Source organism: Pseudomonas vancouverensis (assembly GCF_004348895.1).
GTDB lineage: Bacteria > Pseudomonadota > Gammaproteobacteria > Pseudomonadales > Pseudomonadaceae > Aquipseudomonas > Aquipseudomonas vancouverensis.
In genome coordinates this window covers 115,344-230,686 of record NZ_RRZK01000032.1, presented here as the reverse complement: position 1 = coordinate 230,686, position 115,343 = coordinate 115,344, and the positions used below count along the sequence as shown (strand labels likewise).

General features: G+C 60.5%; 99 protein-coding genes (2 of these 99 cut by a window edge). 52 read left to right on the top strand and 47 right to left on the bottom strand.

Annotation, left to right across the window (positions count from 1 at the left end; translation table 11 throughout):
• The 3 genes from dapE to EIY72_RS25230 form a co-directional block, all read left to right on the top strand.
• On the top strand, positions 1 to 544 hold the 3' end of the coding sequence (dapE, locus tag EIY72_RS25240) for a succinyl-diaminopimelate desuccinylase (RefSeq protein WP_093214830.1). 608 nt of this gene lie to the left of the window's left edge; only the last 544 of its 1,152 coding nucleotides appear in the window; its start codon lies off the left edge, out of view; its stop codon occupies positions 542 to 544.
• Complete coding sequence (locus tag EIY72_RS25235) at positions 544 to 1,356, top strand: putative RNA methyltransferase (protein WP_093214825.1); 813 nt, start codon at positions 544 to 546, stop codon at positions 1,354 to 1,356. The genes dapE and EIY72_RS25235 overlap by 1 nt, the downstream gene beginning before the upstream one ends.
• 79 nt (positions 1,357 to 1,435) lie before the next feature.
• A complete protein-coding gene (locus tag EIY72_RS25230; protein WP_093214820.1) occupies positions 1,436 to 1,813 on the top strand; it encodes a hypothetical protein in 378 nt (125 codons plus the stop codon).
• 51 nt (positions 1,814 to 1,864) lie between these two features.
• On the opposite strand, the gene EIY72_RS25225 is transcribed toward EIY72_RS25230, so the two are convergent.
• Complete coding sequence (locus EIY72_RS25225; RefSeq protein ID WP_093214817.1) at positions 1,865 to 2,074, bottom strand: cold-shock protein; 210 nt, start codon at positions 2,072 to 2,074, stop codon at positions 1,865 to 1,867.
• A gap of 235 nt (positions 2,075 to 2,309) precedes the next feature.
• Between EIY72_RS25225 and plsB the strand changes: the two genes are divergently transcribed.
• From plsB to EIY72_RS25200, 5 genes are all read left to right on the top strand, one after another.
• Positions 2,310 to 4,802, top strand: coding sequence for a glycerol-3-phosphate 1-O-acyltransferase PlsB (gene plsB / locus EIY72_RS25220; RefSeq protein ID WP_093214814.1), 2,493 nt, complete (start codon positions 2,310 to 2,312; stop codon positions 4,800 to 4,802).
• Between the two features lie 166 nt (positions 4,803 to 4,968).
• Positions 4,969 to 5,310 (top strand): YbaY family lipoprotein, encoded by a 342-nt coding sequence (locus tag EIY72_RS25215; protein WP_093214811.1) that lies wholly within the window; start codon positions 4,969 to 4,971, stop codon positions 5,308 to 5,310.
• A gap of 133 nt (positions 5,311 to 5,443) precedes the next feature.
• Positions 5,444 to 5,842, top strand: a complete 399-nt coding sequence (locus EIY72_RS25210; RefSeq protein WP_093214808.1) for a YbaY family lipoprotein — start codon at positions 5,444 to 5,446, stop codon at positions 5,840 to 5,842.
• Positions 5,843 to 6,041: 199 nt separating this feature from the next.
• On the top strand, positions 6,042 to 6,392 hold the full coding sequence (locus tag EIY72_RS25205) for a YbaY family lipoprotein (protein WP_157720918.1): 351 nt from the start codon (positions 6,042 to 6,044) through the stop codon (positions 6,390 to 6,392).
• A gap of 170 nt (positions 6,393 to 6,562) precedes the next feature.
• Complete coding sequence (locus EIY72_RS25200) at positions 6,563 to 7,252, top strand: DUF4197 domain-containing protein (RefSeq protein ID WP_093214803.1); 690 nt, start codon at positions 6,563 to 6,565, stop codon at positions 7,250 to 7,252.
• 618 nt (positions 7,253 to 7,870) lie between these two features.
• Here EIY72_RS25200 and EIY72_RS25190 read toward each other — a convergent pair.
• Both EIY72_RS25190 and EIY72_RS25185 read right to left on the bottom strand, forming a co-directional pair.
• On the bottom strand, positions 7,871 to 10,936 hold the full coding sequence (locus EIY72_RS25190; RefSeq protein ID WP_093214800.1) for an efflux RND transporter permease subunit: 3,066 nt from the start codon (positions 10,934 to 10,936) through the stop codon (positions 7,871 to 7,873).
• 6 nt (positions 10,937 to 10,942) lie between these two features.
• Positions 10,943 to 12,043: an efflux RND transporter periplasmic adaptor subunit gene (locus EIY72_RS25185; RefSeq protein WP_093214797.1), complete on the bottom strand. Its 1,101-nt coding sequence runs from the start codon at positions 12,041 to 12,043 to the stop codon at positions 10,943 to 10,945.
• Between the two features lie 93 nt (positions 12,044 to 12,136).
• Between EIY72_RS25185 and EIY72_RS25180 the strand changes: the two genes are divergently transcribed.
• Positions 12,137 to 12,775 carry a TetR/AcrR family transcriptional regulator gene (locus EIY72_RS25180; protein ID WP_093214795.1) on the top strand — a complete coding sequence of 213 codons (639 nt, stop codon included), beginning with the start codon at positions 12,137 to 12,139 and terminating at the stop codon, positions 12,773 to 12,775.
• Positions 12,776 to 12,912: 137 nt separating this feature from the next.
• Here the strand turns inward: EIY72_RS25180 and EIY72_RS25175 are convergent, their stop codons facing one another.
• Complete coding sequence (locus tag EIY72_RS25175) at positions 12,913 to 13,695, bottom strand: class I SAM-dependent methyltransferase (protein ID WP_093214792.1); 783 nt, start codon at positions 13,693 to 13,695, stop codon at positions 12,913 to 12,915.
• 93 nt (positions 13,696 to 13,788) lie between these two features.
• Between EIY72_RS25175 and EIY72_RS25170 the strand changes: the two genes are divergently transcribed.
• Positions 13,789 to 14,409: an energy transducer TonB gene (locus tag EIY72_RS25170; RefSeq protein WP_093214790.1), complete on the top strand. Its 621-nt coding sequence runs from the start codon at positions 13,789 to 13,791 to the stop codon at positions 14,407 to 14,409.
• Positions 14,410 to 14,412: 3 nt separating this feature from the next.
• Here EIY72_RS25170 and EIY72_RS25165 read toward each other — a convergent pair whose 3' ends face one another.
• The 6 genes from EIY72_RS25165 to ppc all read right to left on the bottom strand — a co-directional run bounded on the left by EIY72_RS25165 (position 14,413) and on the right by ppc (position 21,049).
• On the bottom strand, positions 14,413 to 15,234 hold the full coding sequence (locus tag EIY72_RS25165) for an isocitrate lyase/PEP mutase family protein (protein WP_093214785.1): 822 nt from the start codon (positions 15,232 to 15,234) through the stop codon (positions 14,413 to 14,415).
• Positions 15,235 to 15,266: 32 nt separating this feature from the next.
• Positions 15,267 to 16,127 (bottom strand): DUF72 domain-containing protein, encoded by an 861-nt coding sequence (locus tag EIY72_RS25160; protein WP_093230304.1) that lies wholly within the window; start codon positions 16,125 to 16,127, stop codon positions 15,267 to 15,269.
• The gene (locus EIY72_RS25155) at positions 16,124 to 16,429 is read right to left on the bottom strand and encodes a hypothetical protein (RefSeq protein ID WP_093214780.1); all 306 of its coding nucleotides are present in this window, start codon (positions 16,427 to 16,429) and stop codon (positions 16,124 to 16,126) included. The genes EIY72_RS25160 and EIY72_RS25155 overlap by 4 nt, the downstream gene beginning before the upstream one ends.
• Before the next feature lie 282 nt (positions 16,430 to 16,711).
• A complete protein-coding gene (gene tsaB, locus EIY72_RS25150) occupies positions 16,712 to 17,386 on the bottom strand; it encodes a tRNA (adenosine(37)-N6)-threonylcarbamoyltransferase complex dimerization subunit type 1 TsaB (protein ID WP_093214776.1) in 675 nt (224 codons plus the stop codon).
• Between the two features lie 97 nt (positions 17,387 to 17,483).
• A complete protein-coding gene (adk, locus tag EIY72_RS25145; RefSeq protein ID WP_093214773.1) occupies positions 17,484 to 18,131 on the bottom strand; it encodes an adenylate kinase in 648 nt (215 codons plus the stop codon).
• A 287-nt stretch (positions 18,132 to 18,418) separates the two neighbouring features.
• The gene (gene ppc / locus EIY72_RS25140; RefSeq protein WP_093214770.1) at positions 18,419 to 21,049 is read right to left on the bottom strand and encodes a phosphoenolpyruvate carboxylase; all 2,631 of its coding nucleotides are present in this window, start codon (positions 21,047 to 21,049) and stop codon (positions 18,419 to 18,421) included.
• A gap of 201 nt (positions 21,050 to 21,250) precedes the next feature.
• On the opposite strand from ppc, the gene EIY72_RS25135 reads away from it, so the two are divergent.
• The 3 genes from EIY72_RS25135 (at position 21,251) to lptF (ending at position 23,221) form a co-directional block, all read left to right on the top strand.
• The gene (locus EIY72_RS25135; protein WP_093214767.1) at positions 21,251 to 21,595 is read left to right on the top strand and encodes a pilin assembly protein; all 345 of its coding nucleotides are present in this window, start codon (positions 21,251 to 21,253) and stop codon (positions 21,593 to 21,595) included.
• A gap of 365 nt (positions 21,596 to 21,960) precedes the next feature.
• Entirely contained in the window at positions 21,961 to 22,374 is a 414-nt protein-coding gene (locus EIY72_RS25130; RefSeq protein WP_093214764.1) for a DUF4398 domain-containing protein, read from the top strand.
• A gap of 49 nt (positions 22,375 to 22,423) precedes the next feature.
• Positions 22,424 to 23,221, top strand: coding sequence for a lipotoxin F family OmpA-related lipoprotein LptF (gene lptF, locus EIY72_RS25125; protein WP_093214761.1), 798 nt, complete (start codon positions 22,424 to 22,426; stop codon positions 23,219 to 23,221).
• Positions 23,222 to 23,281: 60 nt separating this feature from the next.
• Here the strand turns inward: lptF and EIY72_RS25120 are convergent, their stop codons facing one another.
• From EIY72_RS25120 to EIY72_RS25045, 15 genes are all read right to left on the bottom strand, one after another.
• Entirely contained in the window at positions 23,282 to 23,611 is a 330-nt protein-coding gene (locus EIY72_RS25120; RefSeq protein ID WP_093214758.1) for a PA3694 family proteiin, read from the bottom strand.
• Positions 23,608 to 24,522 carry an alpha/beta hydrolase gene (locus tag EIY72_RS25115; RefSeq protein WP_093214754.1) on the bottom strand — a complete coding sequence of 305 codons (915 nt, stop codon included), beginning with the start codon at positions 24,520 to 24,522 and terminating at the stop codon, positions 23,608 to 23,610. The genes EIY72_RS25120 and EIY72_RS25115 overlap by 4 nt, the downstream gene beginning before the upstream one ends.
• A 162-nt stretch (positions 24,523 to 24,684) precedes the next feature.
• Entirely contained in the window at positions 24,685 to 25,962 is a 1,278-nt protein-coding gene (locus EIY72_RS25105; protein WP_093214749.1) for a flavohemoglobin expression-modulating QEGLA motif protein, read from the bottom strand.
• Positions 25,963 to 25,987: 25 nt separating this feature from the next.
• Positions 25,988 to 26,542: a hypothetical protein gene (locus tag EIY72_RS25100; protein ID WP_093214746.1), complete on the bottom strand. Its 555-nt coding sequence runs from the start codon at positions 26,540 to 26,542 to the stop codon at positions 25,988 to 25,990.
• Between the two features lie 138 nt (positions 26,543 to 26,680).
• Positions 26,681 to 27,397: a TetR/AcrR family transcriptional regulator gene (locus EIY72_RS25095; RefSeq protein WP_165939613.1), complete on the bottom strand. Its 717-nt coding sequence runs from the start codon at positions 27,395 to 27,397 to the stop codon at positions 26,681 to 26,683.
• A 99-nt stretch (positions 27,398 to 27,496) separates the two neighbouring features.
• On the bottom strand, positions 27,497 to 28,999 hold the full coding sequence (gene lysS, locus EIY72_RS25090) for a lysine--tRNA ligase (RefSeq protein ID WP_093214738.1): 1,503 nt from the start codon (positions 28,997 to 28,999) through the stop codon (positions 27,497 to 27,499).
• A 115-nt stretch (positions 29,000 to 29,114) separates the two neighbouring features.
• A protein-coding gene (gene prfB / locus EIY72_RS25085; RefSeq protein ID WP_109790603.1) for a peptide chain release factor 2 occupies positions 29,115 to 30,210 on the bottom strand; the annotation gives its coding sequence in 2 pieces (ribosomal slippage) (positions 29,115 to 30,137 and positions 30,139 to 30,210; 1,095 coding nt in all).
• A gap of 207 nt (positions 30,211 to 30,417) precedes the next feature.
• Positions 30,418 to 31,419, bottom strand: coding sequence for a response regulator (locus EIY72_RS25080; RefSeq protein ID WP_093214733.1), 1,002 nt, complete (start codon positions 31,417 to 31,419; stop codon positions 30,418 to 30,420).
• Between the two features lie 48 nt (positions 31,420 to 31,467).
• Positions 31,468 to 32,478: a chemotaxis response regulator protein-glutamate methylesterase gene (gene cheB, locus EIY72_RS25075; protein ID WP_093214729.1), complete on the bottom strand. Its 1,011-nt coding sequence runs from the start codon at positions 32,476 to 32,478 to the stop codon at positions 31,468 to 31,470.
• Positions 32,475 to 34,748, bottom strand: a complete 2,274-nt coding sequence (locus tag EIY72_RS25070; RefSeq protein WP_093214723.1) for a hybrid sensor histidine kinase/response regulator — start codon at positions 34,746 to 34,748, stop codon at positions 32,475 to 32,477. The genes cheB and EIY72_RS25070 overlap by 4 nt, the downstream gene beginning before the upstream one ends.
• Entirely contained in the window at positions 34,745 to 35,425 is a 681-nt protein-coding gene (locus EIY72_RS25065) for a chemotaxis protein CheW (RefSeq protein WP_093214720.1), read from the bottom strand. The genes EIY72_RS25070 and EIY72_RS25065 overlap by 4 nt, the downstream gene beginning before the upstream one ends.
• The gene (locus tag EIY72_RS25060) at positions 35,422 to 36,690 is read right to left on the bottom strand and encodes a CheR family methyltransferase (protein WP_093214717.1); all 1,269 of its coding nucleotides are present in this window, start codon (positions 36,688 to 36,690) and stop codon (positions 35,422 to 35,424) included. The genes EIY72_RS25065 and EIY72_RS25060 overlap by 4 nt, the downstream gene beginning before the upstream one ends.
• The gene (locus EIY72_RS25055) at positions 36,687 to 37,223 is read right to left on the bottom strand and encodes a chemotaxis protein CheW (protein WP_093214712.1); all 537 of its coding nucleotides are present in this window, start codon (positions 37,221 to 37,223) and stop codon (positions 36,687 to 36,689) included. Before EIY72_RS25055 ends, EIY72_RS25060 begins: the two co-directional genes overlap by 4 nt.
• Positions 37,223 to 38,845: a methyl-accepting chemotaxis protein gene (locus EIY72_RS25050; RefSeq protein ID WP_093214707.1), complete on the bottom strand. Its 1,623-nt coding sequence runs from the start codon at positions 38,843 to 38,845 to the stop codon at positions 37,223 to 37,225. Before EIY72_RS25050 ends, EIY72_RS25055 begins: the two co-directional genes overlap by 1 nt.
• 276 nt (positions 38,846 to 39,121) lie before the next feature.
• Positions 39,122 to 39,814, bottom strand: a complete 693-nt coding sequence (locus EIY72_RS25045; protein ID WP_093214703.1) for a tellurite resistance TerB family protein — start codon at positions 39,812 to 39,814, stop codon at positions 39,122 to 39,124.
• A 195-nt stretch (positions 39,815 to 40,009) separates the two neighbouring features.
• Between EIY72_RS25045 and EIY72_RS25040 the strand changes: the two genes are divergently transcribed.
• From EIY72_RS25040 to EIY72_RS24995, 9 genes are all read left to right on the top strand, one after another.
• Positions 40,010 to 40,924, top strand: a complete 915-nt coding sequence (locus tag EIY72_RS25040) for a LysR family transcriptional regulator (protein WP_093214699.1) — start codon at positions 40,010 to 40,012, stop codon at positions 40,922 to 40,924.
• A gap of 102 nt (positions 40,925 to 41,026) precedes the next feature.
• Entirely contained in the window at positions 41,027 to 42,514 is a 1,488-nt protein-coding gene (locus tag EIY72_RS25035; RefSeq protein WP_093214695.1) for a gamma-aminobutyraldehyde dehydrogenase, read from the top strand.
• Between the two features lie 83 nt (positions 42,515 to 42,597).
• On the top strand, positions 42,598 to 43,749 hold the full coding sequence (gene ydcS / locus EIY72_RS25030; RefSeq protein ID WP_093214691.1) for a putative ABC transporter substrate-binding protein YdcS: 1,152 nt from the start codon (positions 42,598 to 42,600) through the stop codon (positions 43,747 to 43,749).
• Between the two features lie 218 nt (positions 43,750 to 43,967).
• Complete coding sequence (locus tag EIY72_RS25020; RefSeq protein ID WP_093214686.1) at positions 43,968 to 45,005, top strand: ABC transporter ATP-binding protein; 1,038 nt, start codon at positions 43,968 to 43,970, stop codon at positions 45,003 to 45,005.
• Between the two features lies 1 nt (position 45,006).
• Positions 45,007 to 45,954, top strand: a complete 948-nt coding sequence (locus EIY72_RS25015) for an ABC transporter permease (protein WP_093214681.1) — start codon at positions 45,007 to 45,009, stop codon at positions 45,952 to 45,954.
• Positions 45,944 to 46,753, top strand: coding sequence for an ABC transporter permease (locus EIY72_RS25010; protein ID WP_093214678.1), 810 nt, complete (start codon positions 45,944 to 45,946; stop codon positions 46,751 to 46,753). The genes EIY72_RS25015 and EIY72_RS25010 overlap by 11 nt, the downstream gene beginning before the upstream one ends.
• A 195-nt stretch (positions 46,754 to 46,948) precedes the next feature.
• A complete protein-coding gene (locus EIY72_RS25005; RefSeq protein WP_093214675.1) occupies positions 46,949 to 48,373 on the top strand; it encodes a gamma-aminobutyraldehyde dehydrogenase in 1,425 nt (474 codons plus the stop codon).
• Positions 48,374 to 48,649: 276 nt separating this feature from the next.
• Positions 48,650 to 50,134, top strand: a complete 1,485-nt coding sequence (locus EIY72_RS25000) for an APC family permease (RefSeq protein ID WP_093214672.1) — start codon at positions 48,650 to 48,652, stop codon at positions 50,132 to 50,134.
• 65 nt (positions 50,135 to 50,199) lie between these two features.
• On the top strand, positions 50,200 to 52,062 hold the full coding sequence (locus EIY72_RS24995) for an NAD(P)-binding protein (RefSeq protein WP_093214669.1): 1,863 nt from the start codon (positions 50,200 to 50,202) through the stop codon (positions 52,060 to 52,062).
• Between the two features lie 106 nt (positions 52,063 to 52,168).
• On the opposite strand, the gene EIY72_RS24990 is transcribed toward EIY72_RS24995, so the two are convergent.
• On the bottom strand, positions 52,169 to 52,354 hold the full coding sequence (locus EIY72_RS24990; RefSeq protein ID WP_093214666.1) for a hypothetical protein: 186 nt from the start codon (positions 52,352 to 52,354) through the stop codon (positions 52,169 to 52,171).
• A 417-nt stretch (positions 52,355 to 52,771) separates the two neighbouring features.
• Here EIY72_RS24990 and EIY72_RS24985 point away from each other — a divergent pair, with 417 nt between their 5' ends.
• The 7 genes from EIY72_RS24985 (at position 52,772) to aauR (ending at position 61,345) form a co-directional block, all read left to right on the top strand.
• Positions 52,772 to 54,397: a glucan biosynthesis protein D gene (locus EIY72_RS24985; protein ID WP_093214663.1), complete on the top strand. Its 1,626-nt coding sequence runs from the start codon at positions 52,772 to 52,774 to the stop codon at positions 54,395 to 54,397.
• Between the two features lie 273 nt (positions 54,398 to 54,670).
• Positions 54,671 to 55,597, top strand: a complete 927-nt coding sequence (locus EIY72_RS24980; RefSeq protein ID WP_093214660.1) for a glutamate/aspartate ABC transporter substrate-binding protein — start codon at positions 54,671 to 54,673, stop codon at positions 55,595 to 55,597.
• Positions 55,598 to 55,789: 192 nt separating this feature from the next.
• The gene (locus EIY72_RS24975) at positions 55,790 to 56,536 is read left to right on the top strand and encodes an amino acid ABC transporter permease (protein WP_093214657.1); all 747 of its coding nucleotides are present in this window, start codon (positions 55,790 to 55,792) and stop codon (positions 56,534 to 56,536) included.
• On the top strand, positions 56,536 to 57,207 hold the full coding sequence (locus tag EIY72_RS24970; protein WP_093214654.1) for an amino acid ABC transporter permease: 672 nt from the start codon (positions 56,536 to 56,538) through the stop codon (positions 57,205 to 57,207). The genes EIY72_RS24975 and EIY72_RS24970 overlap by 1 nt, the downstream gene beginning before the upstream one ends.
• On the top strand, positions 57,204 to 57,938 hold the full coding sequence (locus EIY72_RS24965; protein WP_093214651.1) for an amino acid ABC transporter ATP-binding protein: 735 nt from the start codon (positions 57,204 to 57,206) through the stop codon (positions 57,936 to 57,938). Before EIY72_RS24970 ends, EIY72_RS24965 begins: the two co-directional genes overlap by 4 nt.
• A gap of 180 nt (positions 57,939 to 58,118) precedes the next feature.
• A complete protein-coding gene (gene aauS, locus EIY72_RS24960; protein ID WP_093214647.1) occupies positions 58,119 to 60,020 on the top strand; it encodes a two-component sensor histidine kinase AauS in 1,902 nt (633 codons plus the stop codon).
• Positions 60,017 to 61,345 (top strand): two-component response regulator AauR, encoded by a 1,329-nt coding sequence (gene aauR / locus EIY72_RS24955; RefSeq protein WP_093214644.1) that lies wholly within the window; start codon positions 60,017 to 60,019, stop codon positions 61,343 to 61,345. The genes aauS and aauR overlap by 4 nt, the downstream gene beginning before the upstream one ends.
• Before the next feature lie 22 nt (positions 61,346 to 61,367).
• Here aauR and EIY72_RS24950 read toward each other — a convergent pair whose 3' ends face one another.
• Positions 61,368 to 62,129 carry a MipA/OmpV family protein gene (locus EIY72_RS24950; protein ID WP_093214640.1) on the bottom strand — a complete coding sequence of 254 codons (762 nt, stop codon included), beginning with the start codon at positions 62,127 to 62,129 and terminating at the stop codon, positions 61,368 to 61,370.
• 219 nt (positions 62,130 to 62,348) lie between these two features.
• Between EIY72_RS24950 and EIY72_RS24945 the strand changes: the two genes are divergently transcribed.
• The 5 genes from EIY72_RS24945 (at position 62,349) to EIY72_RS24925 (ending at position 68,681) form a co-directional block, all read left to right on the top strand.
• On the top strand, positions 62,349 to 63,047 hold the full coding sequence (locus EIY72_RS24945; RefSeq protein ID WP_093214635.1) for an HAD-IB family phosphatase: 699 nt from the start codon (positions 62,349 to 62,351) through the stop codon (positions 63,045 to 63,047).
• The gene (locus tag EIY72_RS24940) at positions 63,040 to 64,434 is read left to right on the top strand and encodes an aspartate aminotransferase family protein (protein ID WP_093214630.1); all 1,395 of its coding nucleotides are present in this window, start codon (positions 63,040 to 63,042) and stop codon (positions 64,432 to 64,434) included. Before EIY72_RS24945 ends, EIY72_RS24940 begins: the two co-directional genes overlap by 8 nt.
• Positions 64,431 to 65,321: an alpha/beta hydrolase gene (locus EIY72_RS24935; RefSeq protein ID WP_093214626.1), complete on the top strand. Its 891-nt coding sequence runs from the start codon at positions 64,431 to 64,433 to the stop codon at positions 65,319 to 65,321. Before EIY72_RS24940 ends, EIY72_RS24935 begins: the two co-directional genes overlap by 4 nt.
• A 203-nt stretch (positions 65,322 to 65,524) precedes the next feature.
• Positions 65,525 to 67,300: a sensor histidine kinase gene (locus EIY72_RS24930; protein ID WP_093214622.1), complete on the top strand. Its 1,776-nt coding sequence runs from the start codon at positions 65,525 to 65,527 to the stop codon at positions 67,298 to 67,300.
• A complete protein-coding gene (locus EIY72_RS24925; RefSeq protein ID WP_093214618.1) occupies positions 67,290 to 68,681 on the top strand; it encodes a sigma-54-dependent transcriptional regulator in 1,392 nt (463 codons plus the stop codon). The genes EIY72_RS24930 and EIY72_RS24925 overlap by 11 nt, the downstream gene beginning before the upstream one ends.
• Positions 68,682 to 68,703: 22 nt before the next feature.
• Here EIY72_RS24925 and EIY72_RS24920 read toward each other — a convergent pair whose 3' ends face one another.
• Positions 68,704 to 69,369: a DsbA family oxidoreductase gene (locus EIY72_RS24920; protein WP_093214613.1), complete on the bottom strand. Its 666-nt coding sequence runs from the start codon at positions 69,367 to 69,369 to the stop codon at positions 68,704 to 68,706.
• Between the two features lie 158 nt (positions 69,370 to 69,527).
• Positions 69,528 to 70,562, bottom strand: a complete 1,035-nt coding sequence (locus EIY72_RS24915) for an alpha/beta fold hydrolase (protein WP_093214608.1) — start codon at positions 70,560 to 70,562, stop codon at positions 69,528 to 69,530.
• A 205-nt stretch (positions 70,563 to 70,767) separates the two neighbouring features.
• Between EIY72_RS24915 and EIY72_RS24910 the strand changes: the two genes are divergently transcribed.
• Both EIY72_RS24910 and metR read left to right on the top strand, forming a co-directional pair.
• Entirely contained in the window at positions 70,768 to 76,341 is a 5,574-nt protein-coding gene (locus tag EIY72_RS24910; RefSeq protein ID WP_093214604.1) for a dermonecrotic toxin domain-containing protein, read from the top strand.
• A gap of 169 nt (positions 76,342 to 76,510) precedes the next feature.
• Positions 76,511 to 77,428 carry a transcriptional regulator MetR gene (gene metR, locus EIY72_RS24905; protein WP_093214599.1) on the top strand — a complete coding sequence of 306 codons (918 nt, stop codon included), beginning with the start codon at positions 76,511 to 76,513 and terminating at the stop codon, positions 77,426 to 77,428.
• Positions 77,429 to 77,465: 37 nt separating this feature from the next.
• Here the strand turns inward: metR and EIY72_RS24900 are convergent, their stop codons facing one another.
• From EIY72_RS24900 to EIY72_RS24880, 5 genes are all read right to left on the bottom strand, one after another.
• Positions 77,466 to 77,963, bottom strand: coding sequence for a GNAT family N-acetyltransferase (locus EIY72_RS24900; protein ID WP_093214594.1), 498 nt, complete (start codon positions 77,961 to 77,963; stop codon positions 77,466 to 77,468).
• A gap of 2 nt (positions 77,964 to 77,965) precedes the next feature.
• Positions 77,966 to 78,604, bottom strand: coding sequence for a LysE family translocator (locus EIY72_RS24895; protein ID WP_093214591.1), 639 nt, complete (start codon positions 78,602 to 78,604; stop codon positions 77,966 to 77,968).
• A gap of 22 nt (positions 78,605 to 78,626) precedes the next feature.
• The gene (locus tag EIY72_RS24890; RefSeq protein ID WP_093214588.1) at positions 78,627 to 79,058 is read right to left on the bottom strand and encodes an NUDIX hydrolase; all 432 of its coding nucleotides are present in this window, start codon (positions 79,056 to 79,058) and stop codon (positions 78,627 to 78,629) included.
• A 152-nt stretch (positions 79,059 to 79,210) separates the two neighbouring features.
• On the bottom strand, positions 79,211 to 80,536 hold the full coding sequence (locus EIY72_RS24885) for an APC family permease (protein ID WP_093214583.1): 1,326 nt from the start codon (positions 80,534 to 80,536) through the stop codon (positions 79,211 to 79,213).
• Positions 80,537 to 80,785: 249 nt separating this feature from the next.
• Positions 80,786 to 81,607: a carbon-nitrogen hydrolase family protein gene (locus EIY72_RS24880; protein ID WP_093214579.1), complete on the bottom strand. Its 822-nt coding sequence runs from the start codon at positions 81,605 to 81,607 to the stop codon at positions 80,786 to 80,788.
• Positions 81,608 to 81,733: 126 nt separating this feature from the next.
• On the opposite strand from EIY72_RS24880, the gene EIY72_RS24875 reads away from it, so the two are divergent.
• Together EIY72_RS24875 and EIY72_RS24870 are read left to right on the top strand one after the other, a co-directional pair.
• Positions 81,734 to 82,534: a helix-turn-helix transcriptional regulator gene (locus EIY72_RS24875; RefSeq protein WP_093214575.1), complete on the top strand. Its 801-nt coding sequence runs from the start codon at positions 81,734 to 81,736 to the stop codon at positions 82,532 to 82,534.
• A gap of 146 nt (positions 82,535 to 82,680) precedes the next feature.
• Positions 82,681 to 84,300 carry an FMN-binding glutamate synthase family protein gene (locus tag EIY72_RS24870; RefSeq protein ID WP_093214571.1) on the top strand — a complete coding sequence of 540 codons (1,620 nt, stop codon included), beginning with the start codon at positions 82,681 to 82,683 and terminating at the stop codon, positions 84,298 to 84,300.
• A gap of 25 nt (positions 84,301 to 84,325) precedes the next feature.
• Here EIY72_RS24870 and EIY72_RS24865 read toward each other — a convergent pair whose 3' ends face one another.
• The 3 genes from EIY72_RS24865 to EIY72_RS24855 are packed head-to-tail and all read right to left on the bottom strand — an operon-like array spanning position 84,326 to position 87,148.
• A complete protein-coding gene (locus EIY72_RS24865) occupies positions 84,326 to 85,834 on the bottom strand; it encodes a glucosyltransferase domain-containing protein (protein WP_093214567.1) in 1,509 nt (502 codons plus the stop codon).
• A 1-nt stretch (position 85,835) separates the two neighbouring features.
• The gene (locus EIY72_RS24860) at positions 85,836 to 86,777 is read right to left on the bottom strand and encodes a glycosyltransferase family 2 protein (protein WP_093214563.1); all 942 of its coding nucleotides are present in this window, start codon (positions 86,775 to 86,777) and stop codon (positions 85,836 to 85,838) included.
• A complete protein-coding gene (locus EIY72_RS24855) occupies positions 86,774 to 87,148 on the bottom strand; it encodes a GtrA family protein (protein ID WP_093214559.1) in 375 nt (124 codons plus the stop codon). Before EIY72_RS24855 ends, EIY72_RS24860 begins: the two co-directional genes overlap by 4 nt.
• Before the next feature lie 244 nt (positions 87,149 to 87,392).
• Here EIY72_RS24855 and EIY72_RS24850 point away from each other — a divergent pair, with 244 nt between their 5' ends.
• Positions 87,393 to 88,517, top strand: coding sequence for an OpgC family protein (locus tag EIY72_RS24850; protein ID WP_093214556.1), 1,125 nt, complete (start codon positions 87,393 to 87,395; stop codon positions 88,515 to 88,517).
• A 77-nt stretch (positions 88,518 to 88,594) separates the two neighbouring features.
• On the opposite strand, the gene EIY72_RS24845 is transcribed toward EIY72_RS24850, so the two are convergent.
• A complete protein-coding gene (locus EIY72_RS24845; RefSeq protein ID WP_093214553.1) occupies positions 88,595 to 90,016 on the bottom strand; it encodes an amino acid permease in 1,422 nt (473 codons plus the stop codon).
• 673 nt (positions 90,017 to 90,689) lie between these two features.
• On the opposite strand from EIY72_RS24845, the gene EIY72_RS24840 reads away from it, so the two are divergent.
• Both EIY72_RS24840 and EIY72_RS24830 read left to right on the top strand, forming a co-directional pair.
• Positions 90,690 to 91,148 (top strand): REP-associated tyrosine transposase, encoded by a 459-nt coding sequence (locus EIY72_RS24840; protein WP_093214550.1) that lies wholly within the window; start codon positions 90,690 to 90,692, stop codon positions 91,146 to 91,148.
• A 662-nt stretch (positions 91,149 to 91,810) separates the two neighbouring features.
• Positions 91,811 to 94,951: a transglycosylase domain-containing protein gene (locus tag EIY72_RS24830; protein WP_093214546.1), complete on the top strand. Its 3,141-nt coding sequence runs from the start codon at positions 91,811 to 91,813 to the stop codon at positions 94,949 to 94,951.
• Positions 94,952 to 95,073: 122 nt separating this feature from the next.
• Here EIY72_RS24830 and EIY72_RS24825 read toward each other — a convergent pair whose 3' ends face one another.
• From EIY72_RS24825 to EIY72_RS24805, 5 genes are all read right to left on the bottom strand, one after another.
• Complete coding sequence (locus EIY72_RS24825; protein WP_093214542.1) at positions 95,074 to 95,574, bottom strand: CS1 type fimbrial major subunit; 501 nt, start codon at positions 95,572 to 95,574, stop codon at positions 95,074 to 95,076.
• A gap of 34 nt (positions 95,575 to 95,608) precedes the next feature.
• Complete coding sequence (locus tag EIY72_RS24820; protein ID WP_093214538.1) at positions 95,609 to 96,352, bottom strand: pilus assembly protein; 744 nt, start codon at positions 96,350 to 96,352, stop codon at positions 95,609 to 95,611.
• A 44-nt stretch (positions 96,353 to 96,396) separates the two neighbouring features.
• Positions 96,397 to 97,602: a hypothetical protein gene (locus EIY72_RS24815; RefSeq protein WP_243701731.1), complete on the bottom strand. Its 1,206-nt coding sequence runs from the start codon at positions 97,600 to 97,602 to the stop codon at positions 96,397 to 96,399.
• A gap of 16 nt (positions 97,603 to 97,618) precedes the next feature.
• On the bottom strand, positions 97,619 to 100,141 hold the full coding sequence (locus EIY72_RS24810) for a CS1-pili formation C-terminal domain-containing protein (protein WP_093214535.1): 2,523 nt from the start codon (positions 100,139 to 100,141) through the stop codon (positions 97,619 to 97,621).
• 107 nt (positions 100,142 to 100,248) lie between these two features.
• A complete protein-coding gene (locus EIY72_RS24805; protein ID WP_093214529.1) occupies positions 100,249 to 100,737 on the bottom strand; it encodes a CS1 type fimbrial major subunit in 489 nt (162 codons plus the stop codon).
• Positions 100,738 to 101,247: 510 nt separating this feature from the next.
• On the opposite strand from EIY72_RS24805, the gene EIY72_RS24800 reads away from it, so the two are divergent.
• Complete coding sequence (locus EIY72_RS24800; RefSeq protein WP_093214526.1) at positions 101,248 to 101,823, top strand: PadR family transcriptional regulator; 576 nt, start codon at positions 101,248 to 101,250, stop codon at positions 101,821 to 101,823.
• On the top strand, positions 101,820 to 102,605 hold the full coding sequence (locus tag EIY72_RS24795; protein WP_093214523.1) for a siderophore-interacting protein: 786 nt from the start codon (positions 101,820 to 101,822) through the stop codon (positions 102,603 to 102,605). The genes EIY72_RS24800 and EIY72_RS24795 overlap by 4 nt, the downstream gene beginning before the upstream one ends.
• A gap of 50 nt (positions 102,606 to 102,655) precedes the next feature.
• Here the strand turns inward: EIY72_RS24795 and EIY72_RS24790 are convergent, their stop codons facing one another.
• Positions 102,656 to 103,312, bottom strand: a complete 657-nt coding sequence (locus tag EIY72_RS24790) for a Pr6Pr family membrane protein (protein WP_093214519.1) — start codon at positions 103,310 to 103,312, stop codon at positions 102,656 to 102,658.
• Positions 103,313 to 103,314: 2 nt separating this feature from the next.
• Positions 103,315 to 103,545 (bottom strand): VF530 family protein, encoded by a 231-nt coding sequence (locus tag EIY72_RS24785; RefSeq protein WP_093214516.1) that lies wholly within the window; start codon positions 103,543 to 103,545, stop codon positions 103,315 to 103,317.
• Positions 103,546 to 103,803: 258 nt separating this feature from the next.
• Between EIY72_RS24785 and EIY72_RS24780 the strand changes: the two genes are divergently transcribed.
• The 9 genes from EIY72_RS24780 (at position 103,804) to cmoB (ending at position 114,671) form a co-directional block, all read left to right on the top strand.
• The gene (locus tag EIY72_RS24780) at positions 103,804 to 105,186 is read left to right on the top strand and encodes a carbohydrate porin (protein ID WP_093214514.1); all 1,383 of its coding nucleotides are present in this window, start codon (positions 103,804 to 103,806) and stop codon (positions 105,184 to 105,186) included.
• Between the two features lie 128 nt (positions 105,187 to 105,314).
• Positions 105,315 to 107,726: a glucose/quinate/shikimate family membrane-bound PQQ-dependent dehydrogenase gene (locus EIY72_RS24775; protein WP_093214511.1), complete on the top strand. Its 2,412-nt coding sequence runs from the start codon at positions 105,315 to 105,317 to the stop codon at positions 107,724 to 107,726.
• A 225-nt stretch (positions 107,727 to 107,951) separates the two neighbouring features.
• A complete protein-coding gene (lon, locus tag EIY72_RS24770) occupies positions 107,952 to 110,369 on the top strand; it encodes an endopeptidase La (RefSeq protein WP_093214505.1) in 2,418 nt (805 codons plus the stop codon).
• Between the two features lie 308 nt (positions 110,370 to 110,677).
• Positions 110,678 to 111,169 carry a hypothetical protein gene (locus tag EIY72_RS24765; RefSeq protein ID WP_093214497.1) on the top strand — a complete coding sequence of 164 codons (492 nt, stop codon included), beginning with the start codon at positions 110,678 to 110,680 and terminating at the stop codon, positions 111,167 to 111,169.
• A gap of 61 nt (positions 111,170 to 111,230) precedes the next feature.
• Positions 111,231 to 111,620: a hypothetical protein gene (locus EIY72_RS24760; RefSeq protein WP_093214492.1), complete on the top strand. Its 390-nt coding sequence runs from the start codon at positions 111,231 to 111,233 to the stop codon at positions 111,618 to 111,620.
• A gap of 136 nt (positions 111,621 to 111,756) precedes the next feature.
• Positions 111,757 to 112,149, top strand: coding sequence for a protease inhibitor I42 family protein (locus EIY72_RS24755; RefSeq protein WP_093214488.1), 393 nt, complete (start codon positions 111,757 to 111,759; stop codon positions 112,147 to 112,149).
• A 2-nt stretch (positions 112,150 to 112,151) separates the two neighbouring features.
• Entirely contained in the window at positions 112,152 to 112,787 is a 636-nt protein-coding gene (locus EIY72_RS24750) for a lysoplasmalogenase (protein ID WP_093214483.1), read from the top strand.
• Positions 112,788 to 112,974: 187 nt separating this feature from the next.
• A complete protein-coding gene (gene cmoA / locus EIY72_RS24745) occupies positions 112,975 to 113,718 on the top strand; it encodes a carboxy-S-adenosyl-L-methionine synthase CmoA (protein WP_093214478.1) in 744 nt (247 codons plus the stop codon).
• Positions 113,715 to 114,671 carry a tRNA 5-methoxyuridine(34)/uridine 5-oxyacetic acid(34) synthase CmoB gene (gene cmoB / locus EIY72_RS24740; protein ID WP_093214473.1) on the top strand — a complete coding sequence of 319 codons (957 nt, stop codon included), beginning with the start codon at positions 113,715 to 113,717 and terminating at the stop codon, positions 114,669 to 114,671. The genes cmoA and cmoB overlap by 4 nt, the downstream gene beginning before the upstream one ends.
• A gap of 59 nt (positions 114,672 to 114,730) precedes the next feature.
• Here cmoB and tadA read toward each other — a convergent pair whose 3' ends face one another.
• Positions 114,731 to 115,228, bottom strand: a complete 498-nt coding sequence (tadA, locus tag EIY72_RS24735) for a tRNA adenosine(34) deaminase TadA (protein ID WP_093214468.1) — start codon at positions 115,226 to 115,228, stop codon at positions 114,731 to 114,733.
• A protein-coding gene (locus tag EIY72_RS24730) for a multicopper oxidase family protein (protein WP_093230301.1) crosses the window boundary here: on the bottom strand, positions 115,228 to 115,343 show its final stretch. 1,261 nt of this gene lie beyond the right edge of the window; only the last 116 of its 1,377 coding nucleotides appear in the window; its start codon lies beyond the right edge, outside the window — the gene reads right to left on this strand; the stop codon is at positions 115,228 to 115,230. Before EIY72_RS24730 ends, tadA begins: the two co-directional genes overlap by 1 nt.

Below are 115,343 nucleotides of genomic sequence, written 5' to 3'. Positions count from 1 at the left end.
TTACCCACACCTGGCGAAGAACCCGATCCACCTCGCTGCCCCGGCCCTGGCCGAACTGGCTGCCGAGCACTGGGACCACGGTAACGATTTCTTCCCGCCAACCAGCTTCCAGATCTCCAACGTCAATTCCGGCACCGGCGCGACCAACGTGATTCCGGGCGACCTGGTGGCGGTGTTCAACTTCCGCTTCTCCACCGAGTCCACCGTCGAAGGCCTGCAAAAGCGCGTGGCCGACATCCTCGACAAACACGGCCTTGACTGGCACATCGACTGGGCGCTGTCGGGCCTGCCGTTCCTCACCGAACCGGGCGCGCTGCTCGACGCGGTGTCGTCGAGCATCAAGGACATCACCGGTCGCGAGACCAAAGCGTCCACCAGCGGCGGCACTTCCGACGGCCGTTTCATCGCCACCATGGGTACGCAAGTGGTTGAGCTTGGCCCGGTCAACGCGACCATTCACCAGGTCAACGAGCGCGTACTGGCGGCCGATCTCGATGTACTGACCGAAATCTACTACCAGACCCTGATCAAGTTGCTCGCCTGATGCTCGCGTGTCCGATTTGCAGTGAACCGCTGAACGCGGTGGACAACGGCGTGGTTTGCCCGGCCGGGCACCGCTTCGACCGTGCGCGTCAGGGTTACCTGAACCTGTTGCCGGTGCAGCACAAGAACAGCCGTGATCCTGGCGACAATCAGGCCATGGTCGAGGCCCGTCGCGACTTTCTCAACGCCGGGCATTACGCGCCGGTGGCCAAACGCCTGGCGGAACTGGCAGCCAGCTACGCGCCGGCGCGCTGGGTCGACATCGGCTGTGGCGAGGGTTACTACACCGCGCAAATTGCCGAAGCCTTGCCCGCTGCCGATGGTTACGCGCTGGACATCTCCAGGGAAGCGGTCAAACGCGCCTGCAAACGCAACCCGCAACTGACCTGGTTGATCGCCAGCATGGCGCGGGTGCCATTGGCATCAGACAGTTGCCAGTTTCTGGCGAGTGTTTTCAGCCCATTGGATTGGGAGGAGGCCAAGCGCTTGCTCAGTGTCGGCGGCGGCCTGATGAAGGTCGGCCCGACCAGCGGCCACCTGATGGAATTGCGCGAACGCCTGTACGACGAAGTGCGTGAATACACCGACGACAAGCACCTGGCACTGGTGCCCGACGGCATGGCGCTGGCACACAGTGAGACCCTGGAGTTCAAGCTGACGCTTGCCTGTGGTCAGGACCGGGCGAACCTGCTGGCCATGACACCTCACGGCTGGCGCGCCAGCGCCGAACGGCGTGCCGCAGTGATCGACCAGGCGGAGCCGTTCGAGGTCACCGTGTCGATGCGCTACGATTATTTCGTGCTTCAACAATGACTAACTTTTGGCCTTGGGCAACGGCTCAAGACCGGCTAAATCCGCGAATGGATTTTTCAGACCCGCAGTGAGGACATCCATGCGCCAGCCCGATATCGAGATTTACCTGAAAGACGCCGACGTCGATCACAAAGCCATTTCTGCCTGGTTGGGTGCGGCCCTGGGCCCGTGCAGCGACTGGGTACAGAAAGGCCAGACCTACAAGTGCAAGGCCGGCAATGTGCCCGTGACCTGGCTGCCCAAGGCCGTGGGAAAATGGAACAGCCTGTACCTGGAAAGCGACCAGACGCCATGGGACGACGACATCGCCTGCGCCCGCGCCGCGTTTGCCGCGCTCAACGTCGAAGTGCGTTGCGCGCCGGGGAGCTGGGTCGAGGAAGAAGGTGAGGAGACGGCCGATCGCTGGATTCGCATCAGTGCCGATGGTGAAGAAGAAATCACCTGGAAAACTGCCTGAAGGCAGTAAACAGAACCTGTGGGAGCGAGCTCCCACAGTGTTTTTGGGTCATTACAAACCGACGACGTCTTCGGCCTGCAACCCCTTCTGCCCTTCCACCACTGCGTACTCGACCTGCTGGCCTTCGGTCAGCGAGCGGTGCCCCTCGCCGCGAATCGCGCGGTAGTGTACGAACACATCCGCCCCGCCTTCGCGCTGAATGAAGCCGTACCCCTTGGCATCGTTGAACCACTTCACGTTGCCGGTTTCACGTGTTGCCATCTGTTCATACTCCTTTTTTATTATTGAACGGGCTCTTCGCAGGAAAGCCTCGGGAACATCGCATGCACTGCAATGCCATGGTCTGGCCAGTGCGGGCACGCCGAGTATATGTCAGGCGCCAAAACTCTCAACAGGAGTTTACTTGCGCGCTTTTTTGCCGATTTTCGGCGAATCCGGCACACTGTCAGGCCTCCCGAGCAAGTGCTCGGTTTCCAATCACTCATGCAGATGCCGTATGACCCGCTCCCCGTTCCGCCGTCTTGTGTTTGGCACCCTGCGCCGACTGTTGTACCTCTGGGTTCGCTCGGAGACGATCAACCAGTCGTCGTTCACCCTTGACCTCGATCGCAGTCGTCCGGTGTTCTACGTCCTGCAAAACCCTTCACTGACCGACCTCGCCGTGCTCGACACCGAATGCAGCAAAGCCGGCCTGCCACGCCCGGTGCTTCCCGTGTCGGTCGGCAACCTGCTTGAACCTGCCGCATTCTTCTACCTGACCCCGGACCCCGACTGGCTCGGGCGCCAGGACAAACGCGGTGCACCACCCACTCTGACCCGCCTGGTCAGCGCCCTGACCCAGAACGCCGCCGAAGACGCGCAGATCATTCCGGTCAGCGTGTTCTGGGGGCAATCGCCGGACAGCGAAAACAGCCCGTGGAAACTGTTGTTCGCCGACAGCTGGGCAGTGACCGGACGCCTGCGCCGTCTGCTGAGTGTCATCGTGCTGGGGCGCAAGACCCGCGTGCAGTTCTCCGCGCCGATCCACCTGCGTGAACTGATCGACCACAACAAGGGCCACGAGCGCACCGTGCGCATGGCCCAGCGCATCCTGCGGGTGCATTTCCGCAACCTGAAGGCTGCGGTGATCGGCCCGGACATTTCCCATCGGCGCAATCTGGTCAAAGGCCTGGTCAACCAGCCGCTGGTCAAGCAAGCGATCCTCGATGAAGCCGAGCGCGAAAACATCTCCGCGGAGAAAGCCAAGGCCCAGGCCCTGCGCTACGGCAACGAGATCGCCTCGGACTACACCTACACCGCGATCCGCTTCATGGAAGTGGTGCTGAGCTGGTTCTGGAACAAGATTTACGACGGTATCAAGGTCAACAACATCGAAGGCGTGCAGAAGGTCGCACCCGGTTACGAAGTGATCTACGTACCCTGCCACCGCAGCCACATCGACTATCTGTTGCTGTCCTACCTGCTGTTCCGCAACGGCCTGACACCGCCGCACATCGCCGCCGGGATCAACCTCAACATGCCGGTGATCGGCAGCCTGCTGCGCCGCGGCGGGGCGTTTTTCATGCGTCGTACGTTCAAGGGCAACCCGCTGTACACCTCGGTGTTCAACGAATACCTGCACACCCTGTTCACCAAAGGCTTCCCGGTGGAGTACTTCGTTGAAGGCGGCCGCTCACGCACCGGGCGCATGCTGCAACCGAAGACCGGGATGCTGGCGATCACCCTGCGCAGCTTCCTGCGCTCGTCGCGCACACCGATCGTCTTCGTACCGGTGTACATCGGCTACGAGCGCGTGCTGGAAGGCCGAACCTACCTGGGTGAATTGCGTGGCGCTGCGAAAAAGAAAGAATCGATCTTCGACATCTTCAAGGTCATTGGCGCGCTCAAGCAGCGTTTCGGCCAGGTGGCGGTGAATTTCGGCGAACCGATCAAGTTGGCGGAATTCCTCGACAGCGAGCAACCGGACTGGCGTCAGCAGGAACTGGGCCCACAGTTCAAGCCAGCCTGGCTCAGCGAAACCACCCACCGTCTGGGTGAAAAAGTTGCACAACACCTGAACGAAGCGGCGGCGATCAACCCGGTCAACCTGGTGGCACTGGCCCTGCTGTCCACCAGCCGCCTGGCCCTGGACGATCGCGCCATGGCGCGGGTGCTCGACCTGTACCTGGCGCTGCTGCGCAAGGTTCCGTACTCGCCACACACCACCTTGCCCGAAGGCGATGGTCGGGCGTTGATCGAGCATGTGAAGGACATGAACCTGCTGTCCGAGCAGAGCGATGCCCTGGGCAAGATTCTCTATCTGGACGAGCAGAACGCCGTCCTGATGACCTACTACCGCAACAACGTCTTGCACATCTTCGCCCTGCCGGCGCTGCTGGCGAGCTTCTTCCAGAGCGCCTCGCGCATGAGCCGCGAACAGGTCCTGCGCTACACGCGCGCGCTGTACCCGTACCTGCAGGCCGAGCTGTTCATCCGCTGGTCGCTGGATGAACTGGACGGCGTGATCGACCAATGGCTGGGGGCGTTCGTCGAGCAAGGCCTGCTGCGTTTCGAGAATGACGTGTATCTGCGCCCGGCACCGAGTTCGCGGCATTTCGTGCTGCTGACCCTGCTGTCCAAGAGCATCGCCCAGACCCTGCAACGCTTCTACATGACCGTGTCCCTGCTGCTCAACAGCGGTCAGAACAGCATCAGTGCCGAAGAGCTGGAAGACCTGTGCACGGTCATGGCTCAACGCCTGTCGATCCTGCATGGCCTGAACGCTCCGGAGTTCTTCGACAAGAGCCTGTTCCGTCACTTCATCCAGACAATGCTCGATCTCGAGGTGCTCAAGCGCGATGAAGCAGGCAAGCTGAGCTACCACGAACTGCTCGGCGAACTGGCCGAAGGCGCGGCCAAACGCGTGCTGCCGGCGGAGATTCGCCTGTCGATCCGTCAGGTGGCACTCCATCGCAGTGAGGATGCGGCGGAATTGGTGACACCTATCTGACGCGATGGATCTAGAGAATGAAGGAAGCAAGGAAGCAAGGAAGCTTCTGACCCATTCAACTCCAGTTTCACCAGAAACCACAGGAATTCGCCTACAGGGAAATCGTGGGCTGGGGCTTATGCTCGGAATGCGTCAATTCCGACGCTTGTTGATAAGGAAATCAAATATGGGCAACGACTCCGTCAAGACCATCGCTGGCAACGTCCATTACCTCGAAAAAATCGCTCTGCCATCTGGCTCAACCCTTCGTGTCTATCTGCAGGACGTCAGCCGGATGGATGTCCCGGTCAAAGAACTCGCCGTACAGGTCACACCCAACGCCGAGCAAGCCGGGCTGGCTTTTCATCTGACCTATAACACTGCTGATGTCGTGGACGGGCATACCTACGCCCTCAGCGCGAGCATCACCCACAATTGCAAACTGATCTTTACCAACACTGACCATCACCCCGTGCAACTGGGTGTCGATCATGTGACGGGACAGGACATACGGGTACACCGCGTCTGAGTCCGCTTGCTGTAGCGCTGACGATCCCTACGGACCAATGTTGCAACATGTTGCCGGGCGATCTTGCCGGCAAAATCCGCTAGATTGTCATTGGCGTCGGTCTTCTTCGGCGCCGATGACAAGGATCCGCTTCATGAAAAAACTCTCACTCCTTGGGCTTGTTGTTCTGCTCAGCGCTTGCCAGTCCATGCACCCTGCACCAAAAGCCAGTCTCGACGGCGAAGTCTTTTACCTGCAACGCATCGCGCTGCCACCCACCGCCACCTTGAGCGTCACCTTGCAGGACGTGTCGCTGATGGATGCACCGGCGGTCGTTCTCGATGAACAGAAAGGCCAGATCAAAGGACAAGTGCCGCTGCCCTTCCATCTGAATTACGATCCTGCCCAGGTCAAACCGGGCCATCGCTACGCCGTCAGCGCGCGCATCGAAGTCGACGGCAAGTTGCTGTTCATCACCACCGAACACAACGCTGTACAACTCGATGGCAAAGACCCGCAACCATTGAAAATCCGCGTCGACGCCGTCCGCTGAATGCCTCTTTGAAGAATATGGGCAGTCAATGAGGCCCATCATCCGTTCCCACGCACCTCCGGCAGAAACAAGGATATTTCTGCCAGAGGCCGCACCCGCTTCATCTTCAATCGCAGGAATTGCCCTACATAGAATTCGCGATGCCGACTCTAAGGTAAGCACTCGTCAATACCGACGATCAATTGAAAAGGAAGTCAACATGAACGGCGAAAACATCATCAGCGGCAACGTCCACTATCTCGAGAAAGTTGCCCTGCTACCGGGCTCGGAACTGCATGTCAGCCTGGTGGACATCACCGAGCAAGGTGCCTGGAAAACCCTGGCTACAGCAGTCTATTCCGATCTGAATGAACACTTCATGGACTATGAACTGACGTTCGATCCTGCAAAACTGCGGTACGGACGTATCTACTCCATCAGCGCAAACATCAACTATGAAAACACAGTAGTCTTTAGCAGCACCAATCATCTCCCGCTGGACTTGAGCGAGGCGACCTTGTGGGTTAAAGACGTACTGGTGAGAATCGTCAGTGTGTTTCCGAACGCATAACGGTCGGTTTTCCTGAATTGATCGTTGGCGCGGGTCGCCCTCAGGCGCCAACGACCAATATTCGCCTGGGGAAAGAACGTTCTCTGCCCAGGCGAATAGCAACAATCGGCAACCCATGAAACCGGTGTTGAAGTCCTCAGCTTTTGTCCCCTTACGAACAAGGAACCCCAATGCTGCGCCCTACTCTTCATTTTGCCGGCCTTTGCGCAGGCCTGCTGATCTGCGCCAACGCGATGGCGTTGTCCCTCGCCGACCTGTCGCAAAAAGACGCCACCGGCGGACTCAAGGATGCCCTGACCCAAGGCGCACAACTGGCCGTCAAACAGCTCGGAACACCGGGCGGGTTCAGCAACAACCCTGAAGTCAAGATCGAACTGCCGGGCAAGCTGGGCAAGGTCGCCAGCAAAATGAAACAGTTCGGCATGGGCGATCAGGTCGATCAACTGGAAGTCAGCATGAACAAAGCGGCTGAAACCGCCGTGACCCAGGCCCAGCCGATCCTCGTGGATGCCGTGAAGAAAATGACCGTGGAAGACGCCAAGGGCATCCTCAGCGGCGGCAACGACTCGGCGACCCAATACCTCAACAAAACCAGCCGCGAGCAGATCCGTGCGAAATTCCTGCCGATCGTCAAACAAGCCACCGACCAGGTTGGCCTGGCCAAGCAGTACAACTCGTTTGCCGGGCAAGCCGCGACCATGGGCGTGATCGACGCGAAGAGTGCCAACGTCGAAAACTACGTCACCGAACAGGCGTTGAACGGCTTGTTTGAAATGATCGGCAAACAGGAAGCCACCATCCGCCAGAACCCGGCGGCTGCGGCGACCAGCCTGGCGAAGAAAGTGTTTGGGACCTTGTGATGATTAGCTGAGGGCGACAGTCGAAAGCCCGTTGAACGGTCCAGGTTCAGCGGGCTTTTTTTACGACTGGAGAAAATATTTCCTGCAGGCAGTGTGAATACCCTGCGGGAAGGCTCAGGACGGTTGGTTTGGCGAAGTTTGTTGTTGGCTGAAATACCGCCATCGTCAAAACGCCGCCCGGAGCAAACTCGCTCCCACAGAAGAGCAAAAGAAAAAGCAAAAGCCCCCACACACCGCCCGCTCCTCACCACTCAACAGGCCGAGCGTTAGCTCGCCTGCAGCTCTTGATCTTGATCCACCCGCCCCTTCGGGAGGCTGAGTGGAGGGATTCATCCGGGGGTGGGAGCGCAGCGACCGTTCGACGCAGTCGAACGCATCGAGAGGAGGTGCAGCGAAGCAAACCGTAGGCGATGCCCCCGGATGGATCCCGGAGCGAAGGAACGCCGAGCCCGAGCGAGGGGCCGGACGCTGGGGCAAGACCTTTTGGTTCCTTTTGGGGCGTTTGCCAAAAGGGACTCGCCGTAAGGGCGAAACCGCCAGCCGCCGCTACCGAAGAAACGGATATTCACCCAATCAACCAAGAGCCTGGTCGGCCCGAAGGCCGCCACGTTCCCCCCATCAAACCGATTCCTTGCGAACCCGAAACCAGGCCGCATACAAAGCCGGCAAAAACAACAACGTCAACGCCGTAGCAACAATCAACCCCCCCATGATCGCCACCGCCATCGGCCCAAAGAACACACTGCGCGACAGCGGAATCATCGCCAGCACCGCCGCCAGCGCCGTCAACACAATCGGCCGGAACCGCCGCACGGTCGCCTCGATAATCGCCTGCCAGGGCTTGAGCCCGGCCGCGATATCCTGCTCGATCTGATCGACCAGAATCACCGAGTTACGCATGATCATCCCGGACAAGGCGATCGTCCCCAACATCGCCACAAACCCGAACGGCTGACGGAACACCAGCAGGAACAGCGTCACCCCGATCAACCCTAGCGGCGCCGTCAGAAACACCATGGCCGTGCGCGAGAAACTGCGCAATTGCAGCATCAGCAGCGTCAACACCACCACGATGAACAACGGCACACCGGCCTTCACCGAATTCTGCCCACGCGTCGAATCTTCCACCGTGCCGCCGACGTCCAGCAGATAACCATCCGGAAGCTCCGCGCGGATAGGATCGAGGGTCGGCATGATCTGTTGCACCAGCGTCGCCGGCTGTTCCTTGCCATAGATATCGGCACGCACGGTCACGTTGGGCAAGCGATTGCGGTGCCAGATAATGCCTTCTTCAAAGCCGTATTCCAGGGTCGCGATTTGCGACAGCGCGACGCTGCGGCCGTTGTCAGTCGGCACCGCCAGGCTCGGCAGCAACGACAGCTCGGTACGCTCATGCAAGGTCCCGCGCAGGAGGATCTCGATCAACTCGTTGTCTTCGCGATACTGACTGACGCTGGAACCGGTCAGCGAGCTCTGCAGGAACTTCGACAGGTTCGCCGTGCTCACGCCCAACGCCCGCGCGCGGTCCTGATCGACATTCAGGTACACGACCTTGCTCGGCTCCTCCCAATCGAGGTGCACGTTGACCACGTGCGGGTTCTCACGAACCTTGGCCGCCACCTTTCGCGCCAGGGCGCGGACTTCCTCGATGTGCTCACCCGTCACCCGGAACTGCACCGGATAGCCCACGGGCGGTCCGTTCTCAAGACGCGTGACACGCGAGCGCAAGGTTGGGAACTGCTCGTTGAGGGTCGAGATCAGCCAGGTGCGCAGGCTTTCCCGTTCCTCGATGGTTTTCGCCAACACGACGAACTGAGCGAAACTCGCCGCCGGCAGTTGCTGATCCAGCGGCAGGTAGAAACGCGGCGAACCCGTACCAACGTACGCCACGTAATTGTCGATCCCGGCCTTGTCCTTGAGCAGCGCTTCGAGGCGTTTGACCTCATCGGCGGTATTGCTCAGCGAAGCGCCTTCGGCCAGCTTCAGGTCGACCATCAACTCCAGCCGCCCGGAGGCCGGGAAGAACTGTTGCGGCACAAAGCGGAACAGGACGATGGAGGCAATGAACAGCACGACCGTCGCCGTAATGACGGTCTTGCGCCAGCGTACACACCACTCCACCAGGTGCCGAACCCGCTGGTAGAAAGGTGTCGCGTAAGGGTCGGGTTGATCCGCGCCGTGTTTGGCCGCATGAATCTTCGCCAGGTCCGGCAGGAGTTTTTCCCCCAGGTAAGGCACGAACACCACCGCCGCGACCCACGAAGCCAGCAGCGCAATGGTCACCACCTCGAAGATCGAACGGGTGTACTCGCCAGTTCCGGATTGCGCCGTGGCAATCGGCAGGAAGCCGGCGGCGGTGATCAGCGTACCGGTGAGCATCGGGAAGGCGGTACTTGTCCAGGCATAACTCGCCGCCTTGATCCGGTCAAAGCCCTGCTCCATCTTGATCGCCATCATTTCCACGGCAATGATCGCGTCGTCCACCAGCAAGCCAAGAGCCAGGACCAGCGCGCCGAGGGAAATCTTGTGCAGGCCGATGCCCAGGTAATACATGGTGGCAAAGGTCATCGCCAACACCAGCGGAATCGCCAGGGCCACCACCATGCCGGTGCGTACGCCGAGGGAGAAGAAGCTCACCAGCAAGACGATGGCCAAGGCTTCCACCAGCACTTGCACGAATTCGCCGACCCCGGTTTTCACCGCCGCGGGTTGATCGGAGACCTTGCGCAGCTGCATGCCGGCCGGAAGGTTTTTCTGGATACGCGCGAACTCGACTTCCAGCGCCTTGCCCAGCACCAGGATGTCACCACCGTCCTTCATGGCCACTGCCAGGCCAATGGCGTCTTCGCCCATGAAGCGCATACGGGGCGCCGGTGGATCGTTGAAGCCTCGACGAACATCCGCCACATCGGAAATGCGGAAGGTCCGATCACCTACCCGAATCGGAAAGTTCCTGATCTCGTCGACCGTCTGAAAATTCCCCGTGACCCGTAGCTGCAATCGCTCGCTGCTGGTTTCGAAGAAGCCGGCCGTGGACACCGCGTTCTGCTCTTCGAGGGCCTGTTGCACTGCCGCCAGCGGCAAACCGAGGGTGGCGAGCTTGACGTTGGACAGTTCGATCCAGATTTTCTCGTCCTGCAAACCGAGCAGATCCACCTTGCCCACGTCCTTGACCCGTTGCAGCTGGATCTGGATGCGGTCGGCGTAATCCTTGAGCACCGCGTAGTCAAAACCTTCCCCGGTCAGGGCGTAGATATTGCCGAAGGTGGTACCAAATTCGTCGTTGAAAAACGGCCCCTGAATGCCGGGCGGTAAGGTATGGCGGATGTCGGCGACCTTCTTGCGCACCTGATACCAGAGCTCCGGGATCTCATCGGAATGCATGGAGTCGCGGGCGATGAAGGTGACCTGGGATTCACCCGGACGCGAGAACGAGACGATGCGTTCGTACTCGCCGGTTTCCATCAGCTTCTTTTCAATGCGCTCGGTGACCTGACGCGAAACCTCCTGTGCCGTCGCCCCCGGCCAGTTGGTGCGAATCACCATGGCCTTGAAGGTAAACGGCGGGTCTTCACTCTGGCCGAGCTTGGTGTAGGAAATGGCACCGACAATCGCCAGCAACAGCATCAGGAACAGTACGATCTGGCGATTACGCAGCGCCCATTCGGAAACGTTGAAGCGCATCGGGACTTACTCCTTGTCCGCCAGATTGACCACGCGGTTGGAGCGATCCACCGGGCGCACCTGTTGTCCTTCCAGCAGCACATGGACACCGGCGGCCACCACCCAGTCGCTGGCGTTGAGTCCTTCCAGCACCGACACGCTTTTCTCGCCGAAAGGACCGACGCGCACCGGGGTCTTTTTCAAGGTGTTGTTGGCGCTGACGACCCAGACGTAGGTCGTGCCGTTTTCCGCGGTCAACGCCGACAGCGGCACGGACAGTGCCACCGCATCGCTGGCCTGGACAAATACGCGGGCGCTCTGGCCCAGTTCCACCGGCACCTTGCCGGAGGCGAAAGCGATACGCGCGGCGAAGGTGCGCGACTTGGGATCAGCCGCCGGCGACAGCTCACGAATACGCCCTTCAAAACGCTGGCCGGGTTGGGTCCAGAGTTCGACCGACACCGGCTCGCCGACCTTGAAGCGGCCGAAGTTCTGCTCCGGCAGGCTGATCAGCACCTCACGCTCGCCATCGGTGGCCAGGGTGAACACCGTTTGCCCCGGCGCCACCACTTGCCCGACTTCCACCGAACGCTTGGCCACCACACCGTCCTGGGGCGCGCGCAATATGGCGTAGCTGGCCTGGTTATTGGAGACGTTGAATTCGGCTTTGATCTGCTTCAGGCGCGCCTCGCCGGAGCGGTAGAGGTTTTCCGCGTTGTCGTACTGCGAGCGGCTGACCAATTGACGGTCCATCAGAGTCTTGTAGCGATCGCGCTCGGAACGCACCAGGCTCAGATTGGCTTCGGCGGCGGCAACCTGGGCACGGGTGGCTTCCAGTTGCAGTCGCACATCCTGCGGGTCGAGTTCAGCCAGCGGTTGATCGGCCTTGACCCGTTGCCCCTCGTCGACCAGTCGTCGGCTGACTTTGCCGCCGATACGGAACGCCAGGTCCGGCTCGTAACGGGCGCGAACTTCACCCGGATAGCTTTCCATCGCCTGCGCCGAAGGCTCTGGCTGGACCACCATGGCCGGGCGCACGCTGACCTGCGGCGCCTCTTCCTGACCACAAGCCGTCAACAAAAAAGCCAGGGTCACTGGCATCGCGAGGGGCAAGACATAGCGGAACATGGTGAAGGACCTTTCGCTAATGGTGCTTTGAATAATTATACTGACGAGTATGTTATTAATAGCAAACTCACCAGTCCAGTAATAAAAGCGAATATGCCCAACAATCTTTCAGCACCCAACGGCCCAGGTCGTCCCAAGGATCTGGTCAAACGCCAGGCCATCCTCGACGCCGCAAAGACGCTGTTCTTGAGTAAGGGATATGCCAGCACCAGCATGGATGCGGTGGCCGCCGAAGCCGGCGTGTCAAAGCTGACGGTCTACAGCCACTTCAACGACAAGGAGACGCTGTTTTCCGCGGCGGTGGTAGCCAAGTGCGAGGAGCAGCTGCCGCCGCTGTTTTTCGAACTGCCCGACGGCGTGGCGGTGGAAACCGTGCTGTTGAACATCGCGCGCGGTTTTCATCATCTGATCAACAGCGATGAATCGGTGAACCTGCACCGCCTGATGGTGACCCTCGGCAGCCAGGACCCGAAGCTGGCGCAGATCTTCTTCGAGGCCGGTCCCCAACGCATGCTGCAGGGCATGGAGCGACTGCTGAAGCAGATCAATGAAAGCGGCGTGCTGACCATCGATAAACCGCACAACGCGGCCGAGCACTTCTTCTGCCTGCTCAAGGGTGCGGGGAATTTTCGCTTGTTGTATGGCTGTGGGGAGCCGCCAGTGGGTGAAGAGGCAGAGAGCCATGTGCGGGAGGTGGTGGGGTTGTTTATGCGGGCTTATCGGCCTGAGTAGGCCTGCTGGACTATGGTGTCTGGACTGACGCCATCGTCGGTACGCCGCCCGGAACAAGCTCGCTAACACAGGGGATTTGCGGTGATCCATAGATCCAGTGTGGGAGCGAGCTTGCTCGCGAAACAGGCGCTGCGGTTTTAAGGCTTGAGCGCCTTCTTCGGATAGATGTCATAGCGGCTCGACTTGCCATCCAGCGCATGACTCGGCTTCGGCCCTTCGATGCATGGCGCCTTGCGTGGACGTTTGACCACCACCCGGTGGCTGGCCAACGCCAGGGCCGCTTCCAGCAGCGCCGGTGCATCCGGATCATCGCCGACCAATGGCCGGAACAGGCGCATCTCTTTCTTCACCAGGGCGGTTTTCTCGCGATGCGGGAACATCGGGTCGAGGTAGATCACCTGCGGCGGTTCGCCCTCCCAGTTGCGCATCACGTCGATGGAGTTACCCTTGAGCAAGCGCATGCGCGCGACGATCGGGGCCACGTCGAAATCCTCCGCACCACGGGCCAGGCCATCCTCGAGTAAGGCGCCAATCAACGGCTGGCGCTCGATGAGGCTCATCTCGCAGCCCAGGCTGGCCAGCACGAACGCGTCCTTACCCAGCCCGGCCGTGGCATCCAGCACGCGCGGGCGCACGCCTTGGGCGATACCGACGGCCTTGGCGATCATCTGGCCGCTGCCACCGCCGTACAAGCGACGATGGGCCGCGCCGCCCTCAACGAAATCCACTCGCACCGGCCCTGGCGCATCCGCTCCCAGTTGCTGCAATTGCAGGCCCTGCTCGCCTACCTGCAAGGCAAATTCGCCGTCCGCCACTTGCAGCGGCAAGCCCAGGCGCTCGGCCCATTGCTCGGCTTGCGCTTCGAACGCCACGTCCAGGGCTTCAACATGGATGCGGCAGGCCGCCGGTTGATCAATCATCAGAAAACACGCTCAAAAAATTAATGATCGGCAAAAACTGCCGATAACAAAACTATCAAGCATTTTGCCAGAGCTGAGCGTCGACCGAGAGAAATGTCAGACATTCAACCCACAATCACAGGTTTTATATCGCCCTACGGCAATTACAACCTGCGAAACACCCAGGCACTGAGCGGTGTCAGCCACATCTGGCAAGATTTCTTTGCCCGTGCGCTGGCCGATCAGTCGGGTGATGTGCTGCCTGAATCGCTGAATTTTCCACCGGTCGATCTGGAAAGCCCGGTCGAGCCTACCGTCGGCAGTGAGCTGCTGGCACACATCGTCTCCCAGCGTCTGTGCGACGTGAAAGACAACGAAGTACGCCCGCCTGAACCACTGTTCCTGCCGATTGCCGAATTCGAAACCGAGCTGGCCGACAAGCCGCGTCCACCCTTCCCGCCTGAAGAAATCGCCGCCCAACAAAAGCAGCAGGACTTCGAAAGCGGCTGGGTTCGCCCTATCGTATTGAACGCCGGTCAGCCGGTGTATCAAATTGGTCAGGCGCCGCAACCACGTCCGCTGCACCTGCCGATTGCCGAGTTCGAGCTGGATCTGCTCGACAAGCCGTTCCCGCCGTTCTCGCCGGAAGAACTGCTGGAACAACAGAAACAGCTCGATTTCGATAACGGCTGGGCACGCCCGATCATTCTGCAGAACCTGCGCATCGCCGCTTGACCCTCAGTCCTGGAAGAACTGATTGGCCTTCTGGTACGGCATCGACCGCGAGGTGAAGCCGAAAGTACCCGAGGAGCGAATCTCTTCAGCGGCACGAAAGAACTCGCCATAGGCCGCCAGCGCCAGCGCCGAACCCACGCTGATACGCTTGACGCCCATCTCGCCAAGTTCCTGCACCGTCAGCTTCAACCCGCCCGACATCAACACATTCACCGGCTTCGGCGCGACAGCGCGGACCACCGCCAGCACCTCCTCGGCACTGCGCAGGCCCGGCGCGTAAAGCACATCGGCACCGGCTTCGGCGAACGCCTGCAAGCGGCGGATGGTGTCGTCCAGGTCCGGGTTGCCGTGCAGAAAGTTCTCGGCACGAGCGGTCAGCACGAAGGGAAAAGGCAAGCTGCGCACCGCAGCGACCGAAGCTTCGATACGGGCCACGGCATGGTCGAAACAATAGATCGGCCCCTCGGCGTTGCCCGTGGCGTCTTCAATCGAACCGCCCACGGCGCCCACTTCTGCCGCGCGCAGAATACTTTTCGCGCAATCGGCCGGGTCGTGTGCAAAACCGTTTTCCAGGTCGACGGCAATCGGCAGGTCGGTCACCGCGCCCATCGCCTGAACGTTGGCCAGGGTATCGTCCAGGGCCAGACCACCATCGGGTCGGGCGCGGGAAAAGGCATAACCGGCACTGGTGGTTGCCAGCGCCTCGAAGCCGAGGCTGGCGAGCATCTTCGCGGAACCGGCGTCCCACGGGTTGGGAATCACGAAAGCACCGTTGCGTTCATGCAGGGCTTTGAACGCCTGGGCTCGAAGGGTTTGCGCATCCATTGGCAGGCTCCTCAAAGGGCAAGAAAACCGCCTCAGAGCAAACCAAGTTGTTCCGCGGCGGGTTCTCTGTATAGCTCAGGCAGCGCCGGGAGGCCAGGCAAACGCAGCATCAGGCGGGCATGAAAACGTTGCGCCAGTTTCGCCGCGAGCAGGTTGTCGGCGGTGTGCAGGAAGATGTAAGGCGTGCGGCCTTCTTCGATCCATTGCGCGATCTTCTCGACCCACTCTGCTAAAAACCTGTCGTTGGCCTCAAGCTCGGGATGGCCGATGAAGCGCACCTGCGGGCATTGGGTAAACGCCGCCGGGCGCGGTGGAACCCGAGGCTTTTTGGCTTGGGCGTGAAGCACCGAAGGCTCGGTCGAGGTGCAGCTGAACAACGCACGAGGGTCCAGGCAGATACGCTCTACGCCACGATCGAGCAGCAGCCGATTGAGCAGGCGCTCGCTGTCACCCTTGGCAAAAAAATCATCGTGGCGCACTTCCACCGCCAGCGGTCGCTCCAGCGCATCGATGAACCCGGCCAGTTCCGGCAAGCGTTGCGGGGTGAAGGCTTTCGACAGCTGCAGCCACAAGGGCGACACCCGTTCGCCGAGCGGGCTGAGCAGGTTCAGGAACGTTTCGGCGGCGGTCAACTGCTCGCGCAAATCGCCACCGTGGCTGATCTCCCCGGGGAATTTGGCGGTGAAGCGAAAGTGCGCGGGCATGGTTTCGGCCCAACGCTGCACGGTGCTGGCAGCCGGGCTTGCGTAGAAGGTCGTGTTGCCTTCAACGGCGTTGAACACCTGGGAATAGAGCTGAAGAAATTCGGCGGGTTTGGCGTCCTGCGGGTAGAGGTAATCACGCCAGGCGTTTTCACTCCACGAGGGGCAACCGAGGTAATACGGCAGCATCAGATGTACAGGTCGAGACCCAGCACATCGGTATCCCAATCGACAAAACCGGCGGTGCTCAGGTAGCTGGCCAAGGCCATCGCCACACTTTTGCTCATGGCGCGGTGGTACAGCATGTCTTGCTGGCGGGCGGGCAGGTTGCTCAGTTTTTGCGCAGAGGCTTTGGCGGCGCGGGCAGCCAGTTGCTCTTCAGTGGGGAATTCCAGTTCGCCTTCGATATCGACGGACTCGTCTTCCACCACACGGCCTTTGCGTGGCTTTCGCTTGATGGGGTAGGACTGAGTGGATACGCCGTCGATACGCATAAGTGCATGCTCGGAATCAGTGATGGCAGTTTAGTGGCGCATCAGCCACTGCGCAAACCGCCGAGTGATAACTAGAACACATAAAAGGGAAAAGGTTTAAAAGCAGGGGTTAGAAAACGACGATTGGCAGTGCCCAAAGCCATTGTGGCGAGGGAGCTTGCTCCCGTTCGGCGACGAAGTCGTCGTGAAGTCGGATAGTACTGCTCAACACGAATGGGGCCGCTTCGCAGCCTGACGGGAGCAAGCTCCCTCGCCACAGAATTTTTAACAGACTACTGAAGGTTACCGTGCCTTCGGGGTGGCCACTTTATCGCGCAGATAAACCGGCTGTGCCTCATCGGCGACTATGCCTTCACCGCGCTCCCAGGCGAATCGGGCCAGGGTCAACAAGTCTTCGGCATGGGGCAGCATGCCCGCATCCTGCCCGGTCAGGCTGACCGCGATACGCTCGCCATAACCCCAACCGGTGCCCGCGCCGAACCAGTCGCCGCTGGCGTCGGCCGGCAATGCTGCCGCTTCCGGCGGCAGGACCGCTTCGGCACCGACCAGACGCATTTCGCCTGCCGTCTCACGGTAGCAACCCCAATACACTTCATCCATCCGCGCATCGATGGCCGCGGCGACCTGGCTCACGCCATGCTCGCGATAGGCACGCTGGGCCAGTACCGCCAGGTTCGACACCGGCAGCACCGGGCGATCCAGGGCAAACGCCAAGCCTTGCACCACCCCAATGGCAATGCGCACACCGGTGAATGCACCCGGGCCACGGCCGAAGGCAATGGCATCGACCGCTTGCAGCGTGGTGCCGGCATCGGCCAACAATTGCTGGATCATCGGCAGCAGCTTCTGCGCGTGCAAGCGCGGGATCACCTCGTAATGGCTCGTGACCTTGCCGTCATGCAGCAAGGCAACGGAGCAAGCTTCAGTCGCGGTGTCCAGGGCCAGCAAGGTGCTCATCGATGTATCCGTAAAAGAGGGAGGTCAGGAAAAGTGCGTCAGTATAAACAACTACGGCCCGCAAGCGGGCCGTGGATGATGCAGCAGGTCAGACTTTTCAGCTCAGGGCTGCAAGCACCTTGGCGGTGATCGCTTCGACCGAACCGACGCCTTCAATGTGGCTGTACTTCGGCTTGCCGTTGGCGGCCGACAGCTTCTGATAGAAATCCACCAGTGGCTTGGTCTGCGAGTGGTAGACCGACAGGCGATGACGCACGGTTTCTTCAGTGTCGTCCTTGCGCTGCACCAGCTCTTCACCGGTGATGTCGTCCTTGCCGGCGATCTTCGGCGGGTTGTAGACGATGTGGTACACGCGGCCGCTGGCCTCGTGAACGCGGCGACCGGCGATACGCTGGACGATTTCTTCGTCTTCAACGGCGATTTCAACCACGGCATCCAGCTCGACACCAGCAGTCACCAGCGCCTCAGCCTGAGGAATGGTGCGCGGGAAGCCGTCGAACAGGAAACCGTTGGCGCAGTCGGACTGCGCGATGCGGTCCTTGACCAGCGCGATGATCAGGTCATCGGACACCAGGCCGCCGGCATCCATGATGCTCTTGGCCTTGATGCCCAGCTCGGTGCCGGCCTTGACCGCGGCACGCAGCATGTCGCCGGTGGAGATTTGCGGAATGCCGAATTTTTCGGTGATGAACTTAGCCTGAGTACCTTTACCGGCCCCGGGAGCTCCCAGCAGAATGACGCGCATCGATGTGCTCCTCAATTTTTTATATGGATAACGTCAGATTCGCCTCGTGGGGCCAATCTCAAAAATAGGGTCGTGGCCGCCCAAACGGCCAAAGGCTGATCAAGATACACAGCAGGCTGCGCCCACACAAGACGCCAAAAGTCGGAGAAACCGTGACCTGCCGTGCCCCTGCGACCGGGTTCGCCAAGTCGCAACCCCATCATTAACTGTCGCCTGGCAGCACTTTTACCGTCGTCGAACAGGGGTGTCCAGCTGCGCGCCGGACGCCCTGCCCCACGCTGAAATCCTCAACCGGTATTGCGCAGACCTGCGGCAATCCCCGCCACAGACACCAGCAACGCCTGTTCTACAGGGCTGTCTTGCGCCACATCCGGTTGCCGCGAACGGGCCAGCAGCTCGGCCTGCAATAGATGAAGCGGGTCGAGGTAGGTGTTGCGCAAGCGGATGAATTCCAGGGTGTCCGGGCTATGTGCCAGCAGCTGCGACTGCCCGGTCAGACCCAGGACAATGCTGCACGCCTGCGACAATAGGTCGCGTAAGTGCGCGCCCAACGGCAACAGATCCGGCCCGACCAGACGCTCGTCATAGGATTGCGCGATGTCGGCATCGGCCTTGGCCAGGACCATCTCGAGCATGTCGATGCGCGTGCGGAAAAACGGCCACTGCTCGCGCATCTGCCCCAGCAACTCGCCCTCCCCGCGCTCCAGTGCCTTGCTCAAGGCGGCTTCCCAACCGAGCCAAGCCGGCAGCATCAGGCGGGTCTGGGTCCAGCCGAAGATCCACGGAATGGCGCGCAGGCTTTCAATGCCACCGGCCCGACGCTTCGCCGGACGACTGCCCAGGGGCAAGCGGCCGAGCTCCTGCTCAGGCGTCGACTGACGGAAATACTCGACGAACTGCGGATTTTCCCGCACCACCGCGCGGTAGGCACTCACACCGTCCGCCGCCAGCTCGTCCATCAAGTGTCGCCATTCAGGTGTCGGCATTGGCGGTGGCAGCAAGGTCGCCTCAAGCACCGCCGCCAGATACAGATTGAGGTTTTGCTCGGCGATGTCCGGCAGACCGAACTTGAAGCGAATCATTTCGCCCTGTTCCGTGGTACGGAAACGCCCCGCCACCGAACCCGGCGGCTGCGACAGGATCGCCGCGTGGGCCGGGCCGCCGCCACGGCCCACGGTGCCGCCACGGCCATGGAACAACAGCAGTTCCACTTGCTGCTCGCGGCAGATCTCCACCAGACGCTCCTGCGCCCGGTATTGCGCCCAGGCCGCCGCGGTGGTGCCAGCGTCCTTGGCCGAGTCGGAGTAGCCAATCATCACTTCCTGCGGGCCTTGCAGGCGTGCGCGATAGCCCGGCAACTGCAACAGTGTCTCCATCACTGGCCCGGCGTTGTCTAGGTCGGCGAGGGTTTCGAACAGCGGCACCACGCGCATCGGCCGCAGCACGCCGGACTCCTTGAGCAGCAACTGCACGGCCAGCACATCGGACGCCGCACCGGCCATGGAGATGACATAGGAGCCGAGGGATGCCCCCGGTGCCGCAGCGATTTCCCGGCACGTCGCCAGCACTTCGGCAGTGTCGGCGGACGGTTTGAAGTAGGCCGGGAGCAATGGGCGACGGTTATTCAACTCACGCATCAGGAAGGCGATGCGCTCTTCTTCGCTCCAGTCCTCATAGCGACCCAAGCCGAGGTAATCGGTGATTTCGGTCATGGCCGAGCAATGCCGCGACGAGTCCTGGCGCACATCGAGACGCACCAGGAACAGGCCGAACGTGACCGCGCGGCGCAGGCAATCCAGTAGCGGCCCATCGGCAATCACGCCCATGCCGCACTCGTGCAGCGAGTGGTAGCACAGCTCCAGCGGATCGAGCAGTTCGCGATTGTTTTGCAGCACATCGACCGGGGCCGGCGTAGGTGTCGATAACGCGGCATGCGCCCAGTTACGTGTCGCGCGCAGTCGTTCGCGCAGTTGCTTAAGCACTGCACGGTAAGGTTCGGCGTTGTCGCCGGCCTTGGCCTTCAACTCATAGCTGGCCTGCTGCATCGACAGATCGGCCGCCAGTTGATCGACGTCCCGCAGGTACAGATCCGCCGCCATCCAGCGCGCCAGCAACAGCACTTCGCGGGTGACGGCGGCGGTGACATTGGGGTTGCCGTCGCGATCACCGCCCATCCACGAAGCGAAACGAATCGGTGCGGCCTCCAGCGGCAAACGCAAGCCGGTGGCAGCGTGCAGGGCCTGGTCGGCCTTGCGCAGATAGTTTGGAATGGCCTGCCACAACGAATGTTCAATCACCGCGAAACCCCACTTGGCTTCGTCCACCGGAGTGGGACGGGTGCGGCGGATTTCTTCGGTGTGCCAGGCTTCGGCGATCAGCCGCTGCAAGGTGGTCTTGATCTGATCGCGTTCGTCACGGGTCAGATCGCGGTGATCGAGGGCCGCCAGTTGCGCGGCAATCGCGTCGTACTTCTGGATCAGCGTACGTCGAGCAACTTCGGTCGGGTGCGCGGTGAGCACCAGTTCGATTTCCAACCGCCCGAGTTGCCGGGCCAGTGCTTCGGCGCCATGGCCTTCTGCACGCAGGCGCGCGAGCAGCTCCGGCAGCACCCGCGATTCAAACGGTGCAGGCTGGGACTCTTCGCGACGATGAATCAGCTGGTACTGCTCGGCGATGTTGGCCAGGTTGAGAAACTGGTTGAACGCCCGCGCCACTGGCAGCAGTTCGTCTTCAGTCAACTGGTTGAGGCTGGCGCTGAGTTCGGCGTCCATGGAGCCCCGACGATCAGCCTTGGCGCCCTTGCGGATCTGCTCGATCTTGGCGAGAAAATCTTCGCCGTACTGTTCACGAATGGTGTTGCCCAACAGCTCACCCAACAGGTGAACGTCCTCGCGCAAGCGTGCATCAATATCGGTCATCAGCAGGTCTCCAGCAAAAAATCCGGGCGGCTAAGAACCTAGAGAGTGCCGCTCCAGACCGCTTCTTACAAGCAAGACGACAAAGGGCCTTTAAACCTTTGGTGTTGCAGCTAGTCTCAACAGTGAGCCGTACAACGGCCGCCACCGGCGCCTGCCGGACACTCACCCTGCCTGCCACGAGCAGCGCGCAATGAGGTCACTATGAAAATCCGCGAGCTTGCCCACCATTGGGAAGAAAACGCCAAGGGTCGCCTGACCGACACCGGCTATTCGATTCATCTGGACGTGGAGTCTGCCGCCCGGCTGGCAGCAATCATCGACATGTACCCCAAGCGCCAGCCTGAAGAATTGCTCGGCGACTTGATTGGCGCCGCGCTGGAGGAATTGGAACGCAGCTTCCCCTACGTCAAAGGCTCGACGGTTGTCGCCACCGACGAAGAAGGTGATCCACTGTACGAAGACATCGGCCCGACCCCGCGTTTTCTCGCCTTGTCGCGTCGGCATTTGCACGATCTGGCGGCGACCAGCGACGAGCAAAAACACTGACGCCCTCTCCTTTCCTTGTGGGAGCGAGCTTGCTCGCGATAGTGGTAATACAGTCAACGAATAAGTTGAATGCTAATCCGCTATCGCGAGCACGCTCGCTCCCACATTTGCCTGCATTTCCATTCGTGCATTTCATTTCACCAGGCCCGCTACAGCGCCTGTCATTGCGTAAATCCGCGCCCTAGAGCCTTGTCGATCTGAGCACCGAGTTTTCGATAGCAGGCTAATTTCTCTGAACTTTTAAAAAACGCCCCGGGTCAACCCCAGTAAGTCACCCTGGGACGGCCGTTTCAAATTGCCCCGAACATGATGGTCATGGCTCCGCGCCCAGGGATGGATTTTTCAGTTGTTCAGGAGTTAGCACAATGGAGTTGAAGACCATGAAAACCCGTACTGGCACATCCTCGTTCACCTCTCTGCACGGTTTGAAAATGGCCGCCCTGGCCATCGGCGGCAGCCTGGTGCTGGCCGGTTGCGCCGGCAACCCGCCCACCGAGCAATTCGCCGTGACCGAATCGGCGGTCAACAACGCCGTGAGCGCTGGCGGTACCGAATTCGCTGCCGTGGAAATGAAGTCGGCCCAAGACAAGCTCAAGCAAGCCGAACTGGCCATGCACGACAAAAAGTACGAGCAGGCGAAAACCCTCGCCGAACAGGCTGAGTGGGACGCCCGCGTAGCCGAACGCAAGGCTCAGGCGATGAAAGCCGAACAAGCGTTGAAGGACTCTCGCCAAGGGGTTCAGGAACTGCGTCAGGAAAGCCAGCGCACCGTTCAGTAACGGCGTGGCACGACGTACTTTCTTACTCGATTAAAAGGACGACACCATCATGAATACCAAACACCTGATGATCCCTGCCCTGCTGGCTGCAAGCGTTGCCCTGGCAGCCTGCTCCACCCCGCCCAACGCCAACCTTGAACAGGCCCGCACCAACTACGCCGGCCTGCAAGCCAACCCGCAGGCAAGCAAGGTCGCAGCCCTGGAAACCAAGGACGCCAGCGATTACCTGGACAAGGCCGACCAGGCCTACCTGGACAAACAGGACCCGGCCAAGGTGGACCAACTGGCCTACCTGACCAATCAGCGCGTGGAAGTGGCCAAGCAGACCATCGCCCTGCGCACCGCCGAAGCCAACCTGAAAAATGCTTCAGCGCAACGAGCCCAAGCGCGTCTGGATTCCCGGGACCAGCAGATCAAACAGCTGCAGGACAGCCTCAATGCCAAGCAGACCGACCGTGGCACGCTGGTGACGTTCGGTGATGTGCTGTTCGCCACTGACAAGGCCGAACTGACTTCCAACGGCATGATGAACATCAACAAGCTGGCGCAGTACCTTCAGGAAAACCCCGACCGCAAGGCGATAGTCGAAGGCTACACCGACAGCACCGGGACAACTTCACACAACCAGTCACTGTCGGAGCGTCGCGCCGGTTCGGTGCGAGCAGCGCTGGTGAAAATGGGTATCGATCCGGCCCGCATCGTGGCCCAGGGTTACGGCAAGGAATACCCGGTGGCGGACAACAACAGCACCTCGGGACGGGCGCAGAACCGTCGGGTGGAAGTGACGATTTCCAATGACAATCAGCCGGTGATTCCGCGTTCGGCGGTGAGTGCCAATACGCAATAAACCGTCGTTACACAGCCCCTGTGGGAGCCAGCCTACTGGCTCCCACAGGTTGTTTTTTGATTACTGTTCCAGCTGCTGTGGCGTCTCCTGCCCCATGCACCGCACCGCTTTCTTCTTGCTGTCCACCAGCACGCCGGTCAGGCCTTTCTGTTCGGTATCGAACAACACCAGCACCCCATCAATGCATTGCGCCACCTGTGCCGCCGGCTCCAGGGAAACTTTGTAGTCTTCGCCGGGAACGGTCTTGAGCATGGTGAATTCGTTGAGCAGCAACGCATCCTCGGGTTTGGCGAAGTGCAGGTAGCCGTAGTACCACAGGGCTCCGACTGTGCCGAGGATGCTGCAGATACCGGTGATGATCAGCGGGATGGCGTTACGTTCTTCACTCATTGCGGACTCTCTGGTGGTTCGTCTTCTGAATTCGGTGGTGCCGGGTAATTGGGGATTTCACCCAAACGGCGCAGGCCGTTGAAATGCTGCGGGTCATCGAGATAGCGCAGCATGACCTTGCGCCAGACCGGGTCGGCGAAGGTCTGCACATGACCGCCACGGGTCAGTTGCAGCACGCGCGGTGGCGGCGCAGCTTGATACAGTCGAATGCCGTTGGAAAGGGGCACGATCGGGTCGTCGATGCTGTGGTAGATGAGTTTCGGCACGTTTTTCAGCTGTGCCATCGAGTTGATGGCGCTGTCGCCATCCGGCACCAGCCAGGACAACGGCACCTGAAATGGCCAGGTCAGCCATGACGTGCTCAGGGCAAATTGGCCGACACTGCGGTAACTGGCGGGGGCGCCATCGAGCACCAGGGCCTTGAGTTGCGCCTGGCGTTCCGGGTGCTGGACCAGGTAATGCACGGCCATCGAGCCGCCAAGACTCTGGCCGAGCAGGACCAATGGCTTGCCCTTGACCTCGGGTGCCTTGTCCAGCCAGGCGAACGCCGCATCGATGTCCTGATAGATCTCCGGCAGGCTTGGCTTGCCTTCGGAGAGGCCATAACCGCGATAGTCCACCAGCAACACCTGGTAACCATTTTTCGGCAACCAGAAACTGCCACCGAGGTGCATCGGCAAGTTGCCGCCGTTGCCGTGCAGGTGCAGCACCGTGCCTTTGACTTCCACGCCTTGTTTGGCGGGCAGCCACCAGGCATTGAGCTTGAGGCCATCGGCGGTGACCAGGGTGACGGTACGGTATTCGAGGCCGGCTTTCTCCGGGGTGAAGATCTGGCCCGGTTCGGGGTAGAACAGCAGCGAGCTGCAACCGCTCAAGGCCAGCAGTAGACAAAGGGTGCCGAGGATTCTCATCCGGTGAAACCTCGCAAAATCGTGGTTGGAATACGGCCCATTGGCAACCGGCAACCTGTGGGAGCGGGCTTGCCCGCGATAGCGATGTCACAGTCAATATTAGTGTTGAATGTTAAGCCGCCATCGCGGGCAAGCCCGCTCCCACAGTGGATCCCACAGGGTCTAAAGGATATTGGAGTAATCGGCTTCGATCCGGTCCAGGCTCAAGTGATTGAGGAAGTTGGAGAAGCACATCCACGCCGACAACGCATTCATGTCGCGGAACTGTTCCGGCAGGTACTTGGGCGGCACCACCAGGCCTTCATCCACCAACTGCCGCAGGGTCCGCATGTCTTCCAGGGTGGTCTTGCCACAGAACAACAGCGGTATCTGCTCCAGTTTGCCTTTGCGCACGGCCAACTGAATGTAGTTGTAAATCATGATGAAGCCCTTGAGGTAGGACAAGTCTTTGGTAAATGGCAGACCTGTCGGCACCGAGCCGCGGAATACGCGGCTGGCGTTGCTGTAGCTCTCGGGCATCTCGAAGCCTTGTTCGCGGAAGAACTCGAACACCTGCAGAAAGTCCGCGCCCTCCTCCACCATGTGGATGGCCCGGGTGCGGTTGGTCAGCTTGCGCAAACGACTGGGGTAGGAGGCGAAGGTGATGATTTCCATGAGGATCGCCAGGCCTTCCTGGGTTACCGTCGACGAGGGCGGGCCCTTGGCGAGAAAGGTGCAGATTGGCTGGTTGAGGCCGTTGAGCGTGGTGCCGACATGCACCAGGCCTTCGTGGACCTCCAGGGCGCGTACATCGCGCTGGTTGAACATCGCGTCGGAGCGGATCTTGATGTAGTCCGCACCCGCCGCCGCGTCGGCAACGATGCCGTCGGACTCGAACACGCGGATGGTTTCCTCGGCTTCGCCAAACACCTTGTTCAGGCGATGTTGCAACATGTCGACCGCGTCCTTGGCGGTCAGGGTCTTCGGCTCGTCTTTCAAATCGCCACGGCCGTCGATGTTGTTCAGGTATTCGGACAGCATCATGCCCAGGTCCGACAGGGTCGGGTCACCGGCGTGGAACGCATCGGAGGCCGCGCCGTACAACTCCTGGGAAATCAAGCCGAAATCCTCGGTGCCGCGCGCTTCGAGCATGCGCACCACCATGCGGTACTCCTTGCACATGCGCCGCATGATCTGCCCGACCGGGTTGAACTGACCGAGCTGGCGAGTGATGTCGCGCTCGATGTTCTGGAACTCCAGCTTGACCTTGCTGGAGTCGAACGCCAACGGCCGATTGAGGTAATAGTCACGATCCACCGCCGGCAATTCCTTGCCCTTGGCCTTGAGGAAGCCCTTGCGAATGTTGTCGTCCCATTTGACCGCATCGAGGACGCGAATCGGCGTCTGCGCCGCGACGATGCGGTCGGACAAAATGCGTATCGACTGTTGATAATCGTCCACGCGGAACTCCTGAAAAACCTGCGGGTTATTGGGTCTTGGTCCGGCGCTGGTAGCGCACGGCTTCGACGAATACGTCGGAATTGGCCGGATCGTCGAGGTAGGCGGCGACTTGCTCGACAGTGCTGTCGACCTGTACGCCATCGCCATCACTGGTCTGGAAACCCTGGCCGTTCAAGGCTTTTTGCCGGATGGCCTGATTGATCTGTTCGAGGTCGAGGCTGTACACCACCAACTCATGCTTGTCGGTCAGTTCGAAGCCGGCAATGGTGAATTGCCCACCGTACTGTGCGGGCACTTTGGCCGATACGTACCAGCGATTACCGTGATGGGACAGGGTAAAAGGATAGGCCTCGCGCACTTTGGGCCGGGCCAGGTAATAGCTGACGGCCTGGTATTGGTTGTCGCCGATACGCGTCAGTTCGAGGTTGAGTGGCTCGCCCCAGCCATTGGTGCTGGTCCATTTGCCAAGCAATCCTTTCGGCGCCGGGTCGCGGGTGGGCAGCGGCTCCTTGAAGGTCACCAGACAGCCACTGAGCAGCAGGAACGACAAGGCGATCACAGCGACGCGCCAGGTTTTCATTCAACACTCCCTATGAACACAGCCTGCCTCAACTGCACTTCCCCCTGTAGGAGCGAGCCTGCTCGCGATGGCGTGTCAGTCGACACCGATGTTGCTGATCCACCATCGCGAGCATGCTCGCTCCTACAAGGGCCGGGGTCAGACTGACGCCAGCACCAGATGCATGTAGCGCGTCAGGATCCCGAGCATTTCCTCTTCGGCCAGCGGCTCGCCGACATTGAGCAACCCCTGATATTCCATCCGCCCGATTATAGCCGTCAACACCTTGGCGTCCTGCTGAGGTTCACGGGAACCCAGCACCTGGAACAGCTGGCAGGTGCCCTGCAACAGGATCTGCTGATGGGAACGCACCAGCTTCGCCAAGCGCGGATTGAGCAGCGCTTCCTGGCGAAACGCCTGCTCGGCCATCAGATGCTCGCGGCGGTTGAGCAATTGCCGCTGCACGTAATCGGCCATCAGCCGGGCAATGTCGTCCGCCAGTTTTGAACGGGCTTGCGGGCTGCCATCACCGCTGTCGACCATTTCGTGCAGCAGGCCCTGATTGTTTTCCCACAACTTGCCCATGTAGGCCGCACTGCGTTCCACGTATTGGGCGAAGGTATCGGTGAGCAGGTCATCGATGTCCTTGAAGTAGTAAGTGGTGGCCGACAGCGGCACTTGCGCCTCGGCAGCCACCGCGCGGTGCCTGACGGCCCGCACGCCATCACGCACCACTATGCGCATGGCGGCATCGAGAATGTCCTGTCGACGCTGTTCGCTGCCCTGTCGGCTGGCCTTGCGGCCCTGGTACTGAACGCTTTCAGCGACCGCAGTGGCGATATCCGCTGCACCTTCTTGAGCCATTGCACGAATCACGACAGGTATTTCCTCTCAGATCAAAGTTACAAGTTGATACGTTTGTACCAGACAGGCAATAAAAAGCCGCCTGAAAAGGCGGCTTTTTGTTTGAAGCACTTACGCTTGTGGCCGCATGTGCGGGAACAGGATCACGTCGCGGATCGACGGGGAGTTGGTCAGCAGCATCACCAGACGGTCGATACCGATGCCTTCACCCGCCGTTGGCGGCATGCCGTACTCCAGCGCGCGAACGAAGTCGGCGTCGTAGTGCATGGCTTCGTCGTCGCCGGCGTCCTTGTCGGCCACCTGCGCCATGAAACGCTCGGCCTGGTCTTCCGCGTCGTTCAACTCGGAGTAGGCATTGGCGATTTCACGGCCGCCGATGAACAGCTCGAAGCGGTCGGTGACGTTCGGGTTGTCGTCGTTGCGACGAGCCAGTGGCGACACTTCGAACGGGTATTGGGTGATGAAGTGCGGCTGCTCGAGCTTGTGCTCGACCATCTCTTCGAAAATCATCACCTGCAACTTGCCCAGACCTTCGAAGCCCAGCACCTTGGCACCGGCTTTTTTGGCGATGGCGCGAGCCTTGTCGATGTCGTTCAGGTCGTCGGCGGTCAGCTCAGGGTTGTACTTGAGGATCGAGTCGAACACCGACAGACGCACGAACGGCTCGCCGAAGTGGAACACCTTGTCGCCGTACGGCACGTCGGTGCTGCCCAGAACCAGCTGAGCCAGTTCGCGGAACAGCTCTTCGGTCAGGTCCATGTTGTCTTCGTAGTCGGCGTACGCCTGGTAGAACTCCAACATGGTGAATTCAGGGTTGTGACGAGTCGAAACGCCTTCGTTACGGAAGTTGCGGTTGATCTCGAACACTTTTTCGAAGCCGCCGACCACCAGACGCTTGAGGTACAGCTCCGGCGCGATCCGCAGGAACATGCCCATGTCCAGCGCATTGTGGTGGGTCTCGAACGGCTTGGCCGCCGCGCCACCCGGGATGGTTTGCAGCATCGGCGTTTCCACTTCGAGGAAGTCACGCTTCATCAGGAAGCTGCGGATGTGCGCAATGACTTGCGAACGCACGCGGAAGGTCTGGCGTACGTCTTCGTTGACGATCAGGTCAACGTAACGCTGGCGATAGCGCTGCTCGGTGTCGGTCAGGCCGTGGTGCTTGTCCGGCAGCGGGCGCAGGGACTTGGTCAGCAGGCGTACGTTGGTCATTTCAACGTACAGGTCGCCCTTGCCGGAACGCGCCAGGGTGCCTTCGGCGGCAATGATGTCGCCCATGTCCCAGGTTTTCACCGCGGCCAGGGTTTCTTCCGAGAGGGTCTTGCGGTTGACGTAGACCTGGATGCGTCCGGTCATGTCCTGGATCACCATGAACGAGCCACGGTTGAGCATGATGCGACCGGCAACCTTGACCGGGATTGCAGCCTCTGCCAGCTCTTCCTTGGTCTTGTCCGCGTACTGTTTCTGCAGTACTTCGCAGTAGTTGTCGCGGCGGAAGTCGTTCGGGAAGGCATTGCCCTTGGCGCGCTCGGCAGCAAGCTTTTCCTTGCGCAGGGCGATCAGGGAGTTTTCTTCCTGTTGCAGGGCTTGCGGGTCGAGTTCTTGGTCGCTCATGTCTTTAAATATTCCATCACAGGTTCGTTGTCCCCGGCCCTTGCGGTCCGGGGATCGCCAGCAGGCTGGCTCCTACAGAGATCGAGTTGAATCAGCCGATCCTGTTTTGCGTCTCTTACAGCCCGGACTTCAGGCTGGCTTCCAGGTATTCGTCGATATCGCCGTCGAGTACCTTGTCGCAGTCGCTGCGTTCGATGTTAGTGCGCAGATCCTTGATGCGCGAGGCATCGAGTACATAAGAACGGATCTGATGACCCCAGCCGATGTCGGACTTGGTGTCTTCCAGCGCCTGGGACGCCGCGTTGCGCTTCTGCATTTCCTGCTCGTACAACTTGGCCCGCAGCATTTTCATGGCGGTGTCCTTGTTGGCGTGCTGGGAACGTTCGTTCTGGCAGCTGACCACGGTGTTGGTCGGTACGTGGGTGATACGTACGGCCGAGTCGGTGGTGTTTACGTGCTGACCACCGGCACCGGAAGAACGATAGGTGTCAATTCGCAAGTCTGCCGGGTTGATTTCGATTTCCACCTTGTCATCGATCTCTGGCGAGACAAAGACTGCGGAGAACGAGGTATGGCGACGGTTGCCGGAGTCGAACGGGCTCTTGCGCACCAGACGGTGCACGCCGATCTCGGTGCGCAACCAGCCAAAGGCGTATTCGCCCTTGATGTGCACGGTCGCGCCCTTGATCCCGGCGACTTCGCCGGCGGACAGTTCCATGATGGTCGCGTCGAAACCGCGCTTGTCGGCCCAGCGCAGGTACATGCGCAGCAGGATGTTGGCCCAGTCCTGGGCTTCGGTACCGCCGGAGCCGGCCTGGATGTCCAGGTAGGCGTTGTTCGGGTCCATTTCGTGGCTGAACATGCGGCGGAATTCCAGCTTGGCCAGGGATTCCTCGAGACGGGCCAGTTCGGCGACCACATCGCCCACTGCGCCTTCGTCGTTTTCTTCGACGGCCATGTCCAGCAGGTCGCGGCAATCGGCCAGACCGGTGTTCAGTTCGTCCAGGGTATCGACGATCTGCGCCAGTGCGGCGCGCTCGCGACCCAGCTCCTGGGCGTATTCAGGTTTGTTCCAGACACTCGGATCTTCAAGCTCGCGATTGACTTCAGTCAGACGCTCATGCTTTTGATCGTAGTCAAAGATACCCCCGAATGGTTTCGGAGCGCTCGGACAGGTCCTTGATGGTGTTCAGGATCGGGTTGATTTCCATGACGGGCAGCACTCGTTGGCGAACTTTTGAAAGCCGGCGAGTATACCCGCAAACGCCTGAAAACGGCAGTCCGCTGGGCTGAAAAGGCAAGTCCCTGTGAGAGCGAGCTTGCTCGCGAGAAGCGCTCAGGCACCGCGTTTATGCCGATAGCCATCGTCATCGTTGACGACCATCGCGAGCATGCTCGCTCCTCCAGAGGCAAGCGGGTCACTCCACCCCCACCTGATTGCGCCCATTGTTCTTCGCCGAGTACAGCCCCTTGTCCGCTGCCGAAATCAGATCCCGGCAGTTGCTTCCGGCTTTCGGAACAATGGTCGACAGGCCGATGCTGATGGTCAGGCTCGATCCCTCGCTCGGCGAATTGTGTGGAATGTTCAGCGCAGCCACGGTTTGACGGAGCTTCTCCGCCACCAACCGAGCGCCGCCCGGCGAGGTGTTGGGCAGCACCAGTGCGAATTCTTCACCGCCGTAACGCGCCGGCAGGTCGGAAGGCCGCGCGCTGGCGTCCTTGATCGCCGCGGCCACCTTGCGCAGCGCTTCATCGCCTTCCAGGTGGCCAAAGCTGTCGTTGTAGGCCTTGAAGTAATCCACATCGATCATCAGCAGGGACAACTGGCTTTGCTCTCGCAGCGAACGACGCCATTCCAGTTCCATGTACTCGTCAAAGTGACGACGGTTCGACAGGCCGGTCAGGCCGTCGGAGTTCATCAGCCGTTGCAGCACCAGGTTGGTATCGAGCAGCTGCTGCTGACTCACGCGCAGTGCGCGGTAGGCCGCATCCCGTTGCAGCAAGGTCATGTAGGACCGCGAGTGATAGCGGATCCGCGCCACCAGCTCGATGTTGTCCGGCAACTTGACCAGATAATCGTTGGCCCCGGCCGCGAACGCCGCGCTCTTGATCAGCGGGTCTTCCTTGGTCGACAGGACGATGATCGGAATGTCCTTGGTCGCCGGGTGGTTGCGGTATTCGCGCACCAGGCTCAGGCCGTCCAGCCCGGGCATGACCAGGTCCTGAAGAATCACCGTCGGCTTGATCCGCACCGCGTGGGCAATCGCCTGATGCGGGTCGGCGCAGAAGTGAAAGTCGATGTTCTCTTCGTTCGACAGCCCACGGCGCACGGCTTCGCCGATCATGGCCTGATCGTCCACCAGCAACACCATGGCGGCGTTTTCGTCGGTCTTGAAGTCGTCGAGCTGTAAATCAGTCATGTGCGGTCACCTGAGTACTGCCTGGACCAGGATTGCGGATAAAAGTGCTCATTTGGCGAAAATCTCCAGCAATCGTGGCGCTATCTTGTTCAGCGGGCGAATCTCTACGGCGGCATCGATGGCCGCGGCCGCCTTCGGCATGCCGTACACCGCACTGCTGTTCTGGTCCTGAGCGATGGTCAGGTAGCCCTGTTGGCGCATGAGTTTAAGGCCCTGGGCCCCATCGCGTCCCATGCCGGTAAGCAAAACGCCCACGGCGTCGCCGGTCCAGTGATTGGCCACGCTCTCGAAAAACACATCGATGGAAGGGCGATAGATTTCGTTGACCGGTTCAGCGGTGTAGGCCAGCGTGCCGTTTTTCAACAAACGGATATGGTGATTGGTGCCGGCCAGCAGCACGCTGCCGCTTCGTGGCGGCTCGCCTTCCTGGGCCAGACGCACGTCGAGGCCGCTGGCACTGGCGAGCCATTCGGCCATGCCGGCGGCGAACACCTGGTCGACGTGTTGCACCAGTACGATGGCCGGCGTGAAATCGCGCGGCAGCCCCTTGAGCAGGACTTCCAGCGCGGCGGGACCACCGGCGGAAGAACCAATGGCGATCAGGCTCTGGCGCGACCCCGCACTGCGTGACGGTGTCGGTGCCGAACGCGGACGGCTGCCCTTCTCACCAATCAGCCAGCCGATGTTCATGATCTTGCGTAACAGCGGCGCGGCCGCTTCCTGGGGGTTGCCGGCGCCCACGGCGGGGGTGTCGACCACATCCAGCGCGCCGTGGCCCATGGCCTCGAACACCCGGTGCACGTTCTGCTGACGGTCAACGGTGACCACGACAATGGCGCAAGGGGTTTCGGCCATGATCCGCCGCGTTGCTTCAACGCCGTCCATCACCGGCATGATCAAGTCCATCAGGATCAGGTCCGGCGTATTTTCCGCGCACAAGCGCACTGCTTCGGCGCCGTTGCCGGCCACCCAGATCACCTCGTGTGCCGGTTCGAATGCCAGGGCACGGCGCAGGGCTTCCACAGCCATCGGCATGTCGTTGACGATTGCGATCCTCATGCCCGCGCTCCTCCAATGAGCTCGACCACTGCATCGAGCAGGGCGTCATCATGAAAACTGGCCTTGGCTAGATAATAGTCGGCTCCGGCATCCAGTCCACGACGGCGATCTTCCTCGCGATCCTTGTAGGACACCACCATCACCGGCAGCGATTGCAGGCGATTGTCGCGCCGCAGCAACGTGACCAGCTCGATACCGTCCATGCGCGGCATATCAATGTCCGTGATCAGCAGATCAAAATCCTCCGAACGCAAGGCGTTCCAGCCGTCCATGCCGTCAACCGCAACCGCCACGTCGTAACCGCGATTGAGCAGCAGTTTGCGCTGCAACTCTCGCACGGTCAGGGAATCGTCGACCACCAGAATGCGTTTACGCGCCGCCTCGACCAACTGATGACTGTGCCGAGCGATACGCTCAAGGCGGCCGGTATTGAGCAGTTTTTCCACCGAGCGCAGCATGTCTTCGACATCGACAATCAGCACCACCGAGCCATCGTCGAGCAAGGCGCCGGCAGAGATGTCCTGCACTTTGCCCAGTCGCTCATCCAGCGGCAAGACCACCAACGTGCGCTCGCCGATAAAACGCTCGACCGCCACGCCATAGATCGCATCGCGCTCGCGGATCACCACGACTTTCAGGGTCTGTGCGCTGTTCTGGCTGACAGGACGCTGCAGCAACTGACTGGCGGCCACCAGCCCGACATGCTGGCCTTCATGCCAGAAATGCTGGCGCCCTTCGACCTGCACGATGTCCGCCGGCTCCAGATCACACATGCGCTCGATGTGGGCCAAGGGGAACGCATAGGCCTCGTCGCCCACTTCGACCACCAGACTGCGCACCACCGACAGGGTCAGCGGCACTTCGAGGTGGAAACGGCTGCCCTCGCCCGCCGTTTGCTCCAGCACCACCGCACCACGCAACTGGCGGACCATGTGCTGCACGGCGTCCAGGCCGACGCCGCGCCCGGACACTTCGGTGACTGTGTCGCGCAGGCTGAAACCCGGCAGGAACAGGAACGTCAGCAGTTCTTCTTCGCTCAGTTGTGCGGCGGTGTCTGCGGGCGACAGTTGCCGTTCGATGATGCTGCGACGGACCTTTTCCAGATCGACGCCATGGCCGTCATCGCTCAGCTCCAGCACCAGCAGACCGGCCTGATGGGAGGCGCGCAAGCGAATCACACCTTCGGCCGGTTTGCCCGCCAACAGGCGTTGCTCCGGGGTTTCGATGCCGTGATCGACCGCGTTGCGCAACAGGTGCGTCAAGGGCGCTTCGAGCTTCTCCAGCACGTCGCGATCGACCTGGGTTTTCTCGCCTTCGATCTCCAGCCGTACCTGCTTGCCCAGGTCGCGGCCCAGGTCGCGGACCATGCGCACCTGCCCACTCAACACATCGGCAAACGGCCGCATACGACACGCCAGCGCCGTGTCGTACAACACCTGCGCACGCTGACTGGCCTGCCAGGCGAACTCATCGAGCTCGGCGTTCTTTTCCATCAGCAATTGCTGCGACTGCGCGAGCAAGCGTCGGGCATCTTCCAGCGCTTCCTGGGCTTCCAGGCTCAGGGCCTGATCCTTGAGATGGACATTGAGGCTTTCCAGGGCGCGCAGGCTGTTGCTTTGCATGCGTTTGAGCCGCTGCATGGTCGCCAGGTGCGGTTTGAGCCGCTGGGTTTCCACCAGGGATTTGCTCGACAGATCGAGCAGGCTGTTCAGGCGCTCGGCGGTGACCCGCAGCACGCGCTCGCCATTTTCGGTGGTGCGTTTGGTTTTACGCGGCGCGGGGGGCTCGACAACCGGCACCGCGACCTCAGGTTCCGGAGCCGGGGTCGGCGGCTCGGCCATCAAGGGTGTGGCAGGCGCCGTCGCGACGCTCACGGCAGCCGCCGGGTCGAGCAAGCGCGCCATCAAGGCGACATAGGCGTCGATGTCCGCCGAACCCGGCGCACCGTTCGGCGTGGCGATACGCATCAACAGATCCGTGCCTTGCAGCAGCGCGTCAATGTGCTCGGGGCTGAGCAACAAACGCCCCTCCTGAGCGCTCACCAGGCAGTCTTCCATGACGTGGGAAACACTGACCCCGGCATCGACACCGACGATCCGTGCCGCGCCCTTGAGCGAGTGCGCGGCGCGCATGCAGGATTCGAGCTGATCGGCCTGGGTCGGGTTGCGTTCAAGGGCCAACAGCCCGGCGCTCAACACCTGGGTCTGGGCTTCGGCTTCGAGGCTGAACAGCTCCAGCAGCGAGGCATCACGCATCTGGTCGGGGGTCATGTAAGGCTCCGGGTCACGGCGGACAGCAACTGTTCTTCATCCAGCCAGCGCAGGCTGCGACCCTTGTATTGCAATACCCCCCGGGTGTACCGGGCGCCGGCCTGGGCGCCTGATTGCGAAGCGGCATCGAGGATACGCTCGTCGATGGCGTGTATGCCGTCGACCTCATCCACCGGCACCACCACCGGACCGCCGTGGGCGGCGATGATCAACATGCGCGGCATGACCCGCGCCCCCGACGCCACGCTGCTGGTGGCGTCGAGGTCGAGCAGTTCCACCAGCGACAGGCAAGCCACCAGCGCACCGCGCACATTGGCGACGCCAAGCAAGGCCCGGGAACGTTGATGTGGCAGCGAGTGAATGGCTTGCAGCGGCGCCACCTCCACCAGCGTGCGCGTGGCCAGTCCCAGCCATTCTTCGCCGAGGCGAAACATCAGCAATGAACGGGTCTTGACCTCGCTTTCCAGCGCGACCGAAACCTGCGCACGATCCTCCTGCTGCAGCGCATAGCGATCGAGCAGGCGCGTGGCGGCGGCGGAATACACCGCGCAATTGCGGCAATGAATATGTTCACTGAGCAGCGGACAGGACTTGTCGCCGTGGATACCGATGCGGTTCCAGCAGTCGTCGATGGCCTGGGCGTCCCGGGTGACGCTGAAGGTGTCGGAGACGATCATCGTTTAGGCTCACTGTCGGCGGCGCGTGCGCTGCGGGCGGCACGCTCCTGCAAGCGTCTGGCACCCGTCGCGTCGCCCTGGGCCTGCAGCAGCGCTGCCAGGTGCATCAACGCGTCGGGGTGCTGCGGTTCGAGGTACAACGCCTTGCGATAGAACCCTTGGGCTTCGAAGGCATTACCGGCGACATCGCTGAGCAGGCCCAGCCAGTAGAACACCTGCGCCGCGGGTTCGTGGTTACGCAGATATTGCTCACAGGCAGCCCGGGCTTCAGCGCTCTTGCCTTCGTTGGCCAATGCCGAGATGTTCGCCAGCAGCGCGGCCGCATCGCTGCCGGAAGCCTTGGGCGACGCAGTGGTCGGCGCGGCGCTGCTAAACGGGCGGCTGCGTGCAGGTATCGCTGGCGGACTGTGCAGCGGTGGCAACACGGGTAAAGGTGCAGGCATGGACATGGGTAACGGCTCTGGCTCAGTTCCCTGGTGACTGAAGGCGAAAGACTGGGCAATACCGATCGAACGCATGCCCAGGCGCCCCAGCAAACTGCCTTCTGCCGGGCCGATAAACAGCACGCCATCGACGTGGGTCAGGCGTTTAAGTACTTCGAACACTTGCTTCTGGGTCGGCTGGTCGAAATAGATCAGCAGATTGCGGCAGAACACGAAATCGAAGGGTTGCTCACCGGCGAGCAACGCCGGGTCGAGCAGGTTACCGACGTGCAGACGCACCTGTTCAGTCACTCGCGGGTCGAGCCGATAGCCTTCGCCTTCGTTGCTGAAATGCCGGTCGCGAAAGGCAACGTCCTGCCCGCGAAATGAATTCCTGCCGTAGCGCGCGCGCCGGGCCTTTTCCACCGACAGCGGGCTGACGTCCATGGCGTCGACCTTGAACTGATGCGGCTTGAGCCCGGCATCGAGCAAGGCCATGGCAATCGAATACGGCTCTTCACCGGTGGAACACGGCAAACTGAGAATACGCAGCGCGCGCAGGTTATTGATCTGCGCCAGACGCTTGCCGGCCAGTTTCGCCAGGGTGGCGAAGGATTCCGGGTAACGGAAGAACCAGGTTTCCGGAACGATCACCGCTTCAATCAGCGCCTGCTGCTCATCCCGGGAACCCTGCAGAATCCGCCAGTACTCATCGCTACTGACCGCTTGCGAGAGGACACTGCGCTGGCGCACGGCCCGTTCGATGATTGCCGGGCCGACCGAGCTGACGTCAAGGCCGATGGTTTCCTTGAGGAAATCGAAAAAACGCTGGTCGCTGTTCATGGCTGCGCCTCGAACAGCATCAGGTCCAGGGGCGGTGAGGGATACAGCAAGGTGCGAACCCGCTCATCCAGCAGATCGCTGACGCGCACCCATTGCAGCAGTCCTTGTTCATCCTTGCGCACCGGCCCCAGGTAGGGTGCCTCGCGGTTGTCCAGGCCGTAGGGCTGAAAGTCCTTCGGATCGCAGCGCAGGGTGTCGGTGGCCTGTTCCAGAATCAGCCCAAGCAAGCGAGTCTCTGCACCCTCGTCCGGGCGGTAGTCGACCAGCACCAGTCGCGTACTGGTGCGGGCCTGTGCAGGCGTACCGAAGGTCAGTGCACTGAGGTCGATCACCGGCACCACCGCGCCGCGAAAAGCGAACACCCCGGCGACCCAGTCGGGTGCGCGCGGGATCGGCTTCAATGGCAGGCACGGCAACACTTCCGCGACCTCGGTGGCACGCAGGGCAAAACGCTCGCTGCCGATGCGAAACACCAGAAACAAGGCGTGCGCCGCCTGTTTGACGACGGCGCGTTTGGCGGTGATTTCGCTCATCAGACTTTGAATCGCGAAACGCCGCTGCGCAGCCCGACGGCCACCTGGCTCAGCTCATCGATGGCAAAACTGGCCTGGCGCAGCGACTCGACGGTCTGGCTGCTGGCATCCCCCAGTTGCACCAGCGCGTGGTTGATCTGCTCGGCGCCGGTGGCCTGGGCCTGCATGCCTTCGTTGACCATCAACACCCGCGGCGCCAGCGCCTGGACCTGGTGGATGATCTGCGACAGCTGTTCACCGACCTGCTGCACTTCGTACATGCCACGGCGCACTTCTTCGGAGAACTTGTCCATGCCCATGACCCCGGCCGACACTGCCGACTGAATCTCGCGGACCATTTGCTCGATGTCGTAGGTGGCAACGGCGGTCTGATCCGCCAGACGCCGCACTTCGGTGGCGACCACGGCAAAACCGCGACCATACTCGCCGGCCTTCTCGGCTTCGATGGCGGCGTTGAGCGACAGCAGGTTGGTCTGGTCGGCGACCTTGACGATGGTCACCACCACCTGGTTGATGTTGCCAGCCTTCTCGTTGAGGATCGCCAGCTTGGCGTTAACCAGATCCGCCGCGCCCATCACCGAATGCATGGTTTCCTCCATGCGTGCCAGGCCCTGTTGCCCGGAGCCGGCGGCAACGGAAGCCTGATCGGCGGCAGTGGACACTTCGGTCATGGTGCGCACCAGATCCCGGGAAGTCGCTGCGATTTCACGGGAAGTCGCGCCGATTTCGGTAGTGGTGGCGGCTGTTTCAGTAGCGGTCGCCTGTTGCTGCTTGGAGGTGGCGGCGATTTCAGTGACCGAAGTGGTGACCTGCACCGACGAGCGCTGGGCCTGGGACACCAGCGAAGTCAGTTCGGTCATCATGTCGTTGAAGCCGGTTTCCACTGCGCCAAACTCGTCCTTGCGCTCCAGGTTCAGGCGACCACTGAGGTCGCCGGTGCGCATGATTTCCAGAATCTTCACGATGCGGTTCATCGGCGCCATGATCGCGCGCATCAGCAGCAGACCGCAGAGACCGGCCGCCAACACTGCGATCAGCAGGGATATGCCCATGCTGATTTTTGCCGCGGCCACGGCCTCATCGATGGCGTTCATGGCGTTGTCAGCGACAACCTTGTTCTCGCCGATGATGTCATTGAGTTTCATCCGCCCGGCTGTCCACGCCGGCGTCAATTTGCTGTTGAACAGGTCAATGGCCTGGTCCGCCTGATCGCGCTGGTGCAAATCGAGCACCGCCGCCTGAATCGAGTTGTATTGCGCCACGTCCTGCTCGAACAAGGCAAATTCGCGCTTGTCCTCATCGGTGGTGACCGTGCGGGCGTAGTTGGCCATCTGCTCATGCAGGCGAGTTTCGAACGCCTTGAAGTCCGCCGCATCTTCGGCACTGATGCCCTGGCCCTTTTTCAAACCCAGCAATTCCTGGGTCTGCAGGTAACTGTCGACCCAGGCGCTGCGCACCATCGAGCTGTAGTACACGCCGGGCACGGCGTCGTCGCGCACGCTGGTTTCACTGGCTTCGATCTTCAGCAACCGTGAATACGAGACGACCACCATCAGCAGCATAATGGCGATAATTACCGCAAAGCTCGCCAAAATGCGTTGGCGCAACGTCCAGTTCTTCACAGTCAGTCCTCGGGGCTTGTTTCGAAATGCGGGGAGTATAGCCGAGGGCGGTGTTTCATTTATAAGACGGTTGCAGCAATGCCCGGCTCTGGACTGGGACTTTCCGTCAGCTGAGGCAGCAGTAGCCAGTGGCGATTGTGCAGAAACAGACCGTGAATTGGCCGTTGAGGTGGGGCGAGGTGGAAAATGTCATCGTCGGATCGCCGCCGGGAGACATTCTCGCTCCCACATTGATACCTGTAGGAGCGAGCTTGCTCGCGATTGCGGCCTTGGGATTTACAGCGAAGCCTGGCGAACCTGCTTCTCCAGCTCCGCCTTCAGCCCCGGCTCCAGCCTGAGCTGGCGCGCCAGTTCATCCAGATAGGACTTCTCCATAAAGCTTTCCTCATCCACCAGCATCACACTGGCGATGTACATCTCGGCAGCCATTTCCGGGGTGCGGGCAGCGCGGGCGACGTCAGCGGGGTCCAGTGGCTTGTTGAGTTCGGCGTGCAGCCAGTGCTGCAACTCTTCGTCGTTGTCGAGCTTGCGGAACTCACCTTCGATCAGGTTGCGTTCGCGCTCGTCGATGTGACCGTCAGCCTTGGCGGCGGCCACCAACGCTTTGAGAATCGCCTGGCTGTGCTGCTCGACTTGCACCGGCGGCAAGCGGTCGAGGGTTTGCGGCTCGCCTTTCGCAGCGCCAGCTTGCTGGGCCTGCCAGTTGCCGTAGGCTTTGTAGGCCAGCACACCCAAGGCCGCGAGCCCACCGTAGACCGCAACCTTGCCACCGACCTTGCGCGCCTTTTTGTTGCCGATCAGCAAGCCCATGGCCCCCGCCGCCAACGCACCTCCACCCGCCCCCGAAAGCAAACTGCCAAGGCCACCGGCACTGCCGCTCGATCCTTTGTGCGGCGTCGCACCCGCCTTTTTCTGCAACAGGTCCTGGCCGGACTTGAGTAGTTGGTCGAGCAATCCACGGGTGTTCATGTTGCGTCTCCACAAAAGGTTTAACCGGCCACCAGCCTAGATCGAAAGTGCCCGCGCCTGACCTACAAGAGTGCTTCCGGATGTTGCTCAGCAGAGGTGGGTTCACCTTGAAATGCGCGGCCTTGAGCTACCCATCGGAAAAAAAGATATACACTGCAACAAATTGATAAAAACAGCCCACCGGGTATTTTCAACATGATGACCTTGCGTCAGATCCGTCATTTCATCGCCGTGGCCGAGACCGGCTCGATCTCCGCCGCCGCACAGAACGCCTTTATTTCCCAGTCGACCCTGACCCTGGCGATCCAGCAACTGGAAGAGGAAATCGGCGTCAGCCTGTTCAACCGCCACGCCAAGGGTATGACCCTGACCCACCAGGGGCATCAGTTCCTGCGTCAGGCGCACCTGATCCTGGCCACCGTGGACAACGCCAAGCGCAGCCTGCAACAGAGCACTGACCAGGTCGCCGGGCAGTTGATCGTCGGCGTGACCAGCCTGGTGGCCGGTTATTACCTGGCCGACCTGCTCACCCGCTTCCAGCGCGCCTACCCCAATGTGGAAATCCGCGTGATGGAGGACGAGCGCCCCTACATCGAGCATTTGCTGGTCAGCGGCGAGATCGATGTCGGCGTGCTGATCCTGTCCAACCTCGAAGACCGCCACGCCCTGCAAACCGAAGTGCTGACCCACTCGCCCCACCGGATCTGGCTGCCAGCCCAGCATCCACTGCTGGAACACGACAGCATCAACCTCGCCGATGTCGCCCGCGAACCATTGATTCAACTGAACGTCGATGAAATGGACCGCAATGCCCAGCGCATGTGGTCGGCGGCCTCCCTGCAACCACACATCACCCTCCGCACCGCGTCGACCGAAGCCGTGCGAAGTCTGGTTGCCGCCGGCCTTGGCGTATCGATCCAGCCTGACATGACCTACCGCCCCTGGTCCCTGGAGGGCGACATTATTGAAGCGCGGACCATTGCCGACCTCAGCCAGACCCTCGATGTCGGCCTGGCCTGGCGTCGCGGCACCGCGCGCCCGGCGCTGGTGGACCCATTCCTGACCGTGGCACGCGAACAACCCCACGGCGGGCGAAAGCCATCTATTTAATCGAACGCCACCTTCAGTATTTAGTATTTGTCGACCTCGGGGCCGCGCACTAGTCTTGTCGCATCTATATAAGACGGCCGAGCCCCAGTCACAGGGAGCATCATGGCCACACAAGAAAAGAGAACCCGTAAAATGGCTGGCGCGCAAACCCCGTTGTTCACCGCTTTGTTGATCGATGGTGAATTAGTCGCCGGGCAAGGTTGCGTCGAACCCATTCTCAACCCCGCCACCGGCGAAGTCCTGACGCAGATCGCCGAAGCCAGCACCGAGCAGGTCGAAGCGGCCATCCTCGCCGCCCATCGCGCCTTTGCCGGCTGGTCACGGACCACCCCGCAGCAACGCTCGAACCTGCTGCTGGACATCGCCAATGCCATCGAAAAAAACGCTGATCTGCTCGCCCGTCTCGAATCCTTGAATTGCGGCAAACCCCTGCACCTGGCCCGCCAGGATGACCTGAGCGCCACGGTCGATGTGTTCCGCTTCTTCGCCGGTGCCGTGCGTTGCCAGACCGGACAACTGAGCGGCGAATACCTGCCGGGCTACACCAGCATGGTCCGTCGCGACCCTATCGGCGTGGTGGCGTCCATCGCACCGTGGAACTACCCGATCATGATGGCCGCGTGGAAAATCGCCCCGGCCCTCGCCGCCGGCAACACCCTGGTGTTCAAGCCGTCGGAACACACGCCGCTGTCAATCCTCGCCCTGGCGCCTGCGCTGGCTGAAATCCTCCCGCGCGGCGTGATCAACATTGTCTGTGGCGGCGGTGAAGGCGTTGGCAGCCATCTGGTCAGCCATCCGAAAATCCGTATGGTGTCGCTGACCGGCGATATCGTCACCGGCCAGAAAATCCTCCAGGCCGCGTCCAAGACCCTCAAACGCACCCACCTCGAACTCGGCGGCAAAGCCCCGGTGATCGTCTGCAACGATGCCGACATCCAGGCCGTGGTCGAGGGTGTGCGCAGCTACGGCTATTACAACGCCGGCCAGGATTGCACGGCGGCTTGCCGCATCTACGCCCAGGCCGGCATTCACGACCGCCTGGTGGCCGAACTGGGCGCCGCCGTCAGCAGCATTCGCTTTGCCGGCAAACGTGACGCCGACAATGAAATCGGCCCGCTGATCAGCACCCGCCAGCGTGACCGTGTGGCCAGCTTTGTCGAACGGGCCCTCGGTCAGCCACACATCGAGCGCGTCACCGGTGCGGCGGTGCATTCCGGCGCCGGTTTCTATTACCAGCCAACCCTGCTGGCCGGCTGCAAGCAGAGCGATGAAATCGTCCAGCGCGAAGTGTTCGGCCCGGTGGTGACCGTGACCCGTTTTGAAGAACTCGAACAGGCGGTGGACTGGACCAACGATTCGGAATACGGCCTGGCTTCGTCGGTGTGGACGCAGAACCTCGACAAGGCCATGCAGGTTGCCGCACGTTTGCAGTACGGCTGCACCTGGATCAACAGCCATTTCATGCTGGTCAGCGAAATGCCCCACGGCGGCCTGAAGCGCTCGGGCTACGGCAAGGATCTGTCCAGTGATTCGCTGCAGGACTACAGCGTGGTGCGCCACATCATGGCCCGCCACGGGCAACAACTCTGACTACGCTAATAACAAGCCGCTGACGGCATGCTTCACCGGTTCAAAACACTGCCCCGACCATAACTAAAGAAGAGGGAATTCCCATGTTCGTGCACAAGACCGCACTGCTCAGTGCAATCACCACCGCGCTGCTGGCCAGCGCCGCTGTTCAGGCCGCCGAGCCACTCAAAGCTGTCGGGGCGGGCGAAGGCCAACTGGACATTGTGGCCTGGCCTGGCTACATCGAGCGTGGCGAGAGCGACAAGGCCTACGACTGGGTCACCGGTTTTGAAAAGGAAACCGGCTGCAAGGTTAACGTCAAGACCGCCGCCACTTCCGATGAAATGGTCAGCCTGATGGCCAAGGGCGGTTACGACCTGGTCACTGCCTCGGGCGATGCGTCCCTGCGCCTGATCGTTGGCAAGCGTGTGCAGCCGATCAACACCGCGTTGATCCCGAACTGGAAAAACATCGACCCGCGCCTCAAGGATGCGCCGTGGTACGTGGTCAACAAGCAGACCTACGGCACCCCGTACCAGTGGGGCCCGAACGTGCTGATGTACAACACCAACGTATTCAAGACCGCGCCGACCAGCTGGAACGTGGTGTTCGATGCGCAGAACCTGCCTGACGGCAAGCCGAACAAGGGTCGCGTGCAGGCCTACGACGGCCCGATCTACATCGCCGACGCGGCGCTGTACCTGAAGACCACCAAGCCTGAACTGGGCATCCAGAACCCGTACGAACTGACCGAAGCCCAGTACAAGGCCGTCCTCGATCTGCTGCGCGCCCAACAGCCGCTGATCCACCGCTACTGGCATGACACCACGGTACAGATGAGCGACTTCAAAAACGAAGGCGTGGTGGCCTCCGGTGCCTGGCCGTATCAGGTCAACGGCCTGATGAACGACAAGCAGCCGATCGCTTCGACCATTCCGAAAGAAGGCGCCACCGGCTGGGCCGACACCACCATGATGCACACCGAGGCCAAGCACCCGAACTGCGCCTACAAGTGGATGGACTGGTCGCTGCAACCGAAGGTCCAGGGTGACGTGGCGGCGTGGTTCGGCTCGTTGCCGGCAGTACCGGCGGCGTGCAAGGAGAGCGAACTGCTCGGCGCCGAAGGCTGCAAGACCAACGGTTTCGACCAGTTCGACAAGATCGCCTTCTGGAAAACCCCGCAGGCTGAAGGCGGCAAGTTCGTGCCGTACAGCCGCTGGACCCAGGATTACATCGCGATCATGGGCGGCCGCTGACACACCGTGTGGCGAGGGAGCTTGCTCCCGCTGGGTGGCGAAGCCGCCCCAAAACCAGTCAATGCGGTCTGTCAGCTAAACCGCATCAACCCTTTTTGGGAGTGCTGCGCACTCCAACGGGAGCAAGCTCCCTCGCCACAAAAGTACTTTGATTCAGTTTTTTCAGAAGTCCAGGCAGGGCCGCTGCGACGGCCTTCGCCTATTTGGAGCACCGCACCATGACGCTTGCAGTCCAATTCACCAACGTTTCCCGTCAGTTCGGCGAAGTGAAGGCCGTAGACCGGGTTTCCATCGACATCCAGGACGGCGAGTTCTTCTCCATGCTGGGGCCTTCCGGCTCGGGCAAGACCACCTGTTTGCGCCTGATCGCCGGTTTTGAACAACCGAGCGCAGGCTCCATCCGAATCCATGGCGAGGAGGCCGCCGGCCTGCCGCCGTACCAGCGCGACGTGAACACCGTGTTCCAGGATTACGCGCTGTTCCCGCACATGAACGTGCGTGACAACGTCGCCTACGGCCTGAAGGTCAAGGGCGTCGGCAAGGCCGAACGCCTCAAACGCGCCGAAGAAGCCCTCGACATGGTTGCCCTCGGCGGCTACGGCGACCGCAAGCCGGTGCAACTGTCCGGCGGCCAGCGCCAGCGTGTGGCCCTGGCCCGCGCCCTGGTCAATCGTCCTCGCGTACTGCTGCTCGACGAACCCCTCGGCGCCCTCGACCTGAAGCTGCGCGAGCAAATGCAGAGCGAGCTGAAGAAGCTGCAACGCCAGCTCGGCATCACCTTCATTTTCGTCACCCACGACCAGACCGAAGCGCTGTCGATGTCCGACCGCGTAGCGGTATTCAACAAAGGCCGCATCGAACAGGTCGACAGCCCGCGCAACCTGTACATGAAACCGGCCACCACCTTCGTCGCGGAGTTCGTCGGCACCTCCAACGTGATCCGCGGTGACCTGGCCAAACAACTCAGCGGCGTCGCGCAGCCATTCTCGATCCGCCCGGAACACGTGCGTTTTGCCGAAGGCCCGCTGGCCAGCCACGAAATCGAAGTCAGCGGATTGCTGCACGACATCCAGTACCAGGGCAGCGCCACCCGCTACGAACTGAAGCTGGAAAACGGCCAGACCCTGAACATCAGCAAGTCCAACAATCAGTGGCTGGACACCACCGCACAACATCAGACCGGGCAGCGCATCACCGCCCGCTGGGCGCGTGAAGCCATGATCCCGTTGCACGACACCGTTGCGAGCGGGGTGTGAGATGAACACCTTGGCTATCTCTCAAACCCTGGCCGGAGGCTCGCCGCTGCGCCGGTTTTCCAACCTGCTGTATCGCCGACCCAACCTGTACCTGTCGATGCTGCTGGTGCCGCCGCTGATCTGGTTCGGCGCCATCTACCTGGGCTCGTTGCTGACCCTGTTGTGGCAAGGCTTCTACACCTTCGACGACTTCACCATGGCGGTCACCCCGGACCTGACCCTGGCGAACTTCGCGGCGCTGTTCCAGCCGTCCAACTTCGACATCATCCTGCGTACCCTGAGCATGGCGATTGTCGTGTCGATCGCCAGCGCCATCGTTGCGTTTCCGATTGCCTACTACATGGCGCGCTACACCACCGGCAAGACCAAGGCGTTTTTCTACATCGCGGTGATGATGCCGATGTGGGCCAGCTACATCGTCAAGGCCTACGCCTGGACCCTACTGCTGGCCAAGGGCGGCGTGGCGCAGTGGTTCGTGCAGCACCTGGGGCTGGAACCAGCCCTGCAATTCGTACTGGGCATTCCGGGCGTGGGCGGCAGCACCCTGTCGACCTCGCACCTGGGTCGCTTCATGGTGTTCGTCTACATCTGGCTGCCGTTCATGATCCTGCCGATCCAGGCCTCCCTGGAACGCCTGCCGCCATCGTTGCTGCAAGCTTCGGCCGACCTCGGCGCCAAGCCGCGCCAGACCTTCATGCAGGTGATTCTGCCGCTGTCGGTCCCGGGCATTGCCGCAGGTTCGATCTTCACCTTCTCGCTGACCCTGGGCGACTTCATCGTGCCGCAACTGGTCGGCCCGCCCGGCTACTTCGTCGGCAGCATGGTCTACGCCCAGCAAGGGGCGATCGGCAACATGCCAATGGCCGCCGCTTTCACCCTGGTGCCGATCGTGCTGATCGCCATCTACCTGTCCATCGTCAAACGTCTGGGGGCCTTCGATGCACTCTGAGAAAGCCTCAATTGGCCTGAAAATCGCTGCCTGGGGCGGGTTGGTGTTCCTGCACTTCCCGATCCTGATCATCTTCATGTACGCCTTCAACACCGAAGACGCGGCGTTCAGCTTTCCACCCAAGGGTTTCACCCTGAAGTGGTTCAGCGTGGCGTTCTCGCGGCCGGACGTGCTCGAAGCGATCAAGCTGTCGTTGCAGATCGCCTCGATTGCCACGCTGATCGCCATGGTGCTCGGCACGCTGGCATCGGCGGCGCTGTATCGGCGTGATTTCTTCGGCAAGCAGGGCATCTCGCTGATGCTGATCCTGCCGATCGCGCTGCCAGGGATCATCACCGGGATCGCGTTGCTGGCAACCTTCAAGACGCTGGGGATCGAGCCGGGGATGTTCACCATCATCGTCGGTCACGCGACCTTCTGCGTGGTGATCGTCTACAACAACGTTATCGCCCGCCTGCGCCGTACCTCCCACAGTCTGATCGAGGCGTCGATGGACCTCGGTGCCGACGGCTGGCAGACCTTCCGCTACATCATCCTGCCGAACCTCGGCTCGGCGTTGCTGGCTGGTGGCATGTTGGCCTTCGCGCTGTCGTTCGACGAAATCATCGTCACCACCTTCACCGCCGGCCATGAACGCACCCTGCCGCTGTGGCTGCTCAACCAGCTCAGCCGCCCACGGGACGTGCCGGTGACCAACGTCGTCGCGATGCTGGTAATGATGGTGACCATGCTGCCGATCCTTGGCGCCTATTACCTGACCCGTGGCGGCGAAAGCGTTGCGGGCAGTGGTGGGAAGTAACGAACAACCAATTACCCACTGAAGGAACCGAATCCAGTGTGGGAGAGAGCTTGTCTCCGGGCGGAGATCCGACGATGAGGCCATCACATTCAAGATTGATGTTGGCTGACACAGCGCTTTCGCGAGCAAGCTCGCTCCCACATTAGGGACGGTTTCTTCAGGGAAATAACAACAGTTCCGAAGAGGACACATGACATGCAAACCAAGCTCCTGATCAACGGCCAACTGGTCACCGGCGAAGGTCCGGCCCAGGCGGTGTTCAACCCTTCGCTGGGCCGTGTGCTGGTGGAAATCAACGAGGCCAGCGAGGCCCAGGTCGATGCCGCCGTGCGCGCTGCCGACGCCGCCTTCGACAGCTGGTCGCTGACCCCGCCGAAAGAGCGTTCGCTGTTGCTGCTCAAACTCGCCGATGCCATCGAAGCCCACGGCGAAGAACTGGCCAAGCTCGAATCGGACAACTGCGGCAAGCCGCTCAGCGCCGCGCTGAACGATGAGATCCCGGCGATTGCCGACGTGTTCCGTTTCTTCGCCGGCGCCAGCCGTTGCATGAGCGGTTCGGCCGGTGGCGAGTACCTGCCGGGTCACACTTCGATGATCCGCCGCGACCCGGTGGGCGTGATCGCTTCCATCGCGCCGTGGAACTACCCGCTGATGATGGTCGCCTGGAAAATCGCCCCGGCCCTCGCCGCCGGCAACACCGTGGTGCTCAAGCCGTCGGAACAGACGCCGCTGACCGCCCTGCGCCTGGCCCAACTGGCCGCAGAGATCTTCCCGGCCGGCGTGCTCAACCTGGTCTTCGGCCGTGGCCCGAGCGTCGGCAGCCCGCTGGTGACCCACCCGAAAGTGCGCATGGTGTCGCTGACCGGCTCGATCGCCACCGGCTCGAACATCATTTCCAGCACCGCCGACAGCGTCAAACGCATGCACATGGAACTGGGCGGCAAGGCCCCGGTGATTATCTTCGACGACGCCGACATCGACGCCGCCGTCGAAGGCATCCGCACCTTCGGTTTCTACAACGCCGGCCAGGACTGCACCGCCGCCTGCCGCATCTACGCCCAGGCCGGCATCTACGAGAAATTCGTCGAGAAGCTTGGCGCAGCCGTCAGCAGCATCAAGTACGGCTTGCAGGATGATCCGTCGACCGAACTCGGCCCGCTGATCACCGCGCAGCACCGTGACCGCGTCGCCGGCTTCGTCGAGCGCGCCATCGCCCAGCCGCACATTCGCCTGGTCACCGGCGGCAAGGCCGTGGACGGCAACGGTTTCTTCTTCGAACCAACGGTGCTGGCGGATGCGCAGCAGGACGACGAGATCGTCCGTCGCGAAGTGTTCGGGCCGGTGGTCTCGGTCACGAAGTTCAGCGATGAGGCACAGGTGCTGGGCTGGGCCAACGATTCCGACTACGGCCTGGCCTCCTCCGTATGGACCGCCGACGTTGGCCGCGCCCATCGCCTGTCGGCCCGCTTGCAGTACGGCTGCACCTGGGTCAACACGCACTTCATGCTGGTCAGCGAAATGCCCCACGGCGGCCAGAAGCTGTCCGGGTACGGCAAGGACATGTCGATGTACGGGCTGGAGGACTACACCGTGGTTCGCCATGTGATGTTCAAGCACTAAAAAAAGCATCGCCTGTAGGAGCGAGCTCGCTCGCGATGGACGTCAACGATGACGCGGGAAATTTGATGCCCCGCGCTGTCCTCGGGTTTTTCGCGAGCATGCTCGCTCCTACAACGATGGCGTCACCGCAAGACTCAAGGAAGAAACCGGCACCCAGCACCACCAGGCTCCAAACCAAAGAAGACACAACAATAACCACCGATCCGGGCAGCGCCGCCAAGGCCCCGCCACGGTGTCGGACATCCGAAATCTGCCGATTTTCCGGAGCACATTCACATGAGTGCATCACCCGATCTCTCTGCAATCGCTGCCGACAGCGACGCCGAACAGTTGCGCAAGCTGGGTTACACCTCCAACTTCAATCGCAGCATGAGCCTGTGGGAAAACTTCGCCCTGGGCTTCACCTACCTCTCCCCGGTCGTCGGGGTCTACACCCTGTTCGGCCTGTGCCTCGCGGCAGGCGGGCCACCGATGTTCTGGGCCTACCTGCTGGTGGGTTGCGGTCAACTGCTGGTGTGCCTGATCTTCGGCGAAGTGGTTTCACAGTTCCCGATTTCCGGCGGCGTCTACCCATGGGCCCGTCGCCTGGTGGGCAAGCGCTGGGCGTGGATGGTCGGCTGGATCTACTCCATCGCCCTGTGCGTGACCATCGCCGCGGTTGCCGTTGGTGCCGGTCCTTACCTGGCCGCCATGCTCGGCTTTGAACCGAGCAACAACACCAACATCGTGATTGCCCTGGTGCTGACGCTGTTCGCCACCCTGGTCAACCTCAGCGGTACCAAAGTGCTGGCGCGCATCGCCATGTTCGGCTTCCTCTGCGAACTGGTCGGCGCAGTGATCGTCGGCGTCTACTTGCTGATCTTCGAACGCCACCAGCCGCTCAGCGTGCTGTTCAACACCTTCGACATCAGCGTCAACGGCTCCTACCTGCCGGCCTTCCTCACCGCCTCGCTGGCGGGGATGTTCCTGTACTACGGCTTCGAAGCCTGCGGCGACGTGGCTGAAGAAACGCCGAACCCGAGCAAGAAGATTCCGGTGGCCATGCGCATGACCATCTACATCGGTGGTATCGCGGCGATGTTCGCCTGCCTCGCGCTGATCCTCGCCGTACCGGATATGCAAGCGGTTATCAACGGCACCGACAAGGACCCGGTCACCACCATCCTCAGCAACGCCTTCGGCCCGGTGGGCTCGAAAGTGGTCATGGGCGTGGTAATGATTTCCTTCATCTCCTGCGTGATCAGCCTGCAGGCAGCGGCCAGCCGTCTGCTGTACTCCTACGCCCGTGACGAAATGGTCATCGGCAGCAAACTGCTGAAAAAGATTTCGCCTACCACTCAGGTTCCGGTGGCTGCACTGTTCGTCTCCGGCGTCCTGCCGGCGTTGATCATCATCCTCGGCTTCTTCCTGCAAGACGCGGTGGCGACCATCGTCAGCTTCGCGGCGATCGGCATTTACCTGGCCTTCCAGATGATCGTCCTGGCGGCGCTGTACGCCCGTATCAAAGGCTGGAAACCCAGTGGCAAATTCACCCTCGGCGCCTGGGGCTGGCTGGTGAACATCGGTGCGCTGGCCTACGGTATCGGTGCAATCATCAACATGGCCTGGCCACGCACGCCTGATGCTGCGTGGTACATCAACTATGCCATGGTCCTGAGCACCGCCATCGTCATCGGCCTGGGCCTGCTCTACATGTGGATCGCCAAGCCCTATGACCACGGCACCGCCCCTGCTGGCGATGCCTGGAAAGTCAGCCGGTAACGGCATTCGCCCCGGTGCCGTTGTGGCACCGGGGCGACCTGAAAAAAAACCAACAAGGATTGAACATGGATATCACCCGCCGCGACTTTCTCAACGGCGTCGCTGTCACCATTGCTGCCGGCATGACCCCTCTGCAACTTCTCCAGGCCGCCCCTGACGGGCGCTACTACCCACCGGCATTGACCGGCCTGCGTGGTAGCCACGTCGGCTCGTTCGAAATCGCCCACCAGTTGGGCTGGGAGAAGAAGGTCTTCGATACCGACAAGCTGCCGATCAGCGAAGAATACGACCTGGTGGTGGTCGGCGGCGGCCTCAGCGGGTTGTCCGCTGCCTGGTTCTACCGCGAGAAACATCCGCAAGCGCGCATCCTGATTCTGGAAAACCACGACGACTTCGGCGGTCACGCCAAGCGTAACGAATTCTCAGCCGGTGGACGCATGATCCTCGGCTATGGCGGCAGTGAGGCCTTCCAGTCGCCGAACCATCTGTACAGCAAGGAAGTGAACGGCCTGCTGAAGAAGCTCGGGGTGAACATCAAACGCTTCGAGACTGCCTTCGATCGCCAGTTCTATCCTGGCCTGGGCCTGTCCCGCGCGGTGTTCTTCGACAAGGAAAACTTCGGCGAGGACAAACTGGTCACCGGCGACCCGACGCCGATGGTGGCCGACGACATCGCCCCCGATCAGCTGCACGCCCGCTCGATCCCGGACTTCATCAATGACTTCCCGTTGCCCCAAGCCGACCGCGACGCGTTGATTGCGCTGCATGTGGCACCGAAAGACTATCTCGCGGGCAAGTCCCTCGAAGAAAAGACCGCACACCTGGAAGCCACCAGCTACCAGGACTTCCTGCTCAAGGACGTCGGCCTGTCGGCGCAAGCGGTGAAGTACTTCCAGAGTCGCACCAATGACTTCATGGCCCTGAGCATCGATGCGGTCGCGGCAGCCGATGCCTACTCGGTGGGTTTCCCCGGCTTCAGCGCAATGAACCTGGAGCCGATCAGCGAAGAAGCCCAGGCGGAAATGGAAGAGCCCTACATCTACCACTTCCCCGACGGCAACGCTTCGCTGGCGCGCCTGCTGGTGCGCAGCCTGATCCCGGGCGTGGCACCGGGGCACACCATGGACGATATCGTCCTGGCGCCCTTCGACTACGCCAAGCTCGACCAGGCCAAGACCCCGGTGCGCATTCGCCTGAACAGCACCGCCGTCAGCGTGCGCAACGTCGGTACCGGCGTGAACGTCGGCTACAGCCGTGGCGGCCAGCTCAGCCAGGTGCGCGGCAAGCACTGCATCATGGCTTGCTACAACATGATCATCCCGTACCTGCTGCGCGACCTCTCCGCCGAGCAGTCCCATGCGCTGAGCCAGAACGTGAAGTACCCGCTGGTCTACACCAAGGTGGTGATCCGCAACTGGCAGTCGTTCCAGAAACTCGGCGTACACGAAATCTATGCCGCGACCCAGCCTTACAGCCGGATCAAACTCGACTACCCGGTGAGCATGGGTGGCTACGAGCACCCGAAAGACCCGACGCAGCCCATCGGCCTGCACATGGTCTACGTGCCCACCAGCCCGAACAGCGGCATGAACGCCCGCGACCAGGCCCGCGCCGGTCGTGGCCGCTTGTACGGCCAGACCTTCGAGCAACTGGAAGCGCAACTGCGTGACCAGCTGCAACGCATGCTCGGCCCGGGCGGTTTCAACCATCAAACCGACATCCTCGCCATCACCGTCAACCGCTGGTCCCACGGCTACGCCGGTTTCTCCAACAGCCTGTACGACGACGCCGACGAAAGCGAAAAACTGATGAACCTGGCACGTCAGCCCGTAGGGCGCGTGAGCATCGCCAACTCTGACGCAGCGTGGAGTGCTTATGCCCATGCGGCGATTGATGAGGCGTACCGGGCGGTAGGGGAAGTGGGTTAAGCCCCTCTGATAACCCTGCCGGGTCCGCCACGACCGGATAAGGGTATTGCAGTGAACATGGGTTTTCAGTCGCGGCCACCACGCCGCGACTGAATCGCCCTCTTCTTCAAAATCTCGAAACACTCCTCATCGCATCCACCAGATAGCGCATCGCTATCCGATCGTTCTCCGACAACTCCCGGTAGCGCTCCACCAGTTTCATCTCCTCGTTATTGAGCCGGCGCCTTCGCCGTCCACTGCTCAGGCACGGAAAGATCCCTAACATCTCGGTAATGCTCTGTACTTTCGACATGGACGATGTCCTTCTCTAAACGTCAAAGAAACTGCAAAAAAACCCATCGCCCTCCTCACTTTTCAGCCGCCATCTGGTGTCGGCTGAATCGCACCAGCCTTTCGGGCGCAGACCGGTCATGCACACAGAATAGGAATATTCCCGGCGCTGAAAAGTGGTTTTTAGAGTAATTAGTCAAAAAAAGCAGAAATGCCCTCAAATTCAGAAAAGCCTGTGGGAAATGTTCATCGACATGTCTTGTTTCATTGCCAAGCTAGCGTGGTGCCATCAATCAATTTTGCTCGCCAAGCGAACCGTTTAAGCTATTCGGCATCTGTTTAAAGTCCGTTGCGTTTGGCCGAAGGCATGTCCGAACCGATATTTCTGATCCAGCACGCGCCAGGAACGGCGCGGGATTGTTAACGACAGGTTGTATTTATGCACCGCAGGAATTTGCTCAAGGCCTCCATGGCTATCGCTGCCTACACCGGTTTGTCTGCCACCGGCCTGTTGGCCTCCCGCGCCTGGGCTGCCGCAGGCACCGCCGATGGCGAGGCCACAGCATTCGACTTTGAAGCGCTGAAGCTTCAGGCCAAGCAACTGGCCAGCAACCGCTACCAGGACACCAAACAGGTATTGCCGCCGACCCTGGCGAGCATGACACCGCAGAACTTCAACGCGATTCGCTATGACGGCAACCATTCGCTGTGGAACGACTTGAACGGTCAGCTGGATGTGCAGTTTTTCCACGTCGGCATGGGTTTCAAGCAGCCGGTACGCATGTACAGCGTCGACCCCAAGACCCGCATGGCGCGCGAGGTACATTTCCGTCCGTCGCTGTTCAACTATGAAAACACCACGGTCGACACCAAACAGTTGGGCGGCGACCTGGGCTTCTCCGGGTTCAAGCTGTTCAAGGCACCTGAACTGGACAAGCACGACGTGGTGTCCTTCCTTGGCGCCAGTTACTTTCGCGCGGTGGACGCCACCGGCCAGTACGGTCTGTCTGCCCGCGGCCTGGCCATCGACACCTACGCGAAAAAGCGCGAAGAATTCCCCGACTTCACCAAGTTCTGGTTCGAAACGCCGGGCAAGGACAGTACGCGTTTTGTCGTGTACGCCCTGCTCGACTCGCCAAGCGCCACCGGCGCCTACCGCTTCGACATCGACTGCCAGGCCGAACGTGTGGTGATGGAAGTCGATGCCCACGTCAACGCGCGTACCGCCATCGATCAATTGGGCATCGCGCCGATGACCAGCATGTTCAGTTGCGGCACCCACGAACGCCGCATGTGCGACACCATTCACCCGCAGATCCACGACTCCGATCGCCTGGCGATGTGGCGTGGCAACGGCGAGTGGATCTGCCGTCCGCTGAACAACCCGGCCACCCTGCAATTCAATGCCTTCGCCGACAACGATCCAAAAGGTTTCGGCCTGGTGCAGACCGACCATGAATTCGCCAGTTATCAGGACACTGTGGACTGGTACAGCCGCCGGCCGAGCCTGTGGGTCGAACCCACGACTGCGTGGGGCGAAGGTTCGGTGGACTTGCTGGAGATCCCGACCACCGGCGAGACCATGGACAACATCGTCGCCTTCTGGACGCCGAAGAAGCCGGTAGCCGCCGGCGACTCGCTGAACTACGGCTACAAACTCTACTGGAGCGCCTTGCCACCGGTCGGCACGCCATTGGCTCGGGTCAACGCGACCCGTTCAGGCATGGGCGGCTTCACTGAAGGCTGGGCACCGGGCGAACACTATCCGCCAGTCTGGGCGCGACGCTTTGCCGTGGACTTCACCGGAGGCGGCCTCGACCGCTTGCCTGAAGGCACAGGCATCGAACCGGTGGTCACCTGCTCGAACGGCAAGGTCCAGGACTTCAGCATCCTCAAGCTCGATGACATCAAGGGCTACCGCATCCTGTTCGACTGGTACCCGACCAATGACAGCGTGGAGCCGGTGGAGCTGCGCCTGTTCATTCGCACCCATGACCGTACCCTGAGTGAAACCTGGTTGTACCAGTACTTCCCGCCGGCACCGGACAAGCGCAAATACCCCTGACAGGGGGTTGCACCGCAGCACCATTCGGTTTTCCGAACGCGACCTGCAGGTCGGTTCGGATAACCGGATGATCCAGGGTAAAAAAACGCGCCATAAAAACTTAATCCCCTTATAAATCAATGCTTTGATCATTATCGACTGGTCTGGCACGAGTCATGCTCTACACTTCTTCGACGGATGCCCTGCGCTCACTCGCAACAGTGTTCAGGCATTTGCAGCACAAAAGGGCCGATCAACTGGCTCCATAAAAAAAACAATGTCGAGGAAAATTTGATGCGCATCGTTCCCCATATCCTGGGCGCAGCCATTGCTGCCGCTCTGATCAGCACACCAGTTTTCGCTGCCGAGCTCACCGGCACCCTTAAGAAGATCAACGACTCGGGCACCATCACCCTCGGGCACCGTGACAGCTCCATTCCGTTTTCCTACATCGCCGATGCTTCGGGTAAACCGGTGGGCTACTCCCACGACATTCAGGTCGCCATCGTCGAGGCCCTGAAAAAGGACCTGAACAAGCCCGACCTGAACGCCAAGTACAACCTGGTCACCTCGCAAACCCGTATCCCACTGGTGCAGAACGGCACCGTCGATATCGAGTGCGGTTCCACCACCAATAACGCCGAACGCGCCCAGCAAGTCGACTTCACCGTCAACATCTTCGAAATCGGCACCCGCCTGCTGGTCAAGAAAGACAAGGAAGGCAAGCCGTCCTACAACGACTTTGCCGACCTCAAAGGCAAGAACGTCGTGACCACCGCCGGCACCACCTCCGAGCGCATCCTCAAGGCCATGAACGCCGACAAGCAGATGGGCATGAACGTCATTTCCGCCAAAGACCACGGCGAGTCCTTCCAGATGCTGGAAAGCGGCCGTGCCGTTGCGTTCATGATGGATGACGCCCTGCTGGCCGGTGAAGAAGCCAAGGCCAAGAAGCCGGACGACTGGGTCATCACCGGTACTCCACAGTCCTTTGAAGCCTATGCGTGCATGGTTCGTAAAGACGACCCGGCCTTCAAGAAAGCGGTGGATGACGCCATCGTCGCGCTCTACAAATCCGGCGAGATCAACAAGATCTACAGCAAGTGGTTCGAGAGCCCGATCCCGCCAAAAGGTCTGAACCTGAACTTCCCGATGAGCGAAAAGGTTAAAGAGCTGATCGCCAATCCGAGCGACAAGCCTGCACCAGACGTAAAGATCTGACACTGATCTAACCTTATAGCCTGAGGGAGCCAATCCTCCCTCGGGTGACAGTTAATACCTGCTGGTTTCAACTGGAACACTCGACTTGGTGGTTTTCGAGCCGATCGCGTGTGCCTGGCGTTCAACGCCAGACGGGAACGGATCTTCCCCAGGCGGGCACTTGTACATCGATCGAATCGAGGGGAGACCCTAATGAATTACAACTGGGACTGGGGCGTGTTCTTCAAGTCCACCGGCGTGGGCAGCGAGACCTATCTCGACTGGTTCATTTCCGGATTGGGCTGGACCATTGCCATCGCCGTCGTGGCCTGGATCATTGCCCTGACACTGGGCTCGATCCTGGGCGTCATGCGCACCGTACCGAACCGCATCGTGTCGGGGATCGCGACCTGCTACGTCGAACTCTTCCGTAACGTGCCACTGCTGGTGCAGCTGTTCATCTGGTACTTCCTGGTGCCCGACCTGCTGCCGGAAAACCTGCAGGTATGGTTCAAGCAAGACCTGAACCCGACCACCTCCGCGTTCATCAGCGTGGTGGTCTGCCTCGGCCTGTTCACCACCGCGCGTGTCTGCGAACAGGTGCGCACCGGCATTCAGGCCCTGCCCAAGGGCCAGGAGTCCGCAGCGCGCGCCATGGGCTTCAAGCTGCCGCAGATCTATTGGAACGTCCTGCTGCCCCAGGCTTACCGGATCATCATTCCGCCGCTGACCTCGGAATTCCTCAACGTCTTCAAGAACTCCTCCGTGGCGTCGCTGATCGGCCTGATGGAGCTGCTCGCGCAGACCAAGCAGACTGCCGAATTCTCCGCGAACCTGTTCGAGGCCTTCACCCTGGCCACGCTGATCTACTTCACCCTGAACATGAGCCTGATGTTGCTGATGCGCCTGGTCGAGAAGAAAGTCGCCGTACCGGGCCTGATCTCCGCAGGGGGTAAATAATGGAATTCGATTTCTCGGGCATCATCCCGTCCCTGCCGGGCCTGTGGAACGGCATGGTCATGACCCTCAAGCTGATGGCCATGGGCGTGGTTGGCGGGATCATCCTCGGCACCATCCTCGCGCTGTGCCGTCTGTCCCACAACAAACTGCTGTCGAACCTGGCCGGCGCCTACGTCAACTATTTCCGCTCGATCCCGCTGCTGCTGGTGATCACCTGGTTCTACCTGGCGGTGCCGTTCGTGCTGCGCTGGATCACCGGCGAAGACACCCCGATCGGTGCATTCGCCTCATGCATCGTCGCCTTCATGATGTTCGAAGCGGCGTACTTCTGCGAAATCGTTCGTGCCGGTGTGCAGTCGATTCCCAAGGGCCAGATGGGCGCCGCCCAGGCCCTGGGCATGACCTACGGCCAGATGATGCGCCTGATCATCCTGCCGCAGGCATTCCGCAAGATGACCCCGCTGTTGCTGCAACAGAGCATCATCCTGTTCCAGGACACCTCGCTGGTCTACGCGGTCGGCCTGGTCGACTTCCTCAACGCTTCGCGTGCCAGTGGCGACATCATTGGCCGCTCCAATGAGTTCCTGGTGTTCGCCGGTCTCGTGTACTTCATCATCAGCTTTGCCGCCTCGCAGCTGGTCAAGCGTCTGCAAAAAAGGTTCGCCGTATGATCTCTATCAAAAGCATCAACAAGTGGTATGGGGACTTCCAGGTACTGACTGATTGCAGCACCGAGGTGAAGAAAGGCGAAGTGATCGTGGTGTGCGGGCCATCCGGTTCCGGCAAGTCGACCCTGATCAAGTGCGTCAATGCCCTGGAGCCGTTCCAGAAGGGTGACATCGTGGTCGACGGCACCTCCATCGCCGACCCGAAGACCAACCTGCCAAAACTGCGTTCGCGGGTGGGCATGGTGTTCCAGCACTTCGAACTGTTTCCGCACCTGACCATCACCGAGAACCTGACCATCGCGCAGATCAAGGTGCTGGGTCGCAGCAAGGAAGAAGCCACCAAAAAAGGCCTGCAATTGCTCGAGCGTGTGGGCCTCTCTGCCCACGCCCACAAGCATCCGGGTCAGCTTTCCGGTGGTCAGCAGCAGCGTGTGGCGATCGCCCGCGCCCTGGCCATGGACCCGATCGTCATGCTGTTCGACGAACCGACCTCGGCCCTCGACCCGGAAATGGTCAACGAAGTGCTCGACGTGATGGTGCAACTGGCCCACGAAGGCATGACCATGATGTGCGTGACCCACGAAATGGGCTTCGCCCGTAAAGTGGCCGACCGGGTGATCTTCATGGATGCGGGCAAGATCATCGAGGACTGCCCGAAAGAGGAGTTCTTCGGCGATATCAGCCACCGTGCCGAGCGTACGCAGCACTTCCTCAACAAAATCCTGCAGCACTAAGCACACTGGGTAATAGCCCACAGCCGCACCGTCCTCCTGTGGGAGCGAGCCTGCTCGCGATAGCGGACTGACAGTCAACATCAAAGTCGACTGTGATGAAGTCATCGCGAGCAAGCTCGCTCCCACAGGGGGCATCAGTGGCTAGCAGATTTGTATTGTGGTTGACCCAAGGCATCTGTGATGAAATGCGACCCCACCCTCAATCGCGCTGCACAGCCATCACTTGCCGTGAAACCCCGTCTGATTCGTCATTTCTTCCTGCCGCCGCTGATCATCGCCCTGATGATCGGGCTGGGCTATGCCGGCTTCTGGCTCAGTGAACACTACGGCATTCGCAGCCTCGGCGAAAACGGCCAGCGCCAGCTGGAACTGCATGCCCGCGCCGTCGAAAGCGAGATCAGCAAATACACCTACCTGCCCAGCCTGCTTGAGCTTGAGCGCAGTGTTTCAACACTGTTATCCGACCCGACTGCGGAACACCGGCAGGCGGTCAACGAATACCTTGAAGGCCTGAACCGGCGCAGCCGCAGTCGGGCCATCTACGTGATGGACACCACCGGTCGCGTCGTGGCCACCAGCAACTGGCGCGATTTCGACAGTTACCTGGGCGAAGACCTGTCGTTCCGTGCCTATTTCCAGAATGCCGTGCGTGGCCAACCGGGGCGTTTCTACGGCATCGGCAGCACCAACGGCGAACCCGGTTACTACCTGGCCCATGGCCTGGAAGAACACGGCAAGATCATCGGTGTCGCGGTGGTCAAGGTACGCCTTGAAGCCATGGAGGAACGCTGGCAACGGGCTCGCCTGGAAGCGTTCGTCAGTGACGAGAACGGCATCATCATCCTGTCCAGCGACCCGTCGCGCCGGCTCAAGTCGGTGATCCCGCTGAGTGATGAGACCAAGGAAAAACTCGCACGCAGTCTGCAGTACTACTGGTTTCCGCTGAACGAATTGCAACCGCTGGCGAGGGAAACCCTGTCCGAGGGTGTGGAAAAACTGACCTTTCCGGCCAACAGCGAACTGGACTCCGATGAAGAAAACATCAGGTACCTGGCGCAGACCCGGCCGTTAAGTGACACACCGTGGAATTTCACCCTGCTCACGCCGCTGCAGGATTTGCGCCGCGAAGCCATCAATCAAGGGATTCTGGTGGCGGTGGCGTTTGCCCTGGTGGCCTTCCTGCTGATTGCCTGGAACGAGCGGCGCAAGGTGATTGCCACCCGCCTCGCCGCCCGCGAGGCCCTGGAAGAAGCCAACAACCAGTTGGAGCGTCGGATTACCGAACGCACCAGCGACCTGCGCGCCAGCAACGAACGGCTCAAGGGGCAGATCCGCGAACGGCGCCAGGCCGAAGAGACCCTGCGCCGCGCCCAGGATGAACTGGTCCAGGCCGGCAAACTCGCCGCCATCGGCCAGATGTCCACCAGCATCGCCCACGAACTCAACCAGCCGCTGGCCGCCTTGCGCACCTTGTCCGGCAATACCGTGCGCTTCCTCGAACGCGGCCAGCTCGATGTCGCCAGCACCAACCTCAAGACCATCAACGAGCTGATCGACCGCATGGGCAGGATCACGGCCAGCCTGCGCTCCTTCGCGCGGCGCGGTGACGACAAGGGTCAGGCGAGCCTGGGCAAAGCCGTTGAAGCTGCGTTGCAACTGCTGGGCAGCCGAATCGAAGGCACGCCGTTGCAATTGCACCGTGATTTCCGCGATGTGCAGGTGCAGATCGATCAGACCCGCCTGGAGCAGATTCTGGTCAACCTGATCGGCAACGCCATCGATGCCATGCAGGCGCAAGCGCAACCCGAGTTGTGGCTTGAAGGCGAAGTCTTTGAAGACAAGTACCGACTGCGCGTACGCGACAATGGCCACGGCATCGACGCCGAGGCGCGCAAGCATCTGTTCGAACCCTTCTTCACCACCAAGCCCGGCGAGCAAGGCCTGGGCCTGGGCCTGACCCTTTCCGCCAGCCTGGCTGCCGCCACCGGCGGCCACCTGGGTGTCGAACACCCCGTCAGTGGCGGCACCACCTTCGTCCTCAGTTTACCGCTGGTAAGCACCCCTTCCGCCGAGCCGATATGAACAACGACCTTAGTGTTTTGATCGTCGAAGACGACCCCCATGTGCTGCTCGGCTGCCAACAGGCCCTGACTCTGGAAGACATTCCCTGCATCGGTGTGGGCAGTGCGGAAGAAGCCCTGGAGCGGGTCGGTGACAACTTCGCCGGCATCGTCATCAGCGACATCCGCCTGCCGGGTATCGACGGCCTGGAGCTGCTGAGCCGCCTCAAGGCCCGGGATCGCAGCCTGCCGGTGGTGCTGATCACCGGTCACGGCGACATCTCCATGGCGGTCGGGGCGATGCAAAAAGGCGCCTACGATTTCATGGAGAAACCCTTCTCCCCGGAACGTCTGGTGGACGTTGCACGTCGCGCCCTCGAGCAACGCAGCCTGGCGCGGGAGGTGTCATCGTTGCGCCGACAACTGGCCGAGCGCGACTCACTCGAAGGGCGGATCATCGGCCGTTCGCCGGCGATGCAGAACCTGCGCGAACTGATCGCCAACGTCGCCGACACCTCGGCCAACGTCCTGATCGAAGGTGAAACCGGCACCGGCAAGGAACTGGTCGCGCGTTGCCTGCACGACTTCAGTCGGCGGCACGGCAAACAATTTGTCGCACTCAACTGCGGTGGCCTGCCGGAAAACCTGTTCGAAAGCGAAATCTTCGGTCATGAGGCCAACGCCTTCACCGGTGCCGGTAAACGACGCATCGGCAAGATCGAACACGCCGACGGCGGCACGTTGTTCCTCGACGAAGTGGAAAGCATGCCCCTGCCCTTGCAGATCAAACTGCTGCGGGTGTTGCAGGAGCGCACCCTGGAGCGCCTCGGCTCAAACCAGAGTGTGGCCGTGGATTGCCGGGTGATCGCGGCGACCAAATCCGACCTGGTCGAATCGAGCAAGGCCGGCGAATTCCGCAGCGACCTGTACTACCGCCTTAACGTCGTCACCCTGGAACTGCCGCCGCTGCGCGAGCGCCGCGAAGACATCCTGCAATTGTTCGAGCACTTTCTGCAGCAGTCTTCCCTGCGCTTCGACCGCATCGCGCCGGAGCTGGACAACCAGACCGTGTCGAGCCTGATGAGCCACGACTGGCCGGGCAACGTGCGTGAACTGCGCAACGTCGCCGAACGTTTTGCCTTGGGTCTGCCGGCGTTCAAGAAGCCGGGGGCCGCTGGCAGCACACAGGGCCTGGCCTTCGCCGAAGCGGTGGAAGCTTTCGAGCGCAATCTGCTCGGCGATGCCTTGCAGCGCAGTGGCGGCAACCTGACCCAGGCCAGTCAGGAACTGGGCATGGCCAAGACCACGCTGTTCGACAAAGTGAAAAAATACGGGTTGAGTCACTGATTGCTCCAGGCAACGCCGCCCTCTAGTCGAACTTATAGGCAATCGCCACCTGCGCCTCGCCCTGGTCCGCACGCCCGATCTGTTTGACCAGGCTGCTGTCCGCCGCTGAGCCGGTCAGGTGAATCCAGCTGGCGCTGGTCAACAGCGACCAGTGCGGTGCCAGGGGAAATTCGAAGCTCTGGGTCAGCGCCACATTCTGCAAGCCACCACCGGCGTTGTACGGGCGAATCCCCGAGGCACGTGATTCATCGTCACTGACGCCAAAAAAGGTCTGGGTTTGCCGGGCATCGGCAAAATGCGCCGTCACGTTGGTGCTGCCGATCACCCCGCCACCCACGGGATAACCCACTTCACCGCCGACCCGCCCGAGCACACCCCCCTGTCCGCTGCCGCCACCGACTGCCTGTCCAACCGAGGCATAGACCCGCCAGAAATCGGCCGGGGCATATTGCACGAAGCCACCCACTTCCCCCATATCCGGCACATCGCGCAGCCCTCGCAACTGCCCGTTGGCGGTCCGCCCCGGCAGGTAGTTTACGAACGGCCCGACACTCCAGCCCTGGCTCTTCAATGCCGACCAGGTCAACCCGTCATCGGTGCTCAGGCTGACATCGCCCCAGTCCAGGTCGAGATACGGCACCGGCCGGCTTTCGTAACGACTGCCGCTCGGATCATGGGGTTGATAGCTCAGGCCAAGCCCGGCTTCACCGCTGATGCCATCAGCGCGCGCGTTGATTGAAAGGCAGGTCAGCGCTGCCAGCAGCACAAAGGTGATCCTCGACATGAGGTGATTCCTTGAAGGAGACATGCGCGCATCAATCCTCCGATTGCCGACGCCTTGCAAGCACTCATGTTGTTTGTAGCAAGCTACAAAAATTGTAGCTTCATCAGGCCCCACCCTCGCCACAACCCCAGCCCTGCTGGGCCGAACGCACTTGGCACAGTCCCTGCTCTACCCCGTTTGCAAGCGCAGACAGCGCTCACTGCCAAACAGGTACAACAGATGATTGACTGGCATATCGTGTGTGATTTCGACGGGACCATCACCCGCACTGACGTGATCGACAGCGTTCTCCAGCGCTTCGCCGACCCGAGTTGGGAAGCGATCGAAAATGAATGGCTGGCCGGTCACATAGGCTCCCGTGAATGCCTCAGCCGCCAGCTGTCGCTGGTCAAGGCCACACCCGCCGAATTGCTCGGCTTCTTCGACAGCGTCGAAATCGACCCGGACTTCCCCGACTTCGTCGACCACGTGATCGGCCTTGGCGCTTCGCTGGAAGTGGTCAGCGACGGCATCGAGCAAGGCATCGCCCGCATCCTGGCGCGTCACTACGTCAGCCTGCTGCCGATCCTCGCCAACCGCTTGCGTCAGGTTGACCACGACAGCTGGCGCATCGACTTCCCTTACGCCAGCGATGCCTGCCGCGCCGCGGCCGGCAACTGCAAGTGCAAATCCACCCCCGGCACCCGACGCGTGCTGGTGATCGGCGATGGCCAGTCCGACATGTGCGTGGCCGCCACCGCCGACTTCGTCTTCGCCAAGGATCGCCTGGCCGAGCACTGCGAACGCAACGGCATTCCTTATGCCCGCTTCGACAGCTTTGCCGAACTCCCTGCCCTGCTGGCCCTGCTGCCCCACGCCAGGGCCGCCAACGCCACCACTTTCAATACCGAAACACAGGAACTCTTCCACCATGTCTGATATTCGAATCGCTACCGCCGAAGACCAAATCCTGCTGGAAAAGGAAGCCAAATACTGTTCCTACGGCGACACCGTTCACTACATCGAACCACCGCGTATTTTCAGCCGCTGCGAAGGTTCCTATGTGTGGGACACCGAAGACCAGGCCTACCTCGATTTGCAGATGTGGTACTCGGCGGTCAACTTCGGTTACGCCAACCCGCGCCTGAACAATGCCTTGAAACAACAGATCGACACCCTGCCGCAGATCGCCAGCCAGTACCTGCACAAGGGCAAGATCGAGCTGTCGGAAATGATCGCCGTCGACGCGAAGAAAAAATTCGGTCTCGACGGTCGCGTGCACTTCAACGTCGGTGGCTCGCAATCGATCGAGGACTCGCTGAAGGTCGTGCGTAACGCCAGCAACGGCAAGAGCCTGATGTTCGCCTTCGAGGGCGGCTATCACGGCCGTACCCTCGGCGCTTCGTCGATCACCTCCAGCTACCGCTACCGCCGTCGCTACGGCCACTTCGGCGAGCGCGCAAACTTCATTCCGTTCCCGTACCACTTCCGCGGCCCGAAAGGCATGACCAAGGAAGAATACGGCAGCCATTGCGTGCAGCAATTCGCCCGCCTGTTCGAGACCGAATACAACGGCGTCTGGGACCCGAAAGTCGGCCAGAGCGAGTACGCCGCGTTCTACGTCGAACCGATCCAGGGCACCGGCGGCTACGTGATTCCGCCGATGAACTTCTACAGCGAGCTCAAGCATGTGCTGGACCAGCACGGCATCTTGATGGTGGTCGACGAAATCCAGATGGGCTTCTACCGCACCGGCAAGCTGTGGTCGATCGAGCACTTCGACGTCAAGCCGGACGTGATCGTCTTCGGCAAGGCCTTGACCAACGGCCTCAACCCGCTGGGCGGCATCTGGGCCAAAGAGGAGCTGATCAACCCGAAAGTCTTCCCGCCGGGCTCCACCCACTCCACGTTCGCTTCCAACCCGCTGGGCACCGCCGTCGGTCTCGAGATGTTCAAGATGACCAATGAAATCGACTACGGCGCGATGGTCATGAACAAGGGCAAGTACTTCCTCGAGGGCCTCAAGGACCTGCAGAAGCGCTACCCGATCATTGGCGACGTCGATGGCCTGGGCCTGGCTCTGCGCTGCGAAATTTGCGCCCCGGACGGTTTCACCCCGGACAAGGCGACCCTGGACTTCATGGTCGAGGAAGGCATGAAGGGCGACATCGAAATCGACGGCAAGCGCCTGGGCCTGATCCTCGATGTCGGTGGTTACTACAAGAACGTGATCACCCTGGCGCCATCGCTGGAGATCAGCTATCCGGAAATCGACCTGGGCATCGCCCTGCTCGATCGCCTGCTCGACCGGGCCATGAAACGATGAACGCCGCCGTTGAGTTCGACGGCATCGATATGGGCGAAGGCCAGGCCGGGTTCGTGCTCGGTACTGGCGACGTCGCGGTGTTGTTGATTCACGGCCTGACCGGCACCCCGACGGAGTTGCGTCGGGTGGCCATGGGCCTGGCCAAGGCGGGGTGCACGGTCTACGTGCCGACCCTCGCCGGCCACTGTGGCAACAATGCCGACCTGCAAGCCACCGGCTGGCGCGACTGGTACGAAAGCGCACGCAACACCTTCGTCGGCGTGCGACGCAAGCACGCTCGCGTATTCGTCGGTGGCCTGTCGATGGGCGCGGTGCTGTCGATGTACCTGGCCGCCGAACACCCGGGGCAGATCGAAGGCCTGCTGCTGTATTCCACGACCCTGCGCTACGACGGCTGGAGCATCAACAAACTGGCGTTCCTCACCCCGTTGCTGATGAAAATTCCGTTCGGCGTGCACCTGTGCAGCTTCGACGAAAAGCCGCCCTATGGCATCAAGAATGAACGCCTGCGCGCGATCGTCGAACGGCAGATGAAAGCCGGCGAAAGCAGCCAGGCCGGCTTGCTGACCATGGAGGGCGTCACCGTGCGCGAACTGCACCGGCTCAATGCCGTGGTGAAAAGGCGCATGCCGTCGATCACCACACCCGCACTGGTCCTGCACTCCCTGGAAGACGACATCACCAGTCGCTGGAACGCCGACTATGTCGAACGCAAACTCGGCGGACCAGTGGTCAAGGTCCTGCTCAACGACTGCTATCACATGATCACCGTCGACCTGCAATATCATCGCGTGATTGAACTGAGCCTAGACTTTATCCAGCACCGTTTCATGCAACAGGGAACCGCCGCGCAACCCCTGGGTCAGGAGTATCGACAATTGGCCTGAACCTGACCTGCAGGAGCGCGCTTGCTCATGAAGAATTCATGAGCCGCGCGTTTTTTTCTGATATCCCGACTACTGTATTGAGCACGGCCTTGTGATCCATCCGTGTGAGCAGACCAACTGCTCGACAGTCAGTTGCGGCTGATGAGAATCTTGATCCGCGCGGACCGATCCGACCCTGCCATGGCTGCTGTGATAAGCGAAGCATGATGACCAAACACCCACGCTCCGACGCTCGACCTTTTGCCCTTTCCGGCTGGAGTCTGCAACGCAAACTGGTGCTGGCCTTCTGGCTGGTCAGCGTGATCCCGACCATGATCGCCGCCGAACTGGCGGCCACCACCCTGTCGCAGATCTTCGACAGCAACGTGCGGATCTGGCTGCAGGAGTCGACCAAGATCGTCGAAGACGAAATCAGCGAGATCCTCCACGAAAACGCCCGGGCGGCTCAGTTGTTCCTGCGCCTGACCCGTCCCCCCGTCGACCGGCAATCGGTGCGCAGCGATTCGCTTGCCGCAGACATCGCCGACTCCATGGGCATAGACGTGGTCGCCCTGGTGCGCAACAGCGATCACAAGGTCGTCTACAGCACCGCTGCCGACGACATCATTCGCCAGATCAGCACGGCGCCCAAGGCCGTGCTGCAAACCCTGCAAGTCGGTGGCGCGGCCACCGGCACCGTGGTATCCACCTTTGAAACTGCGCAGGACGGCGTCGACTACAAGATGATCGTCGCCACCTACCTCGACAACAGTTTCCTCACCAGCGTGGCCGACGTGCACTCCCTGGACCTGCGCTTGTACCTGGCCAAGGGTGATAACTTTTCCGAGGTTTTCGCCACCCAGCGTTTCGAGGATCACCCCTCGCAAGTACCGGAAAAAACCCTCCAGACCCTGCGCGAAACCAAGCAGCCGATCGAGCAGTTCACCAGTCGCTACAGCGGCATCTACCGACCGATTCTCAACGAAAACGGTGAGCTGCAAGGGGTAATCTTCAGCGGCCTGTTGCGCCACAGCAGCCTGGTGGGGCTGGTGAACCAGAGCAACCTGTTCATCCTGATATTCCTGCTCAGTTCGGCGGCGTCACTGGCGGTCGGCTGGCTGGTCTCGCAGCGCCTGACCAAGCCCCTGCGCGGTTTGTCCCATGGCGTGCAGGCGGTCATTGCCGGCGACTATCGCCAACGTCTGCCGGTCACCGGCGGCGACGAACTGGCGGAACTGAGCAGCACCTTCAACCACATGAGCGAACGCCTGGCCGAGTTGCAGCACCTGGAGTCGCAGCTGCGTCGCCGCGACCGCTTGCACGCGCTCGGTGAAGTAGCCATGGGCCTGGCCCATGAGATCCGCAACCCGCTGGGCATCATCAAGACCGCCACGCAATTGCTGCACCGACGCACTGACCTGCCGGCATCCGACAAGCGCCACCTCGAATACGTGGTCAGTGAAGTCAGCCGGATCAACGACCTGATCACCGACTTCCTCGACTTCGCCAAACCCAGTGCGCCGCTGCGCTCAACGCAACCGGCACGCCAGGTGGTGGATGAACTGGTCGGTTTCTGCGCCCCGGAACTGGCCACCCACAACATAGAGGTGGAAGTGCTCGACAACGCTCCCGGCGCGACCCTGTATGCCGATGCCAAGCAACTCAAGCAGGCCGGCCTGAACCTGGTGGTCAATGCCATCGACGCCATGCCTGACGGTGGTAGCCTGTCCGTGGAAATCCACCAGGAAGCCCCCTTCGTGGTGATCAGCATCCGCGACACCGGCCAAGGGATAGAACCGGACATGCTGGAACGCATCTTCACGCCGTTCGTCACCACCAAGGCCTCGGGTACCGGCCTGGGTCTGGCCAAGGTCTACTCGATCATGGAAAGTCATGGCGGACGTATCGAGTGCGTCAGCGAAAAGGGTGCCGGCGCCACCTTCAGTCTGTACATTCCAGCCACAGGCGAACATTCCGACGAGGACAGCAATGACGCATAACGTACTGGTGGTCGACGACGAACCGAAGCTGTGCGACCTGTTGGCCTCGGCGCTGAGCCAGAACGGCATCAGCGTGTTCACCGCCGGCAATGGCCTGCACGCGCTGAAGGTGCTGGAAGCCGAAGACATCGACCTGGTGATCAGCGACTGGCGCATGCCCGGCATGGACGGTCCGCAGTTGCTGGCGGAAATCAAAAGCCGCTTTCCACAGTTGCCGGTGATCGTCATGACCGCCTACAGCACGGTGAAAAACGCCGTGCAGTCGATGCGCAATGGCGCCTTCGATTACATTGCCAAGCCGTTCGATATCGATGAACTGGACATCACCGTTCACAAGGCCCTGCAATTTCGCGACATCCTCAAAGACAACCAGCGCATGCGCGCCGAGCTTGACGAGCACCAGCAGATCGACAGCCTGATCGGCGACAGCCCGAGCTTTCGTCGGGTGCTGCAGGCGATCGATTCGGTGCGCGAAAGCAGCGCCACCATCCTGCTCACGGGCGAAAGCGGCACTGGCAAGGAAATGGTCGCCCGGGCGATCCACAAACACGGCAATCGAGCGGACAAACCCTTTGTCGCGGTCAACTGCGCGGCGATCCCCGAAGGCCTGCTGGAAAGCGAGATGTTCGGTCATCGCAAGGGAGCATTCACCGGCGCAGTAACCGACCGCATCGGACGTTTCACGCAGGCGGACGGCGGCACTCTGTTCCTCGATGAAATCGGCGAAATGCCCCTGGCATTGCAGGCCAAAATCCTCCGCGCCTTGCAGGAGCGGATCATCGAACCGGTGGGCGATACCAAGGAGCGTAAGGTCGACGTGCGCGTCATCGCCGCCACCAACAAGAACCTGCTGGATGCGGTGGCCAACAAGGAGTTTCGCGAAGACCTCTACTACCGCCTCAACGTGTTTCCGATCCCGCTGCCGGCCCTGCGCGAGCGGGCCGAAGACATCGCGCCACTGGCCCGGCATTTTGCCCACGTGCTGGGCGCTACTGCGGGTAAACGCATCACCGGTTTCAGTGCCGCGGCACTTCAAGCCATGAGTCAATACGCCTGGCCGGGCAACATTCGCGAACTGCAAAACTGTGTGGAGCGGGCGACCATCGTCGCGTCGGGTGCCGTAATCGAGGACGAGGATCTGCCGGCGTATCTGTTCGCCTCTGCACCCAGCGAGAGTGGCGTGATTTTCAGCGAAGGCAGCAGCGTCCCCTCAGACCTTGACGCTGCATTGGCTGAAGTCGAAAAGAGCTACATCCTCGCCGCCCTCGCCCAAAGCAATGGCGTGCAGGCCGCTGCCGCGCAACTGATCGGCATCTCCGAGCGCAGTTTCTGGTACCGCTTGAAGAAACTGGGGATTCATGTGGACAAGATCGTGCGCTGAGAAACCAGCGTGGGGACTTGTCTTAGCTGACCGTCCCGCCCTTCGCTTCGGCCATGATCTGCCGGATCGCCATCACGAAACTCTCCACGGGTTGCCCGCCCGTGACGGCGTACTGACCGTTGAAGACCACGGTGGGTACTGAACTCACACCGCGGGAAAGCCACAGTTGTTCTTCCTCGCGCACTTCGCGGGCGAACTCGTCCGAGGCGAGGATCTCGCCAGCACGCTGGCGGTCCAGGCCGACGCTTTCGGCAATCTGTACCAACTGATCATGATCGGACGGGTTACCGCCTTCGCTGAAATACGCCTTGAACAGGGCTTCCTTCAAGGGCAGTTGCAAACCTTCCAGCGCCGCCCAGTGCAACAGACGATGGGCGTCGAAAGTGTTGTAGATGCGGCTGTTGCCATCGGTGCGAAAGGCGAAACCCAGCTCAGCGCCACGGGCGCGGATCATCTCGCGATTCTTCTGCGATTGCTCAGGCGTCGATCCGTATTTTTCGCTGATGTGCTCGGTGATGTTCTGCCCTTGCGGGCCCATCTTCGGATTGAGTTCGAACGGCTGAAAATGGATCTCGGCGCGGACTTCGTCACGCAGGATATCCAGCGCCTTGGTCAGGCCGTACAGGCCGACGACGCACCAGGGACAGGACACGTCGCTGACGAATTCGATGTTCAATGCAGTGCTCATCATCCACCTCGCTGACTGGAAAGGCGCCGGGAAAACTGCACGATACACCGATCCTCTGCAGGAGCGAGCCTGCTCGCGATGGCATTTTGTCTGTTCATGATGAGGTGACTGACACACCCTATCGCGAGCAAGCTCGCTCCCACAGTGCCTGGTGGTGTTTACAGGAGGTTATGCTCGGCCACCGGCTCGATCTGCGCCCAATGCGAAGTATCTTCACGATGCGCGCGCAGATACGGCAGAACCGCCGCCAGCAACGGTGCCTTGAACGCCTCCTGGAAACGGTGCGCGAGCCCTGGAATCAACACCAACTGACTGCCGCGCAGGTGCGCCGCCAAGTGCACGCCATGCATCACTGGCAGCAACGGATCGGCCGTACCATGCACCACCAACGCCGGCACTCGCAGCTGATTGAGCAGTTCCACCCGGCTCGGCTCGGCGAGTATCGCCATGATCTGGCGCTTCACGCCCTCGGGGTTGAACGCGCGGTCGTAGGACAGCGCGGCCTGATGCAGCAGCACCTGCCGATCATCGGTGACCATCGGGCTGCCCAACGCCGCCAGCAGGTCGGCTTGCTGCTCCAGCGCCACTTGCCGATTCGGCGCGCCACGACGGGACAACAGTTGCACCAGCGCCGCACTCGGTGCCGGCAAGCCTTCGGCGCCGGAGGTGGTCATGATCAAGGTCAGGCTTTCGACCCGCTGCGGCGCCATGGCCGCCATGTGCTGGGCGATCATCCCCCCCATGCTCGCTCCCAACACATGGAATTGTTCGACGTGCAGGGCATCCATCAGCCCCAGCCCGTCTTCGGCCATGTCGGTCAGCGAATAGGGGGCCGCCACCGGCAAGCCGAGTTTGTAGCGCAGCACTTCGAAGGTCAGGTTGGCCTCGGCCGGGGCCTGTCGCCAGGTTGACAGGCCAACATCGCGGTTGTCATAGCGGATCACCCGGAAGCCTTGCTGACACAGGGCTACCACCACTTCGTCCGGCCAGTGAATCAACTGCCCGCCCAGGCCCATCACCAGCAAAATCGCCGGGTCCGATGCACGGCCGATGCTCTGGTACGCCAGGCTTACCTGGGCCAGATCCACTCGTTCGGTCGGTACATTGACGTCACAACGCGAAGCCGCCAGCGACGGCAAGCCAAACAACAACGCGGCGCAAAACAGCGCCGCGGAAAAAAATCGTGCATACATGAAGAAACACCAAAACGCAGAACCCCAGTAGAGCGCGAGTCTGATGAAGTTTGTTCAAGCGCGCTGCCACAGTTCCGTGACAGTTTGATGAAGTTCGCTCAGCGGTCGTTGCGGTAACTATGTAGTGCCTGTTCAGGGCCTGATTTTTCTTAAATGGCTCGCTCGAACAGCGGAATCCTCCGCTCTCGCAACGAGCCCTGATGCCATGACCGAACGTTTTTTACTCGATCTGCCCCTCCAGACACCGCTGGCCTCACCGCTGCACAAACCGTTACCGGCACAACAGGATGAAAACCTCCACCTCAGAGCGACGGCACGCTGGCAAGCCAGTAGCCAGGGGTTGCTCGAGTTGATGGCCGACACACCGCGAGTGCGCGACAGCGTCAACCAACTGCTCGAACAAACACTCAATGTGAATGGGCAAACAGCCGGTTTGCTCTTCAACGCCACGGATGAACAACCGCAAAGCTTCATCTCATTGACCGATGTCTGCGCATTCATGTTGCAGCATCCGACTATCGAGGCCGCGCTCGATCAGCGCTGTCGAGTGACAGGTCTGGCCGCGGATCACGCTTTGTCGAGCCAGACAAAGCAGCAGATCGTCCAGCAACTCAAGGCGCTGAATCCGGAAACCTTTCACAATGATCGCTGGCAAGCCTTTTGGAGTTCGCGCGCACCTGGCACCGCGTTATCGCGGCAAGACCGAGTGGTAGCGCTCTACCGCCAGCATTTCGAAGCTGCCGCGCAACTGGCTTTGGCCCAGCGGTTGCTGACCACGGAACAATTCACACCACTGCAGCGGATCATCGAAGCAGATTCACGCGGCCAGGCATCGAATGCCGCCACGCAGAACACCGAAAAACTGAGCCTGGTGCTGAGCAATCGCAGCAAAATCAAACTGCCCGGTGCCTGGGTCATCACCACCGGCGTTGCTGCGGATGCCAGCCAGTTGCTCTACCTGCCGAGCCAGCCGATTGCGATCCAGCGATTCGCCAAGCGTAGCGACATGGAAGACTGGCTGGTACGCCAGGCACTGGTGCCCAAAGGCTTGCCGAGCGATAACCTGGGCTTTGAGTACACAGCACATACCCGGCCAATGATCACAGGCGCCAGTGATCTGTTTGCAATGCATCAGCAAGCACAGATCACGGCTTTGCGTCACGGCACCCTCGGCAAACCCGGCCTGGCGGAACATGGCGCGCTGGCGCTGGTACAAGCTGACCAGGTGGATGCCCAGCGCGGCAAGAGCTTCTTAGTGGCTACAGCGCCCCCTTTGAAAACCGTCCCGGATCAATCCCCGGCAGACGACGGGTCAATCTTCGGTGGTCTGGATGCCGGCCTCCCCTGGTCGATGCGTCAGGTTTCACTGCAAAAAGAGCGCGAAGCGCTCGAAGCCCTGGTGCAGGCCGTCGGCGAAGGCGATGGCCTGCAATCGTTCAAGGACTCGCTCAAAGCGCTGGAGAGCGCCGAAGACGCTGCCGACAAAGCCGCCTCGGCCTTGTTGAAGTTGTCCGTCCCCGTGGATCCCGCCGCCCACCAGCGTGAGTTCAGCACTTTGCTCAGCGCCCACAGGAACGGGCTGCAAGCCGAACTGGCCTTGCAGTTGGCACTCAAGCAGCTGAGTGATGACGAATGCGCTCAATTCAACACCCTGCTGGCAACACCCATCGACACCGCGGTCGATAGAGGGGTGGCCAGCCTGTCGCTGTCGATGACCGAGCAAACCGGCAATACGTCCACAGTAACGCTCAAAGATCTGCACGGTGCCTTCATCGTCACGCACCGGCAGGCCCTGATTGATGCCGATGCTCCCCACGCCGTGCTGTTTTACTGCCCCGGCAGCGGCGGTGGTTTGCAACGCGTTGCCAACCGTCGCGAGCTCGAACGGCAGGTCTTCAAGATTCAGCGGCAAGACAAGGAACTGGCCTTGTCACTGACGGAAATCAGCGTCGATCCGCTCGAGTTCGCGCTGAAACAACTGATCAGGGCTTTCGAGGAACAGGTCGTCGCCATTGGCGAGCGCCATCCACTGCCGGCAAACGCAGCGCAACGAGCCGAACAACTGGAGATCCTCCATCAGGTCACCCTGGCCAGCCTGCAACTGCCAGTACACCCTGCCAGAAGCCTGGCTTACGCCCATCTACAGGAACAAGATCGCAGCACCACACTGGCAACGAACCTGCCGTCATGGCTGGGCTCGCTAACCGCCGTTGAGCGTTCCGATTTCAAGGCACTGGTCAACGCCTACATCGAGGCCATGTTTCGCAGTCATGCACTGATGAGCCTGAACCTGATGCCGCGCCAGGACTTCACCCGCTCGCACTTGCAAGCACGCTTGCGCAAAGACTTCGCGGTCATGGGCGCCTTTGACGTGCAAGTGGAACTCCCCGATTCCGTCACCTGGGAAAAGCGCTTTACTTCGGGTCCCGGTGGGGTCCTGGAAACGTCGGTCATGGTGCCCGGCGTGGCGCGCAGCAAAATGTCGCTCGAAGACCTCGCCCAGCTCAACATCGACTCAGTGACGTCGGTGCAGAACGACTCACTGTCCCAACGTCTGGTGTTCATGCGCCTGGACGTCACCGCCGCGGACAATAAGGATCGCATCGCCCTGTCGAACGGCATCAATCTGACGTACCTGCGTAAAGTCTTGCCGGAGCTGGACCTGCCCCAAGCCTATGAACGGGTAATTTTCGACACGTACAAAGGTGCAACGTCTGAGCCGGTATTTGTCAGGGAGCATCGCCGCGAGAGCCTGATCGAGCCCTGGCGCCTGATGTTGAAGTTACAAGGGTTGTGCGCGCACCTGCAAAACCGGCTCACGGACGATGAACAGCAAATCTTCGACATCGCCATTGACGCGAACACCTCTGCCGCATGGCGTGCCGGCGGCAAGCGCGTGGCTATCTTGCCCGCCAGTCTTACTGCGGGCGGCAAAGACACCCCCGGCGAGGGCCCGACGACCTTGGCCGGCGTCACCTTCATCGAAGAACAGGTCGGCGGCATCACACTGCTATACCTGCCGGAAAGCCCCGATGGCCAATGCCTGCGTCGCTACGACAATCTGCAAGCCGCACGCAAAGCCCTGTTCAACCTGAGCGCGCAAGACCCATGGGCCAAATACCTGGCCGGGCGCGCCATCCACGGTGATGCAAAGGCCCATGAGCGCCGTATCGTCAACGCCGTCGCCACAAACTTCGATGGCATGATCGGCGTTGGTGTTCCCTGGCCAGCAACCACCTCATTGGCTGCCCACCTGCTTGACGTGGACATGGGGAGGCAAATCGAATCCCATCGCAGTACGTCCCGTTCCAGCGGTGCACTGGCCCTTGAGCGTTATGCCATGGACGGCCCGCGTGCCTTTAATTACATGAAGATGGCCTTGGGCTTCCTGCCGTTTATCGGCACTGCCATTGCGCTCTACGATGCCTGGGCTGCCGCCAATCGAGCCGTAGCTGCCTTTTTGCGCGGCGATGCAGGCGACGGCCTGGATGAGCTCAAAACCGTCTTGCAGTGCCTGCTGGACGCCGTGCTGGATCTGATTCCCGGCGAAATGGCCACCTCCGCGCTTTCGCGGCTGTCCCGTTCCCTCACCCGGACGCGCCAATTGCACACGCTAGCCAGACACGCAGCGGCGCTGCAGCAACGATCGCTGCGCCAGACCGCACAGGTTGTCGCTCGCTTTACTGGCTACGAATATGAAAAACCGATCTCCTTGTCAGCTCTTCAGCCGGCAAACTATGGCCTCTATCGACAGGTGTACCGCCATGCCGACGGCGATTTCATCGAGCGCCAGGGGCGGATTTTCCAGGTGGTGCTGGATAACGACTCACGCATGTGGCGACTGGCGGGTAACAGCCGCAAGACCTACAAGCAGCCGATCAGCCTCGACGAAACAGGCCAGTGGGACACCTGGTTCGGTGTCTACGGGACGACATTCGACGGTGGCGGACTCGGCGGCGGCGCCGCGCTGGGACACCTGGCGGATGCATTCGATCCGGTCTGGCCACAGGCCATTCGTCAGCGCTTGCCGCGTTGGTGGGCTGACCGAACCTTCCGTCGTCATCACCAATTGACCGAGGGCGCCGATGACATAGCCGCACAGCTGGACAGGCGAATCCAGCAAAATAAAGTGCCGATTCAAAACTACGTCGACGCGTCTGTGGAAAACCGTCCGGCGTTGCGGGGCGCCGCCGACGCTGCCTGTGCCAGCGACATTGAAATGGCCGCCAAACATTACCAGACACTGGCCGAACTGCTGCCTCTGACCCACGGCAACAAACGCCGCGTGCTGATCGAGATGCAAAGCAGTGACGCCCTGTTGATGACGGACCGCTACCAGCACCGCGTCTACTACGCCAATCATCGCGCCGCCCCCTTGATCGACCGCATCGATGCACTGACCGATCAACTCGATGACATGGCCGATGATGCGCTGGGTCAACGCCTGGGCATCCATGAAACGATGCGCAAGGTTCGGGTGGACCTGCTGCGCGAGCTCGATCAGGTCGAAGAGGTGATGGCCAGCCTTAACCTGTGGTACGAGCGCATCACCCTGAGATCCGACAAGGTGAAACTGAGCGCTGAAGTCGCGGCGTTGAACGGGCGGCTCAGTGACTTCAACTTGCTCTACCTCAAAACCGGTCACTTGCTGGAGGTGGTCAAGCGCTTTGACAATCCACCCGATATGTCCTGGTTTTACTTGCAAGGCCAAGCGGACAATCTGCGCGCCAAGGTTGATCGCGCCCTGTTCACCCAGCTGGAACTGCCGGATGTCAGTGCGACCAAGGCCCAGCGCAACCAGATTCTCCAGGACTGCCTGGATCTGTACACGCAGTTTCGTCGAGACATGAAGGTCTGGACCACCAGCTATCCGCAACATTTCCATATGGATGCGGTTGAACCGCTGATGGCCGGTATTGAAAAAATCGCCGAACGCGCACGCAAGGGCATTGACCTGCCCACCCCTGCGACACCTGCCGGGCGCAGCAACAAAAAAGTCTTTACCACCGAAGATGACCAATTGTTGATCGGCGTTGAGCGCTGGGAACCCACCACTCAAGCGCGGCAATACACCTTGACCGGCAAGCATGGTTATCTGGAAGTCTGGGAGCAAAACGCCAGTGGCAAATTCCGCTTGTTGAACCCGCCAGCTCCGGCATCGAACCCGCTACAGCGGGATCTCACCGCGTTGATCGCCGACGCCCGCAAACGACTGGACGCCTTGCCGACGTACCAGGCCCGGGTGCAATCCTATGCCGCGCAAGACATGCTGCCCGTCGACCTCGAACACATGCTGGTCAGCGAAGCGGACGAATTGACTCGACGCGCCCTGCATATCGAGGAGGTCGATGCGCAGAACCCGATTATCGCGCCATTGCGTGACAAGGCTGTCGAGTTGAGATCCAGCGGGCGTACCTTGCGTACCCATCAGTCGCTGAGTTCAAAAAAACCCACCGATGGCATGCTCGATGACCTGATCGGCCAGAACGCCGTGGAAATCCGCAAGACCAGTGCGATCAAAAGCCTGGGCAAGCGCAAGGACGGTCGTATCGACTACCTGCAGGAATATGAAATTCATGATCTGACCCGGGAACCTGCCGTGCTGTTGTGGTACGCGCACTTTCACTACTCCAGCCAGGCGCCGGTGTTAAGGCAATTCGAGAAAGCCCACTTGAAACTGCCCGAGCACCGCTTTTTGACACACGCTGACGACGCGAACCTGCCTTATGCCGACATAGGCAAGCGATCGATTGCGCTCGCTCACTTCGAAACGCTCTGAGTTCCAGCTACTGTTGGATCGCTTTTCTGCACCCGTGGTCGACGCGAAATACGATGCGTCGACCACTGGCTCAGCTGTGCGAGCTCGCATTGAGGTCGACAGCCCCTTCAACATGAGACAAACTCAACATCGTTTTACAGATCACAAGTTTTCCTCATGGAGCCCCACGGTGCTTGAAATCCGTCACCTCAAGACCCTGCACGCCTTGCGCGAAGCCGACAGCCTGGTGGATGCGGCCGACCGCCTGCACCTGACCCAGTCGGCCCTGTCCCATCAGTTCAAGGAACTGGAGGAGCGCATGGGCATGCCGCTGTTCGTGCGCAAGACCAAGCCGGTGCGGTTCACCAGCGCCGGTTTGCGATTGCTGCAACTGGCCGATGCCACCCTGCCACTGCTGCGCGCCGCCGAGCGCGACATCAGTCGACTGGCCGGTGGTACCGCCGGGCGCTTGCACATGGCCATCGAATGTCACAGTTGCTTCCAATGGCTGATGCCGACCATCGACCAGTTCCGCGATGCCTGGCCGGAGGTTGAACTGGACCTGGCCTCGGGCTTTTCCTTCGCCCCGCTGCCGGCCCTGGCCCGTGGCGATCTGGACCTGGTGGTGACCTCCGATCCGCTGGAGCTGGCCGGGATCACCTATGTGCCGCTTTTCACCTACGAAGCGATGCTCGCCGTGGCCAATCAGCACCGCCTGGCCAGCAAACCCTACATCGTCCCCGAAGACTTGCTCCCGGAAACCCTGATCACTTATCCGGTGGAACGCGATCGCCTGGACATCTTCACGCGCTTTCTCGAACCGGCCGATATCGAACCGGCCCAGGTGCGTACGTCGGAACTGACGGTGATGATGATGCAACTGGTGGCCAGCGGTCGCGGTGTATGCGGCATGCCGCACTGGGCACTGCATGAATACAGTTCGCGGGGTTATGTGAAGGCCAAGCGCCTGGGCGAAAAAGGTTTGTTTGCCACGCTCTATGCGGCGATTCGCGCGGACATGCTCGATGCGCCGTACATGCGCGACTTCCTGCTGACAGCCAAGGACACCTCGTTTTCGACGCTGGACGGGGTTAGCGCTGTTCGCTGACGCCAATGACAACACAAGCCCCTGTGGGGTATACGGCTCAGAGCTCGCGCCACATGTGGATCTTGTCGAAGTAGTCCTCACCGACCCGCACCGCCATCGGCTCCAGGCCGTACTGCACGAAACCACAGTGCCGATACAGATTGATGGCCGCATCGTTACCAGCAGTGACCGTGAGCTGGATCAAACGCAGCCCCGGGTGTTCCCGAGCGTCAGCCAGGGCCGCCTGGACCAGTTGATAACCGACCCCGCGTTGACGAACGGCGGGCGATACGTACATGCCAAACAACGTGACTTTGTGCCGGGCTTTCTCCCGGGGTTCGAACGCCAGCCCGACAATGCCCGCCAGCCGCCTCTCTTCGAACGCCCCGAGCACCACATCCAGCTTGCTGGTCAGCCGCGCTTCCCACCAGCTCAACGGCATCGCCGCACGCTCGCGCACGCTGGAGGTAAAGGCCTGCGGATGCAGGTCGTAGGCTTCCAGCATCAGCGCCCGATAGTCCAGGGCATGGCTGGCATCCAGTCGCTCGATCCACATGTTCAGGCCATCCGGCGTTGTTCAAGCATCAGGCGCACCGCCAGAGCCGACAGCACAAAGCCCATGAAATAACGCTGCATTGCCAGCCAGCTCGGATTGCGCACAAACCATGAGGCGATGGTGGCAGCAAACAGGGCAATCATCAGGTTGACGCTGAAACTGACGCTGATCTGGGTCAACCCGAGAATGATGCTCTGGCTGAACACCGAGCCATGTTCAGGCGTGATGAACTGCGGAAACACCGACAGATAGAACACCGCAATCTTCGGGTTCAGGGCACTGGTCAAAAAGCCCATGGTGATCAGTTTCCGCGAAGAATCCGCGGGCAACTGCTGTGCCTCGAACGGCGAACGTGCACCGGGTCTGACCGCTTGCCAGGCCAGCCACAACAAGTACAACGCACCGGCCCACTTCAACACTTCATAGGCAACCGGCACGGCGAGGAACACCGCGGTCAAACCCGCTGCGGCGGCGAACAGGTGCACGAGAAATCCCGCGACCACACCGAGTAGCGAAACGACCCCGGCCTTGCGCCCCTGGCAGATCGAGCGCGAGATCAGGTAGATCATGTTCGGCCCGGGCGTCAGCACCATCAGGAACGCGGCGGCGGCGAATATCAGCAGGTCTTGAAGGGGGATCATGGTCAGTCCTTTGCGTGAATGATCAAGCGATCGCGGTCAGCGATGCTCGATAAAACGGCAGGATCAGATCGCGTGTCAAGGGTGCCAGGTTGAGGCCAGTATCACGGCTCGGGTCGATCCAGATCACCTCTTCGATCTCGGCCTCCGGGGTGACGTCCACGTCGATGTGCAACTGGAACAATTCGGCGTGCACGACGAAACCCGGCTCGTTGGCGGCGGGCGCAGAGAAGGGACCGAGGTAAACAGCCTGCGCCGGGTCGATGTCCAGTCCAAGCTCTTCCTCCAGCTCGCGGGCCAGGGCGTGAACCGGCAATTCATGGGGTTCGATCTTGCCGCCCGGCTGCATGAACGCCTCGGTACCGCGCTTGCGTACCAGCAGGGTGCGACCGTCTGGGCCGATCAGCAGGGCGGCGGCGATACGGATGAGGCGAGGTGGCGTTGAGGAAGATGTCATGAATCTGCAGTGACCTTATATGAAAGGCACAAGGATCACACGTGGTGGCAAGAGCGGCAATGCCACCATAGGCGTCGGCTTGCTGCGATGGCAATCTCAAGACCTTCGTTGCATTTGAGCTTGTTATCGCCAGCAAACCGGCTACTACGGGTTTAGACCGCTTCCTGAAAATCCATCTCCGGCGGCTGGCGACGGAAACCGCCAGTCAGCACCGCCAGGTACACCACGCCAATCGCCAGCCAGCTCAGGCCCAGGTACACCGCCAGGTGATCGAGGCTGACCATCAGCCACAAGTCCGCCGCCAGGCCGATGAACGGGAACAGCAGGAACAGCACGAACTCGCGCGGGCCTTTCTTCTCGCCACCGATCCAGTAGTGAAAGATCACCGACAGGTTGACCAGGCTGAACGCCAGGAACGCGCCGAAGTTGATGAACGAGGTCGAGGTGGTGACGTCGAGTTTCAATGCCAGCAAGGCGACCACCGCGCACAGCAGGATGCTGTTGATCGGTGTGCCAAAACGCTCGTGCAGGGTGCCGAAAAACGATTTCGGCAGCACACCGTCACGGCCCATGGCATACAGCAGTCGCGAGCCGCTGGCCTGCGCCGACAGGCCCGAAGCGAACTGACCGACGATCAGGCCGATCAGGAAGATCGAGACGAACAGGTCGCCACCGACATTGCGCGCAATTTCATAGGCCGCCGAGTCGACGTTGTCGAACTGGAACGACGGATGGGCGATCTGCACGAAGTACGACACGCCAACGAAAATCAGCCCGCCGATCAAGGTGATCAACATGATTGCGCGGGGGATGGTGCGACGTGGGTCGCGGGTTTCTTCGGTCAGGGTACTGACTGCGTCGAAGCCGAGGAACGAGTAACAGGCGATGGCCGCGCCACTCATGATCAACGGCATCTGCATGTCACCGTTGAAGAACGGCTTGATCGACCACAACGGCGTGCTCGCATCGCCGCCGACGTAGTGCACACACAGGGCGACGAAGGCAATCAGCACGAGGAACTGCACCAGCATCAACAGGGCATTGATGCCATTGGCCAGTTTCAGGCCGACGATGTTGATCGCGCTGGTAATGCCGATGAACGCCAGCACCCACAGCCACTGCGGCACAGCCGGGAACGCGGAGTTGAGGTAGGCCGCGCCGATCAGCCAGATCGCCATGGGCAGGAACAGGTAATCGAGCAGCACCGCCCAACCGGCGATAAAGCCGAGCTTGGGGCTGATGGCCTTGCGTACATAGCTGTAGGCTGAGCCGGCCACGGGGAAAGCCGAGGCCATTCGGCCATAACTCATGGCGGTGAAGAACATCGCCACCAGCGCCGCGAGGTACGCAGCTGGCACCATGCCAGCGGTGGATTGGGCAAGGATGCCAAAGGTGCCGAGGACAATGATCGGCGTCATGTAGGCAATGCCAAACAGCACCACCGACCCCAATGACAGGGTGCGTTGCAAACGAGCCATGAGCGACTACTCCGGATTTTATTGGATTTATGGCAGAGCCGAGTTCGGCGCAGGATTTTCGGGTGTTGCGTTGTTGTTTTTGGGTCAAACAGTTGTGTTGTCTGTCAGGGCCTCATCGTCGGAACGCCGCCCGGACCAAGCTCGCTCCCACAGGGTTCTCTTGTGGATTCAACGTTTGTGAGCAACACAATCCATTGTGGGAGCTGGCTTGCCAGCGATGGCGCCAGCCCGCTTGATGAAAAATCCGGTTCAGCGCGCAGGAATCAGTAACTCGCGCAATCCACTGGCATGCTCAACCACCTCTCCCGGCAGCTTCAGCCGCTGATCATCGAGATAGCGATAATTCTGACGCGCCGCCGTCAACTGGTGCAGATCCAGCTCGACCGCGAAGGTCCCTTCCTCACGCCCGGCCTCAAACAACAGCGTGCCCAGCGGATCGACCAGCGCGCTGCCACCGGCAAAAAGCAAATTGTCGTCGCCGGTTTCCACGCGATTGACCATCAGCGCAAAGGCCTGGTTTTCCTGGGCGCGGGCCATGATCGCGGTGCGGTGGGTCGGGCCGTAGGGGTCCATGTTGCCGTTGGTGACGATCAGCAGCTCGGCACCCAGTTGCGCCAGCGCGCGAGCGGACTCCGGGAATTCGATGTCGTAGCAGATCAACAGGCCCACGCGTACACCGTTCCACAGGCAGGTGGCATAACGGTCGCCCGCCTCGAACACACCGCGATCCGAGGCCCAGAGATGAGTCTTGCGGTACTTCAACGCGATACCTTCCGGGGTGATCAGCAGCGTGGTGTTGTAGAAGCGCCCGTTGTCGTTCTCGGCCATGCCGATGGCGACGGCGACATTGCGTTCACGGGCTGCAGCGACGACTGCGCTGACCGACGGGCCGTCCAGCGGTTCGGCGACCTCGGCCACGGAGGCGGCCGAGGGGAAGCCCATCAAATGGCCTTCGGGGAACATGATCAATTGCGTATCGGCGGCGCAGGCAGCAATGGCCGCCAGGGTGCGTTGCAGGTTGTAAGCCGTGTCGTTGTCACGGCCCGCCAGTTGGACGAGTTCGACCTTCATGGGTATTCCTTGTTATGCATGCCGGGCGGAGGAAAGATTGCCCGGTCGGTGTCTGTGCGCCAGTATGCGCAGCAAGCAACCGCGCGGGAAATCACGCCGCTGGGGTAACACGATAGGGGTAGATGCATGACACTCTCGTTGGACGACATCGCCTGGCACCGTTCGGTGGGGCAACTGATCGACGCCCTGGACAAGCCCAATTTCTGGACCCAACTGGTGCGTTTGCTGGATCAATACGTGAGCTTCGACAGCTGGGTGGCGCTGCTTTTCAGCGCCGATCAGCGCCCGCAGGTGTTCGCCGAATGCCCGGGCGAGGATGGCAGCCCTGACCAGTTGTTTCAGGACTATCTGCGCGGCTTGTACCTGCTCGACCCGTTCTACATCGCCTGCCGCGAACAATCGCGCACCGGACTTTATCGTCTGTCGGAAGTGGCTCCGGAGCACTTCGAGCTGACCGAGTATTACCAGCGCTACTTTCGTCTGAATGTGGTGGCCGATGAAATCCAGTTCAATTGCCAGCTCGAAGGCGACCGCACGCTGTGCCTGTCACTGGGCAGCACCCAGCGCTTCAGCGGTCAGCAGATCGCCTTGCTGTCGCTGATCCAGCCCTGGGTACTCGGCCTGCTGCGCCAGCGCCTACCCTATGAAATCAACGAAGTCGTGGCCCTGGCCCCAGCCCCCCCGCAGGCCGACTGGCGGGTACAACTCGAGGAGTCGGTGCAGCAACTCAAAGGCGCACAGCTGACCGCTCGGGAACTGGATGTCGGTCGATTGATGCTCAGCGGTTGCTCCAGTAAAGAAATCGCCCGTAAGCTGGAAATCTCCGTAGAAACCGTGAAAGTCCATAAGAAACACATGTACAGCAAGCTGGGGATCAAATCCCAGTCCGAGCTGTTTTCGATCTTTTTGCAGGCACAAAATGCCTGAGGTGCTGTTTTGTGGGAGCGAGCTTGCTCGCGAAAGCCATTGCTCATTCAGCATCGATGTCGGCTGAACTGCCGTCATCGCGAGCAAGCTCGCTCCCACAGTGATGCCTGTGTACCGACAACCGAGTCCGAACCCAAGGAAACCGTATGAGCCTGTCACTCCTGAGCCGCTACGCCTTCTTTGCCGTCTGCGTGATCTTCACCCTCGCCAGCCTGCCCTTCCTGCATCACGACTGGCTCTGGCCGATCACTGCCGTCACCGGCGTCCTGAGCCTGATCGGCCTGTTCGACCTGATGCAAACACCCCATGCGGTGCGCCGCAACTACCCGATCCTGGGCAACATCCGCTATCTGGTCGAAGGTATTCGTCCTGAAATCCGCCAGTACCTGCTCGAATCCGACAGCGACGCCCTGCCCTTCTCCCGCGCCCAGCGCTCGCTGGTGTACTCCCGGGCCAAGAATGAATCCGCCGACAAGCCCTTCGGCACGTTGATCGATGTGTATCAGACCGGTTTCGAATTCATCGGCCACTCGATGCGCCCGGCACCGCTCAGCGATCCGAACAGTTTTCGCGTCACGGTCGGCGGCCCGCAGTGCACCCAGCCGTATTCGGCGTCGGTGTTCAACATCTCGGCCATGAGCTTCGGCTCCCTCAGCGCCAATGCCATCCGCGCGCTGAACCAGGGCGCCAAACTCGGCAACTTCGCCCATGACACCGGTGAAGGCAGCATCAGCCCCTATCACCGCGAACACGGTGGTGACCTGACCTGGGAGCTGGGCAGCGGCTATTTCGGCTGCCGCACCTCCGACGGGCGTTTCGACCCCGAGCGTTTTGCCGCACAGGCACAAACCCCGCAGGTGCGAATGATCGAAATCAAGATGAGCCAGGGTGCCAAACCCGGCCACGGCGGCATCCTGCCCAAGCACAAGGTCACCAAGGAAATCGCCGAGACCCGCGGCATCATGATGGGCGAGGATTGCGTCTCGCCGTCGCGGCACAGCGCGTTCTCCACGCCAATCGAAATGATGCATTTCATCCAGCAATTGCGCGAACTGTCCGGTGGTAAACCTGTGGGTTTCAAGTTCTGCCTGGGCCATCCGTGGGAGTTCATGGGCATCGCCAAAGCCATGCTGGAAACCGGCATCCTCCCGGACTTCATCGTGGTCGACGGCAAGGAAGGTGGCACCGGGGCCGCGCCGGTGGAATTCACCGACCACATTGGTGTGCCGATGCGTGAAGGCCTGTTGTTCGTGCACAACACCCTGGTCGGCCTGAACCTGCGGGACAAGATCAAACTCGGTGCCAGCGGCAAGATTGTCAGCGCCTTCGACATCGCCAGCGTGCTGGCCATCGGCGCCGACTGGGCCAACTCGGCCCGTGGCTTCATGTTCGCCATCGGCTGCATTCAGTCGCAGAGCTGCCACACCAACAAATGCCCGACCGGAGTCGCCACCCAGGACGCCCTGCGCCAACGCGCACTGGTCGTCCCGGACAAGGCCCAGCGGGTATTCAACTTCCACCGCAGCACCCTCAAGGCCCTGGCGGAAATGCTCGCCGCCGCCGGGCTGGAGCATCCATCGCAGTTGTCAGCCAAGCACCTGGTGCGGCGCATGTCGGCGACCGAGATCAAGTTGTTCTCGCAACTGCACGTATTCCTCAAACCGGGAGAATTGTTGACCGGCGAAGTGAATGGCGAGTTTTACTCGCGGATGTGGCAGATGGCGCGGGCGGACAGCTTCGAGCCCAATGACATCGCTGCCGCCTGATCCTGACAGCCCCGATCAGATCGCTTCACCAGCGTAGCGATTTGATCGGGGGCGGTTCCTTGATCACGATGAAACCGTAGTCGCCTATCAGGTAGATCCGGTAGAACCGGTTCTCGACCAATGCCGGATACCCCTGATAACCAACATGCGTGGCGTTGCGCCGTTCCCGCTCCGCCACCACATTGGTGATGCCTACCTTGGGCAGATTCTCGGCCAGCATGTAGAAATCGATGTTCAGCAGGTAGTGCAGCACCGGCATCTGCTTGAACGACCCGGCAGCCGCCGGCAGCCAGTGATCGGAATAGGTCACCGACAGGTAAATGCGCTTGGCATCGCGCACCGCGGGGTGACTGTTGATATCCCGTTCCAGGCTATACAGCGCGCTGGTGGCAAAGGTTTTCTGCACGGTCAGTACCCGACCGTAGGCAAATGAAAGCGACAGCATTGCCAACAGCGGCACCAGCAACAGCAACGGCAATCGTTCATGCAGCCGCGCCAGCGCCAGATGGCTCAGATAAAACGACATCACCAGCAGCACGGCGAAACCCATCAAGGTTCTTGCGCCTTCGTTGAAATCGCGAAAGATCAGCGCGGCGCCCGACACCAGCAAGACTGTCAGCGCAATGCCCAGCCCACAGGCCAGACCGAGCAAAATTCTCTGCGCCCCGCTCTCCTCGCGATCAACGATGTTTTTGCCCAATTGAACCGCACCCACCACTGCGCACAACAGCAACCCGGCGAGCACCCAGGCAAATCCGCCATGGAACAGCAGGGCGACCTTCTCCAGCACGCGGTCAATATTGGTGTGGATCTGCATCAACGGTTGTGCTGCCCCATTCAATAACAGGGTCCGCTCCGGCCCCATGAATGGGTAGGCGGTCACGCTGTAAATAAACAGACCCAACACGACCTGCGCCGCTTTCCAGCCAATCAGCATCAGCCATTGCGACCAGGGCAATTTATCGTTGGCAGCCCTGAGCAGTTCCAGGCAGCACAGGCCGAGGAACACATTGATGCTCAGCTGATAAAGGCCCAGGGCCAAGGCGATCAGCAACGACGGCACCAGCCATTGCAGGTTGCGCGAAGGATGTCGGAAGGTGATCGCATAGATGACCGCCACCACGCTCAAAGTCGTCGGCGCGCCGTCGTATTGATAGGACAGGTTTTGCAGGAAGAACGGGTTGTACCAGAGCGGCAGCGCCACCAGACAGCAAGCCAGGCTTGGCTGGCGAAAATAATGGAAGGTCAGGCTGGCCAACGCTGCGGACATGGCCAGGGTGGCAATCAATAACGGCAGCGGATAAATGTCCGGTGCCGCCTGACTGAAGGTCAGCAGCCTGTAGAACAGTTCGGCGAACAATCGTCCCTGTTCCGACCAGGCCATGCCGGCCGAAAGCGCGCGCCAGTTGTCATCGATGTAGGGGTAGTCCGCCAAAATCAGCGGCAGGATATACGCCAGGGTGGCACAGAGAAAAAACAGCCAGGTTTGCCGCCGGCCCATTTCACGGCTGAAAAAATCCCTGAAGCGGCCCATGTCATGCCCTGCCCCGCGCTTTGCCGCCAACGATGTCCTTGATCACGTAACGTGGCCGGTGCTTGGCCTCGATGTAGATGCGCCCGATGTACTCGCCGAGGATGCCGATGCCGATCAGTTGCACGCCACCGAGGAACAGGATCGCCGTCATCAGCGATGGATAACCGGGCACGTTGTTGCCGTTGAAAATCTTGTCCAGCACCATGTACGCCGCGTACAACACGGCGAAAATCGACACGCAGCCACCGACGTAAGTCCACAAGCGCAACGGCACGGTGCTGAACGAGGTCACGCCTTCCAGTGCCAGGTTCCACAGTTTCCAGCCGTTGAACTTGCTGCTGCCCGCCACCCGCCGCGCCCGTTCGTACTCCACGACCACGGTGTTGAACCCGGCCCAGGACAGCACGCCTTTCATGAATAATTGATGCTCGGGCAGCGCACGGATCACATCGACTACCTTGCGATCCATGAGACGAAAATCGCCGACGTTTTCTTCGATCCGCGTGTACGAAATCCGGTTCAACAAGTGATAGAACAAGGACGCGCTATGACGCTTCAGGTAGCCGTCGCTGCGCCGGTTCCGACGCTTGGCCAACACCACGTCCGCCCCCTGGCGCCAACGTTCGACCAGCAGCGGGATCACATTGATCGGGTCCTGCAAGTCGACGTCCATCGGAATCACCGCATCACCGGTGGCGTGTTCCAGACCGGCAAACAACGCCGGCTCCTTGCCGAAGTTGCGGGAGAAATTGATCAGCGTGACCTGATCGTCCGCCTGCGCCAGTAGGGTGGCCTGGATGGCCGTACCGTCCGTGCTGCCGTCGTTGATGAAGAGGATTTCGATATCGGTATCGGCAAGTCTCAACTCACGCCGAACCGCGCGATAGAACAGTTCGATCGCCTGTTCCTCGTTGAACACCGGCACGATGAGCGAGATCTTCATACGCCACGCTCACGGAACACCACATAGCGGGAATACAGGAAGCCAATCACCAGGCTCAGCGCCGAAAACAGCACCACGGTCAGCAGCCCGTGAAGACGCCAAACATCACCCAGATGGCCGACGACCAGACTCAAAGTCCCCATGCCCAGCAGAAACAGCAGATAGCCGCCCACCGACGCCTTGCCGGTGAATGTAAAAAGCGCATTCATGTAGAAGGAAAACGAGGCTGCCACGCAAAATGCGAGCAGGTTACTGAACGCCTGGCGCAGGCCCGCGGCGACGCTCAGCAGAAAAAACACCTGCCAGTGAATGAGTGTGTTGGCGACGCCGATCACCGTGTAGCTGGAAAAGCCTTTCCACACTTTTCTCATGCTGAAGCCCCTGCAGTGGCTGCTGCATTCACCTCAACTATTTGAGCGCGTCAACTGTCAGAAATCACAGGTCAGGTGGCCTTTCGGACCAGCGGTCAGGCCGATTGCGAATAAGCGATGAGACATCCGGAAATGTCACAATTTTGCAATTATCAATGAATCAGGCCACCCTGCGCGCCGCCGAGGGCGAGTACTCCCTTTTCCGTCCTGCGTTTTTTTCAATACCGTTTACGAGCTTGCTGCCATGACATCAACGCGCGATCACCGGATCGACTTTTTCCGGGGTCTGGCCCTGATCTTCATCTTCTGGGATCACGTGCCCCATAACCCGCTGGGTCAAATCACCCTGCGCAACTTTGGCTTCAGCGATGCGGCCGAAGTCTTCGTGTTCCTCGCCGGCTATGCCGCCGTGCTGGCCTACGGCAAGGTCCTGGCGCGGGAAGGCCTGCTGATCGCCGGCCTGAAGATCCTCCGTCGCGCCTGGGTGCTTTATGTAGTGCACATCTTTCTGCTGGCGATGTTGATGGGCATCGTGTTTTTCGCCAACAGCCATGTGGAAACCCGCGACCTGGTCGAAGAAATGGGCATGCACCATTTCATCAGCAACCCGCAACAGGCGCTGATCGATGAGCTGCTGCTGCGCTTCAAACCCAACCTGATGGACCCGCTGCCGCTATACATCGTGTTGCTGGTGGGTTTGCCGCTGGCCCTGCCGATGCTGCTGCGAAAGGCCTGGGTGGTGGTCGCGATATCGTTCGCTCTCTACCTGATGGTGCCGCTGGCGGGCTGGAACCTGGCGGCGATCAAGGACGGCGTCTGGTACTTCAATCCGGTCGCCTGGCAACTGCTGTTCATACTCGGTGGCGCCGCGGCGATTCACAGCCAGCGCCCGCGACTGCCGGACACCCGCCCCTTGTGGCGACAGCCGTTGTTTGTCTGCGCAGCGTTGTACGTGATCGTTGCCGGCGTGCTGACGGTCCTGTGGCGCTGGCCCGAGATTCACGACGCCATCCTGCCGAGCGTCCTGAGCAACCTGCTCTACCCGATCAGCAAGACCAATCTCTCGCCCGTGCGCCTGGCACATTTCCTGGCCCTGGCTTATGTCACGGCAAAACTGGTACCCGACGGTGAATGGACGCAGAACTGGCTGGCACAGCAAAGCTGCCGCATGGGCCGTTTCTCGCTGGAGATATTTTGCCTTGGGGTATTGCTCGCGCCGCTGGCGGACATGGTCAATGCCATGACCGATGATGCGGTTGCCATGCAGATCTTTACCGCCCTGGTGGGCGCCGGGTTGATGGCGTCGCTGGCGGCATGGCTGGAGTACTACAAACGCTTGACTCAGCCCAAGCCGGTAGCGGTCACCTGAGATCAAGCAGAAAGCAAAGTGCGTAAAAAAATGCCCCGGTCAATTGACCGGGGCATTTTCATTTCAACGGTGATGCCTTACGAAACCGAACGCACCGCACCTTGCACGGCATTCTTCGGTTGCAGCTTGAACACGTAGAACAGCACGGTCAGCAACAACAGAAACACCGGCCCGACATACAGCGCCACGCGGGTGTCCGGGAAATACGCCATCAGGCCGACCACCAGCACCAGGAACGCCAGGGCCAGGTAGGAACTGATCGGGTACAGCCACATGCGGTACTTCAACGCTGCGCGCTCGCTGACACTCAGGCCCTGGCGGAATTTCAGCTGGGCCAGCAGGATCATCACCCAGGTCCAGATCGCGCCGAAGGTGGCAATCGAGGTCACCCAGACGAAGACTTTCTCGGGCACCAGGTAGTTGAGCAATACACCCAACAACAGCGCGCCCATCGACAACAGCAAGGCGCGACGTGGCACGCCGTTGCTCGACGTCTTGGCGAAACCGGCCGGTGCCTGGCCATTTTGCGCCAGGCTGTAGAGCATGCGCCCGGTGCTGAAAATACCACCGTTGCACGAGGACAGCGCCGCGGTGATCACCACGAAGTTGATGATGCCGGCCGCGGTCTTGATGCCCAGACGCTCGAAGGTCATCACGAACGGGCTGCCCTGAGTGCCGATTTCATTCCACGGATAAATCGACAGGATCACGAACAAGGCACCGACGTAGAACAGCAGGATTCGCCAGAACACCGAGCCGATGGCATCAGGAATGGTCTTCTGCGGGTTCTTCGCTTCACCGGCAGTCAGGCCGATCATCTCGACGCCGAGGTAGGCGAACATGACCATTTGCAGGGACATCAACACGCCCTGCATACCGTTGGGCATGAAGCCGCCATGGGTCCACAGGTTGGAAATGCCCAAAGCGACACCGTCGTTGCCGAAGCCAAAAGCGATGATGCCGATGCCACCGAGCACCATGGCAATGATGGTGACGATCTTGATCAGCGCGAACCAGAATTCGAATTCACCGAAGGCCTTGACCGCGATCAGGTTGATCGTGCCCATGCTGACCAGCGCCCCCAGGGCCCAGATCCAGCGCGGTACATCGGGGAACCAGATGCCCATGTACACGGCCACGGCGGTGATTTCCGCGACGCAGGTCACCAGCCACAGGAACCAGTAGTTCCAGCCGGTCAGGAAGCCCGCCAGCGGGCCAAGATAATCCTGGGCGTAACGGCTGAACGAGCCGGCCACCGGGTTGTGCACGGCCATTTCGCCGAGGGCGCGCATGATCACCAGAATCGCCAGGCCGCCGATGATGTAGGACAGCATGATGGCCGGACCGGCCATTTCAATGGCTTTGGCCGAGCCGAGGAACAAACCGACGCCGATGCAGGCACCGAGGGCCATCAGGCGAATGTGTCGTTCGCCAAGTTCACGTTTGAGCGGGCCGCCCTGAGCGGATTCGCCATGGGGCAAGTGATTGCCTGCGGACATGGGGGTACAACCTCGTCTTGTTATTGGATATGACCACCGAGTGTGAAGCGCCGGCTGGTAAACCGTGGCTCCCGATAACCGGACCTGCTTCGTGGGCAGAACCGTCTTGCAGGACGAAACCTGTGGGATCAGTGGGGTGTGCAGTATAAAAAGCGGACGCCAGAGAATTTCACTCTAAAAACCACGAAAATCAGGCTTACATCTCGGTAGAACCGGTTAATACGGAGACGGATTGTCTGGATTTTGTAGGAATTTTCGTCGGGGGCGAGTATTGCACGGTATTGGTGCAGCGTCATTCACGGCCAAGGTCGAACTACCTGTGGCGAGGGAGCTGGCTGTGAAAAGGAGGAGATTTTGTGGCGAGGGAGCTTACTCCCGTTGGGTCGCGTAGCGGCCCTAAGTGCCGCCATCGTGATTTACCTGAATAACCGGGTAGCATGGTTTTGCGACTGCTTCGCAGCCGAGCGGGAGCAAGCTCCCTCGCCACAGAAATCTCCCCCCATCCACACCAAACTGACTTCCGCACCAAGCCCCTTCACTACAAAACAGCAACAGTCACAAAACTATCCATATTCCTTAATGGATCCAGGACTTTTCACGCAGAAGTTGCATTTACGTGTAGGCAGGCCATTGGCTAGGGTCAGAAAGGAATAACTCGAAAAGGAAGCAAGGAATGCGTCCAAATCCCAACTCCCACCTGTTACGCCATGGACGCTACTCGGAAACCGGTCGCGCCTACCTCCTCACGGCGGTCGTTCATCACAGACACCCCATCTTCAATGACTGGATGCTCGGGCGTTTGCTGGTTGCCGAGTTGAAGCGAGCTCACGAGCTGCGCTGGGTCAATTCGATTGCCTGGGTGATCATGCCTGACCACTTTCATTGGCTGGTTCAACTGGAACAGTGCAACTTGGGCCAACTCATGCAATCCACCAAATCGCGCAGCACGTTAACCATCAATCGAAAGCTCAAGCGTAAAGGCGCGTTTTGGCAATCGGGTTATCACGACCGGGCTATCCGCGATGGCGAGGAACTATTGCCTTTCGCCAGGTACATCGTTGCCAATCCGTTAAGGGCCGCCCTTGTAGAGAAAGTAGGTGATTACCCGCTTTGGGATGCCTGTTGGCTCTGAAATGCATGACTAAACAATGAAATGAGCTCCCTGTGGCGAGGGAGCTTGCTCCCGTTGGGCCACGAAGCGGCCCTGAATCCTGCAACGGTGAATATCTGAATGAACCGGTCGCATGTATCTGCGACTGCTTCGCAGCCGAACGGGAGCAAGCTCCCTCGCCACAAAAATCTCCTAGTCCATAACAAACTGTCCTTCCACTGAAATCCCCTCAGTCCCTAACAAACTGCCCTGCCACTGAAATCCCCTCAGTCCCTAACAAACTGTCCTTCCACTGAAATCCCCTCAGTCCCTAACAAACTGCCCTGCCACTGAAATCCCCTCAGTCCCTAACAAACTGTCCTGCCACTGAAATCCCCTCAGTCCCAAACAAACTGTCCTTCCACTGAAATCCCCTCAGTCTGCTACTGGTGCAGCGTCATTCACGGCCAAGGCCGAATCTCCTGTGGCGAGGGAGCTTGCTCCCGTTGGGTCGCGGAGCGGCCCTGAATCCTGCAACCCTGAATGTTCTGATTCAACCGATTACATGATTTTGCGATCAATTCGCAGCCAAACGGATCGGCGCAGCAATCGATGATTGGATGTTCACAATTTTTTCACCCCCGCCAACCACCGTCTAAGCTTCAGTCAAGTCCGATCAATCTGCGTGAATGGATCAATCGACTATGGGCGCTTTGTGGCAAACCGATTCGAGTAAAACCGTGGTTCCGACTGAACGTGTGGATGAAGCGCCTGTCCCTCCTGAAAAACCCCGTCGCTCCCGGCACGGTTGGGGTGCGTTCTGGCTGTTGTTGCTGATTATTGTGATTGGCGTCGGGCTCGCGGCCATGCGCGAGATGCGCACCTCGAAGTTCCAGGCCCGGGAAATCAGCAAATATGCCGCGTCCTTGAGCTATGAACTCAAACCCGGACCCAGTGATGCCATTCGTTATCCGGGCGATGGGCCTTTCGATCGACGCCTGGGCTATAGCTCGCTAGACGAGTTTCTGCCGCGCCTGCTCAAGCGCGATTTCGTCGTCGAAGCGCAAACCCGGTTTTCCCCGGCACTGATCAAGTACAGCGACAAAGGCCTGTTCGTGCCCTACGCGGAAAAAATCCAGGCTGGCCTGTCGATCACCGACTGCCGGGCGAACCCGTTGTACCAGTACAACTACCCGCAACAGCTTTACTCAAGCTTTGCCTCGATTCCGCCCGTGGTGGTCAACAGCTTGTTGTTCATCGAGAACCGCTTCCTGCTCGACCCCAAGCAACCCCTGGCCAACCCGGCGGTGGACTGGCCGCGATTCGGCATGGCCGCCTGGTCGCAGGTGGCCAAGATGCTCCACGTGCCGGGTCAGTCGGCGGGTGGCAGTACCCTGGCCACGCAGCTGGAAAAATACCGCCACTCGCCCGATGGCCTGACGGTCAACGGCGCCGAGAAGATTCGCCAGATGATTTCCGCCACCGTGCGTGCCTATCAGGCCGGGCCGCAAACCCTTGAAGCCCGGCAGAACATCATTCGCGACTACCTCAACAGCGTGCCGCTGTCGGCCGTGCCCGGTCATGGCGAGGTGCATGGCATGGCCGAGGGTTTGCGTGTGTGGTACGGGTCGGATTTCAACCAGGCCAACGAGGCCTTGAACAGCCCGGCGACGGATGCAAAGACCATGGCCGACAAGGGCCTGGCCCTACGTGAAATGCTTTCGTTGATGATCGCCCAGCGCCGCCCTTCCCACTACCTGACCAAGGGCCGCGATGAACTGGCCGACCTGACCGACAGCCACATTCGCCTGCTCGCGCAGAACAACGTAATCGACCCGGCCTTTGCCGCTGCCGCGTTGGCGAGCAAAGTGACCTACCGCGACTGGGCCACGGCACCGACCATCCAGCCGATTGAAACCAACAAGGGCATCAGTGTCGCCCGCAGTCGTCTGGCTGGCATGCTCAATCGGCCGTTGTACGATCTCGACCGGCTCGACCTGTCGGCCACCAGCACCTTGCAGGGCGACCTGCAAACCCAGGCCACCACCTACCTCAAGGAATTGGCCGACCCGGCCGTCGCCTCGAAACTGGGGCTGATCGGCGAGCGCCTGCTGACGCCCACCAGTACCACGCAAGTGCGCTACAGCTTCACCCTGTTCGAACTCACCGCCGACGGCTCGCGAGTGCGGGTGCAGACCGATAGCACCGACCAGCCGTTCGACATCAACGAAGGCAGCAAACTGGAACTGGGTTCCACCGCAAAAATGCGCGTGCTGACCACGTACCTGCAAATCATCGCCGAGCTGCATGACAAGTACGGCGCGATGACCGTCCCGGAATTGAAGAAAGTCCAGGTACCGGAGCAGGATCGCCTGAGCCGCTGGGTGGTCGATTACCTGATCGAAAACAAGGACCACGACCTGCAGAAAATGCTTGGTGCGGCCCTGGATCGCAAATACTCCGCCAGCCCCGGCGAGGCGTTTTTCACCGGTGGCGGCCTGCACGTGTTCCACAACTTCCGCAAGGAAGACAACGGCCGCATCCCCACCCTGCGCGATGCCCTTCGTGAGTCGATCAACCTGCCGTTCATTCGCCTGATGCGTGATCTGGTGCGCTACACCACCTATTCCGGGCCGAACAACAGTGCCGAACTGCTCGGCGACGATCGTGACCCGCGGCGTCAGGAATACCTGGCCGATTTCGCCGACCGCGAAGGCACCTCGTTCCTGCTCAAGTTCTGGAAAAAATACCGCAACAAGGACACCCAGGACCGCCTCGACACTTTCCTCGACAGCATGCGCCCGACACCGATCCGTCTGGCCGCCGTGCATCGCTACCTGCTGCCCCAGGCCAGCCAGGAAAGCTTCAACAACTTCTTGCGCTCGCACCTCAAAGGCATCAAGCCCAGTGACAAAGAGCTGGCGAAAGGCAACGACAAGCTCACCGATGATCGCCTGATACGTCTGTATGAAGCCTACGGTCCCGGTGCCTACGATTTGCCGGACCAGGGTTTCATCGCCAAGGTTCACCCGCTGGACCTGTGGCTGATGGGCTATCTGCTCAATCACCCGGACGCCAAGTGGAGCGACGTCGTCAAGGCCAGCCAGTTCGAGCGCCAGGAGGTCTACAGCTGGCTGTTCAAGAGCAAACACAAGGGCGCCCGCGACAGTCGCATCCGCACCATGCTGGAGATAGAGGCCTTCCTCGAGATTCACCAACGCTGGCAGAAAGTCGGCTATCCGTTTGACCACCTGGTGCCCTCGCTGGCCACCGCCATCGGCAGCTCCGGTGACCGCCCTGCCGCGTTGGCCGAGCTGATCGGCACCATTCTCAACGACGGTGTGCGCATGCCGACCTTGCGCATCGACAGCCTGCATTTTGCCGCCGGCACACCGTATGAAACCAAGATGATCAACGACCCGGATGTCGGCAAACGGGTGATGCCGTCCGAAGTGGCCACGGCCATGCGTGAAGCCCTGTCGCAAGTGGTGGATGCCGGTACGGCGAAGCGGGTGGCCGGCAGTTTCAAACTGCCGGATGGCAGCCCACTGGCGATGGGCGGCAAGACTGGCACGGGGGATAACCGCATCGAAGCGATCGGTTCCGGTGGACGGATCCTGAGCTCCAAATCCCTCAACCGCACGGCCACCTTCGTGTTCTACATCGGCGACCACCACTTCGGCACACTGACGGCATTCGTACCGGGGCGCTCGGCCGAAAGCTTCACCTTCACCTCGGCGCTGCCGGTGCAGGTGCTCAAGGGCATGGCACCGATTCTGACGCCGTTCCTGCAGCCGGGGACGCACACGATGTGCCAGGCGCCACAGGTCGCGGCGATGCGATAGCAGCCGACACGGTGGCTTTTCATCGACGTAATCGCTTCAACCAGACACACCGCCATCGTCGGAACGCCGTCCGGAGACAAGCTCGCTCCCACAGGGATTCGCGTGGCATCGCGGATGGGGATCTACTCCCCCGGCGCTCTGGCATTGAACAGCAGCAGTACATTGCCGCTGTAATCCCCCGGCCGGTAACCGCCCACCGGTTTCTGCGGTTCGATGTCCAGTAGCACCCGCGTCCCCACTGCCGCATCGGCTGCGGACACCACTAGCCGTGGGCGGATGTCGGGGCTCAGCACCACGTGGTTGAAACTCACCCGTAGGGCAATTTCCTCCCCCGGCTTGCCATTGGACAAATAGGCCGCACTGTCCAGACGCGCTTCGATCGCGCTGGTGTCATGCCGCACATCGAAATACTTGCGCACGCTGCTGAGGTTCGAAGTCGGGTAGTCCCAATTGAGTCTCTGTGCCTGGTGAATCCAGCCTGGCTCCGCCGGCAGGATATAAAAGGCCCGGGTGGGGATGGTCAGCGACACTTCGAAAACCTGTTCTTCGCGCGCAGCGCCCGCCAGGGTACTCATCAGCGCAGTGATTGCCGTTGCTGCGACAACAGCGCTTTGCTTGATCATGCTGGTCACCTGTCATGTCCCTCGAAAACAGCCCTCATCGGCTCACCACGTTGATGTGTTTCTTGCTGCTGCCCTCGACCAGAACGAAGCGATACTCGCGCCCCTTTTCCTTGTCGAAAGCAAAGCTCTTGCCGGCCATCACATGGTGTTTGGTCGTTGCCCCGCAGTCGGTTTCCTCCTTCAACGAGCAGCTCTTGAACTCGTCGACGACGATCACCGTATTGCCGCTATTGCGCAGCTCGTAACGGCTGTCGGTTTCGTTGACGACAGAATCGAAGCGGGCGTCTTTGGGCCGAACAAAAAAGATCGTGCCAAACCCGGTCATCACGTTGACCCCCGCCGACAGGTTCTGTTTGTACTCCTCGCGCTCGTCGCCGGTGACTGCGAATTCATCTTCCTTTTCCGGCACCACCGGCAGGAATCGCACGCGGAAATAACGCTCGCGGTCACGTTCACCCATGTACAACAGCCGCGTGCCCTGCATGCCCTTGGCCGGCACGATCAACCGTGCCGGGCTGGCCATCGCGCCATTGCGCGATGCACCGTCTGCGGAGGTCTCGACCGGGATTTCCTGGGGCGTGCCGTCGGCGCCATAGACGATTTCCAGCACGTTGATCTTGACGAACGCGGTGCTGTCGCCGCTGTTGAACACCCGTTTGAGATAGGTGCTTTTATCCCCATCCAGGTAGTCGTACACCGTGCCGACATTGATTTGCGGCCCGGCCTGCGCCGACAGGCAAAACAGGCTGAGCGCTCCCAGAAAACACGCACGCTTCATGTTCTTCGATCCCTTGAAAAATGTAGGTGGCAAGCCCCGGGCGCTCATACTTCCGAGTCCCAGATGATGGTGATCTGGGTGGACATGGTGCCGCTGACGCCGGGCCTGAGCAGGCTGTTGATGGCGTCGCTGGGGATCTCGAAACGCAACATGCCTTCCTTGCGCTCGAGATACTGGCCTGGCTGGAATGGCCCGGCCCAGGAGTTGTGCAACAACAGCATTTGATGGACGGGCCCGCCACCGTTTTGAGTCAATCCGGCGGGCAAGGTCAGCCGCGTCCGCACGTCCGTGACATTGCCTCCGGCGCCGAACATTCTGCAGCGGTCCCCCCCCAACGAATCCCGGCACTGCATCATCACCTTGAAGCGCGAAGAAGCCGAGATATAGAAAAGCTGGTCGCGGTAGATGCTGGTGGGTTTGCGCCCGCCATCTATCCACTGCTGCCAGCCGCCTGCCGGTTCCAGGGAGACCTTGTTACCGCCCGGTGGCAGATCGACTTTGAGGGTGTGCTGCACGTCGAGCACGAAGTTCAGGTTCAGGTGCGGGTCGTCGGCGTAAAACATAGGTCCCGTGTCAAAGTCCATTCCCGTGCCGACGGAGTAGTGCAACGATCCCGTGTACAGCCCGGAGGACATGCCCAAAGGATTGGGTGTGCGCAGTTCATAAGCGAAATCCAGCGTATTGAGGCGTATGGACGGAATGTTGAATGCCGCTACTTTGGTACATGCGTCTTCTACCGGCGTCCTCCAGAAAAAGCGGTAATTAGACTCGGAATAGGCCCCGACCCCGCTGTACAGACAGGGCGCAGGCGCATAGACCCAACTGTTGGTGGTCCAGAGTTTTTGATGCCCTTCGAGTGCGCTTGCTGCACCGGTCAACTTTTGGGCTGTTTCACTCAGTTCGTATTGGGACCCGATTCCGGTGATACGCACTTCGAGGGTTTCGGTTTCCTGAGTTTCCCGATTGGTCACTGTCAGTTGTCGCCAGTTGGCCGGTACTTTTATCGGAATCGCATCGCCAGGGACAAAACTGCGGGCACCGTTGAAGCGGATCGGCACCTGGATGCTGAACATGTTGAATGAAGCACATTGAGTGGGAAAACTGGCGCAATAACCACTGTTAGGCGTCTGATTGACGAACACATTCTTGTTCGGCTGCGAAGGATCCGGCTGGAACAGCGCCCTGATTTCCTGAGTTTCCGCCACGGCCGAAGACACGCTCAACGCCGCCAACACCCCCAGCCAGCCCATAGATTTTTTCATGTTTTCAACCCGCCTTCTGTTCGGTGGAGGTGACGTCGGCCAAGGTGTCCGGCGTGCACCGCAGATCACCGATCATCAACACATTGTTTTCGCTACGGTGACGACTGGCATCGAGGCGGAACTGGCACAGCAACTGGTTGCCCTGGCGCACTTCCAGGGTCGGGGAGCCGGCATTCATTTCCATCGAGAAGAAGCCATCGACTTCGGTCACGCCACGGCTGGCGTGATTGATCACGTGGTGGCCTTTGAGCGGTCGTCCTTGCGGATCGATCAGGCGCCCAAGCACGGTGAGGGTTTTCATTACCCGCACCTTGCGGTACTCCACTCCCCCCTTGTTCAGGTGATAGCGCGAGCGCGCCGGTTCGATGGTCGCCGCAGGAACATGGTTGCCCTCGAAGTCGAAGCTCACCGAACTGTTCTGGTACGCCGTGATCGGGATGAAGTTGCGCCCCGGTTTCAATGCCGCGCTGCCGCCGCTGTAGTCGTCGGCGCGCAGGGCGATGCCATCGATGTCCGACTCGACGTCGACAATCAGCCCGGCGCCGCGCATCTCGTGTTGGCTGGTCAACAGCATTTTCTCGCCGCCGACGACCAGGGTGCTGTCCAGGTTCAGGCCACCGGTGTAGTTGCCGTTGTAGGACGAACGCTGAACGAAGCCATCGCCGTTGATGGCATCGGTGCCGAAGTTGGCCAGGCTCGACAAACCGACGCCATAAGTGTCAGTCAGCGCCGTTACCGAGACGTTTTGCAGCACGTGGTCCTTGAAGTCCCGGCGCCAGCCGAGCGAGGCATTGTTGTCGCGGCCGCCATCACGGTCGGTACGCGAGCCGATGCTGCCGCTGATCTGCTGGCCGGGCGCGCCTATCGCGATGTTCATGCTCAGATCGACACCGCGATTGCGCGCATCGCCGCTGCTGAAACTGCCGGGGCGATCGAACAGCGACAGGCGCCAGTTGGCATCACTGCCAAACAGCACGGTGCGCTGACTCCAGCCCAGGTCCGCTCCCATGCCTTCGACGTTACCCTCACTGTGGGACACCCGGGCATTGATCGAACTTTTACTGCTCAGCCGATGATTGATTGCCAGCGACGAGTTGCTGGCCTCGCCGATAAACACATTGCGTTGCCGCACCCGAGTACCGTCCGGCAGGGTGTCGTAGGTGTTGGTGGTGTCGAGCCAGCTGCGGCTATGGCTGAGCACCAGGCTGCCGGCACCATAGTTGTAGAGGCTTTGCAGGTCGAGGCCGGTGCCGTAGTCCTGGGTCTGGTAGACGTTGGCGTACAGGCTGATGTGATTGGCCAGGGTCCAGTCGATGGACGTGCCGTATTGCAGTTTTTCGCGAATCTGCCGCGCCGACAGGCCGAGAATCACCCGCGGGTGCATCAGGTAGTTAACCGAAGCGCCGGCGGTCGGACTGCCGCTGGACTGCTGGTCCCAGTTGCTGAGCAGCTTGCTTTCTTCACCGGCAAACAGGTTGTAGCGCCAGCGTTCGTCGTGGTTGCGCCAGTTATTGGGCTTGTACACCAGCTCCTGGGTGGTGGAGGTGATCTGGCCGTCTTCGATCAGGCGCACTTCCACTTCGTAGATGCCGCCCGGCAGAGGCCGGGTATCGAGGGTCTGCAAACCGGCGGGTACGGATTGGGTATTGATCAACAAGCCATCGCGATAGATCTCCACCGAGCCCTGGCGATTGGCCGTGACATAGATCGGGTAGACGCTCGGCGTGGGGCTGTTGATCGCCAGGCTGTCGGAGCTGCCGTACATGAGGCCGACGGCGGTATCGGGGCTGTTGCCGAACGTACGCGGTTGGCGCGTCAGCCCTTCGGAAGAGGGGGTGAAATACCCCAGGCGCAGGAAACTGCCTTGCAGTTCGCGTTGGGTGTAAAGCTCGTGGATTGCGTGGTAAAGCTTGTCATCCGGACCGCCCAGACGGGCCAGTTGCATGTTGAAGGCCTGACTCCAGTTACCCAGGCTGCTGCTGGCTTCGAGGCCGAAACGCCCGCCCAGATCCTGGTCCTGACCGCCATTGAGATTGAGCTGGTTACGGACCATCAAGCCGCTGCTGCCACCCTCGGGCTGCTCGTGATAACGCTTGGCCTGCACATCGCGTTCGGCGTTTTCGGTGAGGATCGAAAGCAGGGAGCTTTCCAGGTTGTAGTGCACGGCCAGCACTTGATCGGGACATTGACCGGTGCAATTGCCCAGAGGTACGCCAGGCTTGAGGTAAGCGGCCCATTTTTCCCGCTCGGCGGCGCCATAACGGTTTTCACTGGTGTCAGTGAATTCGAGCAAGGTGACGCGATCATCCCGCGAGAGCACCACCATGGCCTCCCCCAGAGGCTGATGATCGAGTTCAACCCGAACCGCCAGGGGCACGTCGAAAAAGTGCTCCTCGAAATCCGCCGGCAGGCCTTTGGCCTGAGCCAATAGACTTCGCGGTGTCGTACCGACGGAAACAGGAGCTGCCGCCGCACTGGCACAAAACAACAGCGCAAGCGCAGCCGCGATGGGGGTCATCGGGAACATGAACACGTACTCTGATTACGAACAGATGAAGTCCGGCAAGGCGGACAATGTGTCGCCCCGCCGGTTTCCGTCAGCTTTGCAGTTGACGCTTTATGCAGGCTTGCCGCTTACGGGCCGGCAGGTGGAACCGCGTCGAAGGTCATGGCAACCACACCGGTGTAATCGCCCGGTTGAAAGGTGGTGCCTTTGGCGCTGATTTTCAGCGGTGCACGGAAGTTGACGTCGGATTCCGCCTCACCCACGACCATCTGCGGAGTGGTGGTCAGTTCCTTGCCGTTGATTTCCACTTTCAGATCGATGCTGTTGGCGCCGGCGATCAGTTTGGGAGCCGTGACCACGCTGGCGTGAACCGAACCGCTGTTGTTGCGCATGTCAAAGAAGCCGTTGACCTCACCCATCTTGGCAGTGGCCGGGTTGTAGTCCATGGGCTGGTCTTTATTGACCAGATCCGGGTCGGTCGGTACCACGTAGAAGCCGTTGGTCGGCACGTGGGCGACGATGTTGATGGAGTGATTGGCCTCGCCCGCAGCGAATGCCGAGGAGGCGCTCATTGCCAGAACAGCCAGAGGGACGGCGATTGCGAGTTTCTTGAGCATTGTTCAGTTCCTGTTTTCTTTTAAGGATTCGGTTCATTGAAAGTTCAAACAACGCTGTCACCTGTCGACCGTGTTGCTTTGAACTTTCAACGCCAGGGCATGATCGGCTGTTGCTTCCTGAAAGTAAGCAGGCAACTTCCTAGAACCTCGTAGTTAAACCACCCCAGACCTCGAAAGAAAAAAGATCAAATAACTCAAATACTTATTTATTACTGTAAGCCATCCCCTACATACAGTTTTGTGCAAAAAACCATACAGCAAATGCAATCAACAAACATTAGGGAAGAAGTACTTTTAGAATATAAACTCCATTTAATTAGAGCCATAGCTTTAACTTTCAAGTTACTCACTCCGGTTCGTTCAACTAAAAATAGCTGTTGCCATGTGGATCTGGATTTGCCTCGCCTACCCTCCCGCCTGCCATTAAATGAAAACATTTCTCAACAAATGGGTTGCAAGACTTAAAGATATATCTTACGTTGTATCTAAACACGACGAGAGAACGCAAAAATGAGAGACCATCATTCCCCCCATCGCGAACACGCTGACCACCGTGACGGCTTCGAGAAACGTTCCGGCCGCGAACGCGGTGGCCGTGGCCCACGGGTATTTGCCCCCGGTGACCTGAAGCTGCTGCTGCTGGATTTGATCGCCGACCAGCCATGTCACGGTTACGACCTGATCCGCCAGATCGAAGGCATGTTCGACGGTGCCTACAGTCCCAGCCCCGGTGTGATTTATCCAACCCTGACGTTTCTGGAAGAGAGCGATCTGATCCAGGGCGATGCCGACGGCGGAAAAAAACGCTACACCGCCACCGATGCCGGTCGTCTATCGCTTATTGAGCAGAAGGTTGCGCTGGATGGCGTGCGCATGCGCATCGACGTCAGCAAGCGCTCGTTGCGTGGTCATGACCGCCCGGCAGAGATCCACGAAGCAGTGCATAACCTGCGTCATGCCCTGCAAATGCACCATGGCCGCTGGAGTCCGGACGAGATCCTGCGGGTACGTGACCTGCTCAACAACACTGCCCGGGCCATCGTCGACGGTCCCGCCGTTCAACCTGTTCAGGAGAAAGCCGAATGACTGAAGTGATGAAGCCCACCATTCACCGCGTCATGCACGAGATCAAACGCCGTCGTCTGGAAGTGCTGCGGGTAGTCGACCTGACCCCGCGCATGCGCCGCATCACCCTGGGCGGTCCCGAACTGGCAGGTTTTATCAGCCTGGGCACTGACGACCACGTCAAGCTGCTGTTCCCGCAGAACGCCGAGCAGGCAGCTGCGCTGGACACCCTTGTGTTGGGTGCCGGCAAGGACAGCGGACCGCTGCCGGAAATGCGCGACTACACCCCACGCCGCTACGACCTGGATGCCATGGAGCTGGACATCGACTTTGTCCTGCACGGCGATGGCCCTGCCTCGACTTGGGCCGAACAAGCCAGACCCGGGCAGTACCTGCACATCGGCGGGCCACGCGGCTCAATGATCGTGCCGGACATCTTCGACAGCTATTTGCTGATTGGTGATGAAACCGCCCTGCCCGCCATCGCCCGCCGCCTGGAGGGGCTTGCGGCCAATCGGCGTGCCCTGGTGATCATCGAGATCGAGAACGGCAAAGAGCAGCAGGTGCTGGAGAGCCCAGCCGAGGTCAGTGTGATCTGGGTGTTGCGCGAGGGCGGCAAAGACCATTTGCTCAGCACCGTGCGCCAGGTGCAGGTACCGACCGGCAGCCTGTATGCCTGGGTGGCGACCGAGAGCAAGGTGTCGCGGCAGATTCGCCGGGTGCTGCTCGATGAGCACGGGCTGGACGATCAATTCGTCAAGACGGTGGGTTACTGGAAGTTGGGCGACAGCGACGAGGAGTGAACGCCGCAAGGTCGCCCTCAATCCTGAAATCTGTGGGAGCGAGCTCGCTCCTACAGTGAGCGTTGGTTACCAGCTTTTACCAGCCAGCGATCCAGCCCTATCAGCACCAGCGCAATCAGCACAAACCCCGTCAGCAACCCACCGGCGTTGATAAACACCTGTGGATAACCCAGTTTGCTGACATCGGCGAAGGGATACGGGTACACCGCCAGCAAATGCCCACGCAACAGCACATAGGCGAAATACGCCAGCGGATAAATCAGCCACAAACCGATGTGCCGAACGCGCAACGCCCCCTTGGCAACACAGCACCACCAATAACCGAAGTACAGCAGCGGCATGACGTCATGCAGTAATTCGTCGGCGATCCATTGCCAGCCTTCGGGATGCCACAGATGGCGCAACAGGATGCTGTAGGCCAACCCGACCACCGCGATGCTCACCGCCACCCCGCTGCTGACCCATGGCTGCAAGAACCAGCGTCGGGCGGCCGAGTCGCGGGACGTCCATGCGCAGGTCAACACCGTGGCGACCAGGGTGTTGCTCAGCACCGTGAAGTAGCTGAAGAAACTCATCAAACCACCGACCAGACTGGCTTCCAGCGTCCAGCGCGAATAAAGGATCAGGTACATCTGTATGCTCAATCCCGCCCAGCCGAGCACCGCCGCCACGGCGACAAAACGGCGCTGCATACAGGGTTTGATCATGTTCAGAGCGGACGCTTGGTACGCATCAGCTTCACGTACAAACGCTCGACCTTTTCTCGCGCCCACGGCGTTTTTCGCAGGAATGTCAGGCTCGACTTGATGCTCGGATCAGTTTTGAAGCAGCGGATATCGATACGTTCGGCAAGTCCCGACCACTCATAGTGTGCAACCAGCGCATTGAGGATCTGTTCCAGCGTCACGCCATGCAGCGGGTCAGGGTTGTGTTCGGTCATGCCGGGCCTTCAAGCAGAGAGGGGATGGAAAGCCGCGCACCTTAGCTGACAGGCGGTTCGGGTGGAAGGCTTGAGTGCGTCATGGGTAACTGTAGGTGAGCGCGCAGCAACTGTTACCAAATCCGAAAGGCTGCATGTCGGTAAAAGCACTTTCTCTATTTGTAACAGAACATTATCCTTGCGCCCGCCCTAGCTGAAACGCTTCATCTCATCAGCTGCTTTCCGTTTTATCCCCAGAAAAAGATCAAGAATTACCCCATGCCTTATTTTGGATTCACTAGAGACAGCGCTGTCTCAAAGCCCGCTGCATACCGGAAAACCACAAATCTGCTGAGCACTGTCGCGGCACTGAGCTTCGCTGGCTGCGCTCATGCGGCACCGGCTTTCGACAGTGACTCGCCGTGGATGCTCGGCGACTGGAACGGCACTCGCACGGAGCTTGCGGAAAAAGGCTACGACTTCAAGATCGATTACACCGGTGAGATGGGCAGCAATCTGCACGGCGGCTACGACCACGACCACACCGCTCGCTACAGCGATCAATTTGCCCTGGGCACCCATCTGGATCTGCAGAAGATCCTCGGCTGGCGCGACGCCGAGTTCCAGCTGACCATCACCGAGCGCAGCGGCAACAACATCAGCAATGACCGCATCAACGATCCACGTGTCGGCGGGTTCACCTCGGCCCAGGAGGTTTGGGGTCGCGGCCAGACCACACGCCTGACGCAGATGTGGTACCAGCAGAAATTCTTCGAGCAGAAACTCGATATCAAGGCCGGTCGCTTCGGTGAAGGCGAGGACTTCAACAGCTTCCCCTGCGACTTCCAGAACCTGGCATTCTGCGGCTCCCAGGTCGGCAACTGGGTCGGCGGCATCTGGTACAACTGGCCGGTCAGCCAGTGGGCGCTGCGGGTCAAATATCACCTGACGCCGTCGCTGTACGCACAGATCGGTGCCTATGAGCAGAACCCGTCAAACCTTGATCGCGACAATGGCTTCAAGCTCAGCGGCAGCGGCACTCAAGGCGCAGTGTTGCCGGTGGAGCTGGTATGGGCGCCGACGCTCAACGGCCTGCCCGGTGAATATCGCACCGGTTACTACTACAGCAGCGCCAAGGCCAGTGACGTCTACAAGGACAGCAATGGCCAGCCGGCCGCCCTGAGTGGCGAGGCGTATCGCAGTGCATCGAGCAAGCATGGCGTGTGGTTCGGCGCTCAACAGCAGGTCACCAGCCTGGCCAGCGACCATTCAAGGGGACTGAACCTGTTCGCCAACATCACGATGCACGACAAGAAAACCAATGCCATCGACAACTATGTCCAGGCAGGCGTCGTCTACAAGGGGCCGTTTGATGCCCGCGCCAAGGACGACATCGGTTTCGCCATGGCCCGCGTCCACGTCAACCCGGCCTATCGCAAGAACGCCGAAGCGAGCAATCAGGCCCACGCGGTGTACGACTATGACGATCCGTCCTATCTGCCGCCGCAGGACACCGAATACAGCGCCGAACTCTATTACGGCGTGCACGTCACGAATTGGCTGACCGTGCGCCCGAACCTGCAATACATCCGCCATCCCGGTGGGGTGAACGAGGTGGATGACGCGTTGATCGGGGGACTCAAGATCCAGTCCTCATTCTGACCCGCCTCAAACGCCCAATGTGGGAATGCATTAATCCAACCAGTTTGAACTGAACCATGCCCGCGCTGGATCGTCATCTACAGTGACTACAGCGCGACACACTTTGAAACGTCACGGAGAATCACACTATGAGCACTGATGGTGCCTTGGGTCGAAGCCGTCTATGGCCGACCCTGCTCGGCATTCTGCTTCTGCTAATGGGCCTGGCCATGCTGGCCGGGGGGATCAAGCTGAGCATGCTCGGCGGCTCGCTGTACTACCTGCTGGCCGGGATCGGCTTCGGACTGAGCGGCGTGCTGCTGATCGCCCGCCGTCGTGCGGCACTGGGCCTGTATGCGCTGGTGCTGTTCGCCAGCACCGTCTGGGCCTTGTGGGAAGTGGGTCTGGACTGGTGGCAACTGGTGCCGCGCCTGTCGCTGTGGTTTGCCCTGGGCGTGGTATTGCTGCTGCCGTGGTTCCGCCGTCCATTGCTCGTTGATGGTCCTGCGCCCATGGGCACCGCGGCCCTGAGCGTGGCCGTGGTCCTGGCGGGCGCAACCGCCGTGGCCAGCCAGTTCACTCATCCGGGCGAAACCTTCGGCGAATTGGGTCGTGACAGCGCTGACACAACCAGCACCGCACCGCAGATGCCCGACGGCGACTGGCAGGCTTATGGCCGTACCGAGTTCGGTGACCGTTATTCGCCGCTCAAGCAAATCACCCCGGCCAACGTCGGCAAGTTGCAGGAAGCCTGGCGCATCCAGACCGGCGATCTGCCGACTGCCGATGACCCGGTGGAGCTGACCAACGAAAACACCCCGCTCAAGGCCAACGGCATGATCTATGCCTGCACGGCCCACAGCAAAGTGCTGGCGCTGGACCCGGACACCGGTAAGGAACTCTGGCGTTTCGACCCGCAGATCAAGAGTCCGGTGGGCTTCAAGGGCTTCGCCCACATGACCTGCCGTGGCGTGTCGTACTACGACGAAGCCGCCTACGCCAAGACTGAAAATGCAGCGTCCGCCGTTATTTCCGACGCCGGCAAAACCGTTGCTCAGGCTTGCCCGCGCCGCTTGTACCTGCCTACCGCCGATGCACGCCTGATCGCTTTGAACGCCGACACCGGCAAGATCTGCGAAGGCTTTGGCAACAAGGGTGTGGTCGATCTGACCCAGGGCATCGGCCCGTTCACCCCGGGCGGCTACTACTCGACGTCGCCTGCCGCGATCACCCGTGACCTGGTGATCATGGGCGGTCACGTCACCGACAACGAGTCGACCAACGAACCGTCCGGTGTGATCCGCGCTTACGACGTGCGCGACGGTCATCTGGTGTGGAACTGGGACAGCAACAACCCGGACGCCACCGAACCACTGGCCCCTGGCCAGATCTACAGCCGCAACTCGGCCAACATGTGGTCGCTGGCCAGCGTCGACGAAAAACTCGGCATGGTCTACCTGCCACTGGGCAACCAGACCCCTGACCAGTGGGGCGCCGACCGTACCCCAGGCGCCGAGAAGTTCAGCGCTGGCCTGGTCGCACTGGACCTGGCCACCGGCAAAGTGCGCTGGAACTACCAGTTCACCCACCATGACCTGTGGGACATGGACGTCGGCAGCCAGCCAACCTTGCTGGACATGAAAACCGCCGACGGCATCAAGCCGGCCGTGATCCAGCCGACCAAGCAGGGCAGCCTGTACGTGCTCGACCGTCGTGACGGCACGCCGATCATCCCGATCCGCGAGATCCCGGTACCGCAAGGCGCGGTCCAGGGCGATCACACTGCCCCGACCCAGGCCCGTTCGGATCTGAACCTGCTGGCTCCGGAACTGACCGAAAAAGCCATGTGGGGCGCGAGCCCGTTTGATCAACTGCTGTGCCGCATCCAGTTCAAGGAGCTGCGCTACGAAGGCCAATACACCCCGCCATCGGAACAGGGCAGCCTGATTTATCCGGGTAACGTCGGCGTGTTCAACTGGGGCGGCGTGTCGGTCGACCCGGTGCGGCAGATGCTGTTCACCAGCCCGAACTACATGGCGTTCGTCTCGAAAATGGTGCCACGCGCCAAGGTCGAGGCCGGCAGCAAGCGTGAAAGCGAAACCGCCGGCGTGCAACCGAACACCGGTGCGCCTTACGCAGTGATCATGCACCCGCTGATGTCGCCGTTCGGCGTACCCTGCCAGGCACCGGCCTGGGGTTACGTGGCCGGTATCGACCTGACCACCGGCAAAGTTGTGTGGAAACGCAAGAACGGCACCAGCCGCGACAGCTCGCCCATCCCTATCGGCATGAACCTCGGCGTGCCGAGCATGGGCGGTTCGATGGTCACGGCCGGCGGCGTCGGCTTCCTCAGCGGCACCCTGGACCAGTACCTGCGCGCCTATGACGTCAACAGCGGCAAGGAACTGTGGAAGTCGCGCCTGCCCGCAGGCGGCCAGGCAACCCCGATGACCTACACCGGCAAGGACGGCAAGCAATACGTACTGCTGGTCGTCGGCGGTCACGGTTCGCTGGGCACCAAGATGGGTGACTATGTGATTGCGTACAAACTGTCCGAGTAAGTTTCAGCGGCAGTAAAAGCCAAGGCGATACCCTCACGGGTGTCGCCTTTTTTTATACACAAATATTGCACCACCCCTCCCACAGGAGGCAGTGCCTGCGACAAATCCAGCTAACCTGTCTGTCTACTGAACACGCCCCGGAAACATCCATTCACATTGATCCATCATTGAAACCACCACCAACCTGCCCCATCTAAGACCCATACCCATTGCGCAGGTGCCCAAATGAGCGACCAGCAAGCCTTCCCCGAAGACCCGAGCGAATACGCCGATCCGGAAAACGCCGAACACCAGGCCCCCGGCAAAGGCCTCGCCCTGCCCGGCCAGAACCTGCCGGACAAGGTCTACATCATTCCGATCCACAACCGCCCTTTCTTTCCGGCCCAGGTGCTGCCGGTGATCGTCAATGAAGAGCCGTGGGCCGAAACCCTCGACCTGGTGGCCAAGTCCGAGCACCACTCCCTGGCCCTGTTCTACATGGACACGCCCCAGGAAGACCCGCGCCATTTCGACACCTCCGCCCTGCCGCTGTACGGCACGCTGGTCAAGGTGCACCACGCCAGCCGCGAGAACGGCAAACTGCAATTCGTCGCCCAGGGCCTGACCCGTGTACGCCTGAAGACCTGGCTCAAGCATCATCGTCCGCCGTACCTGGTGGAAGTCGAGTATCCGCATCAACCCACCGAGCCGACCGACGAGGTCAAGGCCTATGGCATGGCCCTGATCAATGCGATCAAGGAGCTGCTGCCACTCAACCCGCTGTACAGCGAAGAACTGAAAAACTACCTCAACCGCTTCAGCCCCAACGACCCGTCGCCGCTGACCGACTTCGCCGCCGCCCTCACTTCGGCGACAGGTAGTGAACTGCAGGAAGTACTCGACTGTGTGCCCATGCTCAAGCGCATGGAAAAAGTCCTGCCGATGTTGCGCAAGGAAGTAGAAGTCGCGCGCCTGCAAAAAGAGATTTCCGCCGAGGTAAACCGCAAGATCGGTGAGCACCAACGCGAGTTCTTCCTCAAGGAACAACTCAAGGTCATCCAGCAGGAGCTGGGGCTGACCAAGGACGACCGCAGCGCTGATCTCGAGCAATTCGAACAGCGACTGGAGGGTAAAGTCCTGCCGGCGCAGGTGCAGAAGCGCCTCGAAGAAGAAATGAACAAGCTGTCGATCCTCGAAACCGGCTCACCGGAATACGCGGTAACCCGTAACTACATCGATTGGGCGACCTCGGTGCCCTGGGGCGTGTACGGCGAGGACAAGCTCGATCTCAAGCACGCACGCAAGGTGCTGGACAAACACCATGCGGGTCTTGACGACATCAAGGACCGCATCCTCGAATTCCTCGCGGTCGGCGCCTACAAAGGCGAGATCAGCGGCTCCATTGTCCTGCTGGTCGGCCCGCCGGGCGTGGGCAAGACCAGCGTCGGCAAATCCATCGCCGAGTCCCTCGGCCGGCCGTTCTACCGCTTCAGCCTTGGCGGTATGCGCGATGAAGCCGAGATCAAGGGCCATCGCCGCACCTACATCGGCGCACAGCCGGGCAAACTGGTGCAGGCGCTGAAAGACGTCGAAGTGATGAACCCGGTGATCATGCTCGACGAGATCGACAAGATGGGCCAGAGCTACCAGGGCGACCCGGCCTCGGCACTGCTGGAAACCCTTGACCCCGAGCAGAACGTCGAATTCCTCGACCACTATCTCGACCTGCGCATGGACCTGTCGAAGGTGCTGTTCGTCTGCACCGCCAACACCCTGGACTCGATCCCCGGCCCGCTGCTGGACCGGATGGAAGTGATTCGTCTGTCGGGCTACATCACCGAAGAAAAAGTCGCCATCGCCAAGCGCCACCTGTGGCCCAAGCAGCTTGAGAAAGCCGGCGTGTCCAAAGGCAGCCTGAGCATCAGCGACAGCGCCCTCAAGGCGCTGGTCGACGGTTATGCCCGGGAAGCCGGCGTGCGTCAGCTGGAAAAAAACCTCGGCAAACTGGTGCGTAAGGCGGTGATGAAACTGCTCGAGGAACCGAAAGCGGTGATCAAGCTCGGCCCTAAGGATCTGGAGGCCTCCCTTGGCAAACCGGTGTTCCGTAACGAGCAGGTACTGTCCGGCGTCGGCGTCATCACGGGTCTGGCCTGGACCAGCATGGGCGGCGCGACCCTGCCGATCGAAGCGACACGAATTCACACGCTCAATCGCGGCTTCAAGCTCACCGGGCAACTGGGTGACGTGATGAAAGAGTCCGCGGAAATCGCCTACAGCTACGTGAGCTCCCACCTGAAGATGTTTGGTGGCGATGCGAAGTTCTTCGACGAAGCCTTCGTGCACTTGCACGTACCGGAAGGCGCCACACCGAAGGACGGCCCGAGCGCCGGCGTGACCATGGCCAGTGCCTTGCTGTCGCTGGCGCGCAATCAGCCGCCGAAAAAAGGTGTGGCCATGACCGGCGAACTGACGTTGACCGGGCATGTGCTGCCGATTGGTGGGGTGCGCGAGAAAGTGATTGCGGCGCGACGGCAGAAGATCTTCGAACTGATTCTGCCGGAAGCGAATCGGGGGAATTTCGAGGAGTTGCCGGAGTATCTGAAGGAAGGCATTACCGTGCACTTTGCCAAGCGCTTTGCGGATGTGGCGAAGGTGTTGTTCTGACCAGACGATCGTTCTGCTGGCAAAAATTTGATTTGAAAGAAGTCCCCGCGCTACGCGGGTGCTTCTTTTACCAAACCCAAGCGGATTAGATAATTTTATATTACCAAGTACATCAGATAATATCAGCAACAAGAAAACCAGGCTTCGCAATCCAGACCTTGGCAATAAAAACCATCTCTCCCCAAGCAAAACACTCTAAAAAACTGACAGATCTGACAGTATTCAAGGCAGCTGATTATCCATACCGTTGGGGAGTCGAATGCACACAATGTTCATCTCGACCTCACCACTTTTAACGGATTTTAATCATGGCCAACTTGAATACTTCTTTCAGTACCTCTCAAACCAAAGGAACCTTTACCGGAACAGTTGATGGCAAACCCATAACCGCTACAGAGGTATTTGCCGGCCATTCCGATGGATTCATTTATCTCGAGTTTGACGAAGTCGACCCCATCACTAAAATTGTGACTTCTATTAAATTCCTTCTTTCCGACGCTTTCTATGCAGAGAAACAACCCATTACGGTAAAAATGTCCAACAAGCACCTTTACGCCTACTTCAATGATCAACGAGGGCTTCGATACCCGGTGAGAGATGGGGAGCTACACGCAAACCTCAGCTTGCAAAATGAAATGTACTTTGGTCATTTCAAAGACTTGGTGTTTGGGCTTTATGACAACCCGGACGATACGGTCATCGTAAGCGGAAAGTTTGACCTTAAGGGTCATACACCGGTCTTCAAAGAGCAGACCTGGTCATCCTTTCAAAAGAATTACCCGCGAGACTTTAAAAAATAACAGTTACTCATTTGCTTTGACATCCGTATTAGTTGCGTCAATCGATCCCAAGGAAGTCCTAATGAAACCCGCTGACAAACATCCCGTCGAAGTAAATGCTGTCGGTTATTTCAAAGCAAGACACAACAATATCGAAATCTATAACAGCACCAGCGTGAATGTGCACATTGATCCTCCTCACATTGCTATCGAGAGCCATAACTTCGGCTTTCCGGATAATACAGGCTTTTCCCTGATCATCGATCAGTCCACAGCGAGCGGCGAGCAGCCGTTCGTGCCTGGAGGAAAGCTGAACAGCGTGATTTATCATTCCAGGACCGGAGATCACCGGGCAACACGTGGCACCTTCAATGCCAACCTCGATAACATCAACAAAAAGTATCGGATCAGTTTCAAGTTGGTGTTTGCCGACCCCGGCGAGATAGAAGGTGAACTTGACGTAACGGTCTAGTCATTTGGTTCTCATCAATTGGTTTCCACCTGCCAGGACCGGGGGCTCGCGGAGCGTGCTCCGGGCCACCGGTCACATTTTGTCTCATCTTAAGTTATGCTCGCCGTTCGTCGTGAACGCCGGAGCAACCGACCCTATGTCCCCCATTCGCCTGTGTGTCCCCCTCGCCCTCGCCTTGCTGGCCGCCTGCGCCACGCAACCGAAACAGAACGTGACCGTGGAAAAACAAAGCGAATGCCCGGTGAAGCTCGCCCAAGGGCAAAACCTGATCCTGAGCCTGCCCAGCAACCCGACAACGGGTTACCGCTGGGCTATCCAGGACTCGGCCGGTGGCGTGCTGCACTCGTTGGGGCCAGAGGTTTATCGCAATCCTGAGGATGCCGGCATCGTCGGCTCGGCCGGGGTTTCGACCTGGCGCTTCCAGGCTTTCGCCTCCGGTACCGGGCGTTTGCGCCTGACCTCGCAGCAGCCCTGGGCGCCGGAAGTGCTGCCGGTGGAGGTCTTTGACTGCGCGATCTCGGTGAACTGATCGTGGGTTGGCTGATCCTGGCGCTGATGGGCGCGGTGACCTTTCTCTACGGCCTGAGCGTGCACGCCTCCCTGCTGTGCCTGCTGGTCAAGCCGCTGCCGGTGTTGGCGCTGCTGGGCTGGCTGCACGACGCGCCGCCAAGCGATTACCGACGCTGGATCAGCCTGGGCTTGATCTTCTCCCTGCTCGGTGACGTGCTGCTGGCATGGCCGGGGGATTTGTTCGTGTTCGGGCTTGGGGCGTTTCTCGTCGCGCATCTGGCTTACCTGAAAGCTTACTTGAGTGATTGCCGGCGTCTGTCGGTGTTGCCGCTGGTCATTGCCCTCAGTGTCGGCGTGGTGCTGCTGGGGATTCTGATTTCCCACGGACTGGGGCCGTTGCTGATCCCGGTGATTGTCTATGGCCTGGCGATCAGCGCCATGCTCTGGCGTGCACTGGCCCGCTTGGGGACCGATGTGCCGAAACGCTCCGCGTTGTTGGCGGCGGCAGGTGCGCTGGCCTTTGTATTTTCCGACAGCGTGATCGGGATCAGCCGGTTCGTGGTGCCGTTCGAGGCGGCGCCTTATGTGATTATCCTCAGCTATTGGTTGGGGCAATGGGGTATCACGGCTTCGGCGTTTACCCAAAAACCGCGCTGAATGCATCGCGAGCAAGCTCACTCCCACGGGTACAGCGCAGTCCTTGTGGGAGCGAGCTTGCTCGCGAAAGCAATCTCACTGCCAATCAGCACCCCAAGCGTGCCCACCGCTTTATCAGACAACCCGCGCATCCGCGCGCCAACTTGGCTAAAATGCCGGCCTTTCCACCGACACCGCCGGAACCGCCGTGAGCAAAGAACCCGATCGCCTTTTCGCCCAGCCTTTGGCCCAGGTGCCTGACTTCGCCTTCAACGAAGACGTGGTGCGGGTGTTCCCGGACATGATCAAGCGCTCGGTGCCGGGCTATCCGACCATCGTGGAAAACCTCGGTGTGCTCGCTGCGCAGTTCGCCCAGCCCAACAGCGTGCTGTATGACCTCGGCGCATCGCTCGGCGCCGTGACCCAGGCTTTACGCCGTCACGTGCGCACCGACGGTTGCCGCGTGATCGCTGTGGATAACTCAGCGGCGATGGTTGAGCGCTGCCGCGAATACCTCAATGGTCAGGATTCGATGTTCCAGGAGCTGCTGCCGGTGGAGGTCATCGAAGGCGACATCCTCGCCCTGCAATTTCAGCCGGCCTCGGTGGTGGCGTTGAACTTCACCCTGCAATTCATTGCCCCGGATCAGCGTACCGCACTGCTCGGTCGCATCCGCCAGTCGCTATTGCCCGGTGGTGCGTTGATCCTCTCTGAAAAGCTGCGCTTCAACGATGCCAAAGAACACGCCTTGCTCACCGACCTGCACATCGCGTTCAAACGCGCCAACGGCTACAGCGAACTGGAAATCGCCCAGAAGCGCAGCGCCATCGAAAACGTCATGAAGCCCGACAGCCTCGAAGAACACCGCGAGCGCCTGCTGGCCGCCGGGTTCTCGAAAGTCGTGCCGTGGTTCCAGTGTCTTAACTTTGCCTCGTTGATTGCCCTGCCATGATTGATCTGTCCCCCCTCGCTCGCCGTCTGGCGGGCACACCTTTGGCTGATTGGGCCAGCACCCTGCAAGCGCAACTCGACAAGAAGATGGAGAAAGGTCATGGCGACCTGGAGCGCTGGCAAAGCGCGCTGGATGCCTTGCCGAATATCCAGCCGAGCGAAGTTGATCTGCTTAACGGCCTGAAGCTGGACACAGAATGCGACGATGCTACCCGCGGACAGATGCGCTCGGCGTTGATGGGCCTGTCACCGTGGCGCAAAGGGCCGTTCGATCTGTTCGGCGTGCACGTCGACACCGAATGGCGTTCGGACTGGAAGTGGTCGCGGGTCGCCCCGCACCTGGACCTCAGGGGCAAACGCATTCTCGATGTCGGTTGCGGCAACGGTTACTACATGTGGCGCATGCTCGGCGCCGGCGCGGACAGCGTGATCGGTGTCGACCCGAACTGGCTGTTCTTCTGCCAGTTCCAGGCCGTGCAGCGCTACCTGTCCGAACCGAATGCCTGGCACCTGCCGTTTCCCTTCGAAGACCTGCCGGCGAACCTCGAAGGTTTCGACACGGTGTTTTCCATGGGCGTGTTCTACCACCGCCGCTCGCCGATCGAACATCTGTTGGCGCTGAAGGACTGCCTGGTCAAGGGTGGCGAGCTGGTGCTGGAAACCTTGGTGGTCGAAGGCGACAAGCATCAGGTGCTGGTGCCGGAAGACCGCTATGCGCAAATGCGCAATGTGTGGTTCCTGCCGTCGGTGCCGGCGCTGGAACTGTGGCTGCGGCGTGCCGGGTTTTCTGACGTGAAATGCGTGGATGTGAGCCTGACCACGGTCGAGGAGCAGCGCGGGACCGAGTGGATGAAATATCAGTCGCTCAGTGACTTCCTCGATCCCGAGGACCACAGCAAGACCATCGAAGGGCTGCCGGCGCCGATGCGGGCGGTCATCGTTGCAAAGAAATAAAACTTCCGAACACCCCATAACACTGTGGGAGCAAGCTCGCTCCCACATTGGTTTTGCGTTCAGTCTGCAGGTTTCGCGCGCCTCGCCTTGAAGAACTCGCTCAACACCGCCCCACACTCCTGCGCCAGCACCCCGCCTTCGTACAGCACCCGATGGTTCAAAAAGCCCTGGGTGAAGAATTGCCCCTGGCTCTGCACAATGCCCGCCTTGGGCTCCAGCGCGCCATACACCACCCGCGCGATCCGCGAGTGCACGATCAGGCCGGCGCACATGCTGCAGGGTTCCAGCGTCACATAGAGCGTGCTGCCGGGCAGTCGATAGTTGCTCACGGCTTGCGCGGCGGCGCGGATCGCGACCATCTCGGCATGGGCACTCGGGTCGCTGCCGCTGATCGGGCAGTTGAAGCCGCGACCGATGATCTCGCCGTCCTGCACCAGCACCGCGCCCACCGGTACTTCGCCGAGGGCTGCGCCCTGGGCGGCCAGGGCCAGCGCCTCGCGCATGAAATCGCGATCACGGCTGCGGTCGATGATCGCGGCGGGACGAATCTGACGCATCACGCCACCTCGATGGCGGCCATCAGGCCGGTTTCCATGTGGTCGATCACATGGCAATGGAACATCCACACCCCCGGGTTATCCGCCACCAGCGCCACTTGCGCGCGCTCGTTCT

What these genes read in the sequence shown, in the direction of transcription:
- EIY72_RS25235 (WP_093214825.1), top strand. Translation starts at nt 544, where the DNA reads ATGCTCGCGTGTCCGATTTGCAGTGAACCGCTGAACGCGGTGGACAAC.
- EIY72_RS25230 (WP_093214820.1), top strand. Translation starts at nt 1,436, where the DNA reads ATGCGCCAGCCCGATATCGAGATTTACCTGAAAGACGCCGACGTCGAT.
- EIY72_RS25225 (WP_093214817.1), bottom strand. Translation starts at nt 2,074, where the DNA reads ATGGCAACACGTGAAACCGGCAACGTGAAGTGGTTCAACGATGCCAAG.
- plsB (WP_093214814.1), top strand. Translation starts at nt 2,310, where the DNA reads ATGACCCGCTCCCCGTTCCGCCGTCTTGTGTTTGGCACCCTGCGCCGA.
- EIY72_RS25215 (WP_093214811.1), top strand. Translation starts at nt 4,969, where the DNA reads ATGGGCAACGACTCCGTCAAGACCATCGCTGGCAACGTCCATTACCTC.
- EIY72_RS25210 (WP_093214808.1), top strand. Translation starts at nt 5,444, where the DNA reads ATGAAAAAACTCTCACTCCTTGGGCTTGTTGTTCTGCTCAGCGCTTGC.
- EIY72_RS25205 (WP_157720918.1), top strand. Translation starts at nt 6,042, where the DNA reads ATGAACGGCGAAAACATCATCAGCGGCAACGTCCACTATCTCGAGAAA.
- EIY72_RS25200 (WP_093214803.1), top strand. Translation starts at nt 6,563, where the DNA reads ATGCTGCGCCCTACTCTTCATTTTGCCGGCCTTTGCGCAGGCCTGCTG.
- EIY72_RS25190 (WP_093214800.1), bottom strand. Translation starts at nt 10,936, where the DNA reads ATGCGCTTCAACGTTTCCGAATGGGCGCTGCGTAATCGCCAGATCGTA.
- EIY72_RS25185 (WP_093214797.1), bottom strand. Translation starts at nt 12,043, where the DNA reads ATGTTCCGCTATGTCTTGCCCCTCGCGATGCCAGTGACCCTGGCTTTT.
- EIY72_RS25180 (WP_093214795.1), top strand. Translation starts at nt 12,137, where the DNA reads ATGCCCAACAATCTTTCAGCACCCAACGGCCCAGGTCGTCCCAAGGAT.
- EIY72_RS25175 (WP_093214792.1), bottom strand. Translation starts at nt 13,695, where the DNA reads ATGATTGATCAACCGGCGGCCTGCCGCATCCATGTTGAAGCCCTGGAC.
- EIY72_RS25170 (WP_093214790.1), top strand. Translation starts at nt 13,789, where the DNA reads ATGTCAGACATTCAACCCACAATCACAGGTTTTATATCGCCCTACGGC.
- EIY72_RS25165 (WP_093214785.1), bottom strand. Translation starts at nt 15,234, where the DNA reads ATGGATGCGCAAACCCTTCGAGCCCAGGCGTTCAAAGCCCTGCATGAA.
- EIY72_RS25155 (WP_093214780.1), bottom strand. Translation starts at nt 16,429, where the DNA reads ATGCGTATCGACGGCGTATCCACTCAGTCCTACCCCATCAAGCGAAAG.
- tsaB (WP_093214776.1), bottom strand. Translation starts at nt 17,386, where the DNA reads ATGAGCACCTTGCTGGCCCTGGACACCGCGACTGAAGCTTGCTCCGTT.
- adk (WP_093214773.1), bottom strand. Translation starts at nt 18,131, where the DNA reads ATGCGCGTCATTCTGCTGGGAGCTCCCGGGGCCGGTAAAGGTACTCAG.
- ppc (WP_093214770.1), bottom strand. Translation starts at nt 21,049, where the DNA reads ATGACCGATATTGATGCACGCTTGCGCGAGGACGTTCACCTGTTGGGT.
- EIY72_RS25135 (WP_093214767.1), top strand. Translation starts at nt 21,251, where the DNA reads ATGAAAATCCGCGAGCTTGCCCACCATTGGGAAGAAAACGCCAAGGGT.
- EIY72_RS25130 (WP_093214764.1), top strand. Translation starts at nt 21,961, where the DNA reads ATGGAGTTGAAGACCATGAAAACCCGTACTGGCACATCCTCGTTCACC.
- lptF (WP_093214761.1), top strand. Translation starts at nt 22,424, where the DNA reads ATGAATACCAAACACCTGATGATCCCTGCCCTGCTGGCTGCAAGCGTT.
- EIY72_RS25120 (WP_093214758.1), bottom strand. Translation starts at nt 23,611, where the DNA reads ATGAGTGAAGAACGTAACGCCATCCCGCTGATCATCACCGGTATCTGC.
- EIY72_RS25115 (WP_093214754.1), bottom strand. Translation starts at nt 24,522, where the DNA reads ATGAGAATCCTCGGCACCCTTTGTCTACTGCTGGCCTTGAGCGGTTGC.
- EIY72_RS25100 (WP_093214746.1), bottom strand. Translation starts at nt 26,542, where the DNA reads ATGAAAACCTGGCGCGTCGCTGTGATCGCCTTGTCGTTCCTGCTGCTC.
- lysS (WP_093214738.1), bottom strand. Translation starts at nt 28,999, where the DNA reads ATGAGCGACCAAGAACTCGACCCGCAAGCCCTGCAACAGGAAGAAAAC.
- EIY72_RS25080 (WP_093214733.1), bottom strand. Translation starts at nt 31,419, where the DNA reads ATGACTGATTTACAGCTCGACGACTTCAAGACCGACGAAAACGCCGCC.
- cheB (WP_093214729.1), bottom strand. Translation starts at nt 32,478, where the DNA reads ATGAGGATCGCAATCGTCAACGACATGCCGATGGCTGTGGAAGCCCTG.
- EIY72_RS25070 (WP_093214723.1), bottom strand. Translation starts at nt 34,748, where the DNA reads ATGACCCCCGACCAGATGCGTGATGCCTCGCTGCTGGAGCTGTTCAGC.
- EIY72_RS25065 (WP_093214720.1), bottom strand. Translation starts at nt 35,425, where the DNA reads ATGATCGTCTCCGACACCTTCAGCGTCACCCGGGACGCCCAGGCCATC.
- EIY72_RS25060 (WP_093214717.1), bottom strand. Translation starts at nt 36,690, where the DNA reads ATGAACAGCGACCAGCGTTTTTTCGATTTCCTCAAGGAAACCATCGGC.
- EIY72_RS25055 (WP_093214712.1), bottom strand. Translation starts at nt 37,223, where the DNA reads ATGAGCGAAATCACCGCCAAACGCGCCGTCGTCAAACAGGCGGCGCAC.
- EIY72_RS25045 (WP_093214703.1), bottom strand. Translation starts at nt 39,814, where the DNA reads ATGAACACCCGTGGATTGCTCGACCAACTACTCAAGTCCGGCCAGGAC.
- EIY72_RS25040 (WP_093214699.1), top strand. Translation starts at nt 40,010, where the DNA reads ATGATGACCTTGCGTCAGATCCGTCATTTCATCGCCGTGGCCGAGACC.
- EIY72_RS25035 (WP_093214695.1), top strand. Translation starts at nt 41,027, where the DNA reads ATGGCCACACAAGAAAAGAGAACCCGTAAAATGGCTGGCGCGCAAACC.
- ydcS (WP_093214691.1), top strand. Translation starts at nt 42,598, where the DNA reads ATGTTCGTGCACAAGACCGCACTGCTCAGTGCAATCACCACCGCGCTG.
- EIY72_RS25020 (WP_093214686.1), top strand. Translation starts at nt 43,968, where the DNA reads ATGACGCTTGCAGTCCAATTCACCAACGTTTCCCGTCAGTTCGGCGAA.
- EIY72_RS25015 (WP_093214681.1), top strand. Translation starts at nt 45,007, where the DNA reads ATGAACACCTTGGCTATCTCTCAAACCCTGGCCGGAGGCTCGCCGCTG.
- EIY72_RS25010 (WP_093214678.1), top strand. Translation starts at nt 45,944, where the DNA reads ATGCACTCTGAGAAAGCCTCAATTGGCCTGAAAATCGCTGCCTGGGGC.
- EIY72_RS25005 (WP_093214675.1), top strand. Translation starts at nt 46,949, where the DNA reads ATGCAAACCAAGCTCCTGATCAACGGCCAACTGGTCACCGGCGAAGGT.
- EIY72_RS25000 (WP_093214672.1), top strand. Translation starts at nt 48,650, where the DNA reads ATGAGTGCATCACCCGATCTCTCTGCAATCGCTGCCGACAGCGACGCC.
- EIY72_RS24995 (WP_093214669.1), top strand. Translation starts at nt 50,200, where the DNA reads ATGGATATCACCCGCCGCGACTTTCTCAACGGCGTCGCTGTCACCATT.
- EIY72_RS24990 (WP_093214666.1), bottom strand. Translation starts at nt 52,354, where the DNA reads ATGTCGAAAGTACAGAGCATTACCGAGATGTTAGGGATCTTTCCGTGC.
- EIY72_RS24985 (WP_093214663.1), top strand. Translation starts at nt 52,772, where the DNA reads ATGCACCGCAGGAATTTGCTCAAGGCCTCCATGGCTATCGCTGCCTAC.
- EIY72_RS24980 (WP_093214660.1), top strand. Translation starts at nt 54,671, where the DNA reads ATGCGCATCGTTCCCCATATCCTGGGCGCAGCCATTGCTGCCGCTCTG.
- EIY72_RS24975 (WP_093214657.1), top strand. Translation starts at nt 55,790, where the DNA reads ATGAATTACAACTGGGACTGGGGCGTGTTCTTCAAGTCCACCGGCGTG.
- EIY72_RS24970 (WP_093214654.1), top strand. Translation starts at nt 56,536, where the DNA reads ATGGAATTCGATTTCTCGGGCATCATCCCGTCCCTGCCGGGCCTGTGG.
- EIY72_RS24965 (WP_093214651.1), top strand. Translation starts at nt 57,204, where the DNA reads ATGATCTCTATCAAAAGCATCAACAAGTGGTATGGGGACTTCCAGGTA.
- aauS (WP_093214647.1), top strand. Translation starts at nt 58,119, where the DNA reads ATGAAATGCGACCCCACCCTCAATCGCGCTGCACAGCCATCACTTGCC.
- aauR (WP_093214644.1), top strand. Translation starts at nt 60,017, where the DNA reads ATGAACAACGACCTTAGTGTTTTGATCGTCGAAGACGACCCCCATGTG.
- EIY72_RS24950 (WP_093214640.1), bottom strand. Translation starts at nt 62,129, where the DNA reads ATGTCGAGGATCACCTTTGTGCTGCTGGCAGCGCTGACCTGCCTTTCA.
- EIY72_RS24945 (WP_093214635.1), top strand. Translation starts at nt 62,349, where the DNA reads ATGATTGACTGGCATATCGTGTGTGATTTCGACGGGACCATCACCCGC.
- EIY72_RS24940 (WP_093214630.1), top strand. Translation starts at nt 63,040, where the DNA reads ATGTCTGATATTCGAATCGCTACCGCCGAAGACCAAATCCTGCTGGAA.
- EIY72_RS24935 (WP_093214626.1), top strand. Translation starts at nt 64,431, where the DNA reads ATGAACGCCGCCGTTGAGTTCGACGGCATCGATATGGGCGAAGGCCAG.
- EIY72_RS24930 (WP_093214622.1), top strand. Translation starts at nt 65,525, where the DNA reads ATGATGACCAAACACCCACGCTCCGACGCTCGACCTTTTGCCCTTTCC.
- EIY72_RS24925 (WP_093214618.1), top strand. Translation starts at nt 67,290, where the DNA reads ATGACGCATAACGTACTGGTGGTCGACGACGAACCGAAGCTGTGCGAC.
- EIY72_RS24920 (WP_093214613.1), bottom strand. Translation starts at nt 69,369, where the DNA reads ATGAGCACTGCATTGAACATCGAATTCGTCAGCGACGTGTCCTGTCCC.
- EIY72_RS24915 (WP_093214608.1), bottom strand. Translation starts at nt 70,562, where the DNA reads ATGTATGCACGATTTTTTTCCGCGGCGCTGTTTTGCGCCGCGTTGTTG.
- EIY72_RS24910 (WP_093214604.1), top strand. Translation starts at nt 70,768, where the DNA reads ATGACCGAACGTTTTTTACTCGATCTGCCCCTCCAGACACCGCTGGCC.
- EIY72_RS24900 (WP_093214594.1), bottom strand. Translation starts at nt 77,963, where the DNA reads ATGTGGATCGAGCGACTGGATGCCAGCCATGCCCTGGACTATCGGGCG.
- EIY72_RS24895 (WP_093214591.1), bottom strand. Translation starts at nt 78,604, where the DNA reads ATGATCCCCCTTCAAGACCTGCTGATATTCGCCGCCGCCGCGTTCCTG.
- EIY72_RS24890 (WP_093214588.1), bottom strand. Translation starts at nt 79,058, where the DNA reads ATGACATCTTCCTCAACGCCACCTCGCCTCATCCGTATCGCCGCCGCC.
- EIY72_RS24885 (WP_093214583.1), bottom strand. Translation starts at nt 80,536, where the DNA reads ATGGCTCGTTTGCAACGCACCCTGTCATTGGGGTCGGTGGTGCTGTTT.
- EIY72_RS24880 (WP_093214579.1), bottom strand. Translation starts at nt 81,607, where the DNA reads ATGAAGGTCGAACTCGTCCAACTGGCGGGCCGTGACAACGACACGGCT.
- EIY72_RS24875 (WP_093214575.1), top strand. Translation starts at nt 81,734, where the DNA reads ATGACACTCTCGTTGGACGACATCGCCTGGCACCGTTCGGTGGGGCAA.
- EIY72_RS24870 (WP_093214571.1), top strand. Translation starts at nt 82,681, where the DNA reads ATGAGCCTGTCACTCCTGAGCCGCTACGCCTTCTTTGCCGTCTGCGTG.
- EIY72_RS24865 (WP_093214567.1), bottom strand. Translation starts at nt 85,834, where the DNA reads ATGGGCCGCTTCAGGGATTTTTTCAGCCGTGAAATGGGCCGGCGGCAA.
- EIY72_RS24860 (WP_093214563.1), bottom strand. Translation starts at nt 86,777, where the DNA reads ATGAAGATCTCGCTCATCGTGCCGGTGTTCAACGAGGAACAGGCGATC.
- EIY72_RS24855 (WP_093214559.1), bottom strand. Translation starts at nt 87,148, where the DNA reads ATGAGAAAAGTGTGGAAAGGCTTTTCCAGCTACACGGTGATCGGCGTC.
- EIY72_RS24850 (WP_093214556.1), top strand. Translation starts at nt 87,393, where the DNA reads ATGACATCAACGCGCGATCACCGGATCGACTTTTTCCGGGGTCTGGCC.
- EIY72_RS24845 (WP_093214553.1), bottom strand. Translation starts at nt 90,016, where the DNA reads ATGTCCGCAGGCAATCACTTGCCCCATGGCGAATCCGCTCAGGGCGGC.
- EIY72_RS24840 (WP_093214550.1), top strand. Translation starts at nt 90,690, where the DNA reads ATGCGTCCAAATCCCAACTCCCACCTGTTACGCCATGGACGCTACTCG.
- EIY72_RS24830 (WP_093214546.1), top strand. Translation starts at nt 91,811, where the DNA reads ATGGGCGCTTTGTGGCAAACCGATTCGAGTAAAACCGTGGTTCCGACT.
- EIY72_RS24825 (WP_093214542.1), bottom strand. Translation starts at nt 95,574, where the DNA reads ATGATCAAGCAAAGCGCTGTTGTCGCAGCAACGGCAATCACTGCGCTG.
- EIY72_RS24820 (WP_093214538.1), bottom strand. Translation starts at nt 96,352, where the DNA reads ATGAAGCGTGCGTGTTTTCTGGGAGCGCTCAGCCTGTTTTGCCTGTCG.
- EIY72_RS24815 (WP_243701731.1), bottom strand. Translation starts at nt 97,602, where the DNA reads ATGGGCTGGCTGGGGGTGTTGGCGGCGTTGAGCGTGTCTTCGGCCGTG.
- EIY72_RS24810 (WP_093214535.1), bottom strand. Translation starts at nt 100,141, where the DNA reads ATGTTCCCGATGACCCCCATCGCGGCTGCGCTTGCGCTGTTGTTTTGT.
- EIY72_RS24805 (WP_093214529.1), bottom strand. Translation starts at nt 100,737, where the DNA reads ATGCTCAAGAAACTCGCAATCGCCGTCCCTCTGGCTGTTCTGGCAATG.
- EIY72_RS24800 (WP_093214526.1), top strand. Translation starts at nt 101,248, where the DNA reads ATGAGAGACCATCATTCCCCCCATCGCGAACACGCTGACCACCGTGAC.
- EIY72_RS24795 (WP_093214523.1), top strand. Translation starts at nt 101,820, where the DNA reads ATGACTGAAGTGATGAAGCCCACCATTCACCGCGTCATGCACGAGATC.
- EIY72_RS24790 (WP_093214519.1), bottom strand. Translation starts at nt 103,312, where the DNA reads ATGATCAAACCCTGTATGCAGCGCCGTTTTGTCGCCGTGGCGGCGGTG.
- EIY72_RS24785 (WP_093214516.1), bottom strand. Translation starts at nt 103,545, where the DNA reads ATGACCGAACACAACCCTGACCCGCTGCATGGCGTGACGCTGGAACAG.
- EIY72_RS24780 (WP_093214514.1), top strand. Translation starts at nt 103,804, where the DNA reads ATGCCTTATTTTGGATTCACTAGAGACAGCGCTGTCTCAAAGCCCGCT.
- EIY72_RS24775 (WP_093214511.1), top strand. Translation starts at nt 105,315, where the DNA reads ATGAGCACTGATGGTGCCTTGGGTCGAAGCCGTCTATGGCCGACCCTG.
- lon (WP_093214505.1), top strand. Translation starts at nt 107,952, where the DNA reads ATGAGCGACCAGCAAGCCTTCCCCGAAGACCCGAGCGAATACGCCGAT.
- EIY72_RS24765 (WP_093214497.1), top strand. Translation starts at nt 110,678, where the DNA reads ATGGCCAACTTGAATACTTCTTTCAGTACCTCTCAAACCAAAGGAACC.
- EIY72_RS24760 (WP_093214492.1), top strand. Translation starts at nt 111,231, where the DNA reads ATGAAACCCGCTGACAAACATCCCGTCGAAGTAAATGCTGTCGGTTAT.
- EIY72_RS24755 (WP_093214488.1), top strand. Translation starts at nt 111,757, where the DNA reads ATGTCCCCCATTCGCCTGTGTGTCCCCCTCGCCCTCGCCTTGCTGGCC.
- cmoB (WP_093214473.1), top strand. Translation starts at nt 113,715, where the DNA reads ATGATTGATCTGTCCCCCCTCGCTCGCCGTCTGGCGGGCACACCTTTG.
- tadA (WP_093214468.1), bottom strand. Translation starts at nt 115,228, where the DNA reads ATGCGTCAGATTCGTCCCGCCGCGATCATCGACCGCAGCCGTGATCGC.